Origin of the sequence: Cellulosimicrobium cellulans (assembly GCF_007679345.1) — a bacterium.
Taxonomy (GTDB): Bacteria; Actinomycetota; Actinomycetes; order Actinomycetales; family Cellulomonadaceae; genus Cellulomonas; species Cellulomonas cellulans_A.
In genome coordinates, this window is sequence record NZ_VEGH01000017.1 from 1 (window position 1) to 95954 (window position 95954).

Annotated in this window: 86 protein-coding genes, 2 tRNA genes and 1 pseudogene; 59 read left to right on the forward strand and 30 right to left on the reverse strand. The window is 72.6% G+C overall.

Translation table 11 applies throughout. The features are described 5' to 3' along the window. The coding region (locus FS882_RS18245; protein ID WP_158375254.1) for a GntR family transcriptional regulator at positions 1-357 on the reverse strand (357 nt) is incomplete at its 3' end. Positions 358-560: 203 nt separating this feature from the next. On the opposite strand from FS882_RS18245, the gene FS882_RS18250 reads away from it, so the two are divergent. The 9 genes from FS882_RS18250 (at position 561) to FS882_RS18290 (ending at position 10137) form a co-directional block, all read left to right on the forward strand. Then, positions 561-1409, forward strand: a complete 849-nt coding sequence (locus FS882_RS18250; protein WP_154730895.1) for a nitrilase-related carbon-nitrogen hydrolase — start codon at positions 561-563, stop codon at positions 1407-1409. Positions 1410-1423: 14 nt separating this feature from the next. Further along, entirely contained in the window at positions 1424-2857 is a 1434-nt protein-coding gene (gene hydA, locus FS882_RS18255) for a dihydropyrimidinase (protein WP_158375410.1), read from the forward strand. Positions 2858-2892: 35 nt separating this feature from the next. Continuing rightward, entirely contained in the window at positions 2893-3924 is a 1032-nt protein-coding gene (locus FS882_RS18260; protein WP_158375256.1) for a TIGR03842 family LLM class F420-dependent oxidoreductase, read from the forward strand. Continuing rightward, positions 3921-4904, forward strand: a complete 984-nt coding sequence (locus FS882_RS18265) for an ABC transporter permease (protein ID WP_158375258.1) — start codon at positions 3921-3923, stop codon at positions 4902-4904. Before FS882_RS18260 ends, FS882_RS18265 begins: the two co-directional genes overlap by 4 nt. Then, positions 4901-5761 carry an ABC transporter ATP-binding protein gene (locus FS882_RS18270; RefSeq protein WP_158375260.1) on the forward strand — a complete coding sequence of 287 codons (861 nt, stop codon included), beginning with the start codon at positions 4901-4903 and terminating at the stop codon, positions 5759-5761. Before FS882_RS18265 ends, FS882_RS18270 begins: the two co-directional genes overlap by 4 nt. Continuing rightward, the gene (locus FS882_RS18275; protein ID WP_158375262.1) at positions 5758-6522 is read left to right on the forward strand and encodes an ABC transporter permease; all 765 of its coding nucleotides are present in this window, start codon (positions 5758-5760) and stop codon (positions 6520-6522) included. Before FS882_RS18270 ends, FS882_RS18275 begins: the two co-directional genes overlap by 4 nt. Positions 6523-6632: 110 nt before the next feature. After that, entirely contained in the window at positions 6633-7799 is a 1167-nt protein-coding gene (locus tag FS882_RS18280; protein ID WP_158375264.1) for an ABC transporter substrate-binding protein, read from the forward strand. A gap of 77 nt (positions 7800-7876) precedes the next feature. Then, complete coding sequence (locus tag FS882_RS18285) at positions 7877-9196, forward strand: aspartate aminotransferase family protein (RefSeq protein ID WP_158375266.1); 1320 nt, start codon at positions 7877-7879, stop codon at positions 9194-9196. Between the two features lie 182 nt (positions 9197-9378). Next, a complete protein-coding gene (locus FS882_RS18290) occupies positions 9379-10137 on the forward strand; it encodes an SDR family oxidoreductase (protein WP_158375268.1) in 759 nt (252 codons plus the stop codon). Between the two features lie 60 nt (positions 10138-10197). On the opposite strand, the gene FS882_RS18295 is transcribed toward FS882_RS18290, so the two are convergent. Further along, the gene (locus FS882_RS18295; protein WP_158375270.1) at positions 10198-11718 is read right to left on the reverse strand and encodes a peptide MFS transporter; all 1521 of its coding nucleotides are present in this window, start codon (positions 11716-11718) and stop codon (positions 10198-10200) included. 224 nt (positions 11719-11942) lie between these two features. Between FS882_RS18295 and FS882_RS18300 the strand changes: the two genes are divergently transcribed. Both FS882_RS18300 and FS882_RS18305 read left to right on the forward strand, forming a co-directional pair. After that, positions 11943-13355 carry a glutamate decarboxylase gene (locus FS882_RS18300; RefSeq protein WP_158375272.1) on the forward strand — a complete coding sequence of 471 codons (1413 nt, stop codon included), beginning with the start codon at positions 11943-11945 and terminating at the stop codon, positions 13353-13355. Continuing rightward, positions 13352-14131 carry a YrhK family protein gene (locus FS882_RS18305; protein ID WP_158375274.1) on the forward strand — a complete coding sequence of 260 codons (780 nt, stop codon included), beginning with the start codon at positions 13352-13354 and terminating at the stop codon, positions 14129-14131. Before FS882_RS18300 ends, FS882_RS18305 begins: the two co-directional genes overlap by 4 nt. Here FS882_RS18305 and FS882_RS18310 read toward each other — a convergent pair. Next, a tRNA-Ile gene (locus FS882_RS18310) sits at positions 14129-14202 on the reverse strand. The genes FS882_RS18305 and FS882_RS18310 overlap by 3 nt on opposite strands. A 140-nt stretch (positions 14203-14342) precedes the next feature. On the opposite strand from FS882_RS18310, the gene FS882_RS18315 reads away from it, so the two are divergent. The 7 genes from FS882_RS18315 (at position 14343) to FS882_RS18345 (ending at position 21790) form a co-directional block, all read left to right on the forward strand. Then, positions 14343-15656, forward strand: coding sequence for an ABC transporter substrate-binding protein (locus FS882_RS18315; RefSeq protein ID WP_158375276.1), 1314 nt, complete (start codon positions 14343-14345; stop codon positions 15654-15656). A gap of 58 nt (positions 15657-15714) precedes the next feature. Then, positions 15715-16644 carry a carbohydrate ABC transporter permease gene (locus FS882_RS18320; protein WP_187365364.1) on the forward strand — a complete coding sequence of 310 codons (930 nt, stop codon included), beginning with the start codon at positions 15715-15717 and terminating at the stop codon, positions 16642-16644. Beyond that, positions 16641-17507, forward strand: a complete 867-nt coding sequence (locus tag FS882_RS18325; RefSeq protein ID WP_158375280.1) for a carbohydrate ABC transporter permease — start codon at positions 16641-16643, stop codon at positions 17505-17507. Before FS882_RS18320 ends, FS882_RS18325 begins: the two co-directional genes overlap by 4 nt. A gap of 86 nt (positions 17508-17593) precedes the next feature. Next, positions 17594-19915, forward strand: a complete 2322-nt coding sequence (locus FS882_RS18330) for a hypothetical protein (protein WP_158375282.1) — start codon at positions 17594-17596, stop codon at positions 19913-19915. Positions 19916-20008: 93 nt separating this feature from the next. Beyond that, a complete protein-coding gene (locus FS882_RS18335) occupies positions 20009-21058 on the forward strand; it encodes a LacI family DNA-binding transcriptional regulator (RefSeq protein WP_158375284.1) in 1050 nt (349 codons plus the stop codon). Between the two features lie 68 nt (positions 21059-21126). After that, complete coding sequence (locus FS882_RS18340; RefSeq protein WP_158375286.1) at positions 21127-21642, forward strand: hypothetical protein; 516 nt, start codon at positions 21127-21129, stop codon at positions 21640-21642. 75 nt (positions 21643-21717) lie between these two features. Next, positions 21718-21790 (forward strand) — tRNA-Asn (locus FS882_RS18345). 224 nt (positions 21791-22014) lie between these two features. On the opposite strand, the gene FS882_RS18350 is transcribed toward FS882_RS18345, so the two are convergent. After that, entirely contained in the window at positions 22015-22434 is a 420-nt protein-coding gene (locus tag FS882_RS18350; protein ID WP_158375288.1) for a hypothetical protein, read from the reverse strand. 1293 nt (positions 22435-23727) lie between these two features. Here FS882_RS18350 and FS882_RS18355 point away from each other — a divergent pair. After that, positions 23728-25908, forward strand: coding sequence for a P-loop NTPase fold protein (locus FS882_RS18355; RefSeq protein ID WP_158375290.1), 2181 nt, complete (start codon positions 23728-23730; stop codon positions 25906-25908). Between the two features lie 18 nt (positions 25909-25926). Then, the gene (locus FS882_RS18360; RefSeq protein WP_158375292.1) at positions 25927-26346 is read left to right on the forward strand and encodes a histone-like nucleoid-structuring protein Lsr2; all 420 of its coding nucleotides are present in this window, start codon (positions 25927-25929) and stop codon (positions 26344-26346) included. A 300-nt stretch (positions 26347-26646) separates the two neighbouring features. Here FS882_RS18360 and FS882_RS18365 read toward each other — a convergent pair whose 3' ends face one another. The 6 genes from FS882_RS18365 to FS882_RS18395 all read right to left on the reverse strand — a co-directional run bounded on the left by FS882_RS18365 (position 26647) and on the right by FS882_RS18395 (position 34532). After that, positions 26647-27345: a DUF2993 domain-containing protein gene (locus FS882_RS18365; protein WP_187365365.1), complete on the reverse strand. Its 699-nt coding sequence runs from the start codon at positions 27343-27345 to the stop codon at positions 26647-26649. 5 nt (positions 27346-27350) lie between these two features. After that, the gene (locus FS882_RS18370; protein ID WP_262348400.1) at positions 27351-29153 is read right to left on the reverse strand and encodes a penicillin-binding transpeptidase domain-containing protein; all 1803 of its coding nucleotides are present in this window, start codon (positions 29151-29153) and stop codon (positions 27351-27353) included. A gap of 535 nt (positions 29154-29688) precedes the next feature. Beyond that, entirely contained in the window at positions 29689-30876 is a 1188-nt protein-coding gene (locus FS882_RS18375; RefSeq protein WP_158375298.1) for an acyltransferase family protein, read from the reverse strand. Further along, entirely contained in the window at positions 30873-33041 is a 2169-nt protein-coding gene (gene alr, locus FS882_RS21690; RefSeq protein ID WP_262348401.1) for an alanine racemase, read from the reverse strand. Before alr ends, FS882_RS18375 begins: the two co-directional genes overlap by 4 nt. Continuing rightward, entirely contained in the window at positions 33038-33745 is a 708-nt protein-coding gene (locus FS882_RS18390) for a M15 family metallopeptidase (RefSeq protein ID WP_158375300.1), read from the reverse strand. The genes alr and FS882_RS18390 overlap by 4 nt, the downstream gene beginning before the upstream one ends. 163 nt (positions 33746-33908) lie before the next feature. Further along, a complete protein-coding gene (locus tag FS882_RS18395) occupies positions 33909-34532 on the reverse strand; it encodes a M15 family metallopeptidase (RefSeq protein WP_158375302.1) in 624 nt (207 codons plus the stop codon). Between the two features lie 170 nt (positions 34533-34702). On the opposite strand from FS882_RS18395, the gene FS882_RS18400 reads away from it, so the two are divergent. Next, entirely contained in the window at positions 34703-35122 is a 420-nt protein-coding gene (locus FS882_RS18400; RefSeq protein ID WP_158375304.1) for a helix-turn-helix domain-containing protein, read from the forward strand. Between the two features lie 47 nt (positions 35123-35169). Here FS882_RS18400 and FS882_RS18405 read toward each other — a convergent pair whose 3' ends face one another. The 3 genes from FS882_RS18405 to FS882_RS18415 all read right to left on the reverse strand — a co-directional run bounded on the left by FS882_RS18405 (position 35170) and on the right by FS882_RS18415 (position 38000). After that, positions 35170-35877: a response regulator transcription factor gene (locus FS882_RS18405; RefSeq protein ID WP_158375306.1), complete on the reverse strand. Its 708-nt coding sequence runs from the start codon at positions 35875-35877 to the stop codon at positions 35170-35172. Then, the gene (locus FS882_RS18410) at positions 35874-37094 is read right to left on the reverse strand and encodes a sensor histidine kinase (protein WP_158375308.1); all 1221 of its coding nucleotides are present in this window, start codon (positions 37092-37094) and stop codon (positions 35874-35876) included. The genes FS882_RS18405 and FS882_RS18410 overlap by 4 nt, the downstream gene beginning before the upstream one ends. A 162-nt stretch (positions 37095-37256) precedes the next feature. Then, a complete protein-coding gene (locus FS882_RS18415; protein ID WP_158375310.1) occupies positions 37257-38000 on the reverse strand; it encodes an SAM-dependent methyltransferase in 744 nt (247 codons plus the stop codon). A 450-nt stretch (positions 38001-38450) separates the two neighbouring features. On the opposite strand from FS882_RS18415, the gene FS882_RS21150 reads away from it, so the two are divergent. From FS882_RS21150 to FS882_RS18435, 4 genes are all read left to right on the forward strand, one after another. Continuing rightward, positions 38451-39137: a response regulator transcription factor gene (locus FS882_RS21150; RefSeq protein WP_187365367.1), complete on the forward strand. Its 687-nt coding sequence runs from the start codon at positions 38451-38453 to the stop codon at positions 39135-39137. Further along, positions 39134-40078, forward strand: coding sequence for a sensor histidine kinase (locus FS882_RS18425; RefSeq protein WP_158375314.1), 945 nt, complete (start codon positions 39134-39136; stop codon positions 40076-40078). Before FS882_RS21150 ends, FS882_RS18425 begins: the two co-directional genes overlap by 4 nt. A gap of 79 nt (positions 40079-40157) precedes the next feature. Beyond that, the gene (locus tag FS882_RS18430; protein WP_158375316.1) at positions 40158-40841 is read left to right on the forward strand and encodes an ABC transporter ATP-binding protein; all 684 of its coding nucleotides are present in this window, start codon (positions 40158-40160) and stop codon (positions 40839-40841) included. Next, the gene (locus tag FS882_RS18435) at positions 40838-43342 is read left to right on the forward strand and encodes an ABC transporter permease (protein WP_158375318.1); all 2505 of its coding nucleotides are present in this window, start codon (positions 40838-40840) and stop codon (positions 43340-43342) included. Before FS882_RS18430 ends, FS882_RS18435 begins: the two co-directional genes overlap by 4 nt. Before the next feature lie 1655 nt (positions 43343-44997). On the opposite strand, the gene FS882_RS18440 is transcribed toward FS882_RS18435, so the two are convergent. Continuing rightward, positions 44998-45366 (reverse strand): hypothetical protein, encoded by a 369-nt coding sequence (locus FS882_RS18440; RefSeq protein WP_158375320.1) that lies wholly within the window; start codon positions 45364-45366, stop codon positions 44998-45000. A gap of 227 nt (positions 45367-45593) precedes the next feature. On the opposite strand from FS882_RS18440, the gene FS882_RS18445 reads away from it, so the two are divergent. The 14 genes from FS882_RS18445 to FS882_RS18505 all read left to right on the forward strand — a co-directional run bounded on the left by FS882_RS18445 (position 45594) and on the right by FS882_RS18505 (position 57284). Next, positions 45594-46250 (forward strand): response regulator transcription factor, encoded by a 657-nt coding sequence (locus tag FS882_RS18445; protein ID WP_158375322.1) that lies wholly within the window; start codon positions 45594-45596, stop codon positions 46248-46250. Between the two features lie 80 nt (positions 46251-46330). After that, positions 46331-47425 (forward strand): sensor histidine kinase, encoded by a 1095-nt coding sequence (locus tag FS882_RS18450; protein WP_187365368.1) that lies wholly within the window; start codon positions 46331-46333, stop codon positions 47423-47425. Further along, positions 47422-48060 carry a transglutaminase-like domain-containing protein gene (locus tag FS882_RS18455; RefSeq protein ID WP_158375326.1) on the forward strand — a complete coding sequence of 213 codons (639 nt, stop codon included), beginning with the start codon at positions 47422-47424 and terminating at the stop codon, positions 48058-48060. Before FS882_RS18450 ends, FS882_RS18455 begins: the two co-directional genes overlap by 4 nt. Positions 48061-48077: 17 nt before the next feature. Next, positions 48078-48638 carry a hypothetical protein gene (locus tag FS882_RS18460; protein WP_158375328.1) on the forward strand — a complete coding sequence of 187 codons (561 nt, stop codon included), beginning with the start codon at positions 48078-48080 and terminating at the stop codon, positions 48636-48638. 90 nt (positions 48639-48728) lie between these two features. Then, positions 48729-49565 carry a prenyltransferase gene (locus tag FS882_RS18465; RefSeq protein ID WP_158375330.1) on the forward strand — a complete coding sequence of 279 codons (837 nt, stop codon included), beginning with the start codon at positions 48729-48731 and terminating at the stop codon, positions 49563-49565. Positions 49566-49626: 61 nt separating this feature from the next. Continuing rightward, the gene (locus FS882_RS18470) at positions 49627-50397 is read left to right on the forward strand and encodes an ABC transporter ATP-binding protein (RefSeq protein ID WP_158375332.1); all 771 of its coding nucleotides are present in this window, start codon (positions 49627-49629) and stop codon (positions 50395-50397) included. Between the two features lies 1 nt (position 50398). Next, positions 50399-51496: an ABC transporter permease gene (locus FS882_RS18475; protein ID WP_158375334.1), complete on the forward strand. Its 1098-nt coding sequence runs from the start codon at positions 50399-50401 to the stop codon at positions 51494-51496. Positions 51497-51541: 45 nt separating this feature from the next. Continuing rightward, positions 51542-52030 (forward strand): DUF5360 family protein, encoded by a 489-nt coding sequence (locus FS882_RS18480; RefSeq protein ID WP_222848261.1) that lies wholly within the window; start codon positions 51542-51544, stop codon positions 52028-52030. 9 nt (positions 52031-52039) lie between these two features. After that, positions 52040-52384, forward strand: a complete 345-nt coding sequence (locus FS882_RS21155; protein WP_187365369.1) for a DMT family transporter — start codon at positions 52040-52042, stop codon at positions 52382-52384. Continuing rightward, on the forward strand, positions 52381-52704 hold the full coding sequence (locus tag FS882_RS21160; protein WP_187365370.1) for a DMT family transporter: 324 nt from the start codon (positions 52381-52383) through the stop codon (positions 52702-52704). Before FS882_RS21155 ends, FS882_RS21160 begins: the two co-directional genes overlap by 4 nt. Positions 52705-52814: 110 nt before the next feature. Then, complete coding sequence (locus FS882_RS18490; protein WP_158375336.1) at positions 52815-55220, forward strand: penicillin-binding protein; 2406 nt, start codon at positions 52815-52817, stop codon at positions 55218-55220. A gap of 150 nt (positions 55221-55370) precedes the next feature. After that, a complete protein-coding gene (locus FS882_RS18495) occupies positions 55371-56075 on the forward strand; it encodes an RraA family protein (protein WP_222848262.1) in 705 nt (234 codons plus the stop codon). A gap of 167 nt (positions 56076-56242) precedes the next feature. Next, positions 56243-56641: a VOC family protein gene (locus FS882_RS18500; RefSeq protein ID WP_158375340.1), complete on the forward strand. Its 399-nt coding sequence runs from the start codon at positions 56243-56245 to the stop codon at positions 56639-56641. 124 nt (positions 56642-56765) lie between these two features. After that, complete coding sequence (locus FS882_RS18505) at positions 56766-57284, forward strand: GNAT family N-acetyltransferase (RefSeq protein WP_158375342.1); 519 nt, start codon at positions 56766-56768, stop codon at positions 57282-57284. A 51-nt stretch (positions 57285-57335) separates the two neighbouring features. Here FS882_RS18505 and FS882_RS18510 read toward each other — a convergent pair whose 3' ends face one another. Together FS882_RS18510 and FS882_RS18515 are read right to left on the reverse strand one after the other, a co-directional pair. Continuing rightward, complete coding sequence (locus tag FS882_RS18510; protein ID WP_158375344.1) at positions 57336-58169, reverse strand: hypothetical protein; 834 nt, start codon at positions 58167-58169, stop codon at positions 57336-57338. Position 58170: 1 nt separating this feature from the next. After that, positions 58171-58698 (reverse strand): RNA polymerase sigma factor, encoded by a 528-nt coding sequence (locus FS882_RS18515; RefSeq protein ID WP_262348402.1) that lies wholly within the window; start codon positions 58696-58698, stop codon positions 58171-58173. A 383-nt stretch (positions 58699-59081) separates the two neighbouring features. On the opposite strand from FS882_RS18515, the gene FS882_RS21165 reads away from it, so the two are divergent. From FS882_RS21165 to FS882_RS18535, 4 genes are all read left to right on the forward strand, one after another. After that, positions 59082-59621 carry a M15 family metallopeptidase gene (locus FS882_RS21165; protein ID WP_187365371.1) on the forward strand — a complete coding sequence of 180 codons (540 nt, stop codon included), beginning with the start codon at positions 59082-59084 and terminating at the stop codon, positions 59619-59621. Between the two features lie 648 nt (positions 59622-60269). Beyond that, positions 60270-62147 (forward strand): RCC1 domain-containing protein, encoded by a 1878-nt coding sequence (locus FS882_RS18525; protein WP_187365372.1) that lies wholly within the window; start codon positions 60270-60272, stop codon positions 62145-62147. Between the two features lie 50 nt (positions 62148-62197). Then, on the forward strand, positions 62198-63064 hold the full coding sequence (locus FS882_RS18530) for a hypothetical protein (protein WP_158375352.1): 867 nt from the start codon (positions 62198-62200) through the stop codon (positions 63062-63064). Between the two features lie 286 nt (positions 63065-63350). Continuing rightward, entirely contained in the window at positions 63351-64181 is an 831-nt protein-coding gene (locus FS882_RS18535) for a class I SAM-dependent methyltransferase (protein WP_158375354.1), read from the forward strand. A gap of 343 nt (positions 64182-64524) precedes the next feature. On the opposite strand, the gene FS882_RS21170 is transcribed toward FS882_RS18535, so the two are convergent. Together FS882_RS21170 and FS882_RS18540 are read right to left on the reverse strand one after the other, a co-directional pair. Further along, positions 64525-64680, reverse strand: a complete 156-nt coding sequence (locus FS882_RS21170; protein WP_187365373.1) for a hypothetical protein — start codon at positions 64678-64680, stop codon at positions 64525-64527. A gap of 415 nt (positions 64681-65095) precedes the next feature. After that, complete coding sequence (locus FS882_RS18540; protein ID WP_158375356.1) at positions 65096-67021, reverse strand: ATP-dependent nuclease; 1926 nt, start codon at positions 67019-67021, stop codon at positions 65096-65098. Positions 67022-67439: 418 nt separating this feature from the next. Here FS882_RS18540 and FS882_RS18545 point away from each other — a divergent pair, with 418 nt between their 5' ends. Continuing rightward, positions 67440-67784 carry a hypothetical protein gene (locus FS882_RS18545; RefSeq protein WP_158375358.1) on the forward strand — a complete coding sequence of 115 codons (345 nt, stop codon included), beginning with the start codon at positions 67440-67442 and terminating at the stop codon, positions 67782-67784. A 62-nt stretch (positions 67785-67846) separates the two neighbouring features. Here the strand turns inward: FS882_RS18545 and FS882_RS18550 are convergent, their stop codons facing one another. The 6 genes from FS882_RS18550 to FS882_RS18575 form a co-directional block, all read right to left on the reverse strand. Then, positions 67847-68140: a hypothetical protein gene (locus tag FS882_RS18550; protein WP_158375360.1), complete on the reverse strand. Its 294-nt coding sequence runs from the start codon at positions 68138-68140 to the stop codon at positions 67847-67849. After that, entirely contained in the window at positions 68110-68544 is a 435-nt protein-coding gene (locus tag FS882_RS18555) for a hypothetical protein (protein ID WP_158375362.1), read from the reverse strand. Before FS882_RS18555 ends, FS882_RS18550 begins: the two co-directional genes overlap by 31 nt. Positions 68545-68671: 127 nt before the next feature. After that, positions 68672-69160 (reverse strand): hypothetical protein, encoded by a 489-nt coding sequence (locus tag FS882_RS18560; protein WP_158375364.1) that lies wholly within the window; start codon positions 69158-69160, stop codon positions 68672-68674. Positions 69161-69358: 198 nt separating this feature from the next. Beyond that, a complete protein-coding gene (locus tag FS882_RS18565; protein WP_187365374.1) occupies positions 69359-70765 on the reverse strand; it encodes a hypothetical protein in 1407 nt (468 codons plus the stop codon). Further along, positions 70740-71336, reverse strand: a complete 597-nt coding sequence (locus FS882_RS21175; protein WP_187365375.1) for a hypothetical protein — start codon at positions 71334-71336, stop codon at positions 70740-70742. Before FS882_RS21175 ends, FS882_RS18565 begins: the two co-directional genes overlap by 26 nt. Before the next feature lie 1447 nt (positions 71337-72783). Next, on the reverse strand, positions 72784-73209 hold the full coding sequence (locus FS882_RS18575; protein ID WP_187365376.1) for a GAF domain-containing protein: 426 nt from the start codon (positions 73207-73209) through the stop codon (positions 72784-72786). A 248-nt stretch (positions 73210-73457) separates the two neighbouring features. Here FS882_RS18575 and FS882_RS18580 point away from each other — a divergent pair, with 248 nt between their 5' ends. Then, entirely contained in the window at positions 73458-73934 is a 477-nt protein-coding gene (locus tag FS882_RS18580; RefSeq protein ID WP_187365377.1) for an ATP-binding protein, read from the forward strand. 80 nt (positions 73935-74014) lie between these two features. Here FS882_RS18580 and FS882_RS18585 read toward each other — a convergent pair whose 3' ends face one another. Beyond that, on the reverse strand, positions 74015-76591 hold the full coding sequence (locus tag FS882_RS18585; RefSeq protein ID WP_158375374.1) for a helix-turn-helix transcriptional regulator: 2577 nt from the start codon (positions 76589-76591) through the stop codon (positions 74015-74017). Between the two features lie 375 nt (positions 76592-76966). Here FS882_RS18585 and FS882_RS18590 point away from each other — a divergent pair, with 375 nt between their 5' ends. The 8 genes from FS882_RS18590 (at position 76967) to FS882_RS18625 (ending at position 85211) form a co-directional block, all read left to right on the forward strand. Next, complete coding sequence (locus FS882_RS18590; protein WP_158375376.1) at positions 76967-79978, forward strand: hypothetical protein; 3012 nt, start codon at positions 76967-76969, stop codon at positions 79976-79978. Beyond that, positions 79975-80649, forward strand: coding sequence for a hypothetical protein (locus tag FS882_RS18595; RefSeq protein WP_158375378.1), 675 nt, complete (start codon positions 79975-79977; stop codon positions 80647-80649). The genes FS882_RS18590 and FS882_RS18595 overlap by 4 nt, the downstream gene beginning before the upstream one ends. Further along, complete coding sequence (locus tag FS882_RS18600; protein ID WP_158375380.1) at positions 80646-81566, forward strand: hypothetical protein; 921 nt, start codon at positions 80646-80648, stop codon at positions 81564-81566. The genes FS882_RS18595 and FS882_RS18600 overlap by 4 nt, the downstream gene beginning before the upstream one ends. A gap of 78 nt (positions 81567-81644) precedes the next feature. Continuing rightward, complete coding sequence (locus FS882_RS18605; RefSeq protein WP_158375382.1) at positions 81645-82445, forward strand: alternate-type signal peptide domain-containing protein; 801 nt, start codon at positions 81645-81647, stop codon at positions 82443-82445. Positions 82446-82540: 95 nt separating this feature from the next. Beyond that, positions 82541-83314, forward strand: coding sequence for a signal peptidase I (locus tag FS882_RS18610; protein ID WP_158375384.1), 774 nt, complete (start codon positions 82541-82543; stop codon positions 83312-83314). Further along, positions 83296-84255 (forward strand): hypothetical protein, encoded by a 960-nt coding sequence (locus tag FS882_RS18615; protein ID WP_158375386.1) that lies wholly within the window; start codon positions 83296-83298, stop codon positions 84253-84255. Before FS882_RS18610 ends, FS882_RS18615 begins: the two co-directional genes overlap by 19 nt. A 362-nt stretch (positions 84256-84617) precedes the next feature. Continuing rightward, on the forward strand, positions 84618-84830 hold the full coding sequence (locus FS882_RS21440) for a hypothetical protein (protein WP_222848263.1): 213 nt from the start codon (positions 84618-84620) through the stop codon (positions 84828-84830). 54 nt (positions 84831-84884) lie between these two features. Continuing rightward, on the forward strand, positions 84885-85211 hold the full coding sequence (locus FS882_RS18625) for an ANTAR domain-containing protein (protein ID WP_158375390.1): 327 nt from the start codon (positions 84885-84887) through the stop codon (positions 85209-85211). Between the two features lie 98 nt (positions 85212-85309). Here FS882_RS18625 and FS882_RS18630 read toward each other — a convergent pair whose 3' ends face one another. Continuing rightward, a complete protein-coding gene (locus FS882_RS18630; RefSeq protein WP_262348403.1) occupies positions 85310-87130 on the reverse strand; it encodes a SpoIIE family protein phosphatase in 1821 nt (606 codons plus the stop codon). Positions 87131-87398: 268 nt separating this feature from the next. On the opposite strand from FS882_RS18630, the gene FS882_RS21180 reads away from it, so the two are divergent. Beyond that, the gene (locus tag FS882_RS21180) at positions 87399-87536 is read left to right on the forward strand and encodes a hypothetical protein (protein ID WP_187365379.1); all 138 of its coding nucleotides are present in this window, start codon (positions 87399-87401) and stop codon (positions 87534-87536) included. A 15-nt stretch (positions 87537-87551) separates the two neighbouring features. Here FS882_RS21180 and FS882_RS18635 read toward each other — a convergent pair whose 3' ends face one another. After that, positions 87552-88061: an ASCH domain-containing protein gene (locus FS882_RS18635; protein ID WP_158375394.1), complete on the reverse strand. Its 510-nt coding sequence runs from the start codon at positions 88059-88061 to the stop codon at positions 87552-87554. Positions 88062-88241: 180 nt separating this feature from the next. Here FS882_RS18635 and FS882_RS18640 point away from each other — a divergent pair, with 180 nt between their 5' ends. Beyond that, positions 88242-88811 carry a CG0192-related protein gene (locus FS882_RS18640; RefSeq protein WP_158375396.1) on the forward strand — a complete coding sequence of 190 codons (570 nt, stop codon included), beginning with the start codon at positions 88242-88244 and terminating at the stop codon, positions 88809-88811. A 16-nt stretch (positions 88812-88827) separates the two neighbouring features. On the opposite strand, the gene efeB is transcribed toward FS882_RS18640, so the two are convergent. From efeB to efeU, 3 genes are all read right to left on the reverse strand, one after another. Then, complete coding sequence (gene efeB / locus FS882_RS18645) at positions 88828-90162, reverse strand: iron uptake transporter deferrochelatase/peroxidase subunit (protein ID WP_158375398.1); 1335 nt, start codon at positions 90160-90162, stop codon at positions 88828-88830. 82 nt (positions 90163-90244) lie between these two features. After that, positions 90245-91444: an iron uptake system protein EfeO gene (gene efeO, locus FS882_RS18650; protein WP_158375400.1), complete on the reverse strand. Its 1200-nt coding sequence runs from the start codon at positions 91442-91444 to the stop codon at positions 90245-90247. A gap of 72 nt (positions 91445-91516) precedes the next feature. Next, entirely contained in the window at positions 91517-92392 is an 876-nt protein-coding gene (efeU, locus tag FS882_RS18655) for an iron uptake transporter permease EfeU (protein WP_158375402.1), read from the reverse strand. A gap of 517 nt (positions 92393-92909) precedes the next feature. Between efeU and FS882_RS18660 the strand changes: the two genes are divergently transcribed. From FS882_RS18660 to FS882_RS18675, 4 genes and pseudogenes are all read left to right on the forward strand, one after another. Continuing rightward, a complete protein-coding gene (locus FS882_RS18660) occupies positions 92910-94922 on the forward strand; it encodes an ATP-binding protein (protein WP_158375404.1) in 2013 nt (670 codons plus the stop codon). Beyond that, positions 94919-95365, forward strand: coding sequence for a roadblock/LC7 domain-containing protein (locus FS882_RS18665; RefSeq protein ID WP_158375406.1), 447 nt, complete (start codon positions 94919-94921; stop codon positions 95363-95365). Before FS882_RS18660 ends, FS882_RS18665 begins: the two co-directional genes overlap by 4 nt. A gap of 4 nt (positions 95366-95369) precedes the next feature. Beyond that, positions 95370-95756 carry a DUF742 domain-containing protein gene (locus FS882_RS18670; RefSeq protein WP_158375408.1) on the forward strand — a complete coding sequence of 129 codons (387 nt, stop codon included), beginning with the start codon at positions 95370-95372 and terminating at the stop codon, positions 95754-95756. Continuing rightward, a pseudogene (locus FS882_RS18675) lies at positions 95737-95954 on the forward strand (hypothetical protein); the annotation flags it as partial. The gene FS882_RS18670 and the pseudogene FS882_RS18675, both read left to right, overlap by 20 nt.

Genomic DNA, 95954 nt, shown 5'->3' on the forward strand with positions numbered 1-95954 from the left:
CCCGACCCCGCCGCCCCCGACCCCGACCCCGCCGCCCCCGACCCCGACCCCGGGCAGCCCCGCCCCGGCGTCCGACCGCCCGCCCGCCGCCAGGTCCCGGTACCGCGGCGGCAGCCACGACGCCGGCTCCGGCAGCACGACCGTCCCCGCCCGCCCGCGCGACGCCACCAGCCCCACGGCGGCCAGCGCCTTCCACGCCCCGCTGACGGTCGCGGGGCTGACGCCCAGGTCGGCGGCGAGCCGCCGGACGGTGGGCAGGCGGTCGCCCGGCCGCAGGTCGCCGCTGCGCACCAGGCGCGAGACGGCGGCGGCGATCCCCCGGGGACTGCGGTCCTCCACGTGCTGGGCCACGTCCATGGGCGTCATCGTGCCCCCGCGCGACCGCGTCCACGGCCCGCCCCGGACCCCGGCGCCCCAGTGTTTACAGCCCCGTCATCGACGTTCTCGGGGCCGTTACGGGCAGAAACGCCGCAGAAATGTTCAACCCCCACAGTCACATTCCCATCGGGCCCTCGCGGCCCGGTCCCAGCACCCGGCATCACCCACTGCGGAGGTCCCTCATGTCAGTCGTGCGCGTCGCCTTCACCCAGGCCACCTGGACCGGCGACAAGGAGTCGATGATCCAGCTGCACGAGGACTGGACGCGCAAGGCCGCGGCCGAGGGCGCGCAGGTCATCGGCTTCCAGGAGCTGTTCTACGGCCCGTACTTCGGCATCACGCAGGACACGAAGTACTACGAGTACGCCGAGACGGTCCCGGGCCCGACCACCGACCGGTTCAGCGCCCTGGCCAAGGAGCTGGGCATCGTGATCGTGCTGCCGATCTACGAGGAGGACCAGCCGGGGGTGCTCTACAACACCGCGGCGGTGATCGACGCGGACGGCACGCTGCTCGGCACGTACCGCAAGCACCACATCCCGCACCTGCCCAAGTTCTGGGAGAAGTTCTACTTCCGGCCCGGCAACCAGGGGTACCCGGTGTTCGAGACGGCGGTCGGCAAGATCGGCGTGAACATCTGCTACGACCGGCACTTCCCGGAGGGCTGGCGGGTGCTCGCGCTGAACGGCGCGGAGATCGTGTTCAACCCGAACGCCACCGCCCCCGGCATCTCGAACAAGCTGTGGGAGGTCGAGCAGCCGGCGGCGGCGATCGCGAACGGGTACTACGTCATCGCGAACAACCGCGTCGGGCTCGAGGACAACGAGTACGGCGACGAGGCGGTGAACTTCTACGGCTCGTCCTACGCGGTCGGCCCGGACGGCAACTACGTCGGCGAGGTCGGCTCGACGACCGAGAACCAGCTGCTGATCCGTGACCTCGACCTCGACGTCATCCGGACGACCCGCGAGCGGTGGCAGTTCTTCCGCGACCGCCGGCCGGACGCCTACGGGCCCATCGTGGCGCCGTGAGCGGGGGGATCGCGATGAAGACCCTCATCACCGGCGGGACCGTCGTCAACGCGACCGGTCGCGGCGCGGCGGACGTGCTGATCGACGGCGAGACGATCGTCGCGCTGCTGCAGCCCGGCTCGACCGCCCTCGGCGTCGACCTGCGCAGCACCGTCGACCGCGTCATCGACGCGACCGGCAAGTACGTGATCCCCGGCGGCATCGACGCGCACACCCACATGGAGATGCCGTTCGGCGGCACGTTCGCGTCCGACACGTTCGAGACCGGCACCACGGCCGCGGCCTGGGGTGGGACGACCACCATCGTCGACTTCGTGGTGCAGTACCCGCACGAGAACCCGGTCGACCAGTACGCCCTGTGGCACCAGAAGGCCGCCGGTAACTGCGCGGTCGACTACGCGTTCCACCAGATCCTGTCCGACGTGCAGGACTCGTCGCTGCACGCGATGGACGAGCTGATCGCCGAGGGCGTCACGTCCTTCAAGCTGTTCATGGCCTACAAGGGCGTCTTCCTGTCGGACGACGGGCAGATCCTGCGGGCCATGCAGAAGGCGTCCGACAACGGCGCGATGATCATGATGCACGCGGAGAACGGCTCGGTCATCGACACCCTCGTGCAGCAGCACGTCGCCCGCGGCGAGACCAGCCCGTACTACCACGGCGTCTCCCGGCCCTGGCAGGCCGAGGAGGAGGCGACGCACCGCGCGATCATGCTCGCCGACCTCACCGGGGCGCCGCTGTACATCGTGCACGTCTCGGCGAAGCAGGCGGCCGAGCAGATCGCCCAGGCCCGGGACCGCGGCCAGAACGTGTTCGGCGAGACCTGCCCGCAGTACCTGTACCTGTCGCTCGAGGACCACCTGGGCGCGAGCAGCGAGCAGTGGGGCGACTTCGAGGGCGCCAAGTACGTGTGCTCGACGCCGCTGCGCTCGAAGCACGAGGGCCACCAGCACCAGATGTGGAACAGCCTCCGGACGAACGACCTGCAGCTCGTGTCCACGGACCACTGCCCGTTCTGCATGAAGGACCAGAAGGAGATGGGGATCGGGGACTTCTCCAAGATCCCCAACGGCATCGGCTCGGTCGAGCACCGGATGGACCTGCTGTACCAGGGGGTCGTCACCGGCGAGATCAGCCTGGAGCGCTGGGTCGAGATCTGCTGCACGACCCCCGCGCGGATGTTCGGCATGTACGGGCAGAAGGGCGTCCTCGCGCCGGGCGCCGACGCGGACGTCGTGATCTACGACCCGGACGGCCACACGTCGATCGGCGTCGGGAAGTCGCACCACATGGCCATGGACTACTCGGCCTGGGAGGGCTTCGAGGTCGACGGGCACGTCGACACGGTGCTGTCCCGCGGCGAGGTCGTCGTCGACGGCGGCCTGTTCCTGGGTCGCGCCGGCCACGGGAAGTACGTCAAGCGCGGCCTGTCGCAGTACCTGATCTGACGACCCCCGACCCCCGCACAGAAGGAGGCACGCCCATGGAGTTCGGCGTCGTCCTGCAGAACGACCCGCCCGCCTCGAGGGTGGTGGACCTGGCCCGCCAGGCGGAGACCCACGGGTTCGACTACGTCTGGACCTTCGACTCGCACCTGCTCTGGCAGGAGCCGTTCGTCGTGTTCTCGCAGATCCTCGCGGCGACCCGCAAGGTGATCGTGGGCCCGATGGTCACCAACCCGGCGACCCGGGACTGGACCGTGCTGGCGTCGTCGTTCGCCACGCTCAACGAGATGTACGGCAACCGCACCGTGTGCGGCATCGGCCGCGGCGACTCCGCGGTGCGCACCCTGGCGGGCAAACCGTCCAACCTGGCGACGCTGCGCGAGTCGATCCACGTCATCCGCGAGCTCGCGAACTCCCGGCCGGTCGAGCACAACGGCCGCAAGGTCCAGTTCCCGTGGTCCCGCGGGTCGGCGCTCGAGGTGTGGGTCGCCGCCTACGGCCCGCTGGCGCTCAAGCTGACCGGCGAGGTCGGCGACGGGTTCATCCTGCAGTGCGCCGACCCCGACGTGGCGTCGTGGATGATCCGCACCGTCCGGGACGCCGCCGAGGCCGCCGGCCGCGACCCCGACGCCATCAAGTTCTGCGTCGCCGCCCCGATGTACGTCGGTGACGGCGACTCCCCGGCCGCCCGGGCGCACATGCGCGAGCAGTGCCGGTGGTTCGGCGGCATGGTCGGCAACCACGTCGCGGACATCGTCGCCAAGTACGGCCAGGGGTCGCAGGTGCCGAAGGCACTGACCGACTACATCGAGGGCCGGCAGGGCTACGACTACAACGAGCACGGCCGCGCCGGGAACTCGCACACCCAGTTCGTCCCCGACGAGATCGTCGAGCGGTTCTGCCTGCTCGGGTCCCCGCGCGAGCACGTCGAGAAGCTGCAGGCGCTGCGCGCGCTCGGGGTCACCCAGTTCGCGGGCTACCTGCAGCACGACAACAAGGACGAGACCCTCCGGATGTACGGCGAGCGGGTCATCCCGGCGATGGCCGAGCACGTCGTGGCGACGGCATGACGACGGGGGTCGCGGGCCCGGGCGTCGCGGAGGCCGGGGACGCGGCGGTCGTCGCCCCGTCGGCGGCCGCGCTCGCACCGGCCGCCCGCCGGAGCCGTGCGCTGCCCGCGCCGCTCCGGGCGCTCCGCCCCGTCGCCCTCGGCCTCGCCGCCCTGGTCCTGCTCGCCGCGCTCTGGGAGCTGGTCAAGGCGGTCGTCCCCGAGGACGGCTGGAGCGTCGGCGACCTCCGGGTGCTGCCGCGCACCACCGACCTGGCGATGCCGCACGTGACCGAGATGCTGGCCCGGCTCGGCGAGCCGCTCACGTCCCAGCCCGGCGCCGACCCGCTGTGGCTCGCGGTGCTCCGCGCCGGCGGCGCCAGCCTCCGGATCGCCGCCGTGTCCTGGGTGATCGGCGTCGTCGTCGGGTTCGCCCTCGCCCTGGTGATGACCCGGTTCCGCGTCGCGCGGTCCGCGGTGCTGCCGCTCGTCGTGCTGAGCCAGACCGTCCCGCTCATCGCGCTCGCCCCGCTGGTGAAGGGCTGGGGCTCGAAGCTCGAGCTCGGCTTCACCTGGGAGCCGTGGATGTCCGTCGCCGTGATCGCCTCGTACCTGGCGTTCTTCCCGGTCGCGGTCGGGGCCCTGCGCGGCCTCACCTCGCCCGACACCCTGCACCGCGAGCTGTTCGCCGGCTACGCCGCCTCCTGGTCCCAGGAGCTGGTCCGGCTGCGGCTGCCCGCGAGCGTGCCCCACCTGCTGCCCGCCCTCCGCCTGGCGGCCACGAGCGCCGTGCTCGGCGTCGTCGTCGCGGAGGTCTCGACCGGGATGCCCGGAGGTATCGGACGCATGATCCTCGAGTTCGCCAACTTCGCCAGCAGCGACCCCGCCAAGCCGTGGGCGCCGATCTTCGGGGCCGTGCTGCTCGGCCTGGTCGCCTCCGGGGCGGTCGCGCTGCTCGGCACCGCGCTGCGCCGGTTCCGCCGGGCGGAGGCGACGGCGTGACCGCGCCGACGTCGGCCGGGGCCGCACCCGGCGCGCCGGCGACCGGCACCGCGGCCGCCGTCCAGGTCTCCGGCGTCGGCCGGGTGTTCCCCGGCGAGGGCGGCCGGGCCGTCACCGCCCTGGAGCACGTCGACCTCACCGTGGGCGCGGGGGAGTTCGTGTCGCTCATCGGCCCCTCGGGCTGCGGCAAGTCGACGCTGCTGCGCCTGGTCGCCGACCTCGACCGGCCGACCTCCGGGTCGATCGCCGTGTTCGGCAAGCCGGCCGAGCAGGCCCGGCTGAGCCACGACTACGGCATCGCCTTCCAGCAGGCCGGGCTCCTGCCGTGGCGCACCGTCCGGGCCAACATCGAGCTGCCGCTGTCGCTGCACGGCGTCGGCCGCGCGGCCCGCCGGGAGCGCGCCGACGAGATGCTGGCGCTCGTCGGGCTCACCGACTTCGCCGACCACTTCCCGGACCAGCTGTCCGGCGGCATGCAGCAGCGCGTCGCGATCGCCCGGGCGCTGGCCGAGCGGCCCAGCCTGCTGCTGATGGACGAGCCGTTCGGTGCGCTCGACGAGATGACCCGCGAGCGGCTGCAGTCCGAGCTGGTGCGGATCTGCGCGGAGACGCAGGCGGCCGTGGTGTTCGTGACGCACTCGATCCCCGAGGCGGTGTTCCTGTCGGACCGCGTCGTGGTCATGTCGGCCCGTCCGGGGCGGATCGCGGGGATCGTCGACGTCGGGCTCGGGCGGTCGGGGTCGCGCGACGACGGGCTGCGCGAGGACGAGGCGTACTTCCAGGCGGTCACGGCGGTGCGCGAGGCGCTGCACGGCGGGTCCGAGGGCGTCCCGAGCCGCGGGGTGGAGACGCGGTGAGCGCCGCGTCCTGGGGCCACCGCGCCGCGCCCGTCCTGCTGCTCGCCGCGCTGGTCGCCGCGTGGCAGGCCGTCGTCACGCTGGGCGACGTCCCGCCGTTCCTGCTGCCGAGCCCGGCGGCCATCGCCGGCGAGTTCGCCGAGTTCCTCCCGACCATCGCCTCGGCCGCGCTGGTCACCGGCACGAACGCCCTGGTCGGCCTCGTGATCGGCGCGGTGGTGGCGATCGCGGCCGCGATCCTGGCCTCCGCCGTGCGGGCCGTCGACCTGCTGCTGGACCCGGTGGTCGCGGGGCTCGCGGTGGTGCCGGTCGTGGCGCTCGCCCCCGTGCTCTACACGATGTACGGCGCCTCGGTGGAGACCGGGCGGCAGATCGTGGTGGCCGTCGCGGTCGGGGTGCCGGTGTTCGTCAACACCCTGCGCGGGCTGCGGCAGGTCCGGCCCGTGCACCGCGACCTCATGCGGGCGTACGCGGCCACGCCGCGGCAGGCGACCCGGGCGGTGACGATCCCGACGGCGCTGCCGTTCGTGTTCACCGGCCTGCGGCTGGCGTCCTCGCTCGCGGTCATCTCGGCGATCGTCGCCGAGTACTTCGGCGGCCCGCGGTCCGGCATCGGGTCGTTCATCACCACGGCCGCGGCGGGGTCGAACTACGCCCGCGCCTGGGCGTACGTGCTCGGCGGGGTGCTCGTCGGGCTGCTGTTCTACGGGGCCACCTCCGCCGTCGAGCGGTGGGGGACCCGCGGGGTGCGCCGGGCCTGACCGCCGCGCCACCACACGTCCCGCGCCCGGGGGTCGGCGCGGGCCGGCACCACCCCGCCTGCCGACGGCGCCAGGAGGGCCCTCCCGTGATGCGACGACAAGGGGACGACATGAGGAACACCACCAGGCGGGCCCGCCTCGGGCTCGGGGCGCTCGGCGTCGTGGCGGCGCTCGCGCTGACCGCGTGCGGCGGCTCGGACGACACGGCCGGCGGCGGGTCGACGGAGTCGGGGAGCGGCGGCGACGGGGACCTGACCCCCGTCAAGCTCCAGCTCCAGTGGCTCACCCAGGCGCAGTTCTCCGGCTACTACGCCGCGCTGGACCAGGGCTACTACGAGGACGCCGGCCTCGACGTCGAGATCCTCCCGAGCGGCGGCGACATCGTGCCGCAGGACGCCCTCGCGAACGGCGAGGTCGACTACGCGATCGCGTGGGTGCCGAAGGTGCTCGGCTCGATCGAGCAGGGCGCGGACATCACCAACGTCGCGCAGATCTTCGAGCGGTCCGCCACGCTCCAGGTGTCGTTCGCGGACGCCGGGATCGACTCCGTCGCGGACCTCGAGGGCAAGACGATCGGCTCCTGGGGATACGGCAACGAGTGGGAGCTGTTCGCGGGCCTCAACAAGGCGGGCGTGACCGACTTCGAGATCGTGCAGCAGGCGTTCGACATGAACGCGTTCCTCGCGGGCGACATCGACGCGGCGCAGGCCATGACCTACAACGAGTACGCCCAGCTGCTCGAGACCGAGAACCCGGAGACCGGCGAGCTCTACCAGCCCGAGGACTTCAGCGTCATCGACTGGAACGACGAGGGCACGGCCATGCTCCAGGACGCGATCTGGGCGGACGCCGGCCGGCTGGCCGACGACGCGGAGTACGCCGAGACGACGGTCGCGTTCCTCAAGGCCTCGATCCAGGGCTGGATCTACGCGCGGGACAACCCGCAGGAGGCCGCCGACATCGTCACGGCCGCGGGCTCGACCCTCGGTACCAGCCACCAGCTCTGGATGACGAACGAGGTCAACAAGCTCATCTGGCCGTCGACCTCCGGCGCCATCGGCCTGATCGACCCGTCCGCCTGGGACGCCACCGTCGCGATGGCCAAGGAGACCTCCAACGAGACCGGCGCGACGATCATCAGCGCCGACCCGCCGGAGACCGCGTACTCCAACGAGTACGTGCAGCAGGCGCTGGACGAGCTCCAGGCCGAGGGCGTGGACGTCGAGGGCGCGGACTTCGAGCCCCTGACCGTCGAGCTCCAGCCCGGCGGCAACTGACCGGGCCGGGGCGGCGGCGACCGACGCGCCGCCGCCGCCTCACCCCGCCCGCACCTCCCCACGGAAGGCCCGCACCCATGACCGCACTCGACGCCGACGGCGCGCTCGCCCTCGAGCTCGACCGCGCGCACGTGTTCCACTCCTGGTCCGCCCAGGGCGCGCTCGCCCCGCTCGTCGTCGCCGGGGCCTCCGGCTGCGAGGTCACGCTCGCCGACGGCCGCACCCTGCTCGACTTCAGCAGCCAGCTCGTCAACACGAACATCGGCCACCAGCACCCGCGGGTCACGGCGGCCATCGCCGAGCAGGCCGGGCGGCTCGCCACGATCGCCCCGTCGCACGCGGTCCTGCCGCGGGGCCGGGCCGCCGAGGCGATCCTCGGGCACGCGCCGGAGGGCTTCTCGAAGGTGTTCTTCACGAACGCCGGGGCGGACGCCAACGAGAACGCGATCCGGATGGCGCGCCTCGTCACCGGCCGGGACAAGGTGCTGTCGGCCTACCGGTCGTACCACGGCAACACCGGCGCGGCCGTGGTCGCGACCGGCGACTGGCGGCGCGTGCCCAACGAGTACGCCCGCGGGCACGTGCACCACTTCGGGCCCTACCTGTACCGCTCGGAGTTCTGGGCCACGACGCCCGAGGAGGAGTGCGAGCGGGCGCTGCGGCACCTGGCGCGGGTCGTGGAGTCGGAGGGGCCGGCGTCGATCGCGGCGATCCTGCTGGAGTCGGTCCCGGGGACGGCGGGCGTGCTGGTGCCGCCGCCGGGCTACCTCGCCGGCGTCCGGGAGATCGCGGACCGGCACGGCATCCTGCTGATCCTGGACGAGGTGATGGCCGGGTTCGGCCGCACCGGGTCGTGGTTCGCGTTCGACCAGCACGACGTCGTCCCCGACCTGGTGACGTTCGCCAAGGGGGTCAACTCCGGCTACGTCCCCGCGGGCGGTGTGCTCCTGTCCGACCCGGTCGCGCACGCGTTCGACGACCGGGTGTTCCCCGGCGGGCTCACCTACTCGGGCCACCCGCTCGCGATGGCGGCGATCGTCGCGACCATCGAGGCGATGGAGGACGAGAAGGTCGTCGAGAACGCCGCCCGGATCGGCACCGACGTGCTGGCGCCGGGGCTCGCCGCGCTCGCGGACGCGCACCCGTCGGTCGGCGAGGTCCGGGGGACCGGGGTGTTCTGGGCGCTGGAGCTGGTCACGTCGCGGTCGACGCGCGACCCGGTCGCGCCGGCGGCGATGGGCGCGGTGAAGGCCGGCCTGCTCGACCGGGGTCTGCTGCCGTTCGTGCAGGACAACCGCATCCACGTCGTCCCGCCCTGCGTGGTGACCGACGCCCAGGTCGCGACGGCCCTGGCGGCCTACGGCGAGGTCCTCACCGAGCTCGACGCCACCCTCTGACCCGCGCGCCCACCCGTGCCGCGCGTCGCCCCTGGTCCCCACCTGATCGTCACCACGCACCCCGATCGATCGGGTGGCGACGCGACGATCGGGTGGGGAACCGGTCGTAGGGTCGATCCGGCACCCCGCGCGCCCCACCTGCTCCGCCCGCCCCACCGCTCCGCCCGAGAGGACCACCCCGCATGTCCGAGACCGCCACGCCCGCCCTCCGCGCCGTCGTCACCGGCGCCTCCAGCGGGATCGGCGCCGCGACCGTCCGCCGGCTGCGCGCCGAGGGCTGGGACGTCGTCGCCGTCGCCCGCCGCGCCGACCGGCTCGAGGCGCTGGCCGCCGAGACCGGCGCCGAGCCGTTCGTCGCCGACCTCACCAGCGACGACGACGTGGCCCGCCTGGCCGCGCACGTCGCGGAGACCGGCGGCCTGACGTCGCTGGTCAACAACGCGGGCGGCGCGCTGGGGCTCGACCCGGTCGCCGAGGCGGACGTCGAGGGCTGGCGCCGGATGTACGACATCAACGTGCTCGGCACCCTGCGCGTCACCAAGGCGCTGCTCCCGCTGCTGAAGGCCAGCGGCCGGGGCGACGTCCTGGTCGTCACGTCGACCGCGGCGATCGGCCCCTACGAGGGCGGCGCGGGCTACACCGGTGCCAAGCACGCCGAGCGGATGCTCACCACGACGCTGCGCCTGGAGCTGATCGGCGAGCCGGTCCGGGTCATCGACATCGCGCCCGGCGCGGTCGCGACCGAGGAGTTCTCGCTGGTCCGGTTCGGCGGCGACGCCGAGCGCGCGGCGAAGGTCTACGAGGGCTACCAGCCGCTGCTCGCCGAGGACATCGCGGACGTCATCGCGTTCGCGCTGACCCGGCCGCACCACGTGAACATCGACACGCTGGTCGTCCGGCCGCGGGCGCAGGTGTCGAACACCCAGACCGCGCGGTCCTGACGACCCGCGGCCGCGGTGCCGGGGACCGGACGGGCCCCGGCACCGCGGCCGGCGCGCGGGTCACGCCCCGGCGCTGACCGTGCCCTCCATCTCGTCCGCCCGGCGGATGTGCCGCGTGACCCACGGCGACAGCGCCAGCAGGATCACCGCGAACACCAGCGCCACGGCGCCGATGCCGCCGAAGTAGGCGGTGTCGGAGGCGCCCTCGGTCGCCTTGATCAGCTGCGCGGTGATCGCCTGGCCGGCGGCCGGGGCCAGGAACCACACCGCCATCGCCTGGTTCCGGAAGGCACGGGGCGCCAGCAGCGTCGTCGCGGCCAGGCCCACCGGCGAGAGGCAGAGCTCGCCGAGCGTCTGGATCACGTAGACCACCACGAGCACCCAGGCCGGGGCGAGGCGGTCGACGAACACGGCCGACGCCAGCGACATCACCAGGAACGACACGGCCGCGAGCGCCAGGCCGATCGCGAACTTGGTCGCGGTCGGCGGGCGGTCGTGCGTCTTCGCCCAGATCCAGGCGAACACCGGAGCCAGGATGATGATCGACAGCGGGTTCACCGACTGGAAGAACTCCGGGCTGATCGTGACGCCGAAGAAGCTGAGCTCCGTGCGGTTCGCCGCGAACGCCGCCAGCGTGGTCGCGGCCTGCTCGAAGATCATCCAGAACAGCATCGCGGCGACGAACAGCGGGATGTACGCGAGCACGCGCGGGCGCTCGGCGGCGGTGACCTTGGGGGAGCGGTACATCACCACGAAGTACGCCACCGGGGCGATGAACGCCAGGTACGACATGGTGTCGATGAACGTGTCCAGGTTGAACCCGCCCGAGACGACCGCCGCGATCAGGCCGACGACGACGATCCCGGCGAGCAGGACGAGGAAGCCGCGGACCAGCTTCACGCGCTCCTCGGGGCGCACCGGGTTCGGTGCCACGCCACCGGCCTTGCCGAGGTACTTGCCGCCCGCCACGAAGAACACCAGGGCGATCGCCATGCCGACGGCCGCGACCAGGAAGCCCGCGTGGTACCCGCCCCAGGCGCGCGCCGCGCCGACCAGGAACGGCGCGGTGAACGAGCCGATGTTGATGCCCATGTAGAAGATCGAGAACGCGGAGTCGCGGCGCTCGTCGTCGCGGGCGTACAGCTCGCCGACCATGCTCGACACGTTCGGCTTCAGCAGGCCGGTGCCGAGGGCGACCAGCGCGATGCCGAGGTACGAGGACCCGGCCGACGGGATCGCCAGGGCGACGTGCCCGGCGGCGATGATGATGCCGCCGATCAGCACGGACCGGCGGGCGCCGATCACGCGGTCCGCGAGCCAGCCGCCGACCACCGACAGCAGGTACACGCTGGTGCCGTAGATCGACACGAGCGCCAGGCCCGTCGTCTCGGCGATGTCGAGCCCGCCGTTGCGGACCGAGTCGGTCAGGTAGTACAGCAGGATGGCGCGCATCCCGTAGTAGCTGAACCGCTCCCACAGCTCCGTGGTGAACAGCGTCATCAGGCCACGCGGGTGGCCGAAGAACGCGCGGTCGCCGGCCAGCTGCCCGGCCGGGGCTTCGCCGTGGGCGGCGGTGGTCATGAGGTGGCTCCTGACGGTCGTCGTGGCGCGCCCGGACGACGACACCGAAATCCAGAATGTGGCCCCCCGTCGCAGCACGGCAACAGGACCATGGGCCCGTGAGGTGGTGAGCGGTCGCCGCTAGGGGTGCTCCCGGGTCGTGCGACCCCCGCTGCTACGGTCGCCTCGTCCGGACGGGCCCCCGCCGTCGCACCGCGTCACCGACGACCGCGAAGGGCCTGCCCATGACCAGCGACGGCCGAGCCGCGCTGCCGATCCACGGCCGCGCCAGCTTCCGCACTGCGATCGACCGCACCGAGTTCCCGCCGCACGGCCTCGACCCGGACGAGGTCTACGAGCTGCTGCACACCGGGCTGATGCTCGACGGGCGGGAGACGCTGAACCTCGCCTCGTTCGTGACCACGTGGATGGAGCCGCAGGCCGAGGCGCTGATCCACGACACGCTGCGCAAGAACCACATCGACCACGAGGAGTACCCGGTCGCCTCGCTCGTCGAGGAGGCCTGCGTGCACATGCTCGGCGACCTGTTCCACGCGCCCGACCCGGCGACCGTCGTCGGCGTCGCGACCATCGGGTCGTCCGAGGCGATCATGCTCGGCCTGCTGGCGCACAAGCGGGCGTGGCGGCACCGGCGGGAGGCCGCCGGACTGCCCGCCGACCGGCCGAACGTCGTGTTCGGCGCCGAGACGCACGTCGTGTGGGACAAGTTCGCCAACTACTTCGACGTCGAGATGCGCAAGATCCCGATGCGCCCGGACCGGTACACGATCACCGCCGAGGACGTGGCGTCGCGGGTCGACGAGCGCACGATCGCGGTGGGCGCCGTGCTCGGCACCACGCACATCGGCGAGGCGGACCCGATCGCCGACATCGACGCCGCGCTGGTGCGGATCAAGGCCGACCGCGGCTGGGACGTCCCGCTGCACGTCGACGGCGCGAGCGGGGCGTTCGTCGCGCCGTTCGCCGAGCCGGACCTCGCGTGGGACTTCCGGCTGGAGCAGGTCGCGTCGATCAACGCCTCCGGGCACAAGTACGGCCTCGTCTACCCGGGCGTCGGCTGGCTCGTGTTCCGCGACGCGTCCCGGCTGCCCGAGGACCTGGTGTTCAGCGTGAACTACCTCGGCGGCGCGCAGCCGACCTACACGTTCAACTTCTCCCGCGGCTCCGCGATGATCCAGGCGCAGATGTACAACTTCCTGCGCCTCGGGCGGGACGGGTACACCGCGATCGTCGAGACCATGCTGGCGAACGCGCGGTACCTGAACGAGGCGCTGAAGGCCACGGGCCGGTTCGAGATCCTCAACCCGGGGCTGGCCGAGCCGGTCGTGACGTTCCGGCTGGCGGGGGACCCGGGGTACGACGTCTACCACCTGTCCGCGCGGCTCCGGGAGAACGGCTGGATCGTCCCCGCGTACAGCCTGCCGCCCGACGCCGAGGACGTGCACCTCATGCGCGTCGTGGTCCGGCTGGACCTCAGCCGGCTGATGATCGACCAGCTGCTGCGCGACCTCGACCTCGCGTGCACCGCGCTCGAGGCGGAGTCGCCGGTGCCGCGGGCGCACCACGCCCCGGACCTGTGGACCGCGCCGGCGCACGCCGCGGCGCGGAGCAAGGCGCGGACCGGCCTGCGGCGGTGACCGGCGCGGGGCCGCCCGGGGACGCGGCGCGGGCGGTGCGCGCCGGGCGGCCGGTGCGCGCCCGGCGGGCGGCGGGATCGCCGCGGCCCAGCGCCGCGAGCGTCCGGCTCGGGCTGCTGTTCGGCCTCGGGTCCGTGTGCTTCGCCGTCGGGTCGCTGCCGCTGTACGCGGCGCGGGTCGCGCCCGAGGTGGCGGCGTGGACGTTCGTGGTCGGGTCGGTGCTGTTCACCTCGGCGGCGGCGTTCCAGGTCGCGGGGACGCCGCGGGACGACCGCCTCGACCGCGCGGCGGCGCTGGTGCAGCTGGTCGGCACGGTGTGCTTCAACGTCAGCACGTACGCGGCGACGCGGGACCTCGCGGCGCCGTCGGCCCGGCGCCTGGTGTGGGCGCCGGACGTGTACGGGTCGGTGTGCTTCCTCGTGGCGAGCGTCCTCGCGTGCGTGGCCGTGCGGCGCGCGGTGCGGCCGCGGGCGGTGCACGGCGTGCCGGGCACCGCGGCGAGCGAGCGGAGCGCGCCGGGCGCGCCGGGCGCGCGGGTCGCGTGGCGGCGCGGGTCCGTCGACTGGTGGGTGGCGGCGCTGAACCTCGCCGGTTCGGTGGCGTTCGGCGCGGCGGCGGTCGCGGCGCGGTACGTCGCGGGCACCACCGAGGAGACGAACGTGGCGCTGGTGAACGCCGGGACGTGCGCGGGGGCGGTGTGCTTCCTCGTCGGCGCGGCGCTGCTGCCGGTGGGGTCGGTGCGCGAGCGGTCGCGCGCCCGCGGCGCGGCTGCGTAGGCCAGGTGGGGCTTGAACCCACGACCGACGGATTATGAGTCCGCTGCTCTGACCGGCTGAGCTACTGGCCCTCGTCGACCCCCGAGGCTACCAGCGGGCCCCGGAGCGCCCTGACCTGCGGGTCCCCGGCGCGCGTTGACACCTCCGCGCACCCCGCACTAGCGTCTGCGGAAACCGGTTGCGAAACACCGACCTAGCAAGGGAGCTAGCCATGTTCAGCACACCTCGGTGGTCCCGGGGGCTCACGGCGGCCGCGGCCCTCGGCGCCGCGGGCCTGGCCCTGACCGCCTGCGCGCCGTCGGCGCCCGCCCCGTCGGGCGCGGGCTCCGGCGCGTCCGGCGACGCCACCAGCATCACCGTCGGCATGGAGGCCGGCTCCCCGCACGAGGCCTTCTACCGCGAGCTGGCGGCGGAGTTCACGGAGGAGACCGGCATCGACGTCGAGATCCTCGGCGTCCCGCACGACACCATGCACCAGCAGTTCCTCTCGGACGCGATCGCCGGCGGCGGCGCCTACGACGTCCTGACCGTCGACCAGCCGTGGATCGCCGAGTTCGCCCAGAACGGCTACCTGTCCCCGCTGGGCGACCGGCTCGAGGACGCGGACCGTGCGGACTTCGTCGAGCACACGCTGGACACGGTGAGCTACGACGGCGAGCTCTACGGTCTGCCGTTCCTCGTGCACAACCTGGTCACGTACTACCGCCCGAGCCTGCTCGAGGCCGCCGGGATCGACGGCCCGCCGACGACGTGGGAGGCGTACCGGGCGGCCGCGGCCGCGACGACCGACCCCGCCGCGGGCGTCTACGGGACGATGGTGCCCGGCAACCGGGACGGCGAGGTCGCGACCCGGTTCGAGAGCTACGTCCAGCAGGCCGGCGGCGACATCGTGGACGACGACGGCGCCCCGACGATCGACACCCCGGAGGCGCGCGATGCCTTCGACCTCATGACGGGGATCCAGTTCGAGGACCAGTCGAGCCCGCAGGGGCTGCACGACCTGTCCGCGATGCAGGGCCAGTTCCTCGAGGGCAAGGTCGCGATGATCTCCATCTGGCCGTATCTCTGGGCGCAGGCCTCCGACCCGGCGCAGTCGAAGATCGCCGACGACGTCGCGGTGGCCCTCAACCCGGGCGACCCGGACCAGGTCAGCACGACGTTCTCCTGGGGCTTCGGCGTCTCGGCGTCCTCGGACGCGCAGGACGCCGCGTGGCGGTGGGTGAGCTGGGCGACCAGCAGCGACGTCCTGGCGCGCAAGGCGATCGAGCAGCTGTCCCCGGCGCCCCGCACGTCGTCGATGGAGACGCTCGCCGCGTCCGACGAGCTCTCGCAGGCCGACCGCGACGCGCTGGCGGTGTTCTCCGAGTCCGTCGAGGCGAGCACCACGATGCCGATGACCCCGGCGTACGCGCAGTACCAGACGGCGATCGCGGAGGCCGTGTCCGCCGTCATGTCGCAGCAGCAGACGCCCGACGAGGCCCTCGCCGCGGCGCAGTCCGAGATGGAGCGGGCAGCTGGCCGCTGACCTGCGTGGTGGCGGGCGACCGGGGACGCCCGCCCGCCACCACGCACCGGCCGGCCCCGTGGTCGCCGACCGCGGGACGCCCGGACGCCGCGCCACGGTCCGCAGGGGCGGCCTGCTCGCCGGGCGCCGGCGCGCCGGCGTGCTGCTGACCCTCCCCGCCCTGCTCGCGCTCGCCGCGACCGCGCTGTACCCGCTGCTGTGGACCGTGTCCCTCAGCCTGCAGGAGTTCAGCGTGGCGGTCGGCGGGCCCGCGCCCTCGTTCGCCGGGCTCGACAACTACGCCCGGGTGCTCGGCTCGCCGGCCTTCTGGACGGCGCTCACGCAGACGCTGGGCTACGTCGTCACCACGCTCGTCGTCGAGCTGGCGATCGGCATCCCGATCGCCCTGCTCCTGCAGCGCGAGACGCGCGGCCGCAAGGTGCTGCGCCTCGTGCTGGCCCTGCCGCTGATGATCGCGCCCGTCGTGGCGTCGATGGCGTGGAAGTTCCTGTTCTCGCCGGGCTACGGCCTGGTCAACGAGGGGCTCGCGCTCGTCGGGATCACCGGGCCCGCCTGGTTCGCCGACCCGTGGTTCGCGCGGACGACGATCCTCGTCACCAACGCCTGGCTCGCGGTGCCGTTCGTCGTGCTGGTGCTCCTCGCGGGCCTGGCCAACATCCCGGGAGAGCTGAAGGAGGCCGCCCGCACGGACGGCGCCTCGCCGTGGCAGACCTTCTGGCGGATCACGCTGCCGCTGCTGCGGCCCTCGATCCTCATCATCCTCGTGATCCGGCTCGCCGACGCCTTCCGGGTGTTCGACGCGGTCTACGTGATGACGGGCGGCGGTCCGGGCTCGTCGACGGAGGTGCTGAGCACCTTCCTGTACCGGCAGATGTTCACCGCCACCGACTTCGGCGGCGGGGCGGCCACGTCGGTGCTGTTCGTGATCGTCATCGGCGTCACCGCCGGTGCGGTCTTCCTCTGGCTGCGCCCGCGAGGTGAGCGATGACCACCCTGACCCTGCCCGCCCGCGGGCCGCGGACCACCCGGCGGGTCGCCCGCGGCACCGCCACCGCGCTCGTCGCCGCGGCCGCGTCGTTCCTGTTCCTGCTGCCCGTCGTCTGGGTGGTCGCGACGTCGCTGAAGCCGGACGTCGAGATCTTCGCGATCCCGCCCACCGTGCTGCCGGAGTCCCCGACCACGACGCACTTCGCGTCGGTCCTCGGGAACGAGACCGTCCTGCAGTTCTTCCGGAACAGCCTGCTCGCGGCGGGCGGGGCGACGGCCGTCGGGCTGCTGCTCGGGGTGCCCGCCGCCTTCGGCTTCGCGAAGTTCCGCTACCGGTTCTCCGGCGTCCTGCTGGGGTCGGTGCTGGTCACCCGGATGTTCCCGCCGGTGGCGCTCGCGCTGCCGTTCTTCCTGCAGTTCCGCCAGCTCGGGCTGATCGACAGCCCGCTCGGCCTGGCGATCGCGTACCTGCCGATCGTGCTGCCGCTGATCATCTGGATGCTCGAGGGCTTCTTCCGCGAGCTCCCCGAGGAGCTGCTGGAGGCGGCGCGGCTGGACGGCGCCGGCACCCTCGGCACCATCGGGCGGATCGTGCTGCCGATCTCGACCCCCGCGGTCGCGGTCGCGGCCCTGTTCGGGTTCCTCGCGGCGTGGAACGAGCTCGTCATCGCCCTGTCGCTCACCCGGACCCCGGCCGCGCAGACGATGCCGGTCGGCATCTCCGGGTACATCACCCAGTTCCAGACGCTGTGGGGCGACATGACCGCGGCCGCGGTCGTCTACCTGCTGCCCGTCCTCGTCCTGACGCTGCTGTGCCAGCGGGGCATCATCTCCGGCCTCACCGCGGGCGCCACCAAGGGCTGAGCCGCCCGCCCGCCGCACGCACCCTCCCGCACCGCCCCCCGACGGCGCGCCCCCGAGCGCGCCCCGAGCACCACCAGGAGCACCCCGTGATCGAGATCCGCACCTCCGGCCCCGACGGCGCCCACGGCGTCGAGCTCTGGTCCGCCCCGGACGCCGGCGCCGAGCGCCTGCTCGCGAGCCCCGCGCCCGTCGTCGTCGAGGTCCACACCGGTGACCCGGCCGACTGGCGCGGGGAGCGCGTGCCCGCGCCCTACGGCGAGGTCCTCCGCGACGGGGCCGCCCTGCTCGCCACCGCCCGGGCCCGGACCGCCGCCGGCGAGGTCGTGGTCGTGGACCGCTGGGCGCCCGAGGGCGACGGCGTCCGCGTCGACCGCCGGGTGCGGGTGCACGCCCCGGCGCCCGGGACCGCGGTGCGCGCCGTCCTCGACCTCGACGTGGTCGGCGCCGGGTTCGACGAGCGGGCCCAGGTGTTTGCGCCGCCCGCCCTCTACGACCTGAACGACGTGGACGGCGACGGCGTCGAGGACTACCTCGACACCCGCGAGCTCGTGTTCCGGGACGACCGGCTCACCGGCCTCGCCGTCCTCGCGTACGCCCGGGGCCGGGGGCTCGGGGTGTGGCTGTCCCGCCAGGACGTCCCCGCGCACGACGACGCCCCGGACCGCGCCCGCGGTCAGCAGGCCTTCGCGCAGCGCACGGACATCGGCTCGCTCGGCCTGCTGGACCGGCCCGGCGGCTGGTCGCTGTCGGCCGCGTACCCCTTCGTGGAGCGTGCGCGCTCGCACGCGCTGACGGCCCGGGACCGGGAGCCGTGGGGCGCGTTCTGGCCCGTCGACGACGAGACCGACCTCACCGTGTCCTACGGCGTCGGCGTGGTGCGCGGGGCGACGGCGACCGACGCGCTGTGGCAGCTCTGGGGTGCCCGCGTGGCGCACCTGCAGCCGCGGCGCGTCGAGCTGCCGGTGCCCCTCGAGGACCTCACCGCCCTGCGCCTCGACGCGCTGCTGCCGTACTACCGGGAGAACGCCACGACGGCGGGCTTCGTGACGAACTGCCACCCGCAGGACGGGCGCCAGCTCGGCGACGTGCTGCAGTACGGCTTCACCGGGCAGACCGTGCTCAACGCCCTGCACGTGCTGAACCACGCCCCCGAGATCGCGGACCCCGCGGCGCGCGACAAGGCGCTGCGGGCGGTCGAGAGCTTCGTCCGGAGGGCCGGCGGCTCGCCGCTGGGCCTGGTGCACACGCTCTACGACTTCGACTCCGAGCGGGACGCGAGCTGGTGGAGCGGGCTGCTGCTGCCGCTGGCGTACGCGGAGGAGGGTGCCGACCTGCGGGACCTGATGGGCCCGGTGCTCGAGCACATGGCCTACGCGGTGGACGCGCTGTCGGGCGCGCCCGACGGCACGTACCTGCGGTGCGTCGCCGAGGAGCACCACGCCCTGCTCCGCGCCTACGCCGCAGAGCGCGAGCGCGGCACGGTGCACGAGGAGTGGCTCGCGGTCGCGCGGTCCTTCGGGGAGTTCCTGCTCGGGGCGCAGGAGGAGGACGGGTCCTGGCGCCGTGCTTACGCCTTCGACGGGTCGGCGCTCGTCGAGCCCCGCGCGTGGTTCGGCCGGGCGGAGCTCAACCAGAAGTCGTCGACCGCGACCGCGGTGCCGTTCCTGCACGAGCTGTTCCTGGCCACCGGCGACCCGCGCTGGCGGGACGCCGCGGTGCGCGCGGCCGGGTTCGTCGCCGAGCACTTCGTCCGGGGGCTCAAGTTCAACGGCGGCATCCACGACTCGATCTACGCCCGGGCCCAGCTGGTCGACTCCGAGAGCATCCTGTTCTCGCTGCGGGCCTGCCTCGCCGCCGCCGAGCTCACCGGCGACGACGATCTGCGCGCGGCCGCGGTGGACGCGGCGCGCGTGCTGGCCACCTGGGTCTACCTCTGGGACGTGCCGCTGCCGCCCGGGAGCACGATGGCCGGGTACGGGTTCCGCAGCACCGGCTGGAGCGCCTGCGACACCGCGGGCGCCGGCTACATCCACCCCTACGAGCTGCACGCCGTGCCCGACCTGTTCGAGGCCGCCCTGATCGGCGAGGACGACGTGCTCGCCGAGGTCGCGGACCTCGTGCTGCACGGCTCGAACGAGACCGTCGCGACCCCCGGGCGCGACTGGGGGTACGCCCGGCCGGGGTTGCAGGAGGAGGGGCTGCTGGTCAGCTGGTGGCTGATCGACGACCCGATGTTCGTGGACACCGGCTTCGGCGGCCGCGGCAAGGGCGAGGGCAACAAGACCTGCCTGCCGTGGATCTCGGCCGTCGGCATCGACGCCACCGACGAGGTCCTGCGCCGCTTCGGCACCACCGACCTGCGGACGTGCTGGCAGGACCGCCGCCGCGCCGCCGTCGCGTCCCGCTAGGGTCGGCGGACACAGGTGGTGGACGTCACGAGCGCCCCGCCCGGGTCGACCGGGCGGGGCGGTGACGCCGGGGACGACGGGAGCGCACGGGCGATGGGTCGGGAGAGCGGCGACGTCGTGCAGCAGCGCCCGGCCGCCCGCGCCACGCTCGCGGACGTCGCGCGGCGTGCCGGGGTGTCGAAGGGCACCGCGTCCAAGGCGCTCAACGGGCGCGGCGAGATCCGGCCCGAGACGCGTCAGCGCGTGCTGGAGGCCGCCGACGCGCTGTCGTTCACGCCGTCGGTGCTCGCCCAGAACCTCGCCAACGGCCGCACCGGCACCGTCGGGGTCCTGACCAACGACCTCGAGGGCCGGTTCGTCATCCCGATCCTCATGGGCGCGGAGGACGCGCTCGGGGCCGGCCGCATCTCGGTGATCCTCACCGACGCGCGCGGGGACGCCATCCGCGAGCAGCAGCAGCTGCGCACCCTGCTCGAGCGGCAGATCGACGGGCTGATCGTCGTCGGCGGCCCGCGCACGGACCCGCGCCCCTCGCTCGGGCAGGACCTCCCGGTGCCGGTGGTCTACGCCTACGCGCCCTCCGAGGACCCGCAGGACCTGTCGCTGGCCGCCGACAACGTCCAGGCCGGCCGCATCGCCGCCGAGCACCTCTGGGACCTCGGCCGCCGCCGGATCGCCTACGTCGGCGGAGACCCCAGCTACGCCGCGTCCCGGGAGCGCGAGGCCGGCGCGGCGGCGGCGCTCGCCGAGCACGGCGCGACGCTGCTCGGCACCGGCGCCGCCTCCGGCAACTGGAGCGAGCGCTGGGGCCGCGCGGCGACCACGCGCCTGCTGGCGCAGCACCCTGATCTGGACGCGGTCGTCGCCGCGTCGGACCAGCTCGCGCGCGCCGCGCTCGACATCCTGCGGGACCACGGCCGCCGGGTGCCCCAGGACGTGGCGGTGGTGGGCCACGACAACTGGTCGCTCGTCGTGACCAACACCCGGCCGGAGCTGACCAGCGTCGACACCCGGCTCGAGCTCCTCGGGCGGACCGCCGCCAGCCGGCTGTTCGCCGCGCTCTCGGGGGACGAGCTGGGGGCCGGGGTGGAGCTGCTGCCGGTCGAGCTCGCGGTGCGCGGCTCGACCGTCGCGGACGGCTGAGCCGCGGCGGGACGGGCGCCGGTGGGTCCGGGGTCCGGGCGCCCGTGATCGGGCTACGGTGGGTCACCGTGCCGCTCTTCTCCCGCCGCCACGCCCTGCCCGACGACGTGCGCCGCACCCTCGACCTCCCGGCGGGCGACCGCGTGCTCGCCGTCGCCGCGTCGGGCGACCGCTGGCTCGTCGCCACCCGGCAGGCGCTCTACGTCGCCGGCGGGACCGCGGACGCGCCGGTGCGCCGGCACCCGTGGTCGGACGTCGACCGGGCGTCGTTCGCGCCCGAGCCGCCCGCCATCACCGTGCACTGGGTGACCGGCGCCGTCGAGGTGCTGCCGCTGGACCCGCCCGTGCCGGTCGCGTTCGCGCAGACCCTGCGGGAGCGGGTGCAGTCGTCGGTCGTGCACGTCGAGACCGTCACCGTCCCGGGTGCCGGGCCCGTCCGGGTCGCCCTGCGCCGGGGCGAGTCGGGGGACCTGTTCACGCAGGTCATCGGCACGGGACGCGTCGACCTCGCCGACCCCGGGGTGGCGGCCCTGCTCGACGCCGCAGAGGCGCGGGTGCGCGCGGCGGCCGGCCTGCGCGCGTGATCCCGGCGGTGACCGGGACCACGCGGGACGTGTCAGGAGCAGCCCCGGAGGGCTGCTAGAGTTCTTCCCGCACGATCCCTCGTAGCTCAATTGGCAGAGCATCCGACTGTTAATCGGACGGTTACTGGTTCGAGTCCAGTCGAGGGAGCAGGAGAAGGCCCCTGACCAGCGGAAACGTCGGTTGGGGGCCTTCGTCGTCCTCGGGGACGGGTCCAAGTACTCTCAGAAGTACTCTCTGAGCCGGCGCGACGCAGTGCGTCCGCGTGGGACGACCGACCGGGATCCTCCGGCACACCGACCACCCGCGTCGACCGAGGCAGGCACGTACGCGCACGCCCGAGGCGGGGCGCCACAGGTCCGCCTCGACGACGGTCAGGCATCGACCTCGCGCTGCCCGCCCTGCCGGCGGGGGACCGGGAGCCTCGGCCACCACTCCTCGCCCTCGCCATGGGGCTGAGGTGGCACTCCCGCCAGCGCGAGGACCTCGATCACGCGCAACGCCTCATCCGCCTCGAGCGGCTGTCGTTTCGCGTGGTCGACCTCGCCGCCGAGAACACCGTTGGTGCACAGCGCCAGCACGGCGCGGGTCGTGGGGCTCAGAGACGTGATGCCACGAGACTGGCCGATCACGACACGCCCGCACCAGAGCGGATCGAAACCTGTGGACGACTCCACTCCTCCGGACCGCTGCAGCCGCGGCGCTCCCGCGGGCTGCCGCGCCGTCCTGCCGGCCGCCGAAGTCCCCGCCAAACGCTGCGCGCAATGATTCTTGACCAGCTTGTCGAGATGCACCCCCTCGCGATCGTCTGACGCGACCTACGACGAGGGCCGTGACCGAGACCGTCTCGCACGAGCACCCGCCACCGGCGCCGCCGGTGGACTCGCAGACACGGAGCCTCAACACCAGCTGACGAGCGCGCCACCACCGTTCTCCTGCGAGCGACTCGTCCCGCTGCTCGGCCCGAAGGGCCGCACCACCGTGTCAGCAGCGGGTGGGAAGCCGGCCGCGCGCAGGGCGGGGGCGGCCGACGAGACACCCCACCCCACCCCATCAGGGGGTGTCGAGGAGGTTCCACGACCGGGGCGACCCGGCTCTGCCGGGCACGAGCAGCGGGAACATCCCGCACTCTCGCGAGTGGGCGCCGAGCGAAGCGAGGTGGCTCGCCCCCTTATGCCCTTTCTCCTCCGTTCGAGGATCACAGCCGTTGCTGGTCCGACGTCGGTCGTATCGACTCGGTGACCAGGGACGACAGGCGGATCGCGCTGGTCCGTATCGGACCCGATCCAAGCCGTATACGGGTATCGGGGCCGATGCTGTGCAGCATGTTGTCCCTGGTCGTGGCACCGGCCCTGGTATCGGGCTTGGCGCGTCAGCTGCCACCCCCGATACCAGGGCCGGGTCGAGGCCGTCGCGACCGCGATGCGCGCTGCAGTGGCCCGGGATCACCGTGCTCGGGGCGGGCGTGTCTCGCGGGGAACCACCCAGCCTCGGCGACGACTGGGGCGAGCGCGGGACCCAGCACGTGCCCGTCGCTCGATGCAGCGTCCGGCGAGCTGGTCGCCAGTCGAGCGACGTGTCATTGCGAGGTCGTTCCGCGCCTCACCGGGCTCAGCAACCCGCCGGTTCCCAGTCGGCATCGTGGGCACCGGGCAACTCGTGCTGCGGTAGCGAGGCACCGCAGCACGAGTCGTGCGAGAGACCGCGCCGCGTGCTCGTGCAGACACGGTGGTGAGAGCGCGGACGACCGAAGGCTGAGGCGCCCAGAACACAGCGCTCCGCGGTACAGGCGGACCCTGATGGGGCCCAACCACGACCCGTGCGCAGGGCCAGAGCGGGTCCGTGTTCGCCCGACGGAAGACGACGAGCCCGGAACGGACCCATGGTGGGGTCCGCTCCGGGCGACGGCCGGTCCCCATCGGGGCTCGGTCATGCGGGAAGCGTGGGGTTGGCCACAGAGACCAGCGCAGGGTCGAGCTTCGTCTTGATCATCCAGAAGAGCTGTCGCCGTCATCGGGCTCGAAGGGCTGCGCCGTTGCGCGCCGGGACGCTAGGTTCCTGGCGACGCTTGGGAGAGGACGACGGCAGTGACGCGCGAGGACGGCGACCGGCTTGGGGATGGGCCCGGGCTTGGCGGGGCGAGCAGCGTCATCGGGTGGCACGACGAGCCCATCGCCAACGACGCGGACGACGCGTTCGGGCGTATCGCGATCGCGGACCACCTCGCCAGGCTCCTGGCGGACAACCACACCTGGGAGGCCAGTCGCGTCTACGGGCTCATCGGGCCGTGGGGCAGCGGGAAGACGTCCGTCATCAACATGGTCTGCGACCGCCTACGACGCGCAGGGGCAGGTGGACAGGGAGAGCGATGGGTCGTCGCCCGGTTCACGCCATGGGCGACGAGCTCCAGCGACGCCCTGCTCGTCGAGTTCTACTCGTCGCTGTCGGCCGCGCTCGGGCGCGACCCCGGCTCCAAGAGAGCGCGCAAGCTGCTCGGCGGATGCATGCAGGCCGCCGCGCCGATGCTCAACCTCGTCCCGCACGTCGGTCCCGCCCTCGTCGGGCCAGCGCGGGCTGGGGGCAAGCTGCTCGCTCGTCAGAAGCCCTGGGAGCGAGCCTTCGCCGACTTCACCCGCGCGCTGGCGAAGATGCGCGTGCGGGTGCTCGTCGTCGCCGACGACGTCGACCGGCTGCAGCCCGACGAGCTCGCCACGCTGTTGAAGGTGGTACGCCTGCTCGGCCGGTTCCCGGGCGTGGACTACCTGCTGGCGTACGACGAGGCGACGCTCTTCGCCAACCTGCCCGGCCCCGCGGCTGGCACCGGCCGGGCTCGGCTGTTCATGGAGAAGATCGTCCAGTACCCGCTGGCCCTGCCACCGCTGCTCGCCCACCAGGTGCTGAACCGCTTCCACGACGGCCTGACGGCTGCGCTCCAGGACCGTCCCGGCACCCGGCCCAGCTACAGCCGGCTCGAGGGTCTGCAGGACCTGCTCGTGCGACAGCTGGACACCCCGCGCAGCATCGACCGCTACCTCGCCCAGGTCAGGTTCGTGCTCTCGATGCACACCCCGGGGGAGACCGACACGATCGACCTCCTGCTCGTCACGCTCCTGCACATGCAGTTCCCGACCGTCTACGCGCGCCTACCGGTGTGGCGCGGCCGCCTCACCGGTCACAAGAGCATCAGCGACCTGCTGCGCCCCGACGGCGAGCAGCACGACTTCAAACCGCTGTTCGCAGGCCTTGAGGGGGACCAGCGCGACGATGCGTTCGGACTGGTCCGAGAACTGTTCGGGATCGTCGACGGGCGAGGCCCGAGCAACCGTGGCGCCCCGCACATCAGCGACCACTTCTACTTCGATCGCTACCTCGTGCACATGGTCCCCGATGACGACATCGCGGACGCGGCCATCACCGCCGCGCTCGCCGAGGCACGTCGGCAGGGTCCGCGCGCCGCGGCGCTGAGCGACCTGCTCACCAACGAGGCGGTCCGCGGGCTGCCCGACCTCGCCCTGATGAAGCTCGAGCAAGCCTCGGAGCCGAACAGGTTCAACCCGCCCGAGGCGACCGGAACCCTCAACCTCGTCGCCGCGATCTGCCACGTCCTGCCACAGCTGCCAGACGGGCCGAACCCGCTGCGCCGGCGCTGGGAGCGGGCGGCCCGCTGGGCGGCGGAACAGATCTGCGCGTTGCCCACCGACGTCGAACCAGACGCCCTGCAGGACGCGCTCGGCTCTTGCCCCGACCTGCTGTTGCGGCAGCGGGTCGTCGAGTACGCCTCGAGGAGGCCCGAGGTCGCGTTCGATGACGGCTGGCCGGCCGAGCCCGCGGCCATCGCGGTCGTCGCCGGCCGGGTTGCCGACGAGGTCGCCACGTTCTGCCTCGAGCACCTCGCGGCGGGCGACGCGGCCGATCCGAGCAGCAACATGATCTCCGCGCTGACGTTCGTGGTCGACAAGGGTGACGCCGAGCAGCTGCGGGCGCGACTGCATGAGCAGCTGGGGGACCGGTTCACGAGCGAGGATCTCGCCGCCCGGTGCGTCGCGCAGTCGGTCCTGATCGCCGCCGAACCAGTTGCAGGGCTCGAGAACCTCGTCGCAGGGCTGTTCTCGCGACTGGTTCCGCCGGACGACCCGTTCTACGACACCGTCCGTGAGGACGATGTCGACCGCCGTGACCTGTCGTGGGCCAACCGTCGACGCTTCGCACGCGGGCGCGCGGTGCGGCCAGCACCGCCCGAACCCGAACCCGAGGCGCATGCGCCGTGACGCCGAGCGCCGCACGCGATCGCGGCAGGTCGGCATCACCTAACAGTCCCGTGCCGACATGATGCTTGGAACGCCTTCGGAAAAAGGAACGTCACGGCTCGCAAGACTCAGATCCTCCTGATCGACGACGTCGATGGCGCCAGCGCCGATGAGACCGTCACGTTCGGTTTGGACGGCGTGAGCTACGAGATCGACCTGACGAGCGCGCGCGCCACCGAGCTGCGTCAGGCGCTGGCCGGCTACGTCGGTCATGGTCGCAAGGTCCCCGGCCGAGGACCGGCGCAGGGAGTGCGCGGGACCAGCAGGTACGCACGCGAGTCGGGCCGTGACTACGTGCCCGCCGAGGTCCGCGCCTGGGCGGTGGCGAAGGGGATGGACGTGCCAGTGCGAGGCCGGATCCCCGGAGACATCCTCGACAAGTACCGCGCCGCACACTGAACCGATTAGTGGACGAGCAGGAGAAGCGTCCTGACGCAGCGTCGCTGAGGCATCTGGTCTCGCTGCGGTTCATGCTTGCGGACGCCACCGGGTGGGCATCGCAAGCCGGCCCCGAGCGGCTGACGACCACAGGCGTCCTCCTGGACGGCGTCGGAGCATGCTCTCGCGCTGGCTGCCCCCGAGGCCGGGGTGTCGGTACGTGCTCGTCGAGCGTCGAACTTTCGAGCTCACGTCTGACTCTTGTTGATCGGCTGCTCCTCAGTGGGCGGCCCAGCTGACTCCTGGCTCTTGTCCGAGTGCTCAGAGACTGTCGAGCGTGACGTCGTCGAGCGTCACGGTCAGGGTGATCCCCGTCGAGGTGATCACAGCGTCGGTGATCTGCGCGCCCGCGGGGAGCTGGCCGGCCAGATCGAGCTGGGCGATGGACGTGGTCAGCACACCGTCCACGGCGCTGACGTCGGCGTCGACGCCGGCGATCTGCGCGCCGAGTATCGATGTGCTCAGCCCTTCGGTTCCGGCAGGATGAACGGCGAAGCTGATGGCGATGGGGACGCCGGCCGCGGTGCCGGTGGCGACGAGAACGTCGCCCTCGACGCTCAGAAGGAGGTCAAGCCCCGACACGGCGCGTATCTGGTCTTGCACGACGGCAGTGGAGAGTGTGCCGCCGGCGACGACGCGGTCGGCTCCGCGCGGGTCTCGGATGGACACCCCGGTCGCCGTGAGGTCCACGTCGGTCAGCGACAGCCCGTTCCAGGTCACGGACGAAGCGTGCGCATGGACGTCCTCGAGCTTGCCGCCGATGACCTGAGTCAGGAACGGGAATCCGCTCACCGTCACGTCGAGGTCCGTCGCCCCGACCTTGGCGCGCACCGCGTCGGCGGCCATGGTCTGCGCGAAGCTGTGCGCGACCCGGTCGACCAGGACCGACCCGCCGAGCAGGAACACCACCATGAGCACCGCCACGAATCGGCCGCGACGTCGGCGGCTGCGTCCGGTCATAGCCATCAGCTGTCCGTCTCGATCCATGCTGCGCTCCGCAGGAACGACTCGAGCAAGGGGCCGGACGTCGTGGACCCGTAGTCGCCAGTCTCGACGAACACCGCGACCGCGAGGTCGCCCTGGGCCGCGATCATCCAGGCGTGGTTGAGCAGGTTCTCTCCGGTCCCGTATTGCGCCGTCCCGGACTTGGCTATGACCTCGGCGCCGGGGATGTCGCTCAGGAACGCTCCGCCGCCCTCGGTCACGACTGCGCGCATCATCGACCGGAGGGCGTCGGCCTCCGTTTGGGTCAACGGCTGTGCGGGCTCGGGGGTGCTCACCTCGGCATCGGGCAGGAGTACGGGGGTCACCCGATGGCCTGCAGCGACCGAGGCCGCCACGGTGGCCATGCCGAGCGGGGTGGCCTGCACCCGCGCCTGCCCGATCATCGAGGCGGCGTGGTCGGTGCGTCCGTCGGCTTCAGCCGGGACCTTTCCCAGAGCGGCAGCGAATCCCAGGTCCACGTCCGCGCTGAGGCCGAGCGCCTCGCCGGCTGCGGCGAGGGCCTCCTGCGGAGCACGGTCAGCGGCGTTGATCAGGGCGGTGTTGCACGACTCGGCGATCACCGTGCGCAGTGAGATCTCTCCGAGGGCTGAGACCGGGTAGCTGGGGTAGTTGCGGAAGTCGCGGCCGTCGACCGTGGTCGTCGACGGGCAGGACAGCGTGCTCTCTGGCGTAAGTCCCGACCGCAGAAGCGCGAGAGAGGAGGCCACCTTGAACGTCGACCCCGGAGGGAACATGCCCAGCGTCGCGGTCGAGGTGCCGTCCCCGCCGGGTCCGCTTGCCGCAGCCAGGATCTCCCCGGTGGATGGCCGCACCGCTACCACCGCACTTGCTGAGTCGGTGACATCGGACACGACGGTTTCGGCGGCTCGCTGCATCTCCAGCATCAGCGTGGTGCGCAGCGGCTGCCCGGAAGCGGGCTCGACCCGGAACAGCTCGCGGTGCGCACCGTCGGACGCGGCTCGGGCGATGACCGCCAGCCCAGGCTCGCCGCGGAGCTGCTCGTCGAACTGCTTCTGCAGCCCGCCCAGCCCGGTCAGGTCTCCCGCGGTGACGGTGCCGTCGGACTGCTCGACGATTTCGGCGGTGGCTGGGCCCACCGTGCCCAGGATGGGCCTGGCGAACGTCCGGGTGGGAGCCAAAGGCACGTCGTCGGCGATCGCGCGTACCCCCGGGATCGCAGTGAGCGCGTTGACGTCGTGCTCGGGGTCCTCCTCGCGCACGGTGAGCGCTTCGACGAAAGCGCGATCGCCTGCGGCCGCCACCCGCGCGGCGTAGGCATCCTCGTCGAGGCTGACGGCCGAGGCGAAGCTACGCGCCGCGGTGTCCCACCCCGACGGGTCGATCAGGGTCTTGTCGACACCGAGCCGATGCACGGGTCGGTAGGTCACCAGCGTGGTGTCGTGGGCGCCGAGCACGTCGGCTCGTCGACCCTGGACCCGTCGCACGGTGAGGTACTCGTCCTCGGTCAGATCCGGCGCGAGCAGCGTCGGGCTCCAGTGAGCACGCCACTGCCCGTCGATTCGCGCCAGCTGGGTGCTGGTGGTGTAGTCCCACGAGCCCGCGGCGCCGTTGATCTCGAGGTCCCATCGGAAAGACAGTTCGACGGACGCCAAGGACTCGTCGCGATCGTCGGAGGAGACTCGTCCCGCAGCGACACGCGGTGCCCAGTCGCTCAGGGCCTCGAATGCTGTGGCGCGCTGGCTGGCGGCTTCGGCGGCTGTCGCGCCTTCGAGCGCGACAGCAGAGAAGTCCCCGCTGGCCATGGCCTGTGCCAGGGCGCGCGCGAGCTGGTTGCGCTCGTCGCTGCGATCGCGGAGTACTGCCCAGCCGCCGACGAGGAGAGCAGCGACTGTCAGGATCGCGAGCGGAACCCGCAGCTGCCCGCGCCCGCGCGCGTTGGGCCAGCTCGCACGTGGTCCCGCCGATGTCGCACGCCTACGCACCCTGATACTCCTGCCTCGCTGAGAACTGGACGTCGCGCTGGTGTTGAGCGGCACGTCGTCGCTGTCCGGAGCGGGGACGGCGCGGCCGTCGCGTGGCGTGGAGCGAGCGCGTCGGGCCGGCGAGGGTGCCGGGGCCGGGAACCTGACCCGGCGTCACCACGTCGCGGATGGAGCGCTTCACGCAGCGCAGGTACGGGGCTCGTGCCATACGGCCGATCAACGCGTACATGTCTACCTTTCATGCGGTTAGGAGGCGGTTAACTCGGAGTCCTGCGAGGTCGTCCCAGCCCTCCCTCAGGCTCTCGGGAGGGCTGGGACGCGGCCGATCGGGTCACGGACGTCTGAGGTCGTGCCCTCACCCGCCGCGGCGCGTGTCGGGCTCAACAGTGCGCCGCTGCGCGGGATCGAGTTCGGGAGGGTGGTCGGCAGGCGCCGTCGCCGTGTGAGCGTCGGGAAGTACTGGCTGATCCCGCGGTGTCGAGGCCGAGGTTGTCTCTCGGGGCCGCGAACGCACGCTCAGGCGACGTGTGATCGCATGCTTCTCGACTGCATGCCAGCTCACTGCGGCGAGCGCGAAGGTCGCAGCGCTGGACAGCAAGGCGTGCAGGGGCGCGTCGATGGTCCGCAGCCACAAGACCAGGGGGTAGTTCCACAGGTAGGCCGCGTACGAGATGACGCCAACACCACCCAGTGCCCGCATCGCATGGTGCGCCGCCGGGGATCGTGCCATGTTGCCCGCTCGGGCGCCGGCGACGATGCGAGAGATGATCACGCAGGTCGCCCCCGCGATCGCCGGCCCGCCCAAGACGTACGCGCCGGGAGAGTCCTGCAGCGCCATGAGTGAGCAGCCAGCGAGCACCAGCACCACGAGGACGACCATCCCCCTGCTGCCGCGCGCGGGCCGCGTTCGTGTGGGTGTGCCGCGGCGGCTCGCCCACTGCGCGGTAGCCCCGATCACCAAGGCGAGCGACCACGAGAAGGGGAGCCGGTACGCCATCGCGTAGTCGGGCGCCGCCCATGCCAGCGTCAGGACACAGCCGGCGAGAACGACGACACCGGACCACGCCAGAGCAGACTCCATGCGGCGCGCGCGCCACGCGATCATCACGATCACAGGCCAGAGCACGTAGAACTGCGCTTCGGTCGCCAACGTCCACAGGTGGAAGGTGGCGCGCGATCCGATGGTGATCGGGAGGTTCGTGAGGTAGCCCAGCGCCACGAGCAGCGCGCGAACCACGGTCTGGCGTTCGCCGAGCGGGTCGAGCGTCCAGGTGACCGCGGTGAACCCGGCGAGCATGATCCCCAGCGCTGGCAGTAGCCGTCGGGCCCTGCGGGCGAAGAACCGCAGCAGGCGCACACGGCCTGTCGCCTCGAGCTCGTCCAACAGGAGTCCGGTGACGAGCCAACCGCTGAGGGTGAAGAACATCACGACTCCGACGGCGCCGGATCCCGGCAGCGCCTCGGGTAGGGCGTGATGCGCCATCACCAGCAGCACGGCTACGCCGCGCAGTGCATCGAGACCGGCGATCCGCGACGTCTTCATGAGGTTGATGCCCGGGCGGTCGAGACCAGCGTGTCGAGCAGCGTGGGGTAGTCGGTGCCTTCGGCGGCAAACATCAGCGGGACCTGGGACTGCGAGGTCAGGCCGGGAGTGGTGTTCACCTCGTTCAGCACTGGTTGGCCATCGACGATGAAGAAGTCGAACCTCGCCAGACCCGAGCAGCCCAGTGCCTCGAACAGGGCGCGTGCGTGTTCCTCGAGGATGCCGCGGGTCGCCGGGTCGAGATCCGCGGGTACCTGAAAGTCGGGTGACGATCCGTACTTGCCGGCGGTGTCGAACACCGCACCGTCTGCCAGCCTGATCTCCAGGGGTTCGCCCAGTCGCAAGGTGCCGTCGGGCTCCTCCAACACCGCAACATCCACCTCCCGGCCGTGGAGGAACGTCTCGACCAGCACCTCCTCGCTGACGGCAAGTGCACGCTCGATCGCCGGAGCCAGCTCGCTGCGACGGTGCACGACGGACACGCCGAAGCTCGAGCCGCCCGTAACGGGCTTGACCACCACGGGCCACCCAAGTGCGTCGACCTGCGCGAGAGCGTCCCGCTCGAGCCGAGCGGAGCTGGTGCCGGACGGCTCGGGTCGCAGCACGACTCCCGGCGCGACGGCGATGCCCAGGTCCACCGCCAGGCGCTTGGTCGCTTGCTTGTCCATGGCCAACGCCCCAGCGCGCACACCCGACCCGACGAACGGCACACCGCAGGTCTGGAGCAGTCCGGCCATCGAACCGTCCTCGCCGGGGGCGCCGTGCAGTACCGGGAAGACCACGTCCGTCGCCTCGAGCATCGCCCCGATGCCACTCAGACCTCCGGGTACGGGGCGACCATTTGCGGTGAACCACTGACCGTCTTCGCCGATCGTCACGCCTGTCACCCGGTAGCGCGATCGATCCAGGTGCGCGCGGACCGAGGCAGCCGAGGCGACCGACACGGCGTGCTCGCAGGAGCGGCCTCCGCCCAGCACGAGCACACGAGTGCGGCCATCAGTCGCCAGTCCGTTCGCGGCGGCCGCTGCGGCCCTCGGACCCGGCGCGGTGCGGAACGCGGACGTACCGGACCCGCGGGCTGCTCGGCGGCCGACGCCTGCGAGGATCTCATGGGGCAGGGTCTTCGCCCACCTCGCCCATTCAGCAACGGTCGGCTCGCCGTGCGTGCCGGCACCGTACAGAGTCGCCACGTCCCCAGGGCTTGCCCCGTCGTCACCCATGTCGACGACGAACTGATCCATCGACACCGCTCCGACGATGGGACGTCGGCGGCCGTTCAGCCAGACCTCGCCGATGCCGCCCAGGCAGCGGGGAACTCCGTCCGCGTAGCCCGCCGCCACGCAGGCCAGTCGGGTTGCTCGATCAGTGACGTGGGTGCCGCCGTACCCGACGGGCGTTCCCGGTGGTACGTCCCGCACAGCGATGACCGGCGCGGTGGCCGTCATCGCCCAGCGCAGGTCGTGCTGTCCGGTCGGGTCGATCCCATACAGCCCTGCCCCGACCCGGCACAGGTCGAAGTGGCTGCCGGGATCGGACAGCGTGGCGGCCGTGGCGGCCATGTGGCGCCAGCGAGGACGTAGGCCCGCTGTGCGGGCGGCACGTACGGCTGTGGCGAACCGGAGGCGCGCGGCTGTGTTCGAGGGGTTGTCCGGCTGCTCCGCGCACGACAGGTGGCCCATCACTCCGACGACTCGCACCAGCGACCGGCGCTCCAACGCCGCAGCCTGCTGGCACAGCACGGGCCAGCTCGCCCAGTCTCGGCCTTCGCGTGCCATGCCCAGATCGACGTGGAGGTGCACGCGACCTGGCCGGTGGTCCGACGCTCGCACTGCCCGCGCCACAGCGGCGAGCTCAGCACCGGAGGCCACAGCCAGATCGACCCTGGCCTCGATCGCAGCACCCCAGTCCGCGTTGGGGGCGTTCAACCAGCTCAGGATCCGAGCCCGCGTCCCGGCCTCCCGCAGCGCCAGGGCCTCGCTGATCCCGGTGACTCCGAGCCAGGACGCACCATGCTCCAGCACCGTGCGGGTGACGTCTCCATGCCCGTAGGCGTCGGCCTTGACCACCGCCATCAGCGAGGGCGCCGCGCTCGCGAACACCGCGGTGTTGTGAGCGACCGCGTCGAGATCGACCGACACCCGCAGCCCGTCGTGCACGGCGCTCATCGGCCCTCACCCCGGATTCCGGGCGTGGAGACGCCCGGTCGTGAGGACGCGGACGGCATCATCTCGAACACCGCGTGGCCAGCACCGGTCACGAACGCCCAGTACCGGTCGCCGTAGCTCCAGTGCCACCACTCGGTCGGATAGTTGACCAGCCCTTCACCGCCCAGGACCCGGGCGAGCTCGGCTCGGTTCGCCCGCGCCCGTTCGTCGATACCCGGGAAGTCGAACGCGCATGCCCCGGCGCTCTGCTCGGGCGTGGCATCGATCTCCGTGCCCATCGGGACGGGGCGCCCGCCCGGGTCCGTCAGCGTCACGTCCACCGCGGCCCCGGCCACGTGCGGCGCTTGGTCGGCGGGTGCCACGAACCGGCTCACCAGACGGGTGAGCTCCTCCGCAGTGGCATTCGGATGTTCCTCGGCGACGCACGCGGAGTACGCCGCGATGATCGCCCGCTGGGCCGTGAGCGCGCGGTGTCCCTCGACGACGAGCAACCGAAGACCATGGCGCAGCGCAGCGTCCGCACGCGCGAGCCGCTGTGCGAGCGAATCGCGCACGAGGTGAGCAGTACGACCTGTGCCGCTCCGGGTGGCGACCCCGTACGCCGTGAGGTCCACCAACGGCTCGCCGCACTCGCGGGCGGGAACTGACCGGACTCGGTCGTCCGAGAGCAGGACGACGTCGGAAGACAGGGGAGCAAGAATCATGGGGGCCTCCTGGATGGGCGATCGCGGCAGCGCGCTGCCAGCGCGCTGCCAGCGCGCTGCCAGCGCGCTGAGCGCGTGGCGTCACGCGCGGGTCAGTGTGGTGAGAGCAGGGGAGGGCGGAGCGACGACCGGGCTCAGGTCCGCCGCCGGCACCGCGGCAGCGCTACGGCACGAGCGCCTGCACGGACTGCGGTCCTCTGTGCTCCGACGTTCCGTTGCTACCCAGTCGCGCGGCGACTTCGGAGACGTCCTGCGGGGTGCCGACCACCTCGAAGTGCATGTCGTCCTTGCGCTCGGCGTAGTCCCCGCCCCACGACACGACCGGATCGACCTCGGCGAGGATCGAGCGGATCACCGAGACCTGCTCGGCGGTGAAGGTGTCGGGCACACCGAGCGGGTGCGCCGGGGCGTTCAGGTCGATCGCGGTCCCCGAAGCGTGGTTGGACAGGTCCTCCCCACCACGGACGGGGCGGTGCGCCCAGCCCCACGAGCTGGCGACGTCGATGGGCTCGACCTCGGCATCGAAACGGTCGGCGACGTACGCCAGGACCGTGTACACGTCTCCGGACAGCACCCTCCCCGTGACGTAGGGGAACGGCTCCATGCGCTGGTCATATCCGGAGGTGATCGCCTCCCAGCCGTTCTGAGAGGTCTGGCGCTCGTCCGGTGCGCTGCACGCGGACAACGCGACGACCGTGGTCAGAGCCAGGGTCAGCGCGGGCGCCCACGCCCGTCGGCGGCGGCGGTCATCGGTGCTGGTCAGGGGGGAGGCTGCGGTGCTCGGCATGCCAACGACGCTAGGAGCGAGCCTGTGGGCGGGGCATCGGCTCCCGGTGCGATCCTCGCTGGCCCGACAACCCACCTCAGGGTGGGTGGGCACCCTCTGAGCGGTGGGGGCGGGACGCTTCGATCGCTAGGTCCTGATCCAGTGGATTCGGGAGCGGCAGAGGGGGCCTCATGTACGCCGGAGCGCGGGCCGCCCGCTCGTGGGTCGAGGCGGTAGCCGCGGGCGGCGCGGCCACCCTCGAGCAGCGGGTCGCGGTGCGGCTCGGCGAGCAGGGCGGACCGGCGCGTGACGCCACCGTGGCTGCCCGGCTCGTCGCGGCCGGGCACGACGCAGCCGAGATTGCGGTCCGGCTCGGCGTGACGACTCGGACCCTGCACCGGCGCTCGCTCGCCGCGTACCGGTACGGCCCGCGCACGCTCGGCCGGGTGCTCCGTCCGCAGCGCGTGCTGCCGCTGCTGGACGCCGGACTGCCGCTGGCCGAGGTGGCGCAGCGGGCCGGGTACGCGGATCAGCCGCACCTGCCCCGCGAGGTGCGGGCGCTGGCGGGCCGGTCCCCGGCGCGCCCGGCGGCCGACCGCGCGGCTGGGTGACCTCAGGCGGTGGTGGTGGGGGGGCCGAGGCTAGACCGGCTACTCGGTCAGGAACTCGTAGGGTCTCCGGACGCCTCGGAGCCCGGCACGATGAGCCCTGCCTCATACGCGAGGACCACGAGCTGGGTCCGTGACGTGCAGCCGGTCTTGCTCAGCAGCTCGTGCACGTAGGTCTTCACCGTCGCGAGGGTCAGCCCGAGCGACTCGGCGGCCTGCTGGTTCGACTCTCCGCGCGCGACGGCGAGCAGCACGTCGCGCTCACGAGGACTGAGCCCGGTCACCTCCGAGAACTGCCGGGCTCCACCGGGACGAGTCGAGGTGCCCGCGCGCCACTGCTTCAGGACGAACCCGGTCACCGCGGGGTCGAGTACGTGGCCGCCGGAGTGGATGCGGTGCACCGCTGACACGAGGGTGGCGGGGTCGGTGTCCTTGAGCAGGAAGCCGTCGGCGCCGATCTGCAGGGCGTCGGTGACGTACTGCTCCTCGTCGAACGTCGTGAGGATCAGGACCCGCACCGCGTTCAGCGCGGGGTCGGCACGCACCTGACGAGTTGCCTCGATCCCGTCGTGCTCCGGCATCCTGACGTCCATCAGGATCACGTCGGGCTGCAGTCGACGGGCCAGGTCCAGCGCCTGCGCCCCGTCGCTGGCCTCGCCGACCGTCTCGATGTCGGGCTCGTTGTCCAGGATCATCCGCAGCCCGAGTCGGATCATCACCTGGTCGTCAGCGACGAGCACCCGCACGATGCCGCTCACAGGTACGGGACCCACATCCGAACCTGCCAGCCCCCGTCGTCGGTCGGTCCCGCCCGCACCACTCCGCCGCATGACGTCGCTCGTTCGCGCATGTGCTCGAGCCCGTTGCCACCTTCTGGCAGGGCTGCGACCGGACGAGCCGGTCCAGCGTCCTGCACCGTGAGCCGCACCCGGTCGGAGACCACCGCCAGACTCACCGACGCGCGTCCCGCAGTGGAGTGCATCAGCACATTGGTCAGCGCCTCCTGCGCGACGCGCACGACCGCCAGGCCCGCCTCTGGGCCGCACGCCGGCATCACGCGGGGCAGGTCGGCGTCGATTCGCAGACCCGCTCCCCGCACGCGGTCGAGCACCGCGCCGAGGTCCGTCAGGCCGGGCACCGGGGCGCGCGCCCCGTCGTCGGCGGACTCCGGATCGCGGGCCAGCTCCTTGTCGGCCTCGCGCAGCACCCGCACCACCGACCGCATCGCCCCGAGCGCCTCTTTGCCGGCGGGCGCGATCCACTCGACCGCCGCGCGCAGCTCCTCGGGGCGAGTGTCAGCGACCCTGCCGGCAGCCTGCGCGCGCACCACGATCGCGCTGACATGGTGGGCAACCACGTCGTGCAGCTCGCGCGCAATCCGCGTTCGCTCGGCACGCACTGCCGCGCGAGCCTGCACCGCCTGAAGAGCCTGGAGCTCGGCATTGCGCTCCTCAAGCGACTGCGTGGTCGCCGCGAGCCTGGCGAATACCGCCCCCAGGGCGGTGGCGCCCCCGGTCAGGAGCATGAGCAGCATGTACTGCGACAGATCCGGCGCGAGTCCGTGGCCGGTCAGCACGCCGCGAAGGTCGCGGATACCCAGCAGCATCCCGAGAGTGCATCCCACCGCCAGGACACCGGCGAGCAGAGGCCGTACGGCACCAGCCCGGGTGGCCGCGTACGCGCCGAGCATCACCGGCATCACGTGGAAATCCGACTGCAACTCCTCACCACGAATCAGCAGTTCGTAGCCGAACGGGTACACCAGCAGGGTCAACCACCACCCGACGCCCGGAGCGACCCGACGAACGGCGAGCGGCACCGCGAGCCACACGCCCACCCAGAGGTAGACGTCGAACCACCGCGGGAACCAGTAGGTGGAGCGCTCGACGACTGAGTAGGCGACCGTCCACAGCACCAGCACCGCCAGCGCAACGGACACGTCCTGAAGGACTGCACGGCGACGGGTGGGTTCCATGCCACGACGCTAGGTGCGCGGTACCCGACCACTCACGGACCTTCGTCGGACCTGCGTGCCGTCGACCGCGACGTCGAGGCCTCGTCGAGCCTGCGCTCGCCGCGCGGTCCGCGTGGGCGACGGGCGGGTTCGCCGCCCGCCCGTCGCCCAGGCGCCGTTCGCCTACCGGGCGATCAGCGCGAACACGCCCCACCCGAAGTAGGTGCGCATGAAGGCCGCGTACTCCCGCGGTTCGGTGGCGAGCAGCCGGCGGACCTCGTCGTGCAGCTCGTGGTCGGCGTGGGCATCCGCCCACCGGCGCATGGCGAGCCACTGGGGGGCCATGTAGCGGTCCCAGGACTCCTCGGTCGCGCACATCATCTCGACCACGTCGTACCCCTGCGCACCGAACGAGGCCAGCAGATCGGGCAGGGTCAGGTAGTCCTCGTCCGAGAACACGCCGCACCCCGCCACGGCCTCGGGGGTGGTGGGGACGATGCGCCAGTACGGCTCACCGATCAGCATCATCCCCCCAGGGGCCAGGCTCCGGGTGAGCAGGTCGATGGTGCCGGGCACCCCGCCGCCGATCCAGGTGGCGCCGACGCAGGCGGCGACGTCCACCGGCGCGTCGGCGACGTACCCGGACGCGTCCGCCTCGACGAACCGCACCGCGTCGGTGACGCCGAGCTCGTCGGCCCGGGCCCTGGCGGAGGCGATGAAGTCGGGGTTCACGTCCACGCCCACGCCGGTGACCCGGTAGTCGCGCGCCCAGGTGGAGAGCATCTCCCCGGACCCGCAGGCCAGGTCGAGGATGCGCGATCCGGCGAGGTCGAGCGAGGCGCTGAGATCGGCGAGCTGCCGTGCGGTCAGGGGGTTGTGGATGCGGTGGCGGGACTCACGGATGGAGAAGAGGCGATGATCGAACACGAGAGAGCTCCTTGGACGGTTCCGACTGGCGTGCGTGTGAGCGGACCGATCCGCTCGTCGTCACCTGGACCGTCATCTGGCATCAGACCTCTCGTGTTCGCGCCCCTCGCGCGCGGCGGGGGACGGGGCTCCGTGCGAGCCTGCTGCGACGCTAGGGCCGGCGCTGCACCGCTGACAACGCGAATCCGGGCCGGGCTGCGGAGTCCGCCGTCGCGGAGCGCCGTCGTCCACAGCCGGCACCAGGCGTGGCCGAATGCGTCGGGACCTAGGGCCCGGGGCGTGGCAGGTTCCGCCGCTACGTTCGACGACGCACGCACCGTCGGAGGTGAGGAGCGCCAGGTTGTGCGAGGCGAGGTGGCCCAGGACGAGCGGCGAGCGCGACGTGCTCGCGCGGGGTCGAGCGGCGCTCGCGGACGGTGCGGCGCGCGGAGCACGAGCGGGCCCCGGCTGATGCCTGACGGTGCGGCGCGGGTGCTCCTGGTCGAGGACGACGTCGAGCTGGGCGCCGGGATCGAGCTCGCGTTCGGCGCGGACCACTACGCCTTCGACCGCTGCACCTCCTCGTTCGACGCGCGTCAGGCGCTCGCGCGCAGCGAGTTCGACCTGCACGTGCTCGACGTCAACCTGCCCGACGGGACCGGCACCGACCTCTGCCGCCACATCCGCAGCTTCTCCGCTGCGCCCGTCATCCTGCTCACCGTCCGGGACCGGGAGACCGACGTCGTGGCCGGGTTCGGGGCCGGGGCCGACGACTACGTCACCAAGCCGTTCAGCCTCGCGATCCTGCGTGCACGGGTCCGGGCCGCGCTGAACCGCGGCGCGCGACACCAGTCGCCGGCGCCCTATCGAGCCGGGCCCTTCGTGCTGGACTTCGCCGCTGGGCACTTCACGCGCGCGGGGCGTCCGATCGCGCTGACTGCCGGGCAGCAGCGCGTGCTGCAGCACCTCGTCCGGAACGAGAACGCGGTCGTCACGCTGCGGTCGATCGCCGAGGCGGCGTGGGACGAGCCGGTGAGCGACACGGTCGTGTACGCCACGGTGCGCCGGTTGCGTGCGCGTCTCGAGGACGAGCCCACCACCCCTCGTCACCTCGTGTCCGCGTACGGGCTGGGGTACCGGTGGGTCACCACGCCGTGACCGCGCTCGGCGTGTGGGCGCTCCTGGTCGCCATCGCCTCAGCGGCTCTTGTCATGGCGACAGTTGCGGCCCGGGCGCGCCACCATCAGCGCGCCGAGCTCGCACGCTGGTCGCAGTGGATCGACGAGGCGATCGCCGGACGGCTCCTGCCGCTGGCCCATGACGAGTCCGTCGAGGCCTCACTGAGCGCGCGCCTGCGCCGGCTCCTGCTGTCCGCGCGCGAGGCCGAGCGCAGGCTCGGTGAGGAGAAGGACGCGATCCAGTCCCTGATCGGGTCGATCGCCCACCAGACCAAGACGCCGATGACGAACATCTCGCTGTACGCCGAGCTCGCCGCCGAGGGTGCTGTCGGCGTCCAGCAGCAGGCGCACATCGACATGATCATCGACCAGGCGGCCAAGCTCGACACGCTGGTCTCCGCACTGGTCAAGGCCGCCTACCTCGAGTCCGGCGCGATCACGATCACGCCCGTGCCCTGCCAGGTGGGCGATGTGGTGGCTGCCGCCGTGCGCGAGATCGACGCGCATGCGCAGCAGCGGCGCTGCGACATCCTCACCCCGGCCAGCGACGCGCTCTGTCTGGCGGATCCGGCCTGGATCGGCGAGGTGCTCGTCAACCTGCTGGACAACGCCGTGAAGTACTCCCCGAACGACAGTGTGATCAGCGTGCGCGTCGAGCAACTGGAGGTGTTCTGCCGCATCGACGTCTGCGACGCCGGAGTGGGGATCGCGGAGGAGGAGACGGCGAGCATCTTCAGGCGGTTCTACCGCTCCCCGCGCACCGCCGACGTCCCCGGCTTGGGCATCGGGCTGTCGCTGACCCGCCAGGTCGTCGCGCTGCACGCAGGGTTCGTGCGGGTGCGCTCGGCCGTGGACCGCGGCTCGACGTTCTCGGTCTACCTGCCACGCGCCGACCTCGGCGACCGGGCTGACGAGTTCTGACGAAATCGTGTCGAACCGCGCCGTTAGCGTCCCAGGCGATCGGGCTGCTCGGCCCGAGGAACCTGTGGGAGGGAACGCGATGGATCACGTGCTGGTCGCCGAAGACCTGGTCAAGACCTACGGCAGCGGGCAGGCGAGCGTCTCGGCCCTGGGCGGCGTCTCGCTGAGGGTGGCACGCGGGGAGTTCGTCGCCGTGGTCGGCACCTCGGGCAGCGGGAAGTCCACGCTGCTGCACATGCTCGGTGGGCTGGACCGCCCGACCAGCGGCACCGTCCGGGTGGCGGGAGTCGACCTGTCCGGGCTGTCCGTCGACGAGCTGGCGGTCCTGCGCCGGCGCTCGATCGGGTTCGTGTTCCAGGCCTACAACCTCCTGCCGATGCTGACCGTCCGGGAGAACGTGGTGCTGCCCACCGAGCTGGACGGACGCCGCATCGACGAGGATTTCGTCCAGGGCATCTTCGCGGGCCTGGGCCTGGCGGATCGTCAGGCGGCGATGCCCGGTCACCTCTCGGGCGGGCAGCAGCAGCGTGTGGCAGTCGCACGGGCCCTGGCGGCGAAGCCTGAGGTGCTGCTCGCCGACGAGCCGACCGGCAACCTGGACACCCGGTCGGGGCAGGACGTGCTCGGGGCGATCACGACCGGAGCGCGGCGCTTCGGGCAGACCGTGGTGCTGATCACCCACGACCACGAGATCGCGCAGCTGGCGGACCGGATCGTGCGGATCGAGGACGGCCGCATCGTGACACCGCGAGCCGCGGCGTGACCGCCGTGCGGAACCGGCCGGTCGTCGCGCGGGTCGCGGACCGCGACTACCGCGTCGCTCGCGCCCGCAACCGGTGGATCATCGCGGCGCTCGCCTTGGCCAGCTTCATGATCGTCACCGTGCTGTCGGTGGGAGTGGCCTACAGCCAGGCCTCCGGAGATCGCCGCATGTACTGGGCGGGGATGGCCTACGACGCGTTCCTCATGGGGCCGACGGCCGACCAGATCGCCGCCGCGCAGAGGCTGGACAGCGTCGCGTGGTCCGGGGTGCGCGTGGACGTCGGGTTGGTCGAGACCTACTCCGGGCGCGACGTCGATCTCCGCATGGTCGCCAGCGACGAAGCCAACTGGACCCACCAGGTGCTGCCTGCCGTGGAACGTCTGGACGGCCGCTACCCCGAAGACATCGACGAGATCGCCCTGTCCGTACCGGCGCTCGCCCAGCTCGGGGTGAGCGACGCGCCCCTGGGGACGACGCTCGACCTGGGCTTCCGCCTCAGCAGCCCACCGGGCACGCAGGCCGGCGAGTCGACGCCGCAGGCTCGCACCTTCACGCTCGTCGGCATCGTGAAGGACCAGACCCGCAACGCCCTGGCCTACGTGGCACCGTCGTTGCAGGACGAGGCCGGGATCGCCGCGACCGACAAGTTCGCGAGCACCCTGTATCTGACGCTGCACGACCCGTACCTGGACGCCGGGCGGGTCGCCGCGCTGAGCGCCGAGCTCGGTGTCGAGCGCGCGCAGTCCTTCTACGCCGACGACACCTCGCTGCAGACGCTGCGCACCGCCGTGGCGGCGGCGGGCCTGCTGGTCCTGCTCATCGGAACCAGCGCCGCTCTGGTCGTGCGCAGTCTGCTGTCGATCTGGCTGACCCAGCAGATCCGGGTGTACGGGCTGTTGGCCACCATCGGGACCACCGGTGCCCGGCTCCGCCGCGTTGTCCGGCGCCAGGTGATCCGGCTCGGGGTGATCGGGATGACGACGGGCGTCACGGCGGGCGCCGTGCTCTGCTCGATCGCCGTGCCGCGGTTGCTGACGGCGGCGCTCGACCTGCCACCCACCGTGTCACCATCGCGACTGCTCGCCGTGGTCATACCCGCAACCGTCGCACTCGTCGCGATCACCCTGGCCGTGAGCGCACGCGCACCCCTGCGCGCTGTCTCGAAGTTGACGCCGGTCGACGCGCTGCGGCACTTGCCCGCGCCCTTCCGAACGCCTCGCACGACACCGCGCAGCCGGTCCACGGTCACGATGCTCGCCGCTCGGTCCCTGAGCCGCGACCGTCGGCGCACCGCCAGTGTCGTCAGCTCTTTCGTTCTGGCCCTCGTGGCCTGCCTGACCGTAGGAGTGCTGGTCGCCAGCAACGACAGCGCCCGTGTGCTCGACCAGACCTGGGCGGGCGACATGGTGCTCTCCGACCGCAGCGAACCCCAGGGGTGGCCCGCCGTCACAGGCCCCGACCGCACCCTGGACGACGACCTCGTCGCCGCACTGCGGTCGGTGGACGGAGTCGCCAGTGTCTCGGCGGTCACGCTGGACGGGGTCGCCGTCCGCAGCCAGCCGGCGATCCCCGAGGACTACTACGTCGAGTTCTTCGACCGCTTCAGGTACGACCGGTGGCAGGACGCCCGCCCAGAGTTCGTCATCGCCGAGCCCGAAGCGTTCCACGGCGTACTGATCGGCGTCGACGACGACCGCCTCGCCGAGATCGCCGCGGTGCTGCCCGAACCCGTGGTGCTCGAGGACTTCCACTCGGGGCGTGCAGCGATCCTCACGTTCCCCCCGCAGGTGTCCGACTGGCAGGCGAGCGCCGTCGTCGGTCAGCACGTCACCGTGCAGAGCGTCGATGGGACCACGATGGCCCCCAGGATCGTCGCCATCGCGCCCGGGTGGCCGGTGCCCTCCGGTGGCCCTGCCCCAGGACTGGTGGTCGCCGCGCAGTACGTCGAGACGGTCCTCGACCCTCCCCATGTCGACGAGGTCACGATCACCTACGACCGCGCCTTCGACCGCGAGACCGAAGCAGTCGTCCGCGCGCTCGTTGGCGACGCGAGCGACGTGCAGCTCGACTCGAAGATCGAGGCCTACGACGCGATGAAGGACGGCGCGCAGCAGCTCAGCCTGCTGGGCGCGGTGATCGCCGCCGTCCTCATGCTGGTGGCGCTGATCAACTTCGGCACCGCGATGGCCGCCACCGCGCACGCCAGAGCCGGCGAGCTCGCCCTGCTCGAAGCCGTCGGCGCAACGCGCGCGCAGCTGCGCCGTGCCGCCGTTCTCGAAGGTCTGGGCCACTGGCTCCTCGCGGTCCCGGTGTCCGTGGCCTTCGCGGTCCCGGCCGGCGCGGCCGCGTTCCGCGCGACCGACGACTTCGGCATCGCGTACACGATCCCGGTAGGAGCGAGCGCAGCGATGCTGGCCGCGGTTGCGCTGACGTGCGCCGTGGTGCCCCTGCTCGCTCTACGGGCGGTCGGACGGGGCGAACTCGTCGACCGCCTGCGGTGAACCTTCCGCCGATGCCGCGACGCTCCGGGGACTTGTCACCGACGAGCCGGGTGCATCGGCCGCGCGCAGACCCCGATCGCCCGCACCTCGCGGCGTCCTGGTGTGGAGGGCCGCGGCTATACCGCGTCGAACAGCACCCCCAGGAGCACCGTGAGTCCCGCTGTCAGCCAACCGAGCACGATCAAGATCGTCATCCGGCGTGGAGCAACCAGCGGACCGCGCGACTCCGGACTGGCCTTGCAGCACGTTGCTCGCGCGTCGCCCCGTCCTGCACCCAGGCCCAGGCTGCAGCGATCGTCCCGCTCACCGCCAGGAGAACCGCCTGCAGCTCGGCAGGCAGACGCACCGGACCGACGGCCAGCTGCTCCACTCCCGCGATCAGCAAGCGCGCCAAGAACGCAGGCAAGACGAGGCACACCGCCGCCGGTGGGGGAGCGCCATTCGGCTTCGAGCGGCTGGCCAGGGACAGCAGTCGCAGGATACCGGGTCTTAACCGGGCGTCAGCCAGACTCGTGTTGCCGCCTCCGGGTAGGTGCCAAGCGGGCCGGATGAGCCCCGGAAAGACCCCCACGTGGCCGGTGCCGGTGGGGCGTCCTCCTCTGTTCGCGTCCCGCGTTGATCCACACGTTGTGCCGACTCGCCAGTTCCCGGCGGGCTCGTGGACGACCCTGACGATGGGACCACTCTCATGCCAGACTCCCAGCACTCCCCGCTCGAGCAGTCCGGACCGGCTCCGGGCTACCCCGCTGCCCCGGGCGAAGGGGCGCCGCGTCCTCCACGGCATCGAGGCGCTGCGAAGGTGCTCGGCATCGCCCTGGGCTGCGCCCTGGTCGTTGGTGCGTTCGCCGCACTGGTGACCGGGGACCCGTCTCGTCACGTCGACCCGAAGGTAGCACTGGCGGATTGCGCCTCGGGCAACATGGCCGCGTGCGACGACCTGCTCTTCGCCTCTGCGCAGGGTTCGGCAGAGGAGACCTTCGCCCTCACGTGCGGGGAGCGGCGACCAGCGCCGGCCGCCACACTGGCGCTCTTCGGACGCCAGCTCGGTACCGGCGGGTCATGTGAGTCCTGGGGTGGGGGGCGCAACTAGACCTCGATCCGACAGCGGCGTCCTTGACTGCTGCAGAGCTGCGACTTCGTGGGCGCCGACTCGGAGGGGACGGCCACGCAGACGCGGAGTGGCGGGTCATGCCACCGCTCAGCTCGCCCCGACCGGGACCGCGACGTGTGCGCCGAACCAGCGGGCGACCTCGGTCGGGCCGACGTCAATGGAGAGTCCGGACACGCTCGCCGCCGTCGGATCCAGCGCCGGTCCGTCGTGCGGAGAGCTTCCCCGGCCTCAGGTCCTCGCCTTCTCGTCGCCGCGTTCCTGCCGGGCATGTGCGTCGAACGAGCAGCAGCTCGGCGCGATCCTGCATACGCGCGCCACGCCCCTGGACCGCATTCGAGCACGCCGGCATGGTCGCGGCCGAACCGTGCGGGTCTCGCACGCTCGACCATGCGCTGGACACCGTTGCGCTGATGTGCGTCGTCGTACCCTGCTCGCACGGCGCGCAGTGAGACGAGGTGAACTGGTCGACCGCCTGCGATGAGCGCCCTGCTGGGGACCGGGCGGAGCCCACAACTCGCGGCGTCACAGTCTGCAGGCGCCATGGCTACACGGCATCAAAGAGGAACCCCAGGAGCACCGTGAGTCCCGCTGTTAGCCAGCCGAGCACGATCAAGATCGTCATCCCGGCGTGGAGCAACCAGCGGACCGCGCGACTGCCTACCGGCTCGGCGTCACGTCGCTCGCGCACTACCTCGTCCTGCACCCATGCCCAGGCTGCAGCGACCGTGCCGCTCGCCACGAGGAGAACCGCCAGCAACGCGGCGGGCAGACGCACCGGACCGATCGCCAGCGGCTCCACCTCCCCGATCAGCCAGCGCGCCAAGAGCGCAGGCAGGACGAGGCACACCGCTGCGATCAGACGTAGTGCCTGGCCGCGCGGCCATGAACCCGGCGCGAGCTCGGAAGGGCGCATGTCTCCAACCTGATCACTCGGCGGTGTGGTCTGCGTTGCTCGGCCGGACGCTGCAGTGGCGCCGTGGTCGGGGCTACCCATCATGGGCTCCTGATCTGGACGTTTCCGGGCGAGTTCGTGACGCCCCTGGTCTAGTCGCGGGAGGGTAAGGGGAGGGTTAACCCATCGCTAACCGGCGGGCGGGATGCTTGATTGGTCACGCCGTCGATCAGGCTCGAGGGGGAACGATGCGCGTACTCGTTGTCGAAGACGAAGTCGATCTCGCGCTCTCACTGGCCGAAGGGCTGAGCGCTGAGGGCTTCCAGGTGGAAGTTGCGCACGAAGGGGCCGCGGGCCTCGCCAGGATCGCCTCGTGGCAGCCGGACGTGGTGATTTTGGACCGGGACCTGCCTGTGCTCGGGGGCGATGCGGTCTGTCAGGCCCTGGCGACTGTGGGCAGCCCGACGCGGATCCTCATGCTGACCGCGGCCGCGACCCTGCACGACCGGGTTGCAGGTTTGGACCTGGGTGCCGACGACTACCTGGGCAAGCCTTTCGCCTACGTCGAGCTCCTGGCCCGCATCCGAGCGCTCGGGCGCCGAGTCGACCTTGATGACCGGCAGGTGTATGAGCGCGCCGGCGTCCGTCTGGACGCCGAGCGCCGCACGGTGACCCGCGACGGTCGTGCCATCCAGTTGACACCGTTGCAGCTCGCTGTTCTGACGGCATTGCTCGTCGCCGACGGTGGATACGTGTCCGTCGACGAGCTGTTCGCCGACGTCTGGGAAGGCCGCAGTGATCGGAGCCGCTCCGTGGTCAAGGTCGCCGTTCACGGCCTGCGCGTAAGACTCGGACACCCCGAGGTCATCGAGACCACCTCGGGCCTGGGGTACCGGATCACGTGATGACGTCCTCTTCGCCGCGCCCAGATCGCGTCGGTCCTTCGCCCAAGCGGCGTCCGCAGTCGTTGCGTACCCGCCTGACGGTGATCACGATCTCGCTGCTGGTCGCCACGGGGTTCGCGCTGACGGCCGTGCTGTACGTCCTGGTTGATCTGTCGATCGACGGTTCCGCGATCCAGCTGCAGGCGGAAGGCGGGCTCACCCGGTCGCTCGCGAGGTGGTCGGCGGTGATCGTGGTGGTGTTCGTCTCCACGGCGTCCGCCGTGAGTTGGTTGCTGCTGCGTCGCGTGCTGGGTGCCCTGGAGACCGCGACTGCCGCGGCTCGCAACATCGGGGCCGACAACCTCGACGCCCGGATCCCGATCGAAGGGCCGCATGACGAAGTCAGGGTGCTGGGCGAGACGATCAACGCCATGCTCGACCGGCTCGCTGAGGCGCTGGAGTCCCAGCGTCGCTTCGTCGCCAACGCGTCCCACGAGCTGCGCACGCCGCTCGCCACTGCCAGGACCGCGCTCGACGTTCCGCTGACGCAGGGCAGAGTGCCGGCCGAGCTCGAACCCGCCCTGCGTCGCGCGGTCACCGCCAACGAGCGCAGCACCCGGATCCTGGACTCCTTGCTCACCCTCGCCCGCACGCAAGGTCAGGGCCTCGGCGTGCGGGTCCCCGTGGACCTCGGCGCGCTCCTGGCCGCGGCGGTGCGCGAACGTGCCGAAGCAGCCGATGCCGCCCAGATCGCGCTCACGGTCCACGAGACCGAGACGATCGTGCTCGGCGATGAGCAGATGCTCGCGCAGGTCTGCGCGAACCTCATCGACAACGCCATCGTGCACAACCGGCATGGCGGGCACGCCCTGGCCTGGGCCGGTGTGCAGGACCTGGACGGGCAGATGCGCCCCGTAGTTGAAGTGACCAATGACGGGCAAGCCCTGCTGCCCGCAACCGTCGAGACACTCAAGGAACCGTTCCACCGCGGGACCGCGACCCGGATCCAGGCACCCCCGACCGCGGCCACCACAGGCTCAGGGTTGGGTCTCGGCCTGGCGATCATCGACGAGATCGTGACCCTGCACCAGGGGCGGCTCACGCTCACCGCCCGACCCGAAGGCGGCCTGACCGCACGCATCGAGCTGCCCGCATCACACCCGGGACCACGACCAGCAGAAAAGGACCGCTCATGAGCACCAACTCGCCCAGCCCAGGTCCCAGCACCACCCCGTGGCGCAGTCCCCAGGCTGCTCGCCCCGACCGGTTCCTCGGTTCGGGCCTGGTCATCCAGACCCAGCACCCGCAGGTGCGCAGGTTGGCCGCGAGCCTGCGCGGCGGCCGCGACGACGAGCAGTTCGCGCGCGCAGCGTTCGAGTGGGTGCGCGATGAGATCGCACACTCCTTCGATGCCGGCGACCCACGCGCCACCCTCACCGCCTCCGAGGTTCTCTACCACGGCGTGGGACTGTGCTACGCCAAGTCGCACCTGGCCGCAGCGGTGCTGCGCGCCGGAGGAGTGCCCACCGGGTTGTGCTACCAGCTGCTGGCCGACGAGGAGAACGGCTTCGTCCTGCACGGCCTGATCGCGGTGTACCTGCGCGGCAGGTGGCACCGCCAGGACGTCCGAGGCAACCGTCCCGGACTGGACGCCCAGTTCTCCCTGGACCGCGAGCGGCTGGCCTACACCCTTGATCCAGAGTCCGGTGAGATCGACTACCCCCACGTCCAGGTCGCGCCCGCCCGGACCGTGGTCGATGTGCTCAGCACCGCCGAGAACATCTTGACCGCGACACTGCCCAGTTCGCTCGGGCGCGGGTCGAGCACATGACACGACGTGAAGCACGCATGCGGTTCATCGTCGAGTTGGCTCTCGCGGCCCTGGCACTGTGCGCGATCATGCTGTTCCTGCGTGACCCTCGAGCCGGCGCCGACAGCATCGCTGAGCCCTCACCTTCCGCGACGAGTACGACAGAGGACTCGGCCCCAGGACCACCGGTGGATGTCCACACGCGCGCCGCGAACGCGCCTACCCATGCCCAGGAAGCGCACGTCGGCGACTGCTACATGCTCGGAGAGCAGGATCCGACCTGGGGGATGGCGAACCTGGCGTTCGTCGACTGTGCGCAGCCTCACCACGGGCAGATCGTGCTCCAGCACATGCTCACCGAAACCACAGCGATCAACGTCGACCACCGGCCGGCAGACGACCCCGTGATGCCTGCGGTCGACTTCGCCCTCGAGGCCTGCGTCATGGCCGTCTGGGGCCTGGAACCCTCCGAGCTGCCGGTCGGCCCCGCCCTGTACTTCCCGACCAACCTCGTGCACGACGGCCTCGCCGAGGACGTGATGTGCGCGCGGGAGAGCCCGCAGCTCCATACGGGCTCGGCGACCGCGAGCAGCTGGTGAGCGCCCGCTCGATGCGCGAGCCCACCGTCTCTCTGCCAGGCATCCGACTCAGCGATGAGCCGTCCCAGCACATCCACCGGAGGACAGCAGATGGCAGTCGACGAGCGTGACCGGTCCGACATCGAGGCCGTGCTCGCACACCGACACGATCAGGGGGCCGACCTGTGGACGACCCCGGACCGCCGGCTGCTCAAGGGAGCGCCGTTCTCAGCGCTCGAGAGCCCGCTGCTCCTGCTCGAGCTCGGCATGAGCCGTGACGACCCGGTGCTGCGCCAGAGCACCGACCTGGTCTTCTCCGCTTGGCAGCCGGACGGGCGGTTCACGCTCTACCCCCGCGGGGCAGTGCTGCCCTGCCAGACGGCGATCGCCGCAAGGTTCCTGTGCCGGATGGGCCATGCAGACGACTCGCGGGTGAGGACCACGCTGCGGCACCTCCTGGAGACCCAGCACCACGACGGAGGCTGGCGGTGCAACAAGTTCAGCTTCGGGCGCGGACCGGAGACCGAGAACTCCAACCCGATGCCGACCCTGGTCACGTTGGACGCCTTCCGGCACACGGACTCGACGGCAGGGCCCGCCGTCGACCACGCCGTCGAGTCCCTGTTGAACCACTGGACGAGCCGCGCCCCGATCGGGCCGTGCCACTACGGCATCGGCACCTTGTTCATGCAGGTGTCCTACCCGTTCCGCGACTACAACCTTTTCTACTGGGTCTACGTGCTGTCCTTCTTCGACCGGGCACGGCGCGACCCCCGCTTCGGTGAGGCGCTCGCCGCCCTGGAGGCCAAGCTCGAGGACGGCCAGGTCGTCGTCGAACGGGTCGTTCCCAAGCTCGCCCGGCTGGCGTTCTGCCGCAAGGGGCGAGCCAGCGAGCTGGCAACCGCTCGCTACCGCGAGATCCGAGCCAACCTCGGTCTGCGGCGGTGATGATGCTGCGCTTCGTCCCGACAACGACAACTCCCGCGTTCGCCCACAGAACGGAGCGACCATGAGCACCGCCATCACGGACGGAATCATCGACGTGTCTGGCCTGACCAAGACCTATGACGGCCACACCGTGGTCGACGCGATCAGATTCACCGTCCGCCAGGGCGAAGTCTTCGGGATCCTCGGGCCGAACGGTGCGGGCAAGACCACCACCCTGGAGATGATCGAGGCGCTGCGGCCCATCGACTCCGGCACCGTCACGATCGACGGGATCGACGTGGCAGCCGAGCCGCAGAAGATCCGGTCGATCATCGGCGTGCAGCTGCAGTCCTCGACGTTCTACGAAAAAGTCACGCTGGTCGAGCAGATGCGGATGTTCGCGTCCTTCTACGGTGCGAAGATCGACCCGATGGACCTGCTCGGCGCCGTCGACCTGACCGAGAAGGCCAAGACCTACCCCGAGAAGCTCTCCGGCGGCCAGCGGCAGCGGTTCTCGATCGCGACCGCCCTGATCAACAGCCCACGCGTGCTGTTCCTGGACGAACCCACCACCGGCCTAGACCCTCAAGCCCGACGCCACCTGTGGGACCTGATCGTCGACATCAAAGCCCGGGGCATCACGGTCGTGCTCACCTCCCACTACATGGAGGAGGCACAAAGGCTCTGTGACCGGCTCGCGATCATGGACGCCGGGAAGATCATCGCCCTGGACTCGCCGCCGGCGATGATTGCCGCTCTGCTCGCCCGCGGGTTCACCAAGGACACCACCGTCGAGCGCGCCGACCTCGAGGACGTGTACATCGACCTGACCGGGAAAGCGCTGAGGGACTGACATGACCGCGATCGTCACCTTCGCGCGCACCCAGCTCCGCGCCTTCTCCCGCGACCCGGTCGCGATGTTCTTCACGGTCCTGTTGCCGCTGGTGTTCCTCGCCGTGTTCGGCACGATCTTCGGGGACACCAGCACGAACTTCCGTGTCGCGGTCATCGACAGCTCGGGATCAGAGTTCACGACAGCCTTCGTGGATCGAGCCGAGGACGACGGGCTGTTCCAGGTCGTCGACGTCGACTCCCTGGACGAGGCCAAGGAGCAGATGGGCCGCGGGCAGATCGACAGCATCGTCGAGCTGCCCGAGGGCTTCGGACAGGTCGGGCCCGTCGGAGACGCCCAGCTGCCGACCGGACAGATGACCGTCTACTACGAGGAATCATCCCCGCAGTCCGGGCAGACCGTCGCCGCGGTCATGCAGAGCATGCTCGACGCGATCAACCGGGAGATGACCGGGTTCGTCGACCCGCTGACCGTCGAGCAGCAACCCACCAGCACCGCGGGTCTGTCGCAGTTCGACTACACCTTCGCCGGCATGGTCGCCTTCTCGATGCTCTCGCTCGGGCTGTTCGGGCTGGCGAACATCATGCCGGCGGTCAAGCGCCAGGGTGTCCTGCGGCGCATCCGGTCCACCCCGTTCCAGGCGCCCTCGCTCTTGCTCGGGACGGCGCTGCAGTATCTGGTGATCGGCTTGATCTCCCTGACGGTGATGATGATCGCGGGCCTGACCATCTTCAGCTTCGACATGCGCGGTAGCTGGCTGACGCTTCTCGCCTTCGCGGTCCCCAGCCTGCTGATGATGATCGGCTTCGGGCTGCTCGTCGGCGCCTGGGCCAAGAACGAGAACCAGGCCGCGCCGTTGTCCAACCTGATCGCGCTGCCGCTGATGTTCCTGTCCGGGATCTTCTTCCCGCGGTTCCTGATGCCCGGCTGGCTCCAGGACGCGACCGCGTGGCTGCCGCTGACCCCGGTCGCAGACGGCATCCGGTTCATCACCACCGAGGGCGCGAGCCTGATGACTGTGGCGCCCCAGCTCGCCGTGGTCCTGGGCTGGACCGTACTGGTGTATCTGCTGGCGTTCCGGCTGTTCCGATGGGAGTGAGCCGATGGCCCACCAACAGCACAAACCCGACCGAAGGGTCCGACGATGATCTGCAGCGCTGCCGCACTCCAAGCGCCCGCCCCGAGCGACCCGATCTTGGTGCGGCGGGTGAAGACCGCGATGCTGTGGACGGACGTGGGCTTCCTCGGTTACTGGATCGCGACAGCCGCGGGGTTCCTGTCGGTGGGAGGCGGGCGGTTCATGAGCGACTGGAACTGGTCCTTCCTCGGCATGGACCTCACGGCGATCGGGACCGGGCTGCTCAGTCTCGTCCTCGCGCGAACCGGCCACCCGGCAGCACGCACGCTCATGGTCATCTCCCTCACCCTGACCTCGGCAGCGGGTCTCATGGCGGTCAACTTCTGGATCCTGCGCGGCGACTTCGACCTCGCCTGGTGGCTGCCGAACCTGTGGCTGCTGCTGTTTCCCGTTGTGGCGCTGGTCGCGCTGTCGCGCGGCGGGCACCTGATCTCATCGCCGCCGGGCACGAGCCCACACCCCTCGAGCACGAGCCGACCCACGACTCGGGACTGAGCAGCTCAGATGCACAAATGGCTGGCATTGCTGGGCGCGATCACCACAGAGGTCGCGGGCTCGCTGTCGATGCGCGCCGCCGTCGACCAACCATGCATGTACGTCCTGGTCCTGCCGATGTACTGCGCTGCCTTCCTGTGCCTCGCCCGCGCACTGCACGCAGGCTTGGCGCTCGGTGTCGCCTACGGGATCTGGTCGGCAGCAGGCGTGGCCCTCACCGCCGTGTTCGCCTCAGCGCTGTTCGGCGAGCAGCTGACACCGATCATGGCCATCGGTATCACCCTGGTCGTAGCGGGGGTGCTCCTGGTCGAGGTCGGCTCCCGCCCCGCGCGCAAGCAAGTGGCCCAGGCGTGAACGCGTGGATCGCTCTCGCCGGGGCCATCGTCTTCGAGGTCCTGGCCACCATCGCCCTGCGGATCGCCGTGACGAGCTCCAAAGCCTGGTACTTCGCGGTAGCCGTTGGCTATCTGGCAGCGTTCGTCGCGCTGGCCGTGACACTGCAACTCGGGCTCCAGCTCGGCGTGGCCTACGGCGTCTGGGCCGCGTGCGGCGTTGGTCTGACCGCCGTGGCCGGCCGGATGCTCTTTCGAGAACGGCTCTCACGGCTGACGGCCCTCGGCATCGTCCTGACCGTGCTCGGCGTGCTTCTCATCGAGAGCGGAGCTCCGGTCTAGCGGCGCCCGACCTGGCGGGTCATCGCGGTGCAGGACGACCGCAGATCACGCCACCTACTCAGTCCTTGCGGGGCCAGCACCTAACGATCGGCCGTTCGTAGCGTGCTGGCATGCTGCGGACAAGTGTGCCCCGACGCCAGTTGACCCTCGTCCAGGTACTGGCTCTGCTCCTCGCTTTCGTCCTCACCGCCGGTGTGGGTGGTCTGCTGACCGCTGGCCTCGTGCTGCCGGCGGTGGCTGCCGCGAACGCCGCGGTCGACCTCAGCGTCGAGGCGTTCGAGGACCTGCCCTCGGAGCTGGAGGCGCGACCGTTGTCGGAGAAGTCGTTCATGCTCGCCGCTGACGGCACCCTGCTCGCCACCTTCTTCGCCGAGAACCGCGAGGTCGTCGCGCTCACCGACGTGGCAACGGTGCTGCAGGACGCCGTGGTCGCCACCGAAGACCGCCGGTTCTACCAGCATGGTGGCATCGACCCGGCCGGGATGGTGCGCGCCCTGGTGCAGAACTCGCTGAACGACTCCACGCAGGGCGCCTCCACGCTCACCCAGCAGTATGTGAAGAACGCCCTGATCGAGTCCGCGGTCCGCGACGGTGACCTTGAAGCCGCGAACGCCGCCCGCGAGGCCGACGGCGCCGAGGGTTACGCCCGCAAGCTGCGCGAGGCGAAGCTCGCGATCGCCCTGGAGAAGGAGCTGACCAAGGACCAGATCCTGGAGGGCTACCTCAACATCGCGCAGTTCGGGGTGGCGACCTACGGGGTGCAGTCGGCTGCGCAGCGGTACTTCAGCAAGCCCGCGTCCGACCTGACCTACCTCGAGGCCGCGACCATCGCCGGGATCACCCAGAGCCCGACCGCGTTCGACCCGGTGAAGCACCCCGAGAAGTCCCAGGGGCGTCGCGACATCGTGCTCGGGAACATGCTGCGAGAAGCCTTCATCACCCAGGAGGAGCACGACTCAGGCGTCGCCACCCCTCTGCCGGACACACTGCACGTCAGCGAGGCCCGCAGCGGCTGCATGGCCGCCGCCGACGTGATCCAAGGGTCGGGCTTCTTCTGCGACTACGTCACCCGGGTCATCCGCAACGACCCCGCGTTCGGCGAGACCCCCCAAGAACGCGAAGACCGGCTCTACCGCGGTGGTCTGACCATCACCACCACCCTGGACCCGCGACTGCAGACCCACGCCGACAGCGAGGTCAAGAACGGCGTCCCCGTGGACGACCGCACCGGGGTCGGATCCGCGATCACCGTCGTCGAGCCTGGAACCGGCTACATCAAAGCCATGGCCCAGAACCGCCACTACAACAACACCGCTGACGCGTCCGGGCGGGAGGTCTCGGTCAACTACAACACTTCCTTCTCCTACGGAGGATCGGGTGGGTTCGCGCCCGGGTCGACGTACAAGCCGTTCACCCTGCTCGAGTGGCTCAAGCAGGGCCACAACCTCAGCGAGCAGGTCAACGGCACCGCGCGGACGCTGGACACCAACCAGTTCACCGCCTGCGGGGCGCGCCTGGGCAGCTCCACCTGGCCGGTGCGCAACGCCGAGGGTGGCAGCGGGTCGATGACGATCATGGATGCCACGCGGCAGTCGGTGAACCTCGCCTACCTGTCCATGGCGATGCAGCTCGACCTGTGCTCGATTGCCGAAGGTGCCGCTGAGCTCGGGCTCGTGCAAGCCCCCCACGGGGTCGAGGGCGAGCCCATGAACGCCTATCCCTCCAGCGTGCTCGGGTCGGACTCCACCAGCCCTCTGGCCGTGGCCGGGGCCTACGCCGCGTTCGCGTCCGGCGGCACGTACTGCCGGCCCGTAGCCATCACCAACGTCAAGGACCCCGACGGAACCGACCTGCCGATCCCCGAGGCCGGCTGCACCCAGGCGATCCAGCCCGAGATCGCCAACGCGGTCAACCACGCGCTGAGCAACGTCTGGAACGGCACCGGCAAGGCGATAGGGGCCCCGTCCGGCTACACCGCCTCGGGCAAGACCGGCACGACCTCCGAGAACGAGCAGACCTGGTTCGTCGGCTACACCCCGCGCCTGGCCACGGCCGTGTGGGTCGGGTACGCCGACTCCTTCACCCCGATGCAGCGCACCACGATCAACGGGCGCTACTACCGCAACGTGTTCGGAGCAACCATCGCTGGACCGACCTGGAAGCGGTTCATGGACCAAGCCCTTGCCGACGGTGAGCCCAACCCGGGATTCGCACCGCCGGACAGCACCAGCATCCACGGCCGCATGATCCCCGTGCCCTCCGTCATCGGCATGGACCAGGCGAGCGCCCGCGCGCAGCTCGAGAGCGCGGGGTTCACGGTTCTCGTCGCCGGGAGTGTTCCGTCCTCGGTGCGTGCTGGCTCAGTCGCCAGTCAGAGCCCCAGCAGGAGCGCACTGCCCGGCGCCACCATCACGCTGACCCTGTCCGACGGAGCGCCACGGTCCCAGCAGGGAGACACGGACCAAGCAACGCTGCCCGATCAAGACCTGGACGGCGAGGGGCACACCGGCGGCTGACGACGGCTCGCGGGGCCAGCGCCGATCTGCGTCACGCGTGCTGGCGGCATCGCGGCGCCCGACCCGCTCGAGCCACGGATCGCATCGGCGGCCGACATGACAGCCCGGCGCGTCGGTGACCACCCACATCCGCAACCGGAAGGACCACTCGTGGATCAGCAGGATCTGCACGAGACGTTCCTCGACCTGAGCACTGCCCACGTCGCAGACGCGATCGTGCGACTCGGAAGCCGAGTGCGCCAAGCACCGCCCACCGTGCGGCCTCTGCGGCGGGACGCTCGCGTTCTGGGACGAGCCCGCCCCGTCCGGCACGCCGGGAGCGTCGACGTGCTGCTAGAGGCCATCGAGCACGCTGCAACCGGCGACGTCCTCGTGATCGACAACCGCGGGCGACGGGACGAGGCGTGCGTCGGTGACCTGCTCGCACTCGAGGCTCGGCACGCCGGGCTCGCCGGCATCGTGATCTGGGGCCTGCATCGCGACACCCGCGAGCTGCGCGCCATCGCACTACCGCTCTACAGCGAAGGCGCTGTGCCGGCAGGACCGGCCCGCCTAGGAGCTCAGCCTGCCGTTGCGACCGCCGTCGCCCAGATCGGAGAAGCGGTGGTCACCTCCGAGGACGTCGTCTTCGGTGACGACGACGGCGTGCTGTTCCTTCCTCTGGGCCACTGGCGAGAGATCGCGGACGCGGCGCGGGCGATCCGTGACACCGAACGAGCCCAAGCGCTGCGGATGAACGCGGGAGTCACCCTGCGCGACCAGACGCGATTCGCTGAGTTCCTCGTCGCCCGCGCACGCCAGGGAACGACGTTCCGTGAGCACCTCCGCAACGTCGGGGGAGCGATCGAGCAATGATGACCAGGAGAAGGCGGAGTTGCCGGGTCGTGCCGGGGGCGGCGAGCGAGACGACTCTGCCTCGCGCGGGCTCGTGTCTCGCCGCCCGAGTCCTAACCCGGGGCTAACCGCCCGGGTCTAGAAAAGAACGGTCACGACAGACCACCACCCAGCGAGGGAAATCGACGATGATCACGCCCTACCTGACCTTCAACGGCCAATGCGAAGAGGCGTTCGAGCTGTACCAGCGGGCGTTCGACGCACCCGCGGCGGAGATCGCTCGCTACGGCGACGCAGTCCAGCCGCAGCAAGCCAGAGTCATGCACGCCTACCTCCAGCTGACCGAAACGGGCGCTATCACGGGGGCCGACACCAGCCAGCCGATCCCATCGGGGTCCGCGGTGAGCCTCCACGCGCACTGTTCCACCTTCGAGTCCGCTCGCACAGCCCTGTCGGTCTTGAGCGAAGGGAGCGCGAACGCGACCCAGCTGGTGCTCAACCCGCCCCCGCACGACGACGGAGTCAGCGCGATGGTCACCGATCGGTTCGGGATCACGTGGGTCCTGTCCGCCCCGTGCCGGACCTGAGCCTCAGCCCAGAGCCAAGTGGCCGGCCGCTTCGATCGCCCGCCGCGCCTGAGTTGCCCCCCGTCGGCCCAGGCCCGGACCCAGCCGCGCAGGAACGGCCGCAGCAAGCTCGAGGAGTACCTAGATGGTCGCGCTGTTTACGAGACGCCTGCACCTACGGCCACTCGTCATCTCGGACCTGCAGTCAGTGCAGGCATACGCCGAGGATCCCGAGGTGTGTCGGCATGTGGCCTGGGGGCCGTGGACGCCAGAGCAGACGAGGGGCTTCGTCGACCAGGTGGTCGCCGAGTGGGCGTCGGCCCATCAAGCGTCCTACACCTTCGCCGTGACTACCGGTGAGGTCATGGTGGGGTCCTGCGCCATCACCGTGACCAGCAGGGAACACCGGCGCGCAGAACTCGGGTACGTCCTCGCGCGATCGCACTGGGCCAGGGGGTACGCCAGCGAAGCGGCTGGCGCCGTGCTGCGGTTCGGCCTGGACAACCTAGGGCTGGGCCGCGTCGAGGCGACCTGCCGCCCCGCCAACGTCGCTTCCCAGAACGTGCTTCGCAAGATCGGCATGGCCCAGGAGGGACGCATGCGGTCCCACGTCGTCATTCGAGGGCAGAGCGAAGACAGCCTGCTGTTCGCTGCGATCAGGTAGACATCGGACGTCCGGTGCAGTCCTGATCTTCGGGTCCGGCCTTGATCGGAGTCATCGTGGGTCGTCGACGGGAAGTCCGTCGCACCCCAGCCACTGCATCTCGCTGACCAGGACGTACTCGGCTCCCTGTTCAGAGACGGCGGCGAGCTCCTGACCTCGGGGGAGCCACGTCGAGGTGTCGACCAGATACCGCACCTCGGTGACCTGCCCTCCGAGGAGTGCTGCTCCGTCGTCGGCGAACTCGACACGAAGCAGGTCGCCTTGGTCATCCGGCTGCGAGTCGAGTGTGCTGAGCGCGCTGGGCCCGGCGTTGACGATGTGGTGCAGCTCGTGAACCGCAGCATCGTGCAGGGCTGTCAGCGGGTCCCTGACCAACGGCACCCTCGGTCCGTCGGCCGTGGCGGCCACCCGATCAACCCGGGTCGCGGACTCCTCACCCAGGCTCGCTGTCGAACGCACCCCGCAGACCTCAGGGGCGGAGACCGCTCGCGCGATGTGCGCTGCGATCTCCGTTCCCGACATCGTGGTCGCTGGCCTCGGGTCGTCCGTTGGCGCCAGGCCGGGCCCGCCAGCGGCGCGACCGGTTGCAGGGGGCTCGGCACCCGAAGGACCCAGCGTGAGAACCAGGCCAGTCACCACCGACGCCGCCAAACCGCCCCAGACCGCCGCAAGGCGCCGGTCACGCCAGGCCCCGCGGGACGCTCGCTCGCCGATGTGCCTCACCCGCACCGTCTCGATGGACTCCGAGGGCGCTGACCCGGCTCCTTCGTGAGCGTCCTGAGTCTTCTCGGCGCGTGCCCTGGCCTGCAGGTGCACCCGCGACAGGTCGAGCTCATCGTCAAGACGCTCCAGCGTGCGCCGGGCTCGCGCGAGTTCATCAGCCACCTCAGGCTCCTTCCTCAGTTCGCTCGGGATAGACGGCGCGTAGACGACGGCGCGCCCTGTGGACCTTGGTGGCCGCGCTGGCCGGCGAGCAATTGAGCACCTGCGCCAGCTCTGCAGTCGTCAGCTCAGCCGCCGCGAGCAGGCGGATGACGTCCCGATCGGCCGGACGTAGCAGGGCCAGGGCTCGACGCAGCTCATCCAGCTCGTGCAGCACACCGTCGTCTGGATCCGCAGGCGTCGCCGGGTGAGACCGCAGGCGCGCGGATAGCGCGGCGCGGCGGTTGTGGGCGCGTACCTGATTGGCCAGGACTCGACGGGCCACGCCCAGCAGCCAGGCCCGCGGGTTCACCAGGTTGCGCTCGCCCTTGCGCCACGCGATCGCGAAGACCTCGGCGACCACGTCCTCCGCCTCCGCAGCCGGGAGGCGCGTGCGTGCGTAGCGGTACACCGCTGGTGCGTGCGCGATGTAGAGCGTCTCGGTCTCGCGAGCCGTCAGCGGTCGCTCGACGTTCTGCGATCCGGCGGGCACCGGCAAGGCTTACCTCCAGAGACGAACGGGATGCGTCTGCTGGAATGTGTGTCCGCCAAGCGGGCCGCCATGACAGACACGCCCCAGTGACATGGGTGAGCCCCGGCCGGACACCGATCAACGGTGTGAGCATCCTTTCCGCCCGCGTCAGCGGGTCCACCGTGACCTTCGTCCTCACCCTGTTGCTCGGCGCGACCCTCGCTGGATGCAGCACGCCGGCTGCGCCGACACCACCAGCGGACGCGCAGACCACGACGCCCGCACACGATCCAGTGGAGTCGACGAGGTCCAGTCCTGTGCAGACTCGTGGCGCGCCTCAGGAGGGTCCAGGCCTCGACCTGTCCGCCCACTCGCACAGCGAAGCGTCGAGCCCGTGGGTCGTCGTGAACAAGCAGCGCCCTCTCGCGCCGGAGACCTACGAGCCAGAGCTCACCACCGTGCGTGGCTACCTCGTCCACCCGGCCGTCGCCGACGACTTGGTCGAGCTGCTGGAAGCGGCCCAGGGCGAGGGAGTCCAGCTCACCGTGCGCAGCGCCTATCGCTCGCACGCCTACCAGGCCAAGGTCCACGCCGGGTGGGTCGCCAGCCTCGGCCAGGACGATGCCGACCGGGTCTCGGCACGCGCGGGGCACAGCGAGCATCAGACCGGCCTGGCCGTTGACCTGGGTAGCTCGACTCGCCCCGAGTGCGACTTCTCGGCCTGCTTCGACCACACCGTCGAAGGGCAGTGGATCGCCGCGCACGGCAGTGAGTTCGGGTTCCTCGTGCGGTACACCAGCGCGAACGCCCACCTCACGGGCTTCGCCCCCGAAGGATGGCACCTGCGCTATGTCGGTCAGGACCTCGCCGAGTACATGAACCGTCAGGACATCAGCACCCTGGAGGAGGTCTTCGACGTGCCGGGCGGGGATCGGTACTCATGAACCGCGCCGCGAAACCTGCCGCACCGCTTTCGCCGACACGCAAAGCAATGCGCAAAGCGGTCGAGCGCAGCATTACCCACGTCGCGCCCGGATATCGCACAATGCTGCGTTGATGCCGCCTACGGCCTGCGGTCAATGTAGAAAGCCGGCCGCACGGGGGCGGATCGAACGCGGGTGACGGGTGGGACCTGTGAGGGATTGCAGGGGGGGTGGTGTGCGCGGCGTGCATCCCCGCCCGAAGAGCGGACTCGAGGCTCGCAGTTCGAGCGCACTGACCTGGAGAAATGTGATTTCATCCGGTTCGGATCTCCGGCCGCATTCCGTCGAGGGGGGACCAAGGTCCCCGATTGTTCTCGGGTGCCGCCTTTACGATTGTTCGCGCGCCCGGCGAGCCTTCGTGGGTTCGACTCGGGAAATCGACTGACGCCGTGCCGCTCGTACCAGGAGCGTGCGATGGAGCCGTCGACGCATCCCCGCAGGCGGTTTTCTTCGCGCCGCTCCGTCCCGTTCCTGGAAGGTCAAGACGTGCACCGCACTCATGTCCGAACGACCGCAGCCGCGACCGTCTCACTCGTCCTGGCGCTCGCTCCATCGGCAGCATGGGCCCGACCGGCACCTGATGCGGGCCCGACGGTCGGCGGCACCATAGTGCGGATCGAGGTGGCCGAGCCGGGCTGGACTCATGTCGCCGCCGGCGGTGAGCTGTCCGCCGGCATCGACGAGCAGGGTCGAGTGTCCACCTGGGGCTGGAGCGACGTCGGAGGCCACGGAGACGGCGACGGGTCCGACCGCGACGTCCTGGAGCCCGTCGCGGTAGAGGCCGCGGGCGTGTTGGCGGGCAAGGCGATCACCCAGGTCGACGTCGGCGATCACCGCATGCTCGCTCTCGACGAGGAGGGCCGGGTCTACGCCTGGGGCTATGGCTACGGCGGCGGGCTCGGCAACGGCTCGGTCGTCGACTCCGCGGTGCCGGTCGCGGTCGACACCACCGGTGTCCTGGCGGGCAAGACCGTCACGCAGGTCGCCGCCGGGTGGCACTCTCTCGCCCTTGACGACCGCGGCCGGGTCTACGCCTGGGGTGACGGGGGAGCCAGCGCTGGCGGGGGCGGCTCTCTTGGAAACGGGTCGACTTCCAGTTCGTCCGTGCCGGTCGCGGTCGACACCACCGGTGTTCTGGCGGGCAAGACCATCACGCAGGTCGCCGCCGGGGGCTTGCACTCGCTGGCCCTGGACGAGGACGGCGCGGTCTACGCCTGGGGAGGGTTCCGAGCCGGGGGCGCGCTCGGCGACGGCGCAGGGACGAACTCGGCGGTGCCGGTCGCGGTCGACACCACCGGCGTCCTGGCAGGCAAGACGGTCACCCAGGTCGCCGCCGGCTATCACTACTCGCTGGCGCTCGACGAGGACGGCCAGATCTACGCGTGGGGTGACGGCGCTTACGGATGGGTCGCTGACTCGCCGGTGCCGGTCGCGATCGATCTCAGCGGTGTCCCGTCAGGCAAGACCATCACGAGCATCGCCGCCGGCGGGCACCACGCGCTGGCTCTGGACCAGGACGGCTCGGTCTACGCCTGGGGCTGGGGCAGAAACGCCGGAGCGTTGGGCAACGGCACCGTCGCGGACTCCTTGAGTCCACTCGCCGTCGACGCCACGGGCGTCCTGGAGGGCGTGACGATCACGCAGATCACAGCCGGCGAAGGCCACTCAGTGGCGCGCGACGAGGACGGCAAGCTCTACGCCTGGGGCCGCGGCCAGGAGGGCGCGCTGGGCAACGGGACGACCACCGACTCCGCCGTGCCCGTTGACGGCCCGCGGGTGGACGTCACCGAGTCGGTGTTCTTCGGGCCGGTCGAGGCGACCTCGGTGTCCCGCACAAGCCCGGCGATCCTGGAAGCAGTGACACCAGCGCACCCCTCCGGCGTGGTCGATGTCCGCGTCCTGGCCGACGGCGCCGAGCGCCACGTTCTGCCATCTGGCTTCACCTTCGGGGCCGCTCCGGGCGTCACCCATCAGCCGGCCGGCGGGAGCCACGCGCCGGGTGCAGCGGTGGTGCTGACCGCCGCAGCCAACGGCGACGAAGCCCCATCAGTCGTCTGGCAGTCCCAGCGCGGAGGACAGAGCTGGGAGACGCTGAACGCAGGGGTGTCGAGCGTGCACGCCGCCGGCGCGACCACCACACGGCTCGCGGTGAACGCGCCCGATGCCGGCCAGCGCGTGCTCTACCGGGCGGTGTTCAGCAACGGCCTGGGGGACGCCACGACCCACGAGGCGACCATCACCGGCGCAGTCACCAGCAACCCGGGAGCCCCCCAAGGCGGCGGAACCACCGGGATGCCCGTCGACGCTGGTGACCCCGGCCTCGACGCCGCCGCCGCGAGCGATGGTCAGACGAGGCTCGCCACGACCGGGGCCCAGCCTCTCGCGCTGATCATCGCGGCGTTGGCTTTGATTCTGGCCGGCGCAGTCGTAGTCGTGCGCAAGCGCCTCTCGGCCGGCCGGGCCCGAGACCAAGGTGGGCGCCTGTGAGGGGCTCCCGGCCCGCGCGCAAGGTCTCTCCGAGTCCCCTGCGCAGCACCGTGCAGGTCGCCGAGCGTGAGATCCGCGACCGGCTCGCTCACCGCCGCCTGCTGTACGCGACGGCTGCCCTGCTCGTCCTGGTCTACACCCTGATCGTCGTCGGCGCTGCGATCGGCGATCGAGGCGCCAGCCGAGACCCCGTGGCCGAGGCACTGCAGGACGCGTTCGTCGGCGAGGCCGCCGTCAGCGCCCCGCTCGTCGTCAGCGACACGTCGAGCAATCGCTTGCTCATCGCGTACTGCTTCGGCGGCCTGTTCTACCTCTCAATGGCGATCTTCATGCGCTTTGTCTTCCACAGCACGCTGCGCGACCACGGCTACCCGGAGGGCGAGTCCCACAGCGGCCAGACTACGACCGGATCGCAGTTCGCGGGGCGGATCCTTGGTCATGCTGTGCTCGCCGTCGCCCAGATGCTGGCCGTCGGCGCGACCGCGGCGATCGCTCTGGCCGCGACCCAGCAGGCCGATGTCATCCCCCTGATCGCAAAGCCAGCGGCTTTGTTCCTGCTGCTCTTCGTGATCACATTCGCGACGATCGCGGCTCGGGGGTCCGCCACTGCTGCGCGCATCGCGACGGGCGACGGCGACGGTCCTCGGCGCAGCCTCATCGGCGTCTTCGTCCCCATCGCGACCCTCGCGACCCTCGTGCTGCACGGAAGCGACATGTCCATGACGGTCGGCTCGTACCTGCCGTTCGCCGCTGTGGTCGCGATGCCCCTTCGCGTCTTCGTCGGCACCGCCGCGTGGTGGGAGCCGCTCACCTGCGTCGTCGTAGTGACGGCGACAGCCGTCCTCGTTATCTGGAGGAGTGCGCGCAGCTACGCCGGCTGCACGGGGCTGCCTGACGCCGCATCGACCTCGGGTTAGCCCATGGATGACCGCTCGATGGCTAGGGTGCCGAGCGTGTCCTCGTGGCTCCCGCGCCGAGTTCGAGTAGTGGGCAACGAACGCTGCCGCGGGCAAGACGACCTTCGCCAGGACGCTGGCCACGAAGATCGCGGTCCCGCACCGCGGACTCGTTGCGGATGCTCGCCAAGACTCGAGTGCGGATGCTCGCGAAGACTGTGGTGCGAAGGTGGTGCTGGTCGCCGCGGGATCGGCAACCGCCATGAGTCTCTGGACACCGGTTCCGGGATGCCGAGATCATCGTGTGATGGACGCGCTGCTCAAGGTCCCTTCCGGTGTGCAGGCCTACTACGCCCTGGGCCACGAGCAGCGCAGGCTCGACCGCGGGCAGGGGCGGCTGGAGGAGCTGCGGACGCACGAGCTGCTGCGCCGCTGGATTCCCAAGCCGCCGGCGGTCGTCCTGGACGTCGGCGGCGCTGCCGGACGTTACGCCCTCGCACTGTCAGGCCACGGGTACGAGGTGCACCTCGTCGACCTGTCCCCGGTGCACGTTCGGCAGGCGGAGGTGGCGAGCGCGGCCGTGGCGCACCCGCTCGCCTCGGTCAGCCAAGGCGACGCTCGGCGGCTCGCGTTCGATGACGCTTGTGCCGACGTGGTGCTCCTGCTCGGCCCGCTCTACCACCTGCCCGACCCGGCTGACCGGGGGCTCGTCCTGGAGGAAGCGGCGCGCGTGTTGCGCCCCGGCGGGGTGGTCGTGGCTGCGGCGATCTCGCGGTGGGCCTCGGCGCTGGACGGCGTCGCGGCGGGTTTCCTGCGTGAGCCGGAGTGGGCGGAGGTCGTCGCGCGGGATGTGGCGACCGGGGTGCACGAGAATCCGACCGGCCGGCCCGACTGGTTCACGACCGCCTACTTCCACCGGCCGGACGAGCTCCGCGAGGAGCTCGCCGCCGCAGGGCTGGCGGTGGACGGTCCGGTCGCGGTCGAGGGCGTCGCGCACATGGCGCCCGACATCGACGCCCTACTGGACGACGCCGCGACGCGCGACCGCCTGCTGGCCGTCATCCGCTCGACCGAGCGGGAGCCTGCGCTCCTGGGCGCAACGGGCCACCTGCTCGCCGCCGGACAGCGCCCGTCCTGAGCATGACGTCGTCCTGCGCAGCAGGCACCGGCCGTGGCGATCGCCGGTGAGCAGCCGCGGAACGTGCGCGCTCGACGAGACGTCGACCCGGCCGAGCTCACCGGCGTAGGACGTCACGACCAGCCACCCGGCGCCCTGAGGGCACCGGCGGGTGCCGGCCGCGCCTGCGGCGCGCTGTGCCTCCTGCCCCGGGCCCAGCCTCGGAGCGGGCAGCCATCGCGGCCCGCCTCGGCTGTTATCGCCGTCGCTCCCCACCCGATGCCGGCTGGCACCTCGCGGGCGTCCAGCAGAGCGACTGCCGCTGCGATCCGCTCCATCCCGCCGGGGACCTGCTGCGGCAGGCTCATCGGCGGGTCACCGCCGACGCCCAGACCCACACGAAGCCCTGTCGTCCGTGCTCGTCGAGGTACCGCACGTGCACGACGCGAGGTGTCCACGCCACAGCCTCGCCGTCGACCTCGAGGTCCCTGCCGCGGGCGTCGAGGATCCAGGCTCGCACCGGCACGGCGGACGCCGGGCGCGTGATGCGCTGCCCGGCAATCGCACCTGCCGGCGCCTGCCGCGCCATGTCACGCATCGGTACCCTGTCCACCACCAGCCCAGTATCGAACATATGTTCGATCTGCGGCGAATGCGCAGTTGGCGGCGGTGCGCGGTGCTAGGACGTGTCTCCCAAGTCGCAGGGGACGAGTGCCCGGCGTGCAGGTCTGGAAGCGAAGCTAGGGCGCGCGGGAGGCGAGCACGATCACGAAGGCCAGTCAGCCCGCGACCGAACCCATCGCGTACCGGTGGCAACGGCGCGGGTTCGGGCAGCGGCGCGTCGGGCAGGCCGAGTGCGCCCAGGAGGGCGGCGACTCACGCCGGGCGCCACGCCCCGTGCACCAGGGCTTCCCGACGTCGACGCGGGGTCAGTCTCAAGCGAGCAGCTGGTTGACCTTCCTGAACAGCCGCTCCGCGCGGTCCAGGACGGCGGCAGGCAGCTTTCGAGAGCCCGTTGCCTTCCGCCGGAGGAGCGCACCCGCGGGGGAGTAGTGGTTCAGACGGCCGCTGCCCACCGGGCGGGCAGCGAACGCCTGCTCGACGCGCACTACCAGGCGCTCGCCAGCGGGCAGTTCTTCCACGGTGAGCGGCTGTCCCTTGAGAGCGCCCTCGTAGGCCTCGTTCACGAGGTCGACGTAGAACTTGGGCTCGAAGAGGTCTTCAACATCCGCCTCGTCGCGACCGAGCGCGTCGCCGACCTGCACGATCCCCGCAGCGTAGAGCTTGCCCGCCTCCCGGAGCTTCCGGATCGTGACGTCGTTGTCCTCTGAGCTGTCGGTCAGGACCGCGACGGTGATCTTGTTCGCTCCGAACAGGGTGAGGAAGGCCGGCAGTTTGGTGATGCCACCGCCCGGGACGATCACCCAGCGCTCGTCGAGCCCTTCGCGGCCCACGGCCTTGAGCTGGTCCGACAGGTAGTTGAGGAAGATGACGTCGGACGCGCCCTCGACGAACAAGACGTTCGTTCCGACGAAGAGCGTTTGAGTCAACTCGATGCCGAGCGCTGCGTGGAGCGGGAACGCGGTCTCGCCGTCAACCCGAAGGACGTCTGCCGAGATCGTCGTCCCGAGCTTCACGTCATCGACGACCGTCCGAACACGCTGGAACTTGTGGGCGTCGACCATGAACGGGGAGTGGGTCGTGAAGATCACCTGGTGCGTCGAGGCCAGGCGCTCGTCGATGAAGCGCAGGAGGTCGTTCTGTGCTGTCGCATGCAGGCTCAGGCCCGGCTCATCGAGTAGGAGCACGAGGGGCTGCTCGGCCTGCTGCTCCAGCTCGGAGAAGTACGCCAGGAACGAGAAGAACCACACGAAGCCCCGCGACCGCTCGTCGAACGGCACGCTCACGTTGTGCCGGGTGTTGCGGACACGGATCTGCATGAACGGCGCACGCGCGCCGCGGGCCGTCGAGGCGGTGTTCGACTCGGCGCTTCCCATGATGTTCAGCTGTACGGCCAAGTTGGTGTTCTGGGTCCAGTACTCGAACACCTCGTCGCTGATCGAGTTCGAGGCGTTCTCCATACTCCGGACAAGGTGCTCGTGACTCTCCGGGTTCAGGAAGTCCTCAAGCTCAACGCCAGAGATCCGCAGCAGAGCCAGGAGCGCCTGCTCGCCGCGCGACAGTTCCTCGTCGTCCCGCTTCTGGATGAGGTCAGGGATCGAGACCTTCCCGGGCATCACGTCGTAGTCGCCGAAGTAGACGAACTTGGGCCGGCGCGCGTCGAGGATGTCGATCGCCTTGTGATCCGGGCTCGCAAGCCGCCAGGACCCGACCTTGGCGATCACCGCCGTGCTACCCGGGGTGGGGCCCTCCATCGCCTCGAGTGCAGAGACGAGATCGGCGACGCTCGTGGCGTTATCCGCCGCGGCCGCGGTACTCGCCGGAAGCTCCATGTCTCCGCGGAGGTGGCGCACCACGGCCGACTGGTCGATGGTGAAGCTGAATGTCCCGCCGCCCTTGCGCTTGTAGCCCGTCGTAACCGTCATCGATCGGGAGACCAAGGATCCCGGACCGAGCTCCGCCTCGACGGCGGCCACGTCGTCGTCCTCGAGTTCGTAGGTAAGCGTGCTGACGTCGATCGGGTCATCGGAACGCAGTTCGCGGGTGCGATGGCTCGGGTAGTCGAGGCTGTCGTCGAACCGCGTGCCGTCGATGGCGCGGCTCTTGAACAAGGCCTGGAGCGTCGCCGTCTTGCCCGACTCGTTCTTGCCGACGAGGCACGTGACGTCCGGTTCGATCTCGAACTCGTCGAGCTCCTCGATGCTGCGGTAGCGGCGAATCTTCGCCTTCACGAGTTTCATGCTCGTCAACGTAGCGGTCGACGCTGACGCCGGGACCTGCGCGGCACCCTCTTCACTCGGCTAGTCCAAGGGTGGTGCGTGGGGTCGGGTTCGGGGCTCGGGTCAGGCGATGGGCTCGTGGTGGCCGGTGCCCGGACGGTGGGTCCGGTTGATCTGGGTGCGCCGGCCTTGAGGTGATGTGCGGCTGGTGCCGAGACCCGTGCGTCCGGATGCGGCCCTGGCGAATGCCCCAGGGACCGCGGCGGGCGATCGTGACCCCTCAGTACGCTCGAGCCGGTCCGGATGACTGAGCTCGTGGTGCGACGAAGGAGTCCGGCTCGAGGCCAGCGCGAGCGGTTCACCCGTTCGGCTGTGGTTCTGGCGCGTCGACCACGACCCCGCGGTCTTGGGCGTGGCCGTCGCAGTAGGTTCGCCGGCCATGGGGCAGAACAGCAAGGCGCGTCGCGACGCGCGAGCCAAGGTACGGCGCAAGGCGCAGCGCGCGGCGGAGCGCGGTCCGGGCCGTGCGCCTGCGACGCACGTGCACCGTCTCGAGGACGACGAGCTACGGCTGTTCGACGGCAGCGATCGGAGCGTCGCGCAGCTGTTCCGTCGCGCGTGCAGCGAGTGCGGGTCGAGCGACCTGGAGTGGATGACGCCCGGCGAGCTGGCTGATCGGGACGACCAGGCTCGCGCTGCGCGGGTCGCCGAGGGCGTGGAGTTCCTGGGCGGGGCGTCCGACGCGTGGTTGTGCCGTACTTGTGGCAACTTCGGCCTCATGTGAGAGGCGTGCACGGGACGCAGCGCCCGGGGCCTTCGAGGACCCGGCTGGCTCGTGCTCGCCGGTCAACCCGGACGGTTGACCGGTAGCACGCGCGTCGTCGGGACCCAACCGCCGTCGCCGTCGTCCGCGAGCCATTTCCCGGGCGAGGCTTCCCGCACGCGGATCAGGTTCCCGTGCTCGTCTCGTCGCCACCAGCGGTTCCCGCTGTCGCGGAACGTCATCGAGAGCAGCAGGTCGGACGACGCGCCGTGGATCGGAGCGACATCCATCTCCAGCGGATCCTCGCGAGGCACCAGCACCAGGTGGTCCCACGTCAACGCGATGCTCAGACCCCCGCCCGCCCAGCGGTACCGCACGCGAACGTCGTAGACAGGCGCGGGCGAGGTGTTGTGCAGCCGTATCGTCCTGGTCGCCCGACCTCGTAGACGTGTGGAACGCCTTCGTCGTCCACCTCCTCTTGCACGACGGACACCTGTTGCGACCAGGCGACGATGTGGCTCGCCTGCTCGCGCTCCTGGTCTCGGCGTTGGCGTGCGCGCTCGGTCGCTTGCGTTCTGCGTTCTTCGGCGCTGACCCGGGTCTCGTGACGGGTGGTCCGTACCGTCCAGATGAGGGTGATCACGGTGGCGACTCCGATCACCGCGTTGATCACCAGCGTCCAGACGTCCAGCGCGTCGCCGGCGACGATCACGCGGTACACGGGATCGGCGGGCATCACGACCGGCGGAACGGGTAGCGGGGTCGCCTCGGCTGAGAGCACACGCCACCGTAGACATCACAGGGCACGAACGCGGGCGGCTCCGCGCGGGGGTCACCGGAACGGAGCAGCAGGCGCCTCACCGGCGAACGAACTGCTCCGCGTACGAGATCGTGAAGCTGTGCGGGTCTCAACCCGGGTGGTACGCCTGCGTCTCGACGTCATCGAGCTCGTGCTCGCTCAGGGAGGTCTTCCTGAGCCCAAGATCACGCTGCATAACCCTGCGGTAGCGCTCCTCGGCCTCCTCGGCCTCGGCCATCGCACCGATCGTCGCACCCTCGTCCTGAAGGCGCTGCAGGGCCCGGTAGACGGCGCCTCCGGCCTGGGCGAGCCGCTTGCTGCCGAACACCTCGATCTCCGCGAGGTCCATGGCCACGTCTGCCCGCCACCTCGGATCCGGGAGGACGTCACCGACCTCGCCGACCCGGTCGTGTCGCGACAGCATCAGGTCGACTCGGTGTACCTCTCGCAGGAACTGAAGCGCGGCTCGGACCCGCTGATCACGGCGCCATGTCCGACGATCGCGCCACGCTTGAGCGATCAGCGTGAGTGCCGTGCCCGCGATGGCCGCGGCAGCACCGATCCCAGCGGCTAGCAGCGCGATCTCACCTTCGGTCACGTGGTCATGGTGCCCCGAACTCGGGCCGGTGCGCGAGCGGCGAAGAAGACGGGACCGGAGCGTCGCGCGCCGAGCCTGCAGGGGGCCTGGCTCGACGCGCGACACGCTCACGCTACGACCGGACACGGTCAGCCCATCGAGTGCGCCCGCGGATGGTCGACAGGGCTGACGTGGCCGGTTACCAGTGCCGGATGCGCATCACTCAGGTTCGGCGGCGGCCAGGAACACGAACCCGACGATGATGCCGGCGGTTCCCATTGCGGCGAGACCACGCGCGATGGTGTCCCCGGAGAACCAGCCGACGGCAACGGCCAGAGCGAGGACCGCGATCAGACGGATCTTGCCGCGGCCAGCGCCTGTCGCCCTGAGCACCGTCTCGGCGAGCAGCGACAGGGCTGCCCCGGCGGTGAGCAGGCTGAGCTGGACGAACCCCGAACGGTCATCGACGGGCCCCTCGCGCCAGCGTGCGATCACGGACAGGTGACCGTCGCGCAGCCGGTCGTGCAGTACGTGGCCGGTCGTGGTGACCTCGTCGGCGTTCGGCAGCAGCGTGTGGACGGCGCCGGTGCCGGTCTCGGGCTGGACGTGCACGGACACCCGCGCATCGGACATCTCGGACCACCCGTACGCGCGACGCTCGTGCGCCTCGGCGTCCGTCTCGGCCGGGTGATGGCCGGCGAGCCGGTCGATCGCCGAGTGCTCGTCGAGGCGTAGCCACTGGCTGACGAACGCGGGGTGGTCGCTCTCTGCGAGCAAGAGATCCTCGTACTCGCAGACGACGGAGACGCCGACGGTCGGCGGGTGAGTCGCGTCGATGCCGAACACACCGGGGTCCGTCGGGCACTCGAAGTACAGGACGTCCTGAGGACCGAGCGCGAAGTTCTCGACGCTCTCCGCGGCGACCACGCTGAGGCCCGGGTGCACGCTGATGTGCGGGGCATGTTGATCAGCCGGCAGCATGATGCAGTGCGGATGGCCGGTGTCGACCTCGCCGTCGCCGTCGGAGTCGAACCGCGGGGCGACCTGACCAGACGGCAGCAGGTACCCGACCCGGTCGATCTGCGGCAGCAGGTACTTCGGCGTCCTGGCGACGATCTGCAAGCGCCCGGTCGAGCCCGGAGTCCAGTGGATGTCGAGGGCTGGGCCCGGGGTGTGCACGTCGCTGGCGACCAGGTCCCGGATCGCGTCCGCGCCGTCCACCACCCGCAGCGCGGCGACCGACACGACGAGCCCCGGTGCCCAGACGTCGGAACGGCCGGTCGTCGGCACCGGGGTCGATCGCAGGCTCGAGTCGGTCGGTGACTCTGTCGTCGACGGGGCCGTGCTGGTGACCGTCGGTGCGCTCGACGAACCATCGTGCGCAGGGCTCTGGTGGTACTCGGTGTGCTCCACGTTGAGCCCGTCGGTGCTCGCATCTGGGTACGGGTCGGCCCGGGTGGCTTCGTGACGGTGCGACCAGTCGAACACGATCACCGACGTCAGCAGCATCATGACGCCGATGAACAGCGTGGCGAGCGCGGAACGGGAGCCGTCGCGAGCCGAGGGGGCGACGGGGCCCTTAAGTGCTGGTCGACCCACGCTACGTGACCCGAGCGGCGACTGCACCCGACGGCCAGATCACGGGAGCTCCGGGCGCCCGGGTCTCGTGACCTGGGCGTCGGGCGCGGGGCCAGGACCCATCAGTGCGAAATCGGGGTGCTGGATCAGTGCGAGGGGGCCGTGCAGTCTCGGCGGCGATCCGGTCGGTGCGTGCCTGCACCGCGGCGTCCAGCGCGTCGTGCGCGGTGCGCGCGGCGTCGGTGTGGGCGAGCGCAGTGTCGCGCTGGGCGTCCTGGGTCGCGACGGTGACGGCGGGGGTGGCTGCTTCCACGGCGGTCGCAGCGTCGAGGACGTCGCGCAGTGCCTGGCGGACGATGTTGTCGTCCACAGCGCCCTCGGTCTCGGCCAGGCGCTCATCAGCGGCGCTGATGACGTCGGCGAGGGTGGTGGTCTGCTTGGTCGCCTCGGTGGTGGCCTGCTGCAGCAGCCAGGCCTCGTGCGAGTCCTGGACCGCCGTGCAGGTCTCCTGCAGCCCGGTGGTGGCCGCGGTGACCTCGGCGAGCACGGCGTCGGCCTGGTCCTGGGCGGCCAGCACCTCGGCGAAGGGCTGGTCGTCGCGGGCAGTCGGCAGATCCATCTTCACGGCCGCCTCGGCCGTGGTGATGGCCTCGGCCAGTGCGGTGCGGGTCTGGTCGTCCAGGACCTGCTCGGCGGTGCCGGCGTGCAGCCCGCGGGGGGCTCGGCCAGCGCAGCCTGCTCGGCGGTGGTCTGCTCGCTGGTCGCCGTGATGGCCGCCGACGCTGCCTCGATCTGACGGCGGGTGGCCCACGCCCGGTAGCCGAGCACATCGGCGGTGCTCACCACGGCCGGCACAGCCAGCACCGCGAGCACCAGCACCCACCGAGGACGACGCGAACGCCCCGGCTCAGCAGCAGAGCCAGCCGGGTCGGTGGGGACGACAGCAGAGCCAGTGGGCGGGGACTGCTGTGCAGGGTCAACGTACGTGCTCATGGTGGCGGCTCCTTCCGCGCTGGTGAGCGTAGCGATGTTCACAGGTGTCATAGAACACCGCTGCGCGCTTTGTGTTGAATGAGTGGTATGCGTTGTCCGATCAGGTTTGATAGCAAGTGTCGCGTCTGTCCCGAATGCGGTCCTGGGTCGCCGGGAAACGTCTGGGCGTTTCGTCCATTGACTCGCCTGGAATGTTCCTTCGGTGGGTGACCAGATGACACCTACCCGCTGGTTCCCCGACGCTCGGGGTCATGACCTCACGGCGCGCGGCGACCACCCGGCTCGAACCCGGGCAGCCTTCCATCGACCGAGCCACGCCCACCTGGGACGAGGGCCGCTCGGCCTGGCTGGTGCGGTCGAGCCTGCACCTACCCGATGCCCGACTGATCCGATCCCGGTCGCAGGCGACTACCAAGGGCGAGCTCAAGCGCCGCGCCCGCGCCGAGGAGCAGATCGCCAAGGCCGGGCACGCGGGCGACTGGAAGTCCACCAGCGACGTGGCTGACTACATCGACCAGATCAGCCGGCCCGCCGTCAAACGGGCCAACGACCACCCGAACACCGTGCGGCACTACCTCAAGGTGCTCGACTGGCTACTCGGACGCTGTCCCGAGCACCGGCGCACCAGGTCCCGGCCAAGCACTCCATCGCCTCGGGCACCCGGTTCCGCGTCCTGGAGGGCTGCCTGCAGGAAATCGCGGCGATGCACGTCGACGAGAGCGCATGACAGGCCCGCACGGTCATGTCCAAGTACCTGCTCTCCAGCTCGTCCGCGACGAGCTGCTGCCGGCCAACTCCCTGCACGGCATGAACGTCGACCTCAAGCGCGGCGCGAAACCCAGCCCGAGCCGGCGCGGGCGGCGGCGAGGGCGCTCACCAAGGAGCAGTGGCACGCCGCCCTGGACCACCTGCTCGGGCTCGACCCGATCCAGTCGAGGGAGCAAGCACGACGGCCCGTCACCTGCGTCCCGCAGGAGGCGGGCCGTTCGCGTGCCCGGGGCACGTGACCGCACCGCGCGTCGTCTCTCCCTGGTCGTCACCGCGGTCGCCCGCGCCGGGGCCGGGGGACGTCCTCACCTGCCCTGGTCGCGCAGCGTCGTCGCCACCTCCTGGACGTACCGGTCGATGCGGACGACCTCGTCGCGCGTCCACGCGGCGGGCAGGCGGCTGTAGGCGTTCAGCGCGACGGTGGTGATCTCGTCGACGTAGCCCGGCAGTGCGACGAAGGACCGGTAGCCGTGGCCCCGTGCGCACCGGTTCCACCGGGGCCGGCGCGCGTCGACGTCGAGGTCGTCCGCGACCACGCTGCTCAGCCGGCGGATCGCCTCGAGGCAGGGGCCTGCCCCGTCGTCCACCTCGAGCTGGTCGCACTCCGCCGCGGCGGGATCGCTGCTCGCGACCTGGTCGAACCGGTCGCCCGTGCGCAGGATCACGCTGCAGGCGGGGACCCCGGTCCGCGAGGGTGCGGCATCGGCGAAGGCGTCGAGGATCTCGTGCACGATCTCACCGGCTCTCGGGCGCGAGCTGCGCCACGGCCGGCGAGGGAACGCCCTCGTGGGCGCCTGGTCGACTCCGACCCCGCCAGTGTGGCACTTTCCGCGCGGAAGGCCGATGACTGCAGCACAGGACGGATCGAACCGGGCGTGCGATCCTGACTCAGTACCGTCGTCAGCCTCGACGACTCCCGGCGGTCGCGCCGCGGTCCGCATCGGGCATCGCAGGCGCGCCGGGACGCGAGGGGTCACCGTTGAGAAGCGACGCGTACGAGGTGCACGTCCTGCTGCAGGACCTCGACGGCGGATCCCCCCGGTGGTGGCGCGAGCGCTCCGGGGCCGGTCCGCCGAGGACGGTCCTGGCGCTGCACGTCCCCCCGCGGCGCGGTGCGGTGTGGATCGCCCGGCACTGGGCGAGCGACCGAGCCCGCGAGACGGGGGTCCCCGGCGAGTCTCTCCCCGACATCGAGCTGCTGACGAGCGAGCTCGTCGCCAACGCGATCGTGCACGGGCCCGGCGGCGAGGTCGAGGTGCGGTTCAGCGCCGACAGCGACTGCGTCAGGGTCGAGGTCTCGGACGGCTGCGCCGGCCGGCCGCGGGTGCGACGCCCGGACCCGGACACCCCCGGTGGGCAGGGGCTGCGGCTGGTGTCGATGCTCGCGACCGAGTGGGGCCACGGGCGTCGCTCCGGCCGGACCGGCAACACCGTGTGGTTCACCCTGTCGATCTGACCGCTCGGCGGTCCGGCCGGCGAGACGCGGCCACCGGCTGCTGGGGTCGTGCCGTTCGCCGCCCGCCCGGGCCGCGCCGCTCAGAGCAGCCACGTCCGCGCCATCGCCACGAGCCGGTCCCGCGTGGTGACCCCGAGCCGGTGGCAGGCCCGCAGGATGTGGCCCTCGACCGTCCGGTGGGACACCCCGAGCACCGAGGCCACGCGGGAGGCGCTCAGCCCTTCGCCGAGCAGGGCGGCGATCTCCTGCTCGCGCCCGGAGAGCCCCACCGCGGCGCGCAGCGGCGCGAACAGGGCGCGGCGGGCGGTGCCGAAGCCGCCGGCGCGGCCCCAGGCGGCCTCGGCCTGGTCGCCGGCCTCCGTGGCACGGCCGGCCTCGTGCAGCGCGACGGCGCGGGCGACCGACGCGGCGGTGGCGTGCAGGACGTCGCCGGTCGCGTCCAGCTCCGCCGCCGCGGTGCTCAGCGCGGCCTCGTCGCGCCGGCTCGCGGCGTCGACGTAGCGCGCCACCGCCGGGAGCAGGCGCCCCTGGACCTCGCGTGCGGCCAGCGTGATCGCGGCGGCGCGGTCCGGGTCGGCGACGGGGATCTCGAGCGCGGTGCCGGCGAGGAACAGCGCGTGGACGTGGTACCCCCGCGCCGAGCGGTCGGCGGCGAGCGCCCAGACCTGCGCCCCGAGGTCGGCCGGGCTGACGTCGGCCTGCGGCGCGAACGCGAGCATCCCGGGGAAGGGCCCGGCGCCCGCCCCGATGTCCTGTCCCTGTGACCACAGCCGCGCCGCGTAGTCCTCGCGGCCCTGCCACCGCGCGATCTGGGCGCCCCAGCCGAGCAGCCCGGCGCGGAAGTGCGCGCTGACCGGCGTGGCGCCCGGCACGGTGAGCACGGCGGTCAGCAGCTGCTCGACCTCGTCCAGCCGGCCGCGCAGGACCAGGCCGAGCGCGCCGACGTAGGCGTGCGCCTGGATCGCGTCGGGCTCGAGGTCGTCGAGCGCGCGGGCGAGGTGGCGCGTCGCCGTGGCGGTCCCGGCCTCGACGTCTCCGCTCAGGACGTCCGCCAGGCCGTCGTAGGCGTCGTGGTGCTGGGCGAGGATGTGCGCCGTCCGCGGTCGCGCGACGGTCCGCACCTCGTCCTGGGCGTCGCCGACCCGTCCCGCCGCGAGCAGCGACCCGAGGCGCGCGAGCGCGTGCGCGTCGGCCTCGATCTCCGGCTGCCCCGGCGCCCGGAGGAGGGGACGCACCTCCGGGACGCGGTCCAGCACCAGCTCGGTGTGCAGCCGCACCGCCTCGATCAGGCCGCCCTGGCCCGGGGCCTCGGGTTGCAGATCGGCGGCCGGGTCGACGGGCTCCAGCCGCCGCCGGGACAGCACGCGGTACAGCGTGGACCAGGCGTCGAGGACCGCCCGGTCGGTGGGCTCGTCGCCGGGCCGGTCGGTCGACGCGATGACGTGCTCGATGAGCCGCGGGTCCGCGCCGCCGGCGTTCATGGCGCGCACCAGCTCCAGGGCCGTGCGGGAGCACGGGTCGGCCTGCCACTGCTCGCGCAGGTCCTCCGAGACCCGGCGCCAGTGCTGCCAGACCCGGCGGGACAGCACCGGCACCGTCTGGCGGTCGATCGACGTCCCGACGGCGGAGGCCGGCTCGGCGCGGCCGTCGCCGAGGCCGTGGTCGGGGCCGGGCGGGTCGGCGAGCGAGGCGGCGTGCTGCAGGTAGTCCTCCAGCAGGGGCGGGTACACGGTCGCGACCTCGCGACCTCCGGTGCCGGTGACGGTGAGCAGCCCGCGGGCGTGCAGCCGCGCGAGCAGGCCCGGCCCGACGTGCGCGGCCGACGCGGCGACCTCGAGCTCGCCGGCCGCGGCGACGGCACCCAGCGCGTCGCGCTCGGCGGCGTCCAGGTCCTGCAGCAGCGGCTCGACCGCTGCGGCGAGCATCGGGTCCCACAGGTCGCCGCGGGCGCGCCACACGCCCTGCTGCCGGGACAGCGCCCCGGTGCGGCGTCCGGCGGCCACCACGGCGCGGAGCAGCGCGGGCAGCCCGCCGGACAGGGTCGCCAGCCGCGCGACGGTCGTCGCCTCGACGAGCCCGGGCAGCATCTCGTGCACCGCGGCGTGCACCTGGTCCAGCCGCAGCGGACCCACCCGCAGCCGGACCGCGGGCTGCGTCCGCGCGGTCAGGGTCGCGGCCCTCGCCGTGCCGGGGTCGGGGCGGGCCGCCGCGAGGACGGGGAACGGGACCCGGGCGCGGGCGGCGGCGAGCGCGCCGAGGCTGACCTCGTCCACGTCGTCGCCGTCGTCCACGACGACGACCGTGCCCGGGGTCTCGACGCGCTGCACGAGGGCGTCGACGGCGGCGGCCAGCGACGCCGCGCCCTGGCCGGTCGCGAGCGGCACCCCCGCGACGGCGAGCGCCGCCAGCGGGCGGTCGCGCAGCGGCCGGACCCCGGCCAGGCGGACGACGCGGCGACCACCCTCGCCGAGCAGGTCCGCGGCCGAGGCGAGCGCGTGGGACCGACCGGAGCCGGCCACCCCCACGAGGTGCACGCTGACGCCCTCGGACAGGAAGTCCACGATCTCCTCCGCCAGCGGCCGCCGGATGCCGCCACCCGCCGGCCGGACCGGGCGGACCTCGCCGCCGTCGGTGCTGTCCTCGGTGGCGTACTCCACGATCGCGTTCCCCTCTGCCGGCGGTCATCTGGCGGCGAAAACGTTCCACCCCCGACGCCGTCCCGCGTCCGCCCCCGTCACGGGGCCGGGATTGAGGTAGGTGAACCGGGACCCGTGGCGCGGACCGCCGCGGGCCGGTCCCCGCGGTTGCGCGGGCCGGGCCCGGCATTGGGGGCGATTTGCGCGGATGACCGGGGCGTCGTACGCGCCGGGCCCTGCGGACCTACCCGACGTGCGGTCCCGCCGTGCGCAGGCGGCCCGTGGCCCGCCCAACCTGGGCCCGCGGACACACTCCGCCGGACGCACAGGCCGACCCCGTGCGACCGACCCGGCCGCGCGCCGCTCGCGCGACGCCACGACCCCGGAGGTGCGACTGTGGAGTCCACGACCAGCCCGACTCCCGCGGGACGCCGGTCGCTGCGCCCCGCAGCCGACCGCGGACCCCGCGCCCGGCTGCGGGGCGCGCTCGCCGTCGTGGCGACCGCCGCCCTGATCGCCGTCTCCGTCCTGGTGGCGCTGCCGGCCCGCGCGGCGTCGTACGAGCTGGTCGTGGACTCCGTGGAGTTCGGGGGTCGGGACGCCGCCCCGGGGGACGGGCAGTGCGCGACCGCCGAGGGCACCTGCACGCTCCGGGCGGCCCTCGAGGAGTCGAACGCGCTGGGCCGCCCGGCCGGCGAGGTGCAGATCACCGTGGCCCCGGGGCTCGCGGGCAACGTCGAGCCCGACGGCAGCAACACCGCCGCGGCGTCGAACCGGCCGAACTGGATGTATCCCACCGCCACCGGGAGCACCGCCGGCCGGGTCTCGACGTACGACGTGGGCGGGGCGTTCTACCACGTCACCGCGCCGGTCGTGATCGACCTCGACAACCGGCTGTCGATCAACGACGGCGCCTACGACACGTCCCAGGGCGCGGCGTTCTACGTCGACGGCCCCGACGTGGTCATCCGCAACGCCTCGCAGATCTTCGGGTCCGGGTCGTCGTTCGTGATGGGCCCGAACGCCGATCGCGTGCTCATCGAGGGCGGCGAGACCCGCACCCGGGCGTCGAACGTCGCCGACCGGTTCCTCACCTTCACCAGCGGGTCGCGCAACATCGTGCTGCGGCACTACACGGTCGGCGGGTTCGCGCACCACAACAAGGGCACGACCGCCAACGCCTCGCGCAGCGGGCTGCTCTGGTTCGACTCGGCGGCGAACACGACCTTCACCAGCTACACGGTCGACGACGTGCTGTTCGACTACCCGACGTCCGGGACGTGCACCGCCACCGACGGCACCGGCTGCGCGACCTCGCTGACCGACTTCCGCACCCGCAACGCCACGAACAACAGCATCCAGGTCACCGGCTTCACCTTCCGGAACTCGACCGTGCGCAACATGCCGGCGACCAAGGGCGTGTTCGCCTTCGCGTTCGGCGACGGCGAGACCCTCGCGAACAACACCTCGATCACGTCCTACGGGGTGACGCTGCGGGACCTGTCGATCACCGACAACCGGTTCCTGGACAACCGGCGGTACAACGCCGGCGCCGCCACGGCGGACCCGACCAAGTACGGCGCGTTCATCGTGCTGCCGTACATCGCGATGCACGGCACGAACCTGATCGCGCGCAACGAGTTCGTGCGGGCGGAGCCGGGCGTGGTCAGCACCAGCACCACCGCCGGCCTGAACCCGTACGCGATCTACCTGCAGGGCAACACCGCCACGGCGAACAACACCACCCAGCGCAACCTCGGGATCGTCGAGAACCACTTCGAGGGGTACGCGGGCCAGTCCGCCATCCGCTTGTACCAGGCGGGCCGCGTGACCGTCGACCGCAACACCTTCGGCCCGGGCGTGTCGAGCACCGCCCGTGGCAGCAACGGTGCGCAGACGGAGGAGACCGGCACCGGCACGGTGATGTTCACGAACGCCTCGAACTCGTCGAACCGGAAGATCAGCACCTGGTACCCGCGCTCGGCCGCCGTGGTCCAGGCCGAGGGCACGTGCTCCGCCCAGGTCGAGGTGACCGCCCTGACGGGGACCGCCAACCAGACCCCGAAGATGCCGGTGCGGGTGTCCTACTACTGGACCGCCGACCGCACCGCCGAGGTGTTCCTGGGCCAGGAGCACTACGACACCCAGGTCAACCGGACGGCCACCCTCGCGCTGCCCCTGGCGGGTGACGACCGGCTCCGGTGGGTCGCCGACCAGCGGGCGGGCACCGTCCCCGTGGACCCGGCCACCGGCGAGGTGGGCGGCTACGTCCGGGTGCAGACCCAGTCGTTCGCGGCCGGCGCGGGCAGCGGGGACCCGGTGGACATCGTCGCCGAGTCGTCCCAGTACTCCCGGGTGGTGCCGCTGTCCGGGTCGTGCGCGCCGGAGCTCACCGTCGATCAGGCTGCCGACCAGGCCGACCCCACGCCGGTCCGCGACCTGCGGTACACCGTGACGTCGACCCTGCCGCTGGACCCGGCCTCGCTGACCGCCGACGACGTCGAGCTCACGGTCGCCCCCACGGCGGACACGCTGGACGAGGCCCGGATCGCCCCGCGGGTGGCGTCGGTGACCGAGGTCGCCGGCTCCGGCGGCACCCGGTTCGAGGTCGTGGCCCGGGTCGACGACTCCGCGACGGTGAGCGCGACGGTCCGCGCCGGCGCCGTCACCTCGACCCGGGGGTTCGCGAACACGTCCGACGCGGGCAGCACGGACGACCAGGTGACGTTCCGCAACCCGCTGACCGTCGACCCGGCGCGGTTCGCGCTCGTCGCGGGGGAGCCGGCAGGCAAGGCGTACACCCTCGGCGTGCGCGCGGACGCGCCGGCGCCGGTGGCCGGGCTGACGTTCACCGCGGTCCTGGACGACACGGCGACCGGCCACGGGGTGGCCCTCAGCACCACGTCGCCGGTCATCCCGGCCGGCGGGCGGTCCGCCGACCCCGTCACGGTGACCGCGGCCGCCGGTGACGTCCCCGCCGGGACACCGGCGACGGTCGCGCACACCGTCCAGTCGGCCGACCCGGCGTACGACGGCCTGGTGGTGCCCGCCGTCACGGCCGCGCTGTACGCCACCGACCCCACGCTGGCGATCGCGAAGCGCGCGTACGTCGGGATGACGGACACGACGAGCGCCGCCGGGATCCGGTCGACCGGGACCGAGGCGCCGGCCGACGCCCGGCTGACCGACCGGGAACCCGTCTGCTTCGTGTACACGGTGACGAACACCTCCGCCGACGACTGGGCGACCGTGCTCACCGACGCGGTGGTCACCGACACCGACACCCGGCTCGGGGACGGCGGCGTCGTCGGGACCGTCCCGCGGCTCGGCATCGGCGAGGCGGCCGAGCTGTTCGCCTGCACCTCCCTGGTGCCGGTGGACACGACCACCGGCCCGGTGGCACCGTGACCGCGCGGGCGCCGGGCGCGGCCGGCCGGCGGCGGGACCGGGCGGCGCGGCACGGCGCGGTCGCCGCGGCGGCCGCGGGGCTGGTCACGGCCCTGGTCGTCGGCGCGGGCACCCACGCCCTGTGGTCCGGCCGGGACACCGCCTCCGGCGGGGTGCTGACCGCCGGCGACCTCGACGCCGAGCTCGGGCAGGGCACCTGGGAGCAGGTCACGCCTGGGGTGCCGGCGCCCGCCTCCGGGCTGCTCACGGGCGACGCCCTCGAGTTCGTGGCGATGCCCGGCGACGTCGTCCGGCTGGTGCAGCCGGTCACGGCGCGGCTGCGCGGGGACAACCTGCGCGCCGGCTTCTCCGTGCGGCACCTCGCCTCCGTGGACAGCAGCCGGTACACGTCGTCGTTCCACGTCGAGGACGCGGACGGTCGCCAGGTCGCCCCCGCCACGGGCGACGCGCCGGCGGGCACGCTGGTCGAGGTGCCGGCGATCGCGGGCGACGACGCCGGGGTGGCCCACCAGTGGCGGGTCGTCGTCCGGGTCGAGGTGGTGGGGGACCACTTCTGGAACCCCGAGGGCCGGCCGGCGGTGAGCGGCGCGTTCTCCCCCGGGGCCCTGATCCTCCGGCTCGAGCAGGTGCGGAACGGCACGGGCTTCGTGGAGACCGGGGGTGCGCCGTGAGCCGCCGCGGGGCGCGGGTCGCGGTCACCGCCCAGGCGACGGCGGTCGTCGTGTTCGGACTGGTGACCGCGGCCCATGCGCTCTGGTCCGTCGACGACGTCGTGCTGCAGCCGATGGTGCAGACGGGTTCCGTGGCGTTCGCCGCCGGGTCGGAGGGCGCCCCGCCGACCGTCTCGGCGGGCGGGGCGGTCGTGCTGACGCTGCCCGGATCCCGGGTCGCGGACGTGCTCGACCGGATGGGCCCGGACCCGGAGCCCGTGCTGTGGCGGTTCACCGCCACCGGCGCCGCCCTGGGCATCGCCGGCCTCAGCTACGACGTGCAGGTCACCGCGCAGGTCGCGCCGGACGGCACGCGCCACGACCTGTCCGGCGGGGTGGCGCGCCCCGGCACGGTGCTGGCGGGCTCGACCATGTCGGTCTACCCGGCGGCGGGCGCGGACGGCACGGACTGCTCGGCCGTCCCCGCCGCGCCCGCGCCCGCCGAGGGCGAGGCCCCGCGCAACGTGCACGCCCACGCCGCCGCGCAGCACGTGCTGCAGCAGCCCGGCGCCAACCCCGACGGGGAGCCGGTGACCCAGACCTGGTGCGTCGCGCTCACCTGGAACCACGACCCCGACGGCCGGTACGCCAACGACGTGCACGTCGTCGCCCGGGGTGCGGACGGCACGTCGAGCCGGGCGCTGGACCAGTGGCGGGCCGGCGTCGCGTTCCCGCCGCTGCTCGACGCCAGCGGGACCTACGCCGGCCGCGGCTCCGTGGCGGCGCTGGGGGAGGACGGCACGACCTCCCGGGCGCACGACGACTGGTGGGCCGTGCTGCACCCGGACCCCGACGGGGAGCCCGACGTCACCCTCACGCTCAGCCCGGCCGTCACCACGCTCGCCACCAGCGGCGCTGCGCCGCCCACCGACCCCTGACCCCCCAGCCCCGGCGCACCGCCCGGTCGCCGGCCCAGCCCGCCCCACCCCGGGGCCCCACCGAAGAGGGAGAGCACGATGAGCACCTCCACCCCCACCCCGGTCGTCGTCGTCAGCGAGGAGACCCGGCGGCGCCGCGGCCTGCTCTGGGTCGCCGGCGGCGCGGCCCTGCTGCTCGGCGGGTCGACCTTCGCCCTGTGGTCGGCGTCGGACACGTTCTCCGGCGGCACCATCACCGCCGGTGACCTGAATGTCGTGGCGACCCGCGACACCACGTTCTGGGACGTGTCCGGCGACCGCACCGACGCCACCGAGACGGTGCCCGGCACCGACGGCTCGCAGCCCGGCCACAGCCTGGACCCGGCCGACGCCAGCACCTGGCGGATCGTCCCGGGCGACAAGGTCGCGGCGACGTTCTCGGCGGACGTCACGCTCGAGGGCGACAACCTGGTCGGCCTGCTGTCCCTCGACGGACTGGACGACCGGACCGGGGCGATCTCGGGGCTGTCCTACAGCTACGAGATCTACCAGGCCGGGAGCCTCGTGGTGCAGGAGACGGCACTGCCCGCGACGGCCGACGCGCCGCTGCTGCACCTCGCCGCGCCGGGCACGGGGCAGGCCGACGGCGCCTCCGACGCCACGGCCGCCGGGGCGGTGGGCGGCGCCGCGGCCACCACCACCGTGTTCCCGATGTCCGGGACCACCGAGGACCTCACCGTCGTCGTCTACGGCTCGTTCTTCACCGACACCGACGGCGACTTCACCTGGAGCGAAGCCGACACGACGGTCACGGGCCGGACGGACGCGACGCTGGCCAGCACGCTGGCCGGGCTCACGCTCCAGCTCACCCAGGTCCGGGACACCGGCGCCCAGTTCTGACGCCGCCGCCTCGTCCCGGGGGCGGGCGCCGTCGCCCCCGCCCTCGGGACGCCCGACCCGTCCGCCGCGTCCGAATCCGTCCGCAGGGAGCCCTCATGTCCGTCGCACCGCGCCGGCCCCGTCCGGCTGCACCCTGGTACGACTCGCCGTGGCGGACCGCCGCCGCGGTGGTCGCGACGGCGCTCACGGTCGCGGCCGTCGGGCTCGTCGTCGCGCTGGCGGTCGTCCCGCGGCTCGCCGGGGGTGCGGCGCTCACCGTGCTCAGCGGCTCGATGGAGCCCGCGCTCGCGCCCGGGGACGTCGTGGTCACCCGCGGCATCACGCCCCGGGACGTCTGCGCCGAGGTCGGCGTCGGCGACGTCGTGACCTACCTGCCGCGACCGGACGACCCGGCCCTGATCACCCACCGCGTCGTCGGCAAGACCATCGGCACCTTCGACGACGGCACCGGCTGCCGCCTGATCACCCAGGGCGACGCCAACACCGCGGTCGACGAGCCGGTGTCCCCGGAGCAGGTGCGCGGCACGCTGCTGTACGGCTTGCCCCGGCTGGGCTGGGCGCGACAGTGGGCCGAGCAGCACCGGCCGGTCGTCTTCGTGCTGGCGGTGCTGGTGCCGCTCGGCTGGGCCGTGGTGAGCAGCTCCCGGCGCCCGCGCACCCGCGCCGTCCTGGTCCCCGGCCCGCTCGGTGGCCCGCCGGCCGCCGCCGACCACCCCCCGCAGGGCGGCGAGTCGCGCGAGCAGGAGCTCCGCGAACGGGAGCTGGTCCTGCGCGAGCGGGAGCTCGCGGTGCGAGAACGCGAGCTCGCCCTGCGCGCCGGCACCCGTCCCTCCTCCACGAACGAGGCATCATGCGCACCTCCCGCCTGACCTCCGCCCACGGCGGCCCGCACGCCGCCGCCCGTGCAGCTGCGTGGGTGCTGGCTCTCGCGCTCGCGCTCGGCGGAGCCAGCGCTCTCGCCGCCCCAGCCCCGGACGCCGGTACCGGCACGGGCGCGGCCGGCGGGCCGGCCGGCGGCGCCGAGCCCTCGGCCGCGGAGCCGGTGTTCCCGGCGGGCTCGGGTACGGCAGCCGTGGTCGGTACCGGCGCGTCTGGTTCCGGGGCCGTGCGCGCGCAGTGGGACGGCCCCACCACCCATCTGGACTGGACCGGGCGCAGGTACGCGACTGCCGAGGCCACGTTCGTCGGTGACCGCGTCGCCGTGCCGGGCGACCAGGCGCAGCGCACGCTCCACCTCGCCAACGCCGGCCCGGGCGGCGCGGTGATGACGGTGAGCCTGCTGCTCACCGACGTGACGCCCGCTGCGCCTGCGGGCGGTGTCGCCGACGCCGTCGAGCTGGTGTGGGACGTCGCCGGAGTCGCGGGCCGCGAGCGGCTCGCCACCCTGCGCGGACCCGGAGGACGCGTCGCCGTGGCGCAGGTCCGGGTCCCGCGCGGCCAGACCGCTGCGGTGACCGTCGGGTTCGCCGTGCCCGCCGAGGTGAGCGCGGCGGGCGGGGACGAACCGGTGCTGCAGTTCGACGTCGAGGCTCGTCTGCAGGGCGAGACCGGACCGGAGGACGTCCCCGCCCTCGCGGTCACCGGCACGCACCTGCTGGGGGCCCTGGCAGTCGCGCTGGGCCTGCTCGCCGCGGGGTGCCTGGCGCGATCGGCGGCGCGTCGTCGCCCGCGCTGCGGCGTCTGCGGCGCCGTCGTCGACGACCGGCCCCGCGGCCGCCCGGACGACCCGGCCGGCGCGGACGCGCCGCTGCCCTGCGGCCGGTGCGGATGGCCGGTCGGCGCGGTGCTCGTGGCGGAGGCAGGCCGATGATCCCGGTGCCGCACTCGTCGGGAACCCGTGCCGGAGCGTCCGCGGCAGGCGTGGAGCCGAGCCCGCCGCGAGCGGTTCGGACGGCCGCGGCCCGCGGCGCCGTCCGCGCGCTGCGCGTGCTGGAGCGCCAGGTCCACGCCGGCGACCCGGACTCGAGCGCGGTCCGGGCCGCGATGGACGACCTGGCGGCGTGGAGCAGGCACGTGGGTGCGGCCGCCGGGCCTCGGCGGCTCCCGGCCCCGACCGGTCCGCGTCCTGGGGCGAGGCCGCGCGGGGACGGCCCGCTCGAGCTGCACGCGACGCCGGTGACGGCGGCGGCGATCCGGGCCTGGGCGAGGCGCCGAGGGCTGCGGGTGTCCGCCGTGGGCCGACTGCCCTCGGCCGTGGTGCGGCTCTACCTGGCGGACCGCGAGCAGTGGCTCGCCCAGGCGCGGATCCCGCGGGACTGGAGCGTGTGGAACGAGAACCGGGTCCGCAAGGCGGGAGCGGCGCACGCTCCGGCGCCTGACCCGCGTGCGGGCGGCAGTGCCCGGGCGCGGCCGCACCGGTCCTGGGCGGCGGGCGACGCGCGGTGAGCGACCAGATCAGCGGGGGCGGTGCCGCGCGCGCCGCCGGGGAGGACGGCAGCCTTGCCACGCACGAGCCGACAGGTCGGAACGGACCCCGACGACGTCATGGCGGCCGTCCTGGCGCAGAACGCCGCCCTGCGCCGACGGGTCCGCGACCTGGAGCTGGCCATGCGCTCCCGGTGGGCGATCGACCAGGCGCTGGGCGTGATCATGGCGCAGAACCGGTGCGACGCCCCGGAGGCGTTCGCGATCCTGCGCCGGGCGTCCCAGAGCCGCAACCAGAAGATGAGCACGCTCGCGCGCAGGATCGTCGCCCAGGTCGCGGGGCGGGTGACGCCGCCGGCGGACGTGGCGACGCGACGTGAGTCGCCGGACGCCGCGCTCTGACCGGAGCAGCGGTCCGGCGACCACCAGGACGGGACCACGGTCCCGCATCGCGGTCGCTCGCCGCGGGCGGCCCGCCGCCACCGCGCGGGGAGCGGCCGTCAGAGCACGACGGCGAGCAGCGCGATGTCGTCGTCGCCGGTCCCGCGGGGGACCATGCGGGCGAGCACGTCGTCGAGGACGTCCTCGGGATCGAGTGCGTCGGGCCCGCCGGCCGCGTCCGCGAGGTCGGACAGCAGGTCCCGGAGCCGGGTCAGCCCGGCGTGCAGGTCCTCGCCCCGGCGCTCGACGAGCCCGTCGGTGAACAGCAGGAGGAGGGAGCCTCGGGGGACGCGGGCGTACCCGCTGCGTCGCTCGGCGGACGGGTCGACCCCGAGAACGAGTCCGGGACGTGCGCCCGGCAGGTCGGCGACGGCGCGGTCCGGGGTGACCAGCACCGGCGGGAGGTGCCCGGCGCTGGCCCAGCGCACCGCGGTGGCACCGGTGCCGTCGTCCGTCGGCTCCAGGCGGACGACGGCCGCGGTGGCGATCGTCTCCAGGCGCGGGTCGGCCAGCGCGGCGTCCAGCCGCTGCAGCACCTCGGCCGGGTCGGCGCCGGTGGCCAGGGCGATGCCGCGCAGCAGGCTGCGGACCTGGCTCATCTGCGCCGCGGCCAGGGCGTCGTGGCCCATGACGTCGCCGATGACGAGGAGGCAGTCGCGCTCACCCCGGTGGAAGGCGTCGTACCAGTCGCCGCCGACGTGGGCGGCCTCGGCGGCCGCGACGTACCGGGCGGCGATCCGGGCGCCCCTGGGCACGACGGGTGGTGTCAGCAGGGCCCGCTGCAGGGTCTCGGCGATCTCCCGGTGCCGCTCGTGCCGGCGCGTGCTGGCCAGCAGCCTGCCCGCCCGGTCCGCCAGCTCGGTGAGCGTGCTGAGCTCGTCGGGCGCGAGGTCCGGCTCGTGGTCGTCGAGGAACAGCGAGATGGCCCCGACCGTGCCCTGGGGCCCGCGCATCGGCACGGTGCAGGCGGCGCGGGGATCGAGCTCGTCCAGCAGCCAGCGGGCGGCCCGCGCGAGGACGAGCGGGCTGAGGGCGCGCACGTCCGGGACCAGCGCGGGCTCCCCGGTGCGGATCGCCTCGTGCAGGGGCGCCTCCGGCGACAGGTCGTGCTGACGGAGGGCCGCGTACCGCGCGACCAGGTCCGACCGGTCGGGGTCGACGTGCCGGCTCGCCAGGTCCCGGAGCCGGCCCCGCTCGTCGACCATGGTGATGACGCACCACGACCCGAGCGCGGGGACCAGCCGCCGGGTGAGGCGGCGGACCGCGTCGAGCACGTCCGGCGCTGACGCGAGGTCGTCGCTCACCGCCGCGAGCAGCGCGTGCCGGCGCGAGGCCGCGGTGGCCGCGCCGGCCGCGGCCTCCAGCGTGGCCGTCGTGGTCGCCGCGAGGTCGCGCATCCCCTCGATCTCCGCCGGCGTCCAGGTCCGCGCCCGCGACTCGTACACGCACAGGGCGCCGAGCACGTGGCCACCGCCGTCCACCAGCGGGACGCCGAGGTAGGAGCGCATCCGGCCGTCGACGACGGGGCCCAGGTCGCGCAACCGGGGGTCGGTGCGTGCGTCGTCGACCACGAGGGGCTCCGCGCCCACGGCGGTGATCGTGCAGGCGACCTCCTCCAGCGGGGCCGTCGCCCCGACCGGCTCCGCGTGCTCACCGGCCGAGGCGACGATCGTCCGCACGTCGGACAGGACGGAGATCTGCGCGTTCTGCGCGCCGAGCGCCTCGCGCGCCCGCCGCGCGACGTGCGCCAGAGGGGCCGCCCCGACCGCCGACAGCAGGCGTCGGGCCGCACCCGTCCGCTCGGGTTCGCCCCGCAGCCGGTCCGCTCGTGCGGCCGCACCCGCGGGCTCCGGCCAGGGCTCGACGCCGCCTTCCGTCATGGCGCTCACGACCTCTCCGCCGGGCTGGTGTCGTGCCGGGCGGGCGCGACCGACGTGGCCGCGACCGGCTCCGCCACGGCCTCACTGTCGGGCGGCCGGGGACCACCGCGGGGCGGTGGCGGGCGGCTCGCGCGGATTGGGTAGGTGGTGCTGCGGTTCGTCCGGGAGGCGGCACGCGACCCGCCGAGGACCTACGGCCCGCACCGGCCGCTTCGTGGTTCTGGCAGGATGCCCCGGTTCGTCCGAATCGCTGCAGGAAGTCAGGGTCATGCGCAGGATCGCCGTCGCCGGCATCGTGGGAGTCGTCGCACTGGGTCTCGTCGGGTGCGGGGAGCTGTCGGTGCACCGCACCGGGTCGCCGGACGCCCGGGAGGTCGCCGAGGCGCGCGCGGCGCTGGCCGAGTAGGCGGGCCCGGGCGGGTCAGTCCGCCGCCTCCGGCGGCCACACCACCCGGAACCGCTCGAGCACGATCTCGTCGGACTCGCTCCACACCGCACCGCGGGCGGCGCAGGTGCGCTCCCAGTAGATGCGGTGCTGCTCGCGCCAGCTGCGCAGGCTGCGGTCGTCCTCGGCCTCGTCGAACGCGAAGTCGGCGTCGACCTCGCGGAACGTCGCGATCCTCAGCTCGACCGTGCGGAGCACCAGAGCGGGCGCGCCGCGGCCGTCGCAGGCGACCCAGTGCGCGCCGACCCGGGGCAGGGACTCTCCGCGGTGGGCGAACTCGGCCACCAGCTCGGCGGTCGCGCGCTTGGCGCCGTGCCGGACGATGCCGAGCAGCTCGTCGCTCAGCTCGACGGAGTCGCCGAACCGGTCGACGACGTACTCGTCGCCCGCGGCGACCGCCTCGGGGTGCGCGGCGACGTACGCGCGCCAGAGCGCCTCGGCGGCGGTGGTGTCGAGCGGTCCGGGCGGGGTGCGGTGCTGGTTCACCCGCGCATCCTGCCAGGCGGCGGCGCGTGCCGGTCGAGGCGGGTGGGCGCGCCCGCCGAGCGGGTGGCCGCGCCGGCGGGGCAACCGACACGTCGAGCGAGTAGTCGCCGACTACTCGCTCGACGTGTCGGTTGCACCCTCGAGGACGGGGCCGGGCGGGGGCCCGGCTACCGTGGCGGCATGGCGATCATCCACCGGGCCACCCTCGTCCCGACCAAGACCGAGCTCGTCGCCGCGTGGCTGCCCGCGCAGCCGTGGTTCGACGGGCCCGCGGACGACGTGCGGCCGGTCGGCGCGTACCGGTTCGACGACCCGGAGGGCGAGGTCGGCATCGAGTCGCACCTGCTCGACGTCGCGGGCCGGCTGGTGCACGTGCCGCTGACCTACCGCGGCGCCCCGCTGGCGGGCGCGGAGGAGTGGCTGGTGGGGACGATGGAGCACTCGGTGCTCGGCACCCGCTGGGTGTACGACGGCCCGGGGGACCCGGTGTACCGCGCCGAGCTCGCCCGGGTGGTCCGCGAGGGCGACACCCAGGTGCGGATGTGGGTGGAGACGCCCGACGGCCGGGAGGAGCGCGAGCCGACGGCGCGGGTGCGGGGGAGCGGGGCCGGCGACGCGGCCGGCGCCGGCGACCCCGAGGTGGTCGTCGTGCGCGAGCCGCTCGCCGGGGCCGACGTCCCGGCGTCCCGGGCGCTCACCGGCACGTGGGCCGGTCAGGACGTCCCGGTGGTGCTGGCCTACCTGGCCTGAGGCGCCGGCGCGCCGCCTACGCGAACAGCGCCTGCCCCAGGAACGGCCCGTCCGGCGCGAGCGCCGGCGTCCCGTCCGCCCCGGTGGGCAGCGCGCCGTCCGGGACGCCCGGCGGCACGGCGAACAGCCCCGACCCGGTGTGCACCAGGTACTCCATCAGCCCGTCCTGCGACGACAGCCGGGTCTGCATCGGCACGTAGTGCGTCCGCGGGTCGACGACGAACGCGAGGAAGAACAGCCCCGCGTCCAGCCGCCCCAGCGCGTCGTTGCCGTCGGTGAAGTTGTACCCGCGGCGCAGCATCCGGACGCCGTCGTTCTGCGTGGGGTGCGCGAGGCGGACGTGCGAGTCGAGCGCGACCAGCGGCTTCCCGTCGCCGCCCGTGGCGTCGAGGTCGGGCTCGGTGAACTCGGTACCGCCCGACAGCGGCGCCCCCTCGCCCTTGGTCCGGCCGACGAGCGCCTCCTGCTCGCGCAGCGAGGAGCGGTCCCAGGTCTCGATGTGCATCCGGATCCGCCGGGCGACGAGGTAGGTGCCGCCGGTGAGCCAGGCCGCGTCGGTGCCGCCCTCGGCCGCGGCGCTCGCGGGCACCCAGACGTGGTCGTCGACGGCGGCCGGCTCCTCGGCCTTGAGGTTGGCGGTGCCGTCCTTGAAGCCGAACAGGTTCCGCGGTGTCTTCTGCGCGGTGCTGGTGGAGGAGGTGCGGCCGTAGCCGAGCTGGGTCCACCGGATGCGGGCGGTGCCGAAGGCGGCGCGGGACAGGTTCCGCACGGCGTGCACGGCGACCTGCGGGTCGTCGGCGCACGCCTGGACCACCAGGTCGCCGTCGCTGCGGGCCGGGTCGAGGTCGTCGCCGGCGAAGTGCGGCAGCGTGATGAGCCCGGCGGGCAGCCGCCCGGCGAGCCCGAACCGGTCCGCCTCGGCCCCGGGCGCCCCGACGAACAGCGACCGCCCGAAGCCGACCGTGATCGTCAGCCCCGCGGCCGGCAGGTCGGCCGCCTCACCGGTGTCGTCCGGCGGCGCGTCGTACGGGCCGGAGGCGGGGTCGAACCGGCCGGCGGGCAGGCCCTGCGTCATGCGGGCGGCCATCACGGTCCACCGGCGCAGCAGGTCGACGAGCGCGTCGCGGTCGGTGGTCGTCACGTCGAACGCGGCGAGGTAGAGCCGGTCCTGCGCGGGCGTGACGATCCCGGCCTGGTGCGCGCCGGTGAACGGGTAGGTGCGGTCGGCGGCGGACCCGGCGGACGCCCCTGAAGACCGCGCCTGCTCGACCGCCGTCGTGGCCGCGGCCCCGGCGGCCGCCGCCCCGACGACGAGGCCGCCGCCGAGGCCGAGCAGCGCCCGCCGGGACATCCCGCGCCGGGCCCCGGCGGGCGCGCCGGTCCCGGGCGCGGCGTCGTCCGCCGCGCCCGGGACCCCCGTGTGCCCGCCCGTGTCAGGCCCCCGTCACGGTGCTGGTCAGCCGGGACAGCGGCTCGGACAGCGCGTCCACGGCGGCGGCCAGCTCGGTGACCTGCGCGTCGGTCAGGTCGGTGTACGGCGCGAAGCCCGCCTCGATCGAGCCCTGCGCGGCGAGCAGCGCCTCGAGCTCCACGAACCGCTGGTCGAGGTCGGCGGCCAGGTCGGGGTCCTGCTCGGTGACGACGTCCTGCAGCACCTCGTACGCGACGCGGGCGCCGTCGACGTTGGCCTGGAAGTCCCAGAGGTCGGTGTGCGACCAGATCTCCTCCTCGCCGGTGACCTTGCCGGTGGCGACCTCGTCGAGCAGGCCCTTGGCGCCGTTGGCGATCTGGAACGCCTCGAAGGTGAACCCGTCGGCGGTCACCTGGTCGACGAGCTTCTGGGTGTTCGCGACCAGGTCGTCCGCGGCGGCGACGCGCTCCTCGGGCGTCAGCGGCACGTAGGTCGCGCCGCCGTTCGCGTCGGGCGCGGGCTGCCACAGGTCCTTCTCGACCAGGTGCCAGCCGGTCCAGGCCTGGCCGTCCTCGAGGTCGGCCTCGCGCAGGTCGAGCGCGGGGTCGAGGTCGCCGAACGACTCGGCGACGGGCTCGACGCGCTCCCAGTGCACGCGGGTCGCGGCGTACAGCTCCCGCGCCCGGTCGTCGTCGCCGGCGGCGTAGGCGTCGGCGAACTCCTGCGTGCCGGCGATCAGGGAGCCGACCTGGTCCTTCACGTAGGCGACGTACGACGTCTCGGCGGCGGCGAGCTGGTCCGCGGTGTCACCCGTCGGCCCGACGTCCTGGCCGGAGTCGGTGACGGTGAACGCGGCGCGGATGCCGTCGCCGACCATGCCCGGCTTGCAGGCGGTGTAGTAGTCACCGGGCGCGGCCTGGACCACGAGGTCGCGGGAGATGCCGGGCCCGATGTTCTCGATCTCGGACACGATCCGCAGACCGTCGTCGGCCAGCAGGTAGAACTCGGTGACGTCGCTGCCGTCGTTGGTGACGGAGAACGTCAGGGTGCCGCTCGGCGCGCTGTCGGCGGACACCTCGCAGGCGTCGGCGGTGGAGCTCACGGTCAGCGCGCCGGCGGCGTCGCTGCTGGCCGCGCCGCCGGCGGGGTCGTTCGGGACGCACGCCGCGAGCAGCGGCAGCAGGGCGACCGCGGCGGCGGCGCTCCAGGAGGTGCGGGACATCGGGGCTCCTTCTCGGGGCACGGGTCGACGAGCCGGGGCGGCGGCGGGGGCGCCGCGCGCGGTGCTCGCGGGTCAGGCGGCGGGCAGGGGGGAGGTCGTGGCCGGTGCGGGCGCCGCGGGGCGCGCGGGCGGGCGGCGGAAGGCGGTCCGCACGAAGAAGGTCATGGTCGGGACCACGTACGCGGCCCACGCGATCGCCTGCAGCCAGGTGGTCGCCGGCGTGAAGTTGAGGACGCCCTTCAGCAGCGTGCCGTACCAGCTGGTCGGCGGGACGGCGGCCGAGACGTCGAACGCCAGGGTGTGCAGGCCGGGCAGGATGCCGGCCTCCTGCAGGTCGTGGACGCCGTAGGACAGCACGCCCGCGGCGACGAGCACGAGGAAGGCGCCGGTCCAGGCGAAGAACGCCTGCAGGTCGAGCCGCAGCACGCCCCGGTACAGCGCCCACGCGACGAGCACCGCAGTGGCCAGGCCGAGCGCGGCGCCCAGCAGGGGAGCGGCGGTGCCGCCGCGCGCGCCGGTCGTGGTCGCCTGCGCGCTCGCCCACAGGAACAGCGCGGTCTCCAGGCCCTCGCGGCCGACGGCCAGGCACGCCATGACCACGACGGCCCGGCGGCCCGCCGCGACGGCGTCGTCCAGCTTGTGCTGCAGGTCGCCCTTGAGGTGCCGGGCGGTGCGCGCCATCCAGAAGATCATCCAGGTCACGAGCCCGACGGCGACGATCGACAGCGAGCCGCCGATCGCCTCCTGCGCGGTGAACGACAGGCCCTGCGGCCCGAAGGTCAGCAGAGCGCCGAACCCGAGCGACACCGCCACCGCCACGCCCACCCCGGCCCAGAGCGCGGGGAGCAGGTCGCGGCGCCCGGTGCGCACCAGGTAGGCGATGAGGATGCTGACGACGAGGGCGGCCTCGAGGCCCTCGCGCAGGCCGATCAGGTAGTTCGCGACCATCGGGCGGCTCCGACGCGGGTGGTGGTGGACGGCACGGGCGTGCCCGGCCCGGGGTGCCGGGAGGGCCCCGCCGGCTAAGGCGAGGCGAACCTTACTCGCGCCACGGGGTGCCGCGGTACACCGTTCCGGGTCGCGACCGCGCGGATGCCGGCCGGGCCGGAAGACGCCCCACGTCAGGGGGGCAAATCGGGACTTTCGTCCCCACGCCGCCGCCGCGTTCCCGTGGCCCGGGCGGGTCCGGCGGCGGCCGGTGCACGAACGACGCACACCGACCCCGTCCCCCACGCCAACGGGCCCCGGGGTGCCGGTGCCGGCCCCGCAATACCTACGCAAAGGGCGCCGTCCACCGCCCGAATGGCATTTCCCATCGAATGTGCACGGTCGCCCGACGGCCTGTCCCGAATGATCTCAGTCGCGGCGAAAGTGCAGGTCAGAGGCACTTTTGCGTTGTGGTGACGAGCCCGTTGCAATGGGTGTCACGTGTCCGGTGATCGGTTCTTCAGCTGCAGGAGGTGTCGTGGTTTCTCGTCTCGCCCCGGCGTCGCTCCTCGGGATCACCGCGGACTCCACGGTGGTCGCCCTGGTGCTGGGCGCCGTGGGCGTGCTGGCGGCCGTCGCGCTCCTGGTCGTGCTGCGGACGCGCCGACGGCGGGCGGGGCGCGGCGGGACTTCCGCCGGCGCCGCCCCCGCGACGGGCCCGGCTTCCGCCGGGCCGGGCCCGGCACCCGCCGGGCCGGGGGTCGCCCCCGAGGCCCCCGGCCCGGACGGGGTCGCGCTCGGCTACGTGCCCGAAGGTGCGCCGGCCTCACCGTCGACGGGCGCGATCGCCCTCGTCCCCGGCGCCGGCGGGGCGCCCGCCTCCGGCCCGGTGCCGGTCCCGGCGCACGGCGCCGACCTCGCCCCGGCCGGTACCGCCGGGCACGGCGGCGGCGACCCCGACCCGCACGCGGCGTCCTCGGCCGCGTTCGCCGTGGCCGCGCGCCGCGACATCTCCCTGCTCAACCGCCAGCTCCAGGCCCTCGACGAGCTCGAGCAGACCGAGACCGACCCCGACACGCTGCAGCAGCTCTTCCTGCTGGACAACCTGACGATGCGGCTGCGCCGCGGCGCCGAGTCCCTGCTCGTGCTCGCCGGCAGCCCGCCGGGCCGGCGGGTGCGGGAGGCGATCCCGGTGTCGGACGTCGTCCGCACGGCCAGCGCGCAGATCGAGGCGTACGAGCGCGTCCGCGTCGACCTGACGGACGACCCGCCGCTCGCGGCGGTGCACGTCGTCCCGGTCGCGCACCTGCTCGCCGAGCTGCTGGAGAACGCGACGGTGTTCTCGCCGCCGGACACGGTGGTCGACGTCGTCGGGCTGTGCGACCCCGAGGCCATGCACGTCACGGTCCGCGACAGCGGCCTGGGGATGACGGCCGACGAGCTCGCCCGGGCGACCGCCGCGCTCGCGTCCCGCGCCGGGGTCACCGCGGGGACCGACCGGCTCGGCCTCGTCGTGGTCGGTCGGATCGCGCACCGGCTCGGCATCGACGTGACGTTCGCGCCCCGGACCGACGGCGCGGGCACCGAGGTGACCGTGCGGCTGGCCCGGGAGCTGTTCGACGTGGCCGGCCCGGACGAGGCGGACACCGGCGCACCCGCCGACTCGGCCCCGGTGCTGCCCGAGCCCGTCGTGCTGCCGCCGGTGCTCGACCCGGACGCCCTCGCCCCGCCGTTCGCCGACGGGGTCGCCGGCCTCCCGGGGATCCCGGACGCCTACGTCCCCGAGCGCGCCGCGGACGACCTGCCCGGCCGCCACGCCGGCGTCCCCGGGCCGCGGCGCAGCACCCGGTCGCGGGCGCACGCGGCCGAGGAGCTCTCGCCCGAGCACGCGGCGCTGCCGTCGTTCGACGCCATCCTCGCGGGGACGCCCGCGGGCGACGACGCGGGCGGGCTGCCCCGGCGCGCGGTGCCGGGCGCCGCCCTCCCGGCCGAGCCCCCGGTCTACGGCTTCGTCCAGCCGCACCCCGAGGTGCCGCACGCGCCGGGGTCGCACGCCGCGCCGCGCCGCCACGCCGCGCACCCCGCGACCGAGCCGGTCCCCGTCGCGGCCGAGCAGGTCGCCGAGCCGGTGGCCGCGCCGGTCGTCGCGCCGGTCACCTCCGGCCAGACCTTCCTGCCGCAGGACCCCGCGGGCCCGACCCCGGCGTGGTCCCCGGAGGGCCTGCCGGACGCGTCCCGCGCGTGGACCGGCGAGCAGTCCTCGCTCGCCGAGCGCGCCTCGCTCCAGCAGCAGGCGCTGGCCGCGCTCAGCAGCATGTCGTCCTACCGCCCGCAGGTGGCCGAGGCGGGCGGCGGGACTCTCGCCCGCCGGTCCCCGGTCGCGGTGGACGCCGCCACGGACCTCGCCGAGGAGGCCATCGTGCGCGACGCCGAGGCCCTGCGCGCCCGGCTGACGGCCTTTCGCGACGCCACCCTGCGCGGCCGCGCGAACGGCGCCGCCGCCCCTCTCGACCTCCCTGCCCCGACCCCGCTCGCCGAGGAGATGCGATGACCGACCCGACACCACGCCGCCGGGAGTTCGTCTGGCTCCTGGACGAGTTCGTGCGGTCCACGCCCGGGACGACGTTCGCGCTGGTCGTCTCCGCGGACGGGCTGCTCATGACCATGTCGCAGGGGGTGGACCGGACCCGCGGGGACCAGCTCGCGGCGATCGTCTCCGGCATCTCCAGCCTCACCCGCGGCGCCGCGCGGGAGCTCGGTGGCCGCCAGGTCGCCCAGTGCGTCGTCGAGCTGGACTCCGGCTTCCTCGTGCTGATGAACGTCTCCGGCGGGTCGGTGCTCGCCGTCGCGGCGGACACCACGTGCGACGTCGGCGTCGTCGGCTACGAGATGGCGATGCTGGCCAGCCGCGCGCAGACCACCCTCACGCCGCAGCTGGTGTCCGACCTGCGGCGCGAGCTCCCCGTCGACAGCCCCAGCCGGACGGAGGTCTGACGCCGTGCCCGACTCCCCGCGCCGTGCCGCCCCGGAGGTCCGCCCGTACGTCATCACCGGCGGCCGGACCCGGGCGGAGGGCGACGACGTGCGTCTGGACACGCTGGTGCACGCGGACGGGTCGACCCACCCGGCGCTCACCGCGGAGCAGCGCGCGGTGCTCGCCGGCCTGGCCGGGACCTACCTCACCGTGGCGGAGATCGCCGCGCGGATCGAGGTGCCCCTGGGCGTCGCCCAGATCCTCGTGGCGGACCTGGTCCGGGCCGGGGCGGTCCGGGTGCACGACGCCGCCGTGCCCGGGATGGGCGCGGCCGCGGCGGCCGACCAGGAGCAGCGCTATCTCATCCTCGACGTCCTGGAGAGTGTCTACGATGGCATTTCCGCCCTCTGAGGGCCCGGACCCGCGGGGTCCGGCGCGCACCGGGCTGCCGGACGGCGTCCCGGCGCCGCACGCGAACGGCCACGCGGCGACGCACCGGGCGCAGGCGCCGACGGTCGTGAAGATCGTCGTGGCGGGCGGGTTCGCCGTCGGCAAGACGACGTTCATCGGGTCGATCTCCGACATCGAGCCGCTGAACACCGAGGCCGC

What these genes read in the sequence shown, in the direction of transcription:
- FS882_RS18440 (WP_158375320.1), bottom strand. Translation starts at nt 45,366, where the DNA reads ATGCGCCCTTCCGAGCTCGCGCCGGGTTCATGGCCGCGCGGCCAGGCA.
- FS882_RS18370 (WP_262348400.1), bottom strand. Translation starts at nt 29,153, where the DNA reads ATGGCCAGCGGGGACTTCTCTGCTGTCGCGCTCGAAGGCGCGACAGCC.
- FS882_RS18400 (WP_158375304.1), top strand. Translation starts at nt 34,703, where the DNA reads ATGTACGCCGGAGCGCGGGCCGCCCGCTCGTGGGTCGAGGCGGTAGCC.
- FS882_RS21150 (WP_187365367.1), top strand. Translation starts at nt 38,451, where the DNA reads ATGCCTGACGGTGCGGCGCGGGTGCTCCTGGTCGAGGACGACGTCGAG.
- FS882_RS18295 (WP_158375270.1), bottom strand. Translation starts at nt 11,718, where the DNA reads ATGACCACCGCCGCCCACGGCGAAGCCCCGGCCGGGCAGCTGGCCGGC.
- FS882_RS18490 (WP_158375336.1), top strand. Translation starts at nt 52,815, where the DNA reads ATGCTGCGGACAAGTGTGCCCCGACGCCAGTTGACCCTCGTCCAGGTA.
- FS882_RS18265 (WP_158375258.1), top strand. Translation starts at nt 3,921, where the DNA reads ATGACGACGGGGGTCGCGGGCCCGGGCGTCGCGGAGGCCGGGGACGCG.
- FS882_RS18640 (WP_158375396.1), top strand. Translation starts at nt 88,242, where the DNA reads ATGGCGATCATCCACCGGGCCACCCTCGTCCCGACCAAGACCGAGCTC.
- efeO (WP_158375400.1), bottom strand. Translation starts at nt 91,444, where the DNA reads ATGTCCCGCACCTCCTGGAGCGCCGCCGCCGCGGTCGCCCTGCTGCCG.
- FS882_RS18250 (WP_154730895.1), top strand. Translation starts at nt 561, where the DNA reads ATGTCAGTCGTGCGCGTCGCCTTCACCCAGGCCACCTGGACCGGCGAC.
- FS882_RS18390 (WP_158375300.1), bottom strand. Translation starts at nt 33,745, where the DNA reads ATGATTCTTGCTCCCCTGTCTTCCGACGTCGTCCTGCTCTCGGACGAC.
- FS882_RS18540 (WP_158375356.1), bottom strand. Translation starts at nt 67,021, where the DNA reads ATGAAACTCGTGAAGGCGAAGATTCGCCGCTACCGCAGCATCGAGGAG.
- FS882_RS18465 (WP_158375330.1), top strand. Translation starts at nt 48,729, where the DNA reads ATGGCAGTCGACGAGCGTGACCGGTCCGACATCGAGGCCGTGCTCGCA.
- FS882_RS18500 (WP_158375340.1), top strand. Translation starts at nt 56,243, where the DNA reads ATGATCACGCCCTACCTGACCTTCAACGGCCAATGCGAAGAGGCGTTC.
- FS882_RS18410 (WP_158375308.1), bottom strand. Translation starts at nt 37,094, where the DNA reads ATGGAACCCACCCGTCGCCGTGCAGTCCTTCAGGACGTGTCCGTTGCG.
- FS882_RS18610 (WP_158375384.1), top strand. Translation starts at nt 82,541, where the DNA reads ATGTCCGTCGCACCGCGCCGGCCCCGTCCGGCTGCACCCTGGTACGAC.
- FS882_RS21155 (WP_187365369.1), top strand. Translation starts at nt 52,040, where the DNA reads ATGCACAAATGGCTGGCATTGCTGGGCGCGATCACCACAGAGGTCGCG.
- FS882_RS18395 (WP_158375302.1), bottom strand. Translation starts at nt 34,532, where the DNA reads ATGCCGAGCACCGCAGCCTCCCCCCTGACCAGCACCGATGACCGCCGC.
- FS882_RS18470 (WP_158375332.1), top strand. Translation starts at nt 49,627, where the DNA reads ATGAGCACCGCCATCACGGACGGAATCATCGACGTGTCTGGCCTGACC.
- FS882_RS18460 (WP_158375328.1), top strand. Translation starts at nt 48,078, where the DNA reads ATGCGGTTCATCGTCGAGTTGGCTCTCGCGGCCCTGGCACTGTGCGCG.
- efeU (WP_158375402.1), bottom strand. Translation starts at nt 92,392, where the DNA reads ATGGTCGCGAACTACCTGATCGGCCTGCGCGAGGGCCTCGAGGCCGCC.
- FS882_RS18615 (WP_158375386.1), top strand. Translation starts at nt 83,296, where the DNA reads ATGCGCACCTCCCGCCTGACCTCCGCCCACGGCGGCCCGCACGCCGCC.
- FS882_RS18630 (WP_262348403.1), bottom strand. Translation starts at nt 87,130, where the DNA reads ATGACGGAAGGCGGCGTCGAGCCCTGGCCGGAGCCCGCGGGTGCGGCC.
- FS882_RS18535 (WP_158375354.1), top strand. Translation starts at nt 63,351, where the DNA reads ATGGACGCGCTGCTCAAGGTCCCTTCCGGTGTGCAGGCCTACTACGCC.
- FS882_RS18430 (WP_158375316.1), top strand. Translation starts at nt 40,158, where the DNA reads ATGGATCACGTGCTGGTCGCCGAAGACCTGGTCAAGACCTACGGCAGC.
- hydA (WP_158375410.1), top strand. Translation starts at nt 1,424, where the DNA reads ATGAAGACCCTCATCACCGGCGGGACCGTCGTCAACGCGACCGGTCGC.
- FS882_RS18290 (WP_158375268.1), top strand. Translation starts at nt 9,379, where the DNA reads ATGTCCGAGACCGCCACGCCCGCCCTCCGCGCCGTCGTCACCGGCGCC.
- FS882_RS18325 (WP_158375280.1), top strand. Translation starts at nt 16,641, where the DNA reads ATGACCACCCTGACCCTGCCCGCCCGCGGGCCGCGGACCACCCGGCGG.
- FS882_RS21175 (WP_187365375.1), bottom strand. Translation starts at nt 71,336, where the DNA reads ATGGATCTGCCGACTGCCCGCGACGACCAGCCCTTCGCCGAGGTGCTG.
- FS882_RS18260 (WP_158375256.1), top strand. Translation starts at nt 2,893, where the DNA reads ATGGAGTTCGGCGTCGTCCTGCAGAACGACCCGCCCGCCTCGAGGGTG.
- FS882_RS18280 (WP_158375264.1), top strand. Translation starts at nt 6,633, where the DNA reads ATGAGGAACACCACCAGGCGGGCCCGCCTCGGGCTCGGGGCGCTCGGC.
- FS882_RS18375 (WP_158375298.1), bottom strand. Translation starts at nt 30,876, where the DNA reads ATGAAGACGTCGCGGATCGCCGGTCTCGATGCACTGCGCGGCGTAGCC.
- FS882_RS18300 (WP_158375272.1), top strand. Translation starts at nt 11,943, where the DNA reads ATGACCAGCGACGGCCGAGCCGCGCTGCCGATCCACGGCCGCGCCAGC.
- FS882_RS21180 (WP_187365379.1), top strand. Translation starts at nt 87,399, where the DNA reads ATGCGCAGGATCGCCGTCGCCGGCATCGTGGGAGTCGTCGCACTGGGT.
- FS882_RS18480 (WP_222848261.1), top strand. Translation starts at nt 51,542, where the DNA reads ATGATCTGCAGCGCTGCCGCACTCCAAGCGCCCGCCCCGAGCGACCCG.
- FS882_RS18545 (WP_158375358.1), top strand. Translation starts at nt 67,440, where the DNA reads ATGGGGCAGAACAGCAAGGCGCGTCGCGACGCGCGAGCCAAGGTACGG.
- FS882_RS18505 (WP_158375342.1), top strand. Translation starts at nt 56,766, where the DNA reads ATGGTCGCGCTGTTTACGAGACGCCTGCACCTACGGCCACTCGTCATC.
- FS882_RS18285 (WP_158375266.1), top strand. Translation starts at nt 7,877, where the DNA reads ATGACCGCACTCGACGCCGACGGCGCGCTCGCCCTCGAGCTCGACCGC.
- efeB (WP_158375398.1), bottom strand. Translation starts at nt 90,162, where the DNA reads ATGTCCCGGCGGGCGCTGCTCGGCCTCGGCGGCGGCCTCGTCGTCGGG.
- FS882_RS18605 (WP_158375382.1), top strand. Translation starts at nt 81,645, where the DNA reads ATGAGCACCTCCACCCCCACCCCGGTCGTCGTCGTCAGCGAGGAGACC.
- FS882_RS18665 (WP_158375406.1), top strand. Translation starts at nt 94,919, where the DNA reads ATGACCGACCCGACACCACGCCGCCGGGAGTTCGTCTGGCTCCTGGAC.
- FS882_RS18475 (WP_158375334.1), top strand. Translation starts at nt 50,399, where the DNA reads ATGACCGCGATCGTCACCTTCGCGCGCACCCAGCTCCGCGCCTTCTCC.
- FS882_RS18445 (WP_158375322.1), top strand. Translation starts at nt 45,594, where the DNA reads ATGCGCGTACTCGTTGTCGAAGACGAAGTCGATCTCGCGCTCTCACTG.
- alr (WP_262348401.1), bottom strand. Translation starts at nt 33,041, where the DNA reads ATGAGCGCCGTGCACGACGGGCTGCGGGTGTCGGTCGATCTCGACGCG.
- FS882_RS18335 (WP_158375284.1), top strand. Translation starts at nt 20,009, where the DNA reads ATGGGTCGGGAGAGCGGCGACGTCGTGCAGCAGCGCCCGGCCGCCCGC.
- FS882_RS18455 (WP_158375326.1), top strand. Translation starts at nt 47,422, where the DNA reads ATGAGCACCAACTCGCCCAGCCCAGGTCCCAGCACCACCCCGTGGCGC.
- FS882_RS18365 (WP_187365365.1), bottom strand. Translation starts at nt 27,345, where the DNA reads ATGACCGGACGCAGCCGCCGACGTCGCGGCCGATTCGTGGCGGTGCTC.
- FS882_RS18315 (WP_158375276.1), top strand. Translation starts at nt 14,343, where the DNA reads ATGTTCAGCACACCTCGGTGGTCCCGGGGGCTCACGGCGGCCGCGGCC.